The organism is Mycobacterium sp. 852002-51163_SCH5372311 (genome assembly GCF_001667115.1).
In the GTDB taxonomy this organism is placed as follows: Bacteria; Actinomycetota; Actinomycetes; order Mycobacteriales; family Mycobacteriaceae; genus Mycobacterium.
In genome coordinates, this window is sequence record NZ_LZIJ01000014.1 from 56,584 (window position 1) to 140,767 (window position 84,184).

86 protein-coding genes, 2 pseudogenes and 2 riboswitches (1 of these 90 cut by a window edge) are annotated in these 84,184 nt (G+C 66.3%); of the genes and pseudogenes, 46 read left to right on the forward strand and 42 right to left on the reverse strand.

Features of this window, described 5'->3' with window-relative positions:
- Together A5791_RS01570 and A5791_RS01575 are read left to right on the forward strand one after the other, a co-directional pair.
- Window positions 1-423: the end of an LLM class flavin-dependent oxidoreductase gene (locus A5791_RS01570; RefSeq protein ID WP_067229869.1), read on the forward strand. 693 nt of this gene lie to the left of the window's left edge; 423 of the gene's 1,116 nt are visible here — the last part of the coding sequence; its start codon lies off the left edge, out of view; its stop codon occupies window positions 421-423.
- Window positions 420-1,742, forward strand: a complete 1,323-nt coding sequence (locus tag A5791_RS01575) for an NtaA/DmoA family FMN-dependent monooxygenase (protein ID WP_067229871.1) — start codon at window positions 420-422, stop codon at window positions 1,740-1,742. The genes A5791_RS01570 and A5791_RS01575 overlap by 4 nt, the downstream gene beginning before the upstream one ends.
- A gap of 169 nt (window positions 1,743-1,911) precedes the next feature.
- On the opposite strand, the gene A5791_RS01580 is transcribed toward A5791_RS01575, so the two are convergent.
- Window positions 1,912-2,667, reverse strand: a complete 756-nt coding sequence (locus A5791_RS01580; protein ID WP_067229875.1) for an MBL fold metallo-hydrolase — start codon at window positions 2,665-2,667, stop codon at window positions 1,912-1,914.
- Window positions 2,668-2,832: 165 nt separating this feature from the next.
- Between A5791_RS01580 and fgd the strand changes: the two genes are divergently transcribed.
- From fgd to A5791_RS01595, 3 genes are read left to right on the forward strand one after another with little or no spacing between them, the layout of a single operon-like run.
- A complete protein-coding gene (gene fgd / locus A5791_RS01585) occupies window positions 2,833-3,843 on the forward strand; it encodes a glucose-6-phosphate dehydrogenase (coenzyme-F420) (protein ID WP_067229878.1) in 1,011 nt (336 codons plus the stop codon).
- A 7-nt stretch (window positions 3,844-3,850) separates the two neighbouring features.
- The gene (gene pta, locus A5791_RS01590) at window positions 3,851-5,920 is read left to right on the forward strand and encodes a phosphate acetyltransferase (RefSeq protein WP_067229882.1); all 2,070 of its coding nucleotides are present in this window, start codon (window positions 3,851-3,853) and stop codon (window positions 5,918-5,920) included.
- On the forward strand, window positions 5,913-7,067 hold the full coding sequence (locus A5791_RS01595; protein ID WP_067229885.1) for an acetate kinase: 1,155 nt from the start codon (window positions 5,913-5,915) through the stop codon (window positions 7,065-7,067). Before pta ends, A5791_RS01595 begins: the two co-directional genes overlap by 8 nt.
- A gap of 38 nt (window positions 7,068-7,105) precedes the next feature.
- On the opposite strand, the gene A5791_RS01600 is transcribed toward A5791_RS01595, so the two are convergent.
- The 3 genes from A5791_RS01600 to A5791_RS01610 all read right to left on the reverse strand — a co-directional run bounded on the left by A5791_RS01600 (window position 7,106) and on the right by A5791_RS01610 (window position 11,812).
- Window positions 7,106-9,184: a serine/threonine-protein kinase gene (locus A5791_RS01600; RefSeq protein ID WP_067229891.1), complete on the reverse strand. Its 2,079-nt coding sequence runs from the start codon at window positions 9,182-9,184 to the stop codon at window positions 7,106-7,108.
- Window positions 9,185-9,305: 121 nt separating this feature from the next.
- Window positions 9,306-10,499, reverse strand: a complete 1,194-nt coding sequence (locus A5791_RS01605; protein ID WP_067229894.1) for a DUF1501 domain-containing protein — start codon at window positions 10,497-10,499, stop codon at window positions 9,306-9,308.
- Window positions 10,496-11,812 carry a DUF1800 domain-containing protein gene (locus A5791_RS01610; protein ID WP_067229898.1) on the reverse strand — a complete coding sequence of 439 codons (1,317 nt, stop codon included), beginning with the start codon at window positions 11,810-11,812 and terminating at the stop codon, window positions 10,496-10,498. Before A5791_RS01610 ends, A5791_RS01605 begins: the two co-directional genes overlap by 4 nt.
- A gap of 83 nt (window positions 11,813-11,895) precedes the next feature.
- Between A5791_RS01610 and A5791_RS01615 the strand changes: the two genes are divergently transcribed.
- Complete coding sequence (locus tag A5791_RS01615; RefSeq protein ID WP_156660940.1) at window positions 11,896-12,747, forward strand: hypothetical protein; 852 nt, start codon at window positions 11,896-11,898, stop codon at window positions 12,745-12,747.
- 501 nt (window positions 12,748-13,248) lie between these two features.
- Here the strand turns inward: A5791_RS01615 and A5791_RS01620 are convergent.
- From A5791_RS01620 to glnX, 3 genes are read right to left on the reverse strand one after another with little or no spacing between them, the layout of a single operon-like run.
- Window positions 13,249-15,549: a serine/threonine-protein kinase PknG gene (locus A5791_RS01620; protein WP_067229901.1), complete on the reverse strand. Its 2,301-nt coding sequence runs from the start codon at window positions 15,547-15,549 to the stop codon at window positions 13,249-13,251.
- On the reverse strand, window positions 15,549-16,535 hold the full coding sequence (locus tag A5791_RS01625) for a glutamate ABC transporter substrate-binding protein (protein ID WP_067229905.1): 987 nt from the start codon (window positions 16,533-16,535) through the stop codon (window positions 15,549-15,551). Before A5791_RS01625 ends, A5791_RS01620 begins: the two co-directional genes overlap by 1 nt.
- Window positions 16,535-17,854, reverse strand: a complete 1,320-nt coding sequence (gene glnX, locus A5791_RS01630) for a protein kinase G-activating protein GlnX (protein WP_067229908.1) — start codon at window positions 17,852-17,854, stop codon at window positions 16,535-16,537. The genes A5791_RS01625 and glnX overlap by 1 nt, the downstream gene beginning before the upstream one ends.
- Window positions 17,855-18,023: 169 nt before the next feature.
- Between glnX and A5791_RS01635 the strand changes: the two genes are divergently transcribed.
- Window positions 18,024-18,656, forward strand: coding sequence for an NUDIX hydrolase (locus tag A5791_RS01635; RefSeq protein WP_067230147.1), 633 nt, complete (start codon window positions 18,024-18,026; stop codon window positions 18,654-18,656).
- On the opposite strand, the gene thiE is transcribed toward A5791_RS01635, so the two are convergent.
- Entirely contained in the window at window positions 18,628-19,293 is a 666-nt protein-coding gene (thiE, locus tag A5791_RS01640) for a thiamine phosphate synthase (protein WP_067229912.1), read from the reverse strand. The genes A5791_RS01635 and thiE overlap by 29 nt on opposite strands.
- A 28-nt stretch (window positions 19,294-19,321) precedes the next feature.
- Window positions 19,322-19,451, forward strand: a riboswitch (TPP riboswitch).
- Between thiE and thiO the strand changes: the two genes are divergently transcribed.
- From thiO to A5791_RS01660, 4 genes are all read left to right on the forward strand, one after another.
- Complete coding sequence (gene thiO / locus A5791_RS01645; protein WP_067229915.1) at window positions 19,441-20,445, forward strand: glycine oxidase ThiO; 1,005 nt, start codon at window positions 19,441-19,443, stop codon at window positions 20,443-20,445. (Overlaps the previous riboswitch by 11 nt.)
- Window positions 20,442-20,648, forward strand: a complete 207-nt coding sequence (gene thiS, locus A5791_RS01650) for a sulfur carrier protein ThiS (protein WP_067229919.1) — start codon at window positions 20,442-20,444, stop codon at window positions 20,646-20,648. The genes thiO and thiS overlap by 4 nt, the downstream gene beginning before the upstream one ends.
- Window positions 20,641-21,399, forward strand: a complete 759-nt coding sequence (locus A5791_RS01655; protein ID WP_067229922.1) for a thiazole synthase — start codon at window positions 20,641-20,643, stop codon at window positions 21,397-21,399. Before thiS ends, A5791_RS01655 begins: the two co-directional genes overlap by 8 nt.
- Window positions 21,396-22,154: an SGNH/GDSL hydrolase family protein gene (locus A5791_RS01660; RefSeq protein WP_067229925.1), complete on the forward strand. Its 759-nt coding sequence runs from the start codon at window positions 21,396-21,398 to the stop codon at window positions 22,152-22,154. Before A5791_RS01655 ends, A5791_RS01660 begins: the two co-directional genes overlap by 4 nt.
- Window positions 22,155-22,168: 14 nt before the next feature.
- On the opposite strand, the gene A5791_RS01665 is transcribed toward A5791_RS01660, so the two are convergent.
- A complete protein-coding gene (locus A5791_RS01665) occupies window positions 22,169-22,669 on the reverse strand; it encodes a serine/threonine protein kinase (protein WP_067229929.1) in 501 nt (166 codons plus the stop codon).
- A gap of 387 nt (window positions 22,670-23,056) precedes the next feature.
- Here A5791_RS01665 and A5791_RS01670 point away from each other — a divergent pair, with 387 nt between their 5' ends.
- From A5791_RS01670 to A5791_RS01700, 7 genes are all read left to right on the forward strand, one after another.
- Entirely contained in the window at window positions 23,057-23,386 is a 330-nt protein-coding gene (locus tag A5791_RS01670) for a CD225/dispanin family protein (RefSeq protein WP_067229932.1), read from the forward strand.
- A gap of 13 nt (window positions 23,387-23,399) precedes the next feature.
- Window positions 23,400-23,825, forward strand: a complete 426-nt coding sequence (locus tag A5791_RS01675; protein WP_067229936.1) for a DUF2752 domain-containing protein — start codon at window positions 23,400-23,402, stop codon at window positions 23,823-23,825.
- 110 nt (window positions 23,826-23,935) lie between these two features.
- A complete protein-coding gene (locus A5791_RS01680) occupies window positions 23,936-25,378 on the forward strand; it encodes a M28 family metallopeptidase (RefSeq protein ID WP_231995769.1) in 1,443 nt (480 codons plus the stop codon).
- Window positions 25,375-26,853, forward strand: coding sequence for a M28 family peptidase (locus A5791_RS01685; protein WP_067229942.1), 1,479 nt, complete (start codon window positions 25,375-25,377; stop codon window positions 26,851-26,853). The genes A5791_RS01680 and A5791_RS01685 overlap by 4 nt, the downstream gene beginning before the upstream one ends.
- Before the next feature lie 33 nt (window positions 26,854-26,886).
- Window positions 26,887-27,279, forward strand: a complete 393-nt coding sequence (locus A5791_RS01690) for a nucleotidyltransferase domain-containing protein (RefSeq protein ID WP_067230150.1) — start codon at window positions 26,887-26,889, stop codon at window positions 27,277-27,279.
- The gene (locus A5791_RS01695) at window positions 27,269-27,697 is read left to right on the forward strand and encodes a DUF86 domain-containing protein (protein ID WP_067229946.1); all 429 of its coding nucleotides are present in this window, start codon (window positions 27,269-27,271) and stop codon (window positions 27,695-27,697) included. The genes A5791_RS01690 and A5791_RS01695 overlap by 11 nt, the downstream gene beginning before the upstream one ends.
- A gap of 260 nt (window positions 27,698-27,957) precedes the next feature.
- Window positions 27,958-29,352, forward strand: a complete 1,395-nt coding sequence (locus tag A5791_RS01700; RefSeq protein ID WP_156660942.1) for a peptidase — start codon at window positions 27,958-27,960, stop codon at window positions 29,350-29,352.
- Window positions 29,353-29,363: 11 nt separating this feature from the next.
- On the opposite strand, the gene A5791_RS01705 is transcribed toward A5791_RS01700, so the two are convergent.
- Window positions 29,364-29,723 carry a hypothetical protein gene (locus tag A5791_RS01705; protein WP_067229950.1) on the reverse strand — a complete coding sequence of 120 codons (360 nt, stop codon included), beginning with the start codon at window positions 29,721-29,723 and terminating at the stop codon, window positions 29,364-29,366.
- 43 nt (window positions 29,724-29,766) lie between these two features.
- Window positions 29,767-29,991, reverse strand: coding sequence for a hypothetical protein (locus A5791_RS01710; RefSeq protein ID WP_067229954.1), 225 nt, complete (start codon window positions 29,989-29,991; stop codon window positions 29,767-29,769).
- 200 nt (window positions 29,992-30,191) lie between these two features.
- Between A5791_RS01710 and A5791_RS01715 the strand changes: the two genes are divergently transcribed.
- On the forward strand, window positions 30,192-31,463 hold the full coding sequence (locus tag A5791_RS01715) for a TetR/AcrR family transcriptional regulator (protein WP_082966686.1): 1,272 nt from the start codon (window positions 30,192-30,194) through the stop codon (window positions 31,461-31,463).
- Here the strand turns inward: A5791_RS01715 and A5791_RS01720 are convergent.
- The 3 genes from A5791_RS01720 to thiC are packed head-to-tail and all read right to left on the reverse strand — an operon-like array spanning window position 31,381 to window position 34,477.
- Window positions 31,381-32,010 carry an alpha/beta family hydrolase gene (locus A5791_RS01720; protein ID WP_067229958.1) on the reverse strand — a complete coding sequence of 210 codons (630 nt, stop codon included), beginning with the start codon at window positions 32,008-32,010 and terminating at the stop codon, window positions 31,381-31,383. The two genes, A5791_RS01715 and A5791_RS01720, sit on opposite strands and share 83 nt — an antisense overlap.
- On the reverse strand, window positions 32,010-32,849 hold the full coding sequence (gene thiD, locus A5791_RS01725) for a bifunctional hydroxymethylpyrimidine kinase/phosphomethylpyrimidine kinase (protein WP_067229961.1): 840 nt from the start codon (window positions 32,847-32,849) through the stop codon (window positions 32,010-32,012). The genes A5791_RS01720 and thiD overlap by 1 nt, the downstream gene beginning before the upstream one ends.
- Window positions 32,846-34,477, reverse strand: coding sequence for a phosphomethylpyrimidine synthase ThiC (gene thiC / locus A5791_RS01730; protein WP_156660946.1), 1,632 nt, complete (start codon window positions 34,475-34,477; stop codon window positions 32,846-32,848). The genes thiD and thiC overlap by 4 nt, the downstream gene beginning before the upstream one ends.
- Window positions 34,478-34,589, reverse strand: a riboswitch (TPP riboswitch).
- A gap of 241 nt (window positions 34,590-34,830) precedes the next feature.
- Between thiC and A5791_RS01735 the strand changes: the two genes are divergently transcribed.
- Both A5791_RS01735 and A5791_RS01740 read left to right on the forward strand, forming a co-directional pair.
- Complete coding sequence (locus A5791_RS01735) at window positions 34,831-35,448, forward strand: PAS and ANTAR domain-containing protein (RefSeq protein ID WP_369828006.1); 618 nt, start codon at window positions 34,831-34,833, stop codon at window positions 35,446-35,448.
- 109 nt (window positions 35,449-35,557) lie between these two features.
- Window positions 35,558-35,956, forward strand: coding sequence for an STAS domain-containing protein (locus tag A5791_RS01740; RefSeq protein ID WP_067229964.1), 399 nt, complete (start codon window positions 35,558-35,560; stop codon window positions 35,954-35,956).
- A 5-nt stretch (window positions 35,957-35,961) separates the two neighbouring features.
- Here A5791_RS01740 and A5791_RS01745 read toward each other — a convergent pair whose 3' ends face one another.
- Complete coding sequence (locus A5791_RS01745) at window positions 35,962-36,237, reverse strand: hypothetical protein (protein ID WP_156660947.1); 276 nt, start codon at window positions 36,235-36,237, stop codon at window positions 35,962-35,964.
- A gap of 63 nt (window positions 36,238-36,300) precedes the next feature.
- Here A5791_RS01745 and A5791_RS27430 point away from each other — a divergent pair, with 63 nt between their 5' ends.
- The gene (locus tag A5791_RS27430; RefSeq protein WP_255397595.1) at window positions 36,301-36,528 is read left to right on the forward strand and encodes an Rv1535 domain-containing protein; all 228 of its coding nucleotides are present in this window, start codon (window positions 36,301-36,303) and stop codon (window positions 36,526-36,528) included.
- A 55-nt stretch (window positions 36,529-36,583) separates the two neighbouring features.
- Here the strand turns inward: A5791_RS27430 and A5791_RS27595 are convergent.
- The 5 genes and pseudogenes from A5791_RS27595 to A5791_RS01770 all read right to left on the reverse strand — a co-directional run.
- Window positions 36,584-40,846 (reverse strand): annotated as a pseudogene (locus tag A5791_RS27595) (cation-translocating P-type ATPase); the annotation flags it as partial.
- Between the two features lie 49 nt (window positions 40,847-40,895).
- Window positions 40,896-41,351, reverse strand: coding sequence for a hypothetical protein (locus tag A5791_RS01755; RefSeq protein ID WP_067230165.1), 456 nt, complete (start codon window positions 41,349-41,351; stop codon window positions 40,896-40,898).
- A 153-nt stretch (window positions 41,352-41,504) separates the two neighbouring features.
- Entirely contained in the window at window positions 41,505-42,311 is an 807-nt protein-coding gene (locus A5791_RS01760) for an exodeoxyribonuclease III (RefSeq protein ID WP_197504580.1), read from the reverse strand.
- A gap of 38 nt (window positions 42,312-42,349) precedes the next feature.
- Entirely contained in the window at window positions 42,350-43,234 is an 885-nt protein-coding gene (locus A5791_RS01765) for a GCN5 family acetyltransferase (protein WP_067229979.1), read from the reverse strand.
- Window positions 43,234-43,827 carry a peptide deformylase gene (locus A5791_RS01770; RefSeq protein ID WP_067229982.1) on the reverse strand — a complete coding sequence of 198 codons (594 nt, stop codon included), beginning with the start codon at window positions 43,825-43,827 and terminating at the stop codon, window positions 43,234-43,236. The genes A5791_RS01765 and A5791_RS01770 overlap by 1 nt, the downstream gene beginning before the upstream one ends.
- Window positions 43,828-44,026: 199 nt before the next feature.
- Here A5791_RS01770 and A5791_RS01775 point away from each other — a divergent pair, with 199 nt between their 5' ends.
- The 5 genes from A5791_RS01775 (at window position 44,027) to A5791_RS01795 (ending at window position 47,594) form a co-directional block, all read left to right on the forward strand.
- Window positions 44,027-44,335 (forward strand): DUF3263 domain-containing protein, encoded by a 309-nt coding sequence (locus tag A5791_RS01775; protein WP_067229985.1) that lies wholly within the window; start codon window positions 44,027-44,029, stop codon window positions 44,333-44,335.
- 63 nt (window positions 44,336-44,398) lie between these two features.
- Complete coding sequence (locus A5791_RS01780; protein ID WP_067229989.1) at window positions 44,399-44,881, forward strand: LytR C-terminal domain-containing protein; 483 nt, start codon at window positions 44,399-44,401, stop codon at window positions 44,879-44,881.
- Window positions 44,882-45,073: 192 nt separating this feature from the next.
- The gene (locus A5791_RS01785; protein WP_067229992.1) at window positions 45,074-45,802 is read left to right on the forward strand and encodes a superoxide dismutase family protein; all 729 of its coding nucleotides are present in this window, start codon (window positions 45,074-45,076) and stop codon (window positions 45,800-45,802) included.
- A complete protein-coding gene (locus A5791_RS01790) occupies window positions 45,783-46,946 on the forward strand; it encodes a glutamate--cysteine ligase (protein ID WP_067229996.1) in 1,164 nt (387 codons plus the stop codon). Before A5791_RS01785 ends, A5791_RS01790 begins: the two co-directional genes overlap by 20 nt.
- A 3-nt stretch (window positions 46,947-46,949) precedes the next feature.
- Window positions 46,950-47,594: an LON peptidase substrate-binding domain-containing protein gene (locus A5791_RS01795; RefSeq protein ID WP_067229999.1), complete on the forward strand. Its 645-nt coding sequence runs from the start codon at window positions 46,950-46,952 to the stop codon at window positions 47,592-47,594.
- Here A5791_RS01795 and A5791_RS01800 read toward each other — a convergent pair.
- Both A5791_RS01800 and A5791_RS01805 read right to left on the reverse strand, forming a co-directional pair.
- Window positions 47,502-48,071, reverse strand: a complete 570-nt coding sequence (locus A5791_RS01800; RefSeq protein WP_231995767.1) for a hypothetical protein — start codon at window positions 48,069-48,071, stop codon at window positions 47,502-47,504. The genes A5791_RS01795 and A5791_RS01800 overlap by 93 nt on opposite strands.
- Window positions 48,068-48,457, reverse strand: a complete 390-nt coding sequence (locus A5791_RS01805) for a hypothetical protein (RefSeq protein WP_067230002.1) — start codon at window positions 48,455-48,457, stop codon at window positions 48,068-48,070. Before A5791_RS01805 ends, A5791_RS01800 begins: the two co-directional genes overlap by 4 nt.
- A gap of 21 nt (window positions 48,458-48,478) precedes the next feature.
- On the opposite strand from A5791_RS01805, the gene A5791_RS01810 reads away from it, so the two are divergent.
- On the forward strand, window positions 48,479-49,075 hold the full coding sequence (locus A5791_RS01810) for a TetR/AcrR family transcriptional regulator (protein ID WP_067230006.1): 597 nt from the start codon (window positions 48,479-48,481) through the stop codon (window positions 49,073-49,075).
- On the opposite strand, the gene A5791_RS01815 is transcribed toward A5791_RS01810, so the two are convergent.
- The 3 genes from A5791_RS01815 to A5791_RS01825 are packed head-to-tail and all read right to left on the reverse strand — an operon-like array spanning window position 49,049 to window position 52,847.
- Window positions 49,049-51,244 (reverse strand): AAA family ATPase, encoded by a 2,196-nt coding sequence (locus A5791_RS01815; RefSeq protein ID WP_067230011.1) that lies wholly within the window; start codon window positions 51,242-51,244, stop codon window positions 49,049-49,051. The two genes, A5791_RS01810 and A5791_RS01815, sit on opposite strands and share 27 nt — an antisense overlap.
- Complete coding sequence (gene pssA, locus A5791_RS01820; RefSeq protein ID WP_067230014.1) at window positions 51,241-52,143, reverse strand: CDP-diacylglycerol--serine O-phosphatidyltransferase; 903 nt, start codon at window positions 52,141-52,143, stop codon at window positions 51,241-51,243. Before pssA ends, A5791_RS01815 begins: the two co-directional genes overlap by 4 nt.
- Window positions 52,140-52,847 (reverse strand): phosphatidylserine decarboxylase, encoded by a 708-nt coding sequence (locus tag A5791_RS01825; protein ID WP_067230018.1) that lies wholly within the window; start codon window positions 52,845-52,847, stop codon window positions 52,140-52,142. Before A5791_RS01825 ends, pssA begins: the two co-directional genes overlap by 4 nt.
- A 170-nt stretch (window positions 52,848-53,017) precedes the next feature.
- Between A5791_RS01825 and A5791_RS01830 the strand changes: the two genes are divergently transcribed.
- On the forward strand, window positions 53,018-54,214 hold the full coding sequence (locus tag A5791_RS01830) for an MFS transporter (protein ID WP_067230022.1): 1,197 nt from the start codon (window positions 53,018-53,020) through the stop codon (window positions 54,212-54,214).
- Here A5791_RS01830 and glp read toward each other — a convergent pair.
- A complete protein-coding gene (gene glp, locus A5791_RS01835; protein WP_067230025.1) occupies window positions 54,187-55,392 on the reverse strand; it encodes a gephyrin-like molybdotransferase Glp in 1,206 nt (401 codons plus the stop codon). The two genes, A5791_RS01830 and glp, sit on opposite strands and share 28 nt — an antisense overlap.
- A 93-nt stretch (window positions 55,393-55,485) precedes the next feature.
- Entirely contained in the window at window positions 55,486-55,980 is a 495-nt protein-coding gene (locus tag A5791_RS01840) for a cupin domain-containing protein (protein WP_067230029.1), read from the reverse strand.
- Between the two features lie 33 nt (window positions 55,981-56,013).
- On the opposite strand from A5791_RS01840, the gene A5791_RS01845 reads away from it, so the two are divergent.
- Complete coding sequence (locus A5791_RS01845; RefSeq protein WP_067230032.1) at window positions 56,014-56,727, forward strand: M24 family metallopeptidase; 714 nt, start codon at window positions 56,014-56,016, stop codon at window positions 56,725-56,727.
- Between the two features lie 211 nt (window positions 56,728-56,938).
- Window positions 56,939-58,564 carry a chaperonin GroEL gene (groL, locus tag A5791_RS01850; protein ID WP_067230035.1) on the forward strand — a complete coding sequence of 542 codons (1,626 nt, stop codon included), beginning with the start codon at window positions 56,939-56,941 and terminating at the stop codon, window positions 58,562-58,564.
- A 275-nt stretch (window positions 58,565-58,839) separates the two neighbouring features.
- On the opposite strand, the gene A5791_RS01855 is transcribed toward groL, so the two are convergent.
- From A5791_RS01855 to A5791_RS01865, 3 genes are read right to left on the reverse strand one after another with little or no spacing between them, the layout of a single operon-like run.
- Window positions 58,840-59,262: a hypothetical protein gene (locus tag A5791_RS01855; protein ID WP_067230039.1), complete on the reverse strand. Its 423-nt coding sequence runs from the start codon at window positions 59,260-59,262 to the stop codon at window positions 58,840-58,842.
- A gap of 18 nt (window positions 59,263-59,280) precedes the next feature.
- The gene (locus A5791_RS01860; RefSeq protein WP_082966681.1) at window positions 59,281-60,222 is read right to left on the reverse strand and encodes a PPE family protein; all 942 of its coding nucleotides are present in this window, start codon (window positions 60,220-60,222) and stop codon (window positions 59,281-59,283) included.
- A 40-nt stretch (window positions 60,223-60,262) separates the two neighbouring features.
- A complete protein-coding gene (locus A5791_RS01865; protein WP_067230045.1) occupies window positions 60,263-61,999 on the reverse strand; it encodes an amidohydrolase family protein in 1,737 nt (578 codons plus the stop codon).
- A 130-nt stretch (window positions 62,000-62,129) separates the two neighbouring features.
- On the opposite strand from A5791_RS01865, the gene A5791_RS01870 reads away from it, so the two are divergent.
- The 3 genes from A5791_RS01870 to A5791_RS01880 are packed head-to-tail and all read left to right on the forward strand — an operon-like array spanning window position 62,130 to window position 63,912.
- On the forward strand, window positions 62,130-62,507 hold the full coding sequence (locus A5791_RS01870; protein WP_067230167.1) for a VOC family protein: 378 nt from the start codon (window positions 62,130-62,132) through the stop codon (window positions 62,505-62,507).
- Window positions 62,508-62,517: 10 nt separating this feature from the next.
- Window positions 62,518-63,048, forward strand: a complete 531-nt coding sequence (locus A5791_RS01875) for a mycothiol transferase (RefSeq protein WP_067230049.1) — start codon at window positions 62,518-62,520, stop codon at window positions 63,046-63,048.
- A gap of 9 nt (window positions 63,049-63,057) precedes the next feature.
- The gene (locus A5791_RS01880) at window positions 63,058-63,912 is read left to right on the forward strand and encodes a hypothetical protein (RefSeq protein ID WP_067230052.1); all 855 of its coding nucleotides are present in this window, start codon (window positions 63,058-63,060) and stop codon (window positions 63,910-63,912) included.
- Here A5791_RS01880 and A5791_RS01885 read toward each other — a convergent pair.
- From A5791_RS01885 to A5791_RS01910, 6 genes are read right to left on the reverse strand one after another with little or no spacing between them, the layout of a single operon-like run.
- Window positions 63,904-64,614, reverse strand: a complete 711-nt coding sequence (locus tag A5791_RS01885) for an anti-sigma factor domain-containing protein (RefSeq protein WP_067230056.1) — start codon at window positions 64,612-64,614, stop codon at window positions 63,904-63,906. The genes A5791_RS01880 and A5791_RS01885 overlap by 9 nt on opposite strands.
- The gene (locus A5791_RS01890; protein WP_067230061.1) at window positions 64,611-65,174 is read right to left on the reverse strand and encodes a sigma-70 family RNA polymerase sigma factor; all 564 of its coding nucleotides are present in this window, start codon (window positions 65,172-65,174) and stop codon (window positions 64,611-64,613) included. Before A5791_RS01890 ends, A5791_RS01885 begins: the two co-directional genes overlap by 4 nt.
- A 48-nt stretch (window positions 65,175-65,222) precedes the next feature.
- A complete protein-coding gene (locus tag A5791_RS01895) occupies window positions 65,223-66,002 on the reverse strand; it encodes a DUF1295 domain-containing protein (RefSeq protein ID WP_156660948.1) in 780 nt (259 codons plus the stop codon).
- An 8-nt stretch (window positions 66,003-66,010) separates the two neighbouring features.
- Complete coding sequence (locus tag A5791_RS01900) at window positions 66,011-67,285, reverse strand: class I SAM-dependent methyltransferase (protein WP_067230170.1); 1,275 nt, start codon at window positions 67,283-67,285, stop codon at window positions 66,011-66,013.
- Window positions 67,282-67,995 carry a DUF1365 domain-containing protein gene (locus A5791_RS01905; protein ID WP_067230076.1) on the reverse strand — a complete coding sequence of 238 codons (714 nt, stop codon included), beginning with the start codon at window positions 67,993-67,995 and terminating at the stop codon, window positions 67,282-67,284. The genes A5791_RS01900 and A5791_RS01905 overlap by 4 nt, the downstream gene beginning before the upstream one ends.
- Entirely contained in the window at window positions 67,989-69,305 is a 1,317-nt protein-coding gene (locus A5791_RS01910) for an NAD(P)/FAD-dependent oxidoreductase (RefSeq protein ID WP_067230080.1), read from the reverse strand. Before A5791_RS01910 ends, A5791_RS01905 begins: the two co-directional genes overlap by 7 nt.
- A 181-nt stretch (window positions 69,306-69,486) precedes the next feature.
- Between A5791_RS01910 and A5791_RS01915 the strand changes: the two genes are divergently transcribed.
- The gene (locus A5791_RS01915; RefSeq protein ID WP_067230083.1) at window positions 69,487-69,906 is read left to right on the forward strand and encodes a nuclear transport factor 2 family protein; all 420 of its coding nucleotides are present in this window, start codon (window positions 69,487-69,489) and stop codon (window positions 69,904-69,906) included.
- 147 nt (window positions 69,907-70,053) lie between these two features.
- Here the strand turns inward: A5791_RS01915 and A5791_RS01920 are convergent, their stop codons facing one another.
- Window positions 70,054-70,413: an Rv2640c family ArsR-like transcriptional regulator gene (locus tag A5791_RS01920; protein WP_067230086.1), complete on the reverse strand. Its 360-nt coding sequence runs from the start codon at window positions 70,411-70,413 to the stop codon at window positions 70,054-70,056.
- Between the two features lie 103 nt (window positions 70,414-70,516).
- Between A5791_RS01920 and A5791_RS01925 the strand changes: the two genes are divergently transcribed.
- The 3 genes and pseudogenes from A5791_RS01925 to A5791_RS27600 all read left to right on the forward strand — a co-directional run bounded on the left by A5791_RS01925 (window position 70,517) and on the right by A5791_RS27600 (window position 73,150).
- Complete coding sequence (locus A5791_RS01925) at window positions 70,517-70,960, forward strand: ArsI/CadI family heavy metal resistance metalloenzyme (protein ID WP_067230089.1); 444 nt, start codon at window positions 70,517-70,519, stop codon at window positions 70,958-70,960.
- Window positions 70,936-72,452, forward strand: a pseudogene (gene arsB / locus A5791_RS01930) (ACR3 family arsenite efflux transporter). Before A5791_RS01925 ends, arsB begins: the two are co-directional and overlap by 25 nt.
- Window positions 72,453-72,556: 104 nt before the next feature.
- Entirely contained in the window at window positions 72,557-73,150 is a 594-nt protein-coding gene (locus A5791_RS27600) for a sulfatase-like hydrolase/transferase (RefSeq protein WP_067230096.1), read from the forward strand.
- On the opposite strand, the gene A5791_RS01945 is transcribed toward A5791_RS27600, so the two are convergent.
- From A5791_RS01945 to A5791_RS01955, 3 genes are all read right to left on the reverse strand, one after another.
- The gene (locus A5791_RS01945) at window positions 73,147-73,449 is read right to left on the reverse strand and encodes a hypothetical protein (RefSeq protein WP_231995768.1); all 303 of its coding nucleotides are present in this window, start codon (window positions 73,447-73,449) and stop codon (window positions 73,147-73,149) included. The two genes, A5791_RS27600 and A5791_RS01945, sit on opposite strands and share 4 nt — an antisense overlap.
- 20 nt (window positions 73,450-73,469) lie before the next feature.
- Entirely contained in the window at window positions 73,470-73,928 is a 459-nt protein-coding gene (locus A5791_RS01950; RefSeq protein ID WP_067230100.1) for a DUF5078 domain-containing protein, read from the reverse strand.
- A gap of 63 nt (window positions 73,929-73,991) precedes the next feature.
- Entirely contained in the window at window positions 73,992-74,906 is a 915-nt protein-coding gene (locus tag A5791_RS01955) for a crotonase/enoyl-CoA hydratase family protein (protein WP_067230103.1), read from the reverse strand.
- A gap of 201 nt (window positions 74,907-75,107) precedes the next feature.
- Here A5791_RS01955 and A5791_RS01960 point away from each other — a divergent pair, with 201 nt between their 5' ends.
- Window positions 75,108-76,394, forward strand: coding sequence for a DUF2254 family protein (locus tag A5791_RS01960; protein WP_067230107.1), 1,287 nt, complete (start codon window positions 75,108-75,110; stop codon window positions 76,392-76,394).
- Here A5791_RS01960 and A5791_RS01965 read toward each other — a convergent pair.
- Together A5791_RS01965 and A5791_RS01970 are read right to left on the reverse strand one after the other, a co-directional pair.
- A complete protein-coding gene (locus tag A5791_RS01965) occupies window positions 76,383-77,012 on the reverse strand; it encodes a DedA family protein (protein WP_067230179.1) in 630 nt (209 codons plus the stop codon). The two genes, A5791_RS01960 and A5791_RS01965, sit on opposite strands and share 12 nt — an antisense overlap.
- A gap of 39 nt (window positions 77,013-77,051) precedes the next feature.
- On the reverse strand, window positions 77,052-79,091 hold the full coding sequence (locus tag A5791_RS01970) for a prolyl oligopeptidase family protein (protein ID WP_156660949.1): 2,040 nt from the start codon (window positions 79,089-79,091) through the stop codon (window positions 77,052-77,054).
- Window positions 79,092-79,170: 79 nt separating this feature from the next.
- Here A5791_RS01970 and A5791_RS01975 point away from each other — a divergent pair, with 79 nt between their 5' ends.
- The 7 genes from A5791_RS01975 to A5791_RS02005 form a co-directional block, all read left to right on the forward strand.
- Entirely contained in the window at window positions 79,171-80,694 is a 1,524-nt protein-coding gene (locus tag A5791_RS01975) for an aldehyde dehydrogenase family protein (protein WP_067230113.1), read from the forward strand.
- On the forward strand, window positions 80,694-81,179 hold the full coding sequence (locus A5791_RS01980) for a DUF779 domain-containing protein (protein WP_067230116.1): 486 nt from the start codon (window positions 80,694-80,696) through the stop codon (window positions 81,177-81,179). The genes A5791_RS01975 and A5791_RS01980 overlap by 1 nt, the downstream gene beginning before the upstream one ends.
- Before the next feature lie 20 nt (window positions 81,180-81,199).
- On the forward strand, window positions 81,200-81,478 hold the full coding sequence (locus A5791_RS01985; RefSeq protein WP_197504575.1) for a putative holin: 279 nt from the start codon (window positions 81,200-81,202) through the stop codon (window positions 81,476-81,478).
- Window positions 81,471-82,094, forward strand: coding sequence for a hypothetical protein (locus A5791_RS01990; RefSeq protein WP_067230119.1), 624 nt, complete (start codon window positions 81,471-81,473; stop codon window positions 82,092-82,094). Before A5791_RS01985 ends, A5791_RS01990 begins: the two co-directional genes overlap by 8 nt.
- Window positions 82,095-82,133: 39 nt before the next feature.
- Window positions 82,134-83,528, forward strand: coding sequence for a dihydrolipoyl dehydrogenase (lpdA, locus tag A5791_RS01995; protein WP_067230186.1), 1,395 nt, complete (start codon window positions 82,134-82,136; stop codon window positions 83,526-83,528).
- Window positions 83,529-83,535: 7 nt separating this feature from the next.
- Window positions 83,536-83,835, forward strand: coding sequence for a hypothetical protein (locus tag A5791_RS02000; protein WP_067230122.1), 300 nt, complete (start codon window positions 83,536-83,538; stop codon window positions 83,833-83,835).
- Between the two features lie 122 nt (window positions 83,836-83,957).
- Window positions 83,958-84,184, forward strand: a 227-nt coding sequence (locus tag A5791_RS02005; RefSeq protein ID WP_156660944.1) for a DUF222 domain-containing protein, incomplete at its 3' end; no start/stop codon positions are given.

An 84,184-nucleotide genomic window follows, 5' to 3' on the forward strand; every position in this document is an offset into this window, starting at 1 on the left:
ACTCCGGCGACCGCACTGGAGGCCATCGAGGCATACCGTGATGCTTTCGTCCCGTCGGCCACGCTGAAGCGGCCCTACGTCGTGGTCTCCGCCGACATCGTCGTCGCCGACGACAGCGCCACCGCAAGGCATCTGGCCACCGGCTACGGGCAGTGGGTGTATTCCATCCGGACCGGAGTTGGTGCCGTGCCGTATCCGGATCCCGACGACTGCCCGCCGCTAACGGACGAGCAGCTGCCCGTGGTGAAGGACAGGCTGGAAACGCAATTCGTCGGCAATCCGGATGAAGTCGCCGAGCGGCTATCCGCGTTGCAACGCTTGACCGATGCCGACGAGCTCGTCGTCACCTCGGTGACCCACCGGCACGAGGACCGACTGCGCTCACACGAGCTCATCGCGCAGCGGTGGGGCCTGATGTCATGAGCCGCAAGCCGATTCATCTTGCAACTCATTTTCCCGGTGTCAACAACACGACCGTGTGGACCGATCCCAGCGCGGGCAGTCAGATCGAGTTCGACTCGTTCGTGCACCTCGCCCGTACCGCCGAACGCGGATTGTTCGACTTCTTCTTCCTGGCCGAGGGGCTGCGGCTGCGCGAGCACCGCGGGCGGATCTACGACCTGGACGTGGTGGGGCGGCCGGACACCTTCACCGTGCTGGCGGGTTTGGCCGGCGTCACCGACCGGATCGGGCTCACCGGGACCATCAACACCACGTTCAACGAACCCTTTGAGGTGGCAAGGCAATTCGCGACGCTCGATCATTTGTCCGGTGGTCGCGCCGGCTGGAACATCGTCACCTCGTCTGATGGGTTCACCGGCGCCAACTTTCGGCGCGGCGGCTTCCTGGATCATGCTGACCGCTACCAGCGGGCCGAGGAGTTCGTCGCGGTGGCCCGGGCCTTTTGGGACAGCTGGGAAGCAGATGCCGTACTGGCCGATGTCGAAAACGGGGTCTACGTCGATCCAGATCGCATTCGCAGTGTCGAGCATTCGGGTCTTCAATTCGACGTGCGCGGGTTCGCGACCCTGCCCGCGGGACCGCAGGGCCATCCGGTGCTGTTGCAGGCCGGTGACTCTCCCGAGGGGCGGGCTTTCGGCGCCCGGCACGCCGACGCCTTGTTCACGCTGCACGGCTCGCTCGAAGACGGGCAGCGCTACTATGCCGATGTCAAGGGCCGGGCGCAGTCTTACGGCCGAGACCCCAACCAGCTCAAGGTCTTTCCCGCGGCTACCTTCGTCATCGGTGACACCGTCGACGAGGCTCAGGACAGGGCGCGGCACATCCGCCAACAGCAGGTCAGCGGTGCCACCGCGATCGCGATGCTCGAGCAGGTGTGGGGCCGCGACCTGTCGGACTTCGACCCCGATGGTCCGCTTCCCGACGTCGACCCGGTCGTCGACAGCAACATCACCCAGGGCCGCGTACGCCACGGTGACCCCGTTGCGGTGGCCCGCCGCTACCGGGAGCGCGCCCAAACGGAGAATCTGTCGATCCGTGAGCTGGTCATCGCGGTCACCAGCAGGCAGCAGTTCGTGGGGACGGCCGCGCAGATCGCCGACGAGATCGACCGCTACATCCAGGCCGACGCTTGCGACGGGTTCATCCTGGTGCCGCACCTGACGCCGCACGGCTTGGACGAATTCGTCGACCAGGTGGTGCCGCTCTTGCAGGAACGCGGGGCTTTTCGCACGGAATACACCGGTGAGACGCTGCGCGAGCATCTGGGCCTGACGGGTTAGGAGTCGGCGATGCGTTCAGTGTGCATTTGCGGCGTTCGGTGTGAATCCAGGGCGTTCCCTGCGAATTTAGGGCGTTCGGTGTGAATCCTGGGCGGGAATCGCGACTTGGATTCAGCCCAGGTTTCACTCGCAAAGCCCAGGGTTCACTCGCGATGCTTCCGCTGCGGATTCAGCGAGCCAATGCGATTGCGGTGTCGGCAGCTTCGCGGATCGGGCCGCGCCACACGTCGCCGTGACCAGGCAGTAGAACTTCGGTCTCCACCAAGGCCAGCGCCTCCAGGGTGCGGATGCAGTCCCGCTGGCTGTGGCTGAACACCGCCGGCAGCAGCTGCGGTCCGGAGCGCTTCAGCAACGGATGGCCGGTGATGAGTGCGTCGCCGCTGACCAGTACGCCGTCGACGAGGTACGAGCAATGGCCGCTGGTGTGCCCAGGTGTGAAAATCGGCATCGGGTGACCGGGCAGTCCGGCGGCGGTCTCGGCGGTTAGTGGCAGGGCGCTCGGTATGCCGTCTCGGATCAGTCCGCCACTGCGGACAACGTGGACACCCCACAGCGCCCAGCGGGGTCGCCAGATGCGCAGCGCGATGTCGAACACGGACACCTGCTCGAGATACTCCCGCTTAGCGTGGCCCACCTCGTCGGCATGGCAGTACACCGGCGTGCCGAATTCGTTGGCGAACCAGATGGCTGAGCCGAGATGGTCAACGTGCGCATGGGTCAACAGGATGGCGCGCAGGTCGCTGACGTCATGGCCGAGTTTGCGCAACGAGTCCAGCACGTCTTGACGGTCGCCGGGATAGCCGGCGTCGATCATCATCACACCGGCGCCGTCGCTGACCAACACCCAGTTGACGGCGCTGCCCCGGACGAAATGCACGCTGTCGGTGACCTGGACGAGAGTCGGCGCCTTGAACCGATCGGCCATGCCCGAGAGTCTAGATTTCTCTGTGGCGACCCGCTTCGCCCGGCTGCGCCGAGCTCGCGATCACCACGGTGTCTGATGGTGGCGACCCGTCCCCCAGCTTCGTGGGGGTGCCCCCATCGCCCGGCTGCGCCGAGCTCGCGATCACCACAGGAGTAGAAATAACTCGTGGCTGAACTGAAACTCGGATACAAAGCGTCTGCTGAACAATTCGCGCCGCGCGAGCTCGTCGAACTCGCGGTAGCGGCCGAAGCCCACGGAATGGACAGCGCGACCGTCAGCGACCATTTCCAGCCGTGGCGGCACAAGGGCGGCCATGCTCCGTTCTCGTTGGCATGGATGACCGCCGTCGGCGAGCGCACCGAGCGGATTCAGCTGGGCACCTCGGTGCTCACGCCGACTTTTCGCTACAACCCGGCCGTCATCGCGCAGGCCTTCGCCACCATGAGCTGTCTGTACCCGAACCGCGTATTCCTCGGCGTCGGCACCGGTGAGGCGCTGAACGAGATCGCAACCGGGTACGAGGGAGCGTGGCCGGAGTTCAAGGAGCGGTTCGCCCGGCTACGAGAATCGGTTCGGCTGATGCGAGAGCTGTGGCGCGGTGACCGCGTCGACTTCGACGGCGAGTACTACCGCCTCAAAGGCGCTTCCATCTACGACGTCCCCGAAGGCGGGGTGCCCGTCTACATCGCGGCCGGTGGCCCGGCGGTGGCCAAATACGCCGGACGGGCCGGCGACGGTTTCATTTGCACGTCGGGCAAGGGCGAGGAGCTGTACACCGAAAAGCTGATGCCCGCGGTCTTGGAGGGCGCTGCGGCCGCCAACCGCAATGCCGACGACATCGACAAGATGATCGAGATCAAGATCTCGTACGACCCCGATCCGGAGCTGGCCCTGAACAACACCCGGTTCTGGGCGCCGTTGTCGTTGACCGCCGAGCAGAAGCACAGCATCGACGACCCGATCGAGATGGAAAAGGCCGCCGACGCACTGCCGATCGAGCAGATCGCCAAGCGCTGGATCGTGTCGTCGGACCCCGACGAGGCCGTCGAAAAGGTCGGCCAGTACGTGACCTGGGGCCTCAACCACCTGGTGTTCCACGCGCCTGGTCATGATCAGCGCCGGTTCCTGGAGCTGTTCCAGAAAGATCTGGAGCCGAGGCTGCGACGGCTGGGCTGAACGACAGGTGCCCAGCTCTGGGATCTACATCGCCGCACCCGAAGCAGCCTCCGGCAAGTCGACGATCGCGCTGGGGATACTGCACCGGCTGACGGCCACGGTCGCGAAAGTCGGTGTGTTCCGGCCGATTACGCGCGCCGGCGAAAAGCGTGACTACATCCTGGAAATGCTGTTGGCGCACACCAGCGCGGGCCTGTCTTACGAGCAGTGCGTCGGCGTGACATATGCGGAACTGCACGCCGATAGCGACGCCGCGATCGTCAACATCGTCGACGCGTATCACGCGGTAGCCCAACACTGTGACGCTGTGGTGATCGTCGGCAGCGACTACACCGACGTGACCAGCCCGGCGGAGCTCTCGGTCAATGCCCGGATCGCGGTGAACCTCGGTGCGCCGGTGCTGCTGGCGGTCAGCTGCAAAGACCGAACCCCAGATGAGGTCGCTAGTGTCGTCGGGGTATGTCTGAGCGAGTTGGGTGCGCAGCGCGCCCACACCGCGGCCGTGGTGGCCAACCGGTGCGATCCGACGCAGTTGGACGCTGTCGCAAAGGCATTGGATGCTTTTGCCCCGCGCAGCTACGTGCTGCCCGAAGAGCCGCTACTGTCTGCGCCGACGGTGGCCGATCTGGAGATAGCCGTTAACGGGAACGGGGTCAGCGGTGACGCCGAGCTGCGGGAACGCGAAGTGATGGGCGTGATGGTCGCCGGGATGACCGCCGACCATGTGCTGGAACGACTGCGCGACGGTATGGCGGTCATTACCCCCGGTGACCGGTCGGACGTAGTGCTCGCCGTTGCCAGTGCCCATGCGGCCCAGGGGTTTCCGACGCTGTCCTGCATCGTTCTCAACGGCGGCTTCGAGCTGCACCCGTCGATCGCGGCACTGGTCTCCGGGCTGCGGCTGAGGTTGCCGATCATCGCGACCACGCTGGGCACCTATGACACGGCCAGCGCGGCCGCCTCGGCGCGTGGGCGTGTCACGGCAACTTCGCAGCGCAAGATCGACACAGCGCTGGAGCTGATGGAACGCCACGTCGACATCGCGGACCTGTTGGCGCAACTCGCTATTCCGATCCCGACGGTCACTACGCCGCAGATGTTCACCTACCAGCTGACCCAGCAGGCCCGTTCGGACCGCAAGCATATTGTCCTCCCTGAAGGCGACGACGATCGCATTCTCAGGTCGGCCGGAAGGGTGCTACAACGCTGCATCGCCGACCTGACCATACTGGGTGACGAGGACCAGATCCGCCTGCGCGCAGCAGAACTCGGGGTCGACCTGAGCAGCGTCAAGGTTGTGAACCCGCGCACCAGTGACATGCGCGATCAATTTGCCGACCAGTATGCGGAATTACGCAAGGCGAAGGGCGTGACTGTTGAACAGGCGCGCGAGGTCATGCGCGACGTCTCGTATTTCGGCACCATGCTGGTGTACAACGGCATGGTCGACGGCATGGTCTCGGGTGCCGCGCACACTACAGCGCATACGGTTCGCCCGGCATTCGAGATCATCAAGACCGTCCCGGACGTCTCCACCGTGTCCAGTATTTTCCTGATGTGTCTGCCCGATCGGGTGCTGGCATATGGTGACTGTGCGATCGTCCCGAACCCGACACCGCAACAGCTTGCCGACATCGCCATCTCCTCGGCGCGGACGGCCGCGCAGTTCGGCATCGAGCCGCGGGTGGCCATGTTGTCGTATTCCACCGGCGAGTCCGGCACCGGCGCGGACGTCGACAAAGTAAGGGCGGCAACGCAATTAGTGCGGACCCGGGATCCGCAGCTGCCCGTCGAGGGGCCAATTCAATACGACGCGGCGGTAGAACCTTCGGTCGCGGCCACCAAGCTGCGTGACTCACCGGTGGCCGGCCACGCGACGGTGCTGATCTTCCCCGACCTCAACACCGGCAACAACACCTACAAGGCGGTGCAGCGTACCGCTGGGGCGATCGCCATCGGCCCGGTACTGCAAGGCTTGCGTAAGCCGGTGAACGACCTGTCGCGCGGTGCGCTGGTCGACGACATCGTCAATACCGTTGCCATAACTGCGATTCAGGCACAGGGCGTTCATGGCTGACCCACTGGTGCTGGTGATCAACTCCGGTTCGTCATCGCTCAAGTTTCAATTGGTCGAACCGGCTTCCGGCCGGTCGCGAGCCGGCGGCTTGGTAGAGCGGATCGGCGAAGAATCGTCACCGGTCGCGGACCACGATGCGGCGCTGCGCCGCGCGTTCGACGAATTGGCGGATGCCGGATTTGAATTGAAGACCGTTGATCTGGCAGCGGTCGGTCACCGGGTAGTGCACGGCGGCAAGCGGTTTTATCGTCCAACGCTGTTGGACGACGCGGTGGTCTCCGAACTCGAGGAGCTGTCGGAGTTGGCGCCGCTGCACAATCCTCCTGCGCTCAAGGGAATCGATGTGGCGCGAAAGCTGCTGCCGAACATTCCGCACATCGCGGTCTTCGACACGGCGTTCTTCCACGACCTACCGCCGGCCGCCGCTACTTACGCAATCGACCGAGAATTGGCCGAGCGCTCGGAGATTCGACGCTACGGATTCCACGGCACCTCGCACGAATACGTCAGCCAGCAGGCTGCAGACTTCGTTGGCAAGCCGTTGGACAGCCTGAATCAGATTGTGCTGCATCTGGGCAACGGTGCGTCGGCCTCGGCGATCGCCGGTGGTCGTCCGGTCGAGACATCAATGGGATTGACGCCGTTGGAGGGGCTGGTGATGGGCACTCGCAGCGGTGACATCGATGCCGGCGTTTACAGCTACCTGTGGCGCACCGCGAAGATGGGCGTGGACGAGATCGAGTCGATGCTGAACAAGCGGTCCGGGATGCTGGGCCTTTGCGGGGAGCGTGACTTCCGGCGGATAGGCGAGATGATCGAATCCGGCGACGGCGCGGCCCAATTGGCGTATGACGTGTTCATCCATCGGTTGCGCAAGTACGTCGGCGCTTACCTAGCGGTATTGGGGCATACGGACGTGGTCAGCTTTACCGCCGGTATCGGTGAGAACGATGCGGCGGTGCGGTGGGATGCCCTGACCGGCATGGAGGAGCTAGGCATAGTCCTCGACGAGGACCGCAATCTGAGCCAGGAACGCGGGGCTCGCCGCATCTCTGGTGACGACTCACCGATTGCTGTGCTGGTGGTCCCGACCAATGAGGAACTGGCCATCGCCCGCGACTGCGTGAAGGTGCTGGCGGGTCTATAGGCTCTCAAATTCGGCGGATCTGCCCTGTCGCTTGTCGTTCACCGCTTGGTGGCCTCGAAGGTCCCATGGCATTTTCCGCCAGAATCGGTACGTACGCCGTCACGGATGAAGGTTCGGCCGCCTTCGGTTGCGAAGACACCCCGAACCGTAGCGTAGTCGTAAGGGCCGTTTTGGCCTTCGGCCACAAACGATCCATCGGCGTTCAACGTGCCGGTAACACCCCAGATGGTCAGCGTGTTGCCTTGAAGGGTGACGGAGACGGGGAAGTCGCCGGGAGGCTGCCAACTGCCAAAGCTGCACTCGTAGCTGAGGTAGCGCGTTGTGTAGGTGCCGGCGATCGACTGTTGCGGTGTTTGTCCGGTCGTGGGCGTGGTGGATGCCGGCTGCGGTGATGGGACGGGCTGGGTGTGCGGGGTGTCGTTGGCGCCAGTGGTTCCAGCAGGACGGTTGAAGGCTTTGCCGGTGACGACGTCGACGAGGACGAAGTTAGTGATGGCCGCCTTGCCGGGTTGGACCGCGGCGAGGGCTGAGGCGTTGTACCCAGCCCATGCTGGGCCAACAGGTTTGGGCTCGCCCGTCAAGGCGGCCGGTGCCGTGAGGGGATTGCCGCAGTAGCAGCGGGCGCGCGGTACGCCGTGAGCGTCGACGAAGACCGCTGTGCCCGTTTGCAAGACCGATTGCAGCGTGGTCGGGTGTGTTCCGTCGAACCCGTGATTGGTGACCCTGGTGTCCAGCCGCAGCACGGTGGGCGTCAGTTCACGTAAGTAGGTAGGGATGTCGGCGGCGGTAAGCGGATGTCCGCCACTCCAATAGAGGGAGGGGTCGGTGTTGAGGGCCTCGACGAAGGCGCTGGCCTGGGCAGGGTGGCTACCGAGAAAGTCGATCATCTTGTCGCGGTCGCATTCGGCGTTGTTCATAGTGCCGCCATAAAGGCCGTCGCGGTCGCCGGGCAGCGGCTGGGTGACCACGGGACCGTTGCCGTGTGGCTGCAGGGTAGGCGGAGGCTGGGTGTTGGTCGGCGGAGCCGAGGCCGCTGGGGGCATGAACGCGTTCGTCCCGGGATCAGTGGCCGCGGTGAGCACCAACTCAGTAGTCGTCTTGGGCAACAAGACATTACGCAGCAGCAGGGCGGCGCCCGCGACCACGACGACAAGGACCACCGCCGCCGCGATCAACCACCTGCGCTTCGACCGGTTCGGCGGTGGCGCGGCATCTGAGTGCGCAGGTAGAACCTGCGAGCTCGGTCGAGAGGGAACTCCCCCGTGCGGTTGCGTGGCGTCCAGGGTGTCGGCCGGCGTCGTGGCTTCACTGACCGCCCGGCGCGCGGCGGCGGCCAGTTCACCGGCACTCTGATAGCGCTGGTCGGGCTTTTTGGCCATGCCTTTCGCGATTACCTCGTCGAAGCCGTGCGGGATGGCGGCGTTGCGGTCGCTGGGTTTAGGGGGATCCATGGTCAGGTGCGCGACGACCTGTTGTTCCATGCTGTCCCCACCGAAAGGCTGGGCACCAGTCAGGCATTCGTAGAGCACGCACGCGAGCGCATAGACATCGGAGCGGGCATCAGCGGCCCCGGCTTCCAGGCGCTCGGGCGACATGTAGGCAAAGGTGCCCATGATGGAGCCGGTCTGGGTCAGCTTGGTGGCCTTGGCGTCGTGAGCGATGCCGAAATCGATCAGGTACACGAAGTCTTTGCGGGTCACTAATGCATTGGAGGGCTTGACATCGCGGTGCACCAACCCGGCTTCGTGAGCGGCATCCAGTGCGGCGGCCAGTTGCTCGATCACCTGCACGGCCCGCTCGGGGCTCATGGTCCCGTCACGCTGCAGCAGCGTGTGTACGTCGACGCCTTCGATGATCGGCATCACCAAATACAGGCGGCCGTCGATTTCGCCGGTGTCGTGAATCGGGATGATGTGCGGTTCGTTCAGCCGGGCCGCGATGTGGGCCTCACGACGGAAACGTTCACGATAGCCGGGTTCGGCGCCCAGTTCGGGGGACAGCACTTTGATCGCTACATCGCGGTCAATCTCGGTGTCGTGGGCCTTGTACACCTTTCCCATGCCGCCCTCACCGATCAGCGACAGCAGCCGATACCTCCCGAACACCACCTCATCCATGGGCCACCCTTTCGGACGAGCCAACGAGCATCGATCGGTGTTCCGGATTGTATCCCCGGCTATGAATCCGATTTCCGTTTCTACGGAATTTAGTGTGTTTAATCTGTGAACCGGCGTAGGCCTAAAGGAAGCCGAGCGCGTTCCTGCCCGCTCCGACAGAAGGTGTCGGATCCGTCCCGACGGTGCGCGATAGCAGTTCGTAGTAGATATCGCGAAAGTCGGTGGTGTACTTCAGATCTCCATGGTCTAGGTCAGTAAGGCTGGGCTCGTCGCCGTAGAACCCGCCCCTGACCGGCGCACCCGCGACGAAGACCGGCCCGGCGGTACCGTGGTCGGTGCCTTCCGAGGCGTTGGCCCTGACCCTGCGCCCGAACTCCGAATACGCCATCAGCACGACATTGCGGCCGCGGGGGTCGCCGGGCATCTGCCGCAGGAAGGCGGTCGCGGCCTCGTCGAGAGTCTGCAGCAGGCGCTGCTGTGTCCCGCGCTCGTTGGCGTGCGTGTCGAACCCGCCGAGTTGCACCATGTACACCCGCGTCGGGACCCGGGCCCGCACCGCCGCAGCCACCATGCCGAGCTGAGCAGCCAGCGAATTGTGTTCGTTGGCAGCGGGTTTGATCGACTCGAACGTCTTGTTGGTGGTGCGCGCGGCGCGGTAGGCCTTACGCACTGCGGCCATGGCAGGAGTGTCGGCAGGGTCGTCAATACTCAGCGCTGCCATGACCGTGTCAAATCTGCCCGCCTGCCGTGCCGGCATGTGCGTCGTCGAAAGCGCTGCCGCCGTGTGTTTTTCACCGACCGCGAGCGTGGGCAGGACGGGACCGATGTTGACGGCGCGCAGCGGGTCGTCGCCGGTGGCGTCGAGCCAACGGCCGATCCAGCCGGTGGAGACGGGCTGGCTGGGCGACGCCGTCTGCCAGATGTCCATGGAACGGAAGTGGCTGTGATCGGGCTTCGGATAGCCGGCGCCCCGGACGATCGCGAGTTGCCGCTGGTTCCAGAGTTGAGCAAGCCCGCGCATCGCCGGGTTCAGTCCGAGCTCTGAATCGAGACGCAAAACATCACTCGGAGCGTAGGCAAGCTCTGGACGCGCATCGTGATAAGCGTTGTCGGCGTAGGGGATTAGCGTGTTGATCCCGTCGTTGCCGCCATATAGCGTGACGATCACCAGGACGCCGGCGTTGTCAGGCAGCGGCCGGTCCTGAGCGGCTCGCAACAAGTCGTGCCAATCGACCGCCACGGCCCCAGACAGCAGGCCGACCGCGCCGACGCCCGCGCTGGCGATCAGGAATCTGCGTCGATTGAGCTCAGTCATGACGTCAGGTACTCCGGTGTGTTGACGGCCGCCACGATCAGCCGCTGCGGTTGGCGCACCAGGGGTTTGAGCGCGTCGACGCTCCGGTCCGACCAGACCCCAATGCCGATCAGATAGCCAACCGCGTCAATGCGATCGCTGGCTGCCGCGCTCTCGATGCGGGACAGGTCGGCATCGCGAGCCAGCTGGGTCGCGGCGCGTAACCGCGCCCGTGCGCTCGCGGTGGACAGCCAGACCTCGCCGTGCGGCCAGCCGCCGACGCTGGGCGGATAGAACGGCCGCTGCCCCAGGGCTCTCAACGTCGCCTCGACCGTCTTGAGCTGCCCAGGGGTGTCCAGGGGGACGCGAAGCGCCCGGATCAGGCCGACCAGCCACTCGACCGGGGTGTTGACGACAGTGGCTCGGCCCGTGGTGAACTCGTCGTCGGTGAGGATGGCCCGGGTCAGCGCGCGCAGGTTGCGGCCCGGTCCGTAGGCAGCGACCAACCGGTCGAGTACCTGGGCTGACGGCGGTTCGTCAGAAGCCAACTGTTGCCACAGCCGTCCCGCGACGTATTCGGCCGACTTCGGCTGAGCCAGCACGGCATCGCAGAATCCCGCGGCGTCGAAATTGCCGGTGCGACCGAAGATCGTCTTGGCAGTGGAGTCATGACGTTTCGGCACCACCGAGGTTCGGCCGTCGAGACCGATCACCCATCCGGTCAGTGCCCGCGCGCCGGCGCGTACGTCGTCCTCGGTGTAGCCGTTACCGTGGCCCAGGGCGAACAGCTCCATGAATTCCCGGGCCAGGTTTTCGTTGGGCGCCTTGGCGGTATTGGTCTGCCCGTCCAGCCAGCGCAGCATCGCGGCGTCGGTCAGCATGCTGTACGCGAGGGTGCGAAAATCGCCGAGTGAAAGGGTGCGCAGCTTCTGATTCTGTGCGGCCATATAGGCCGCCACCCGAACTTTCTGCGCTGATGTAGCAAAGTGGTTGTGCCACAACAACGTTAACTTCTCGTGGAATGGCTGCTGGACGGCGACCATGCGTCGCAGCCACCAGGCCGACAGCGTGCCCGTCTGCTCGGATAGCTGCCGGATGAACTGTTTACGGGCTGCTGGTGTCGCGCGTTTACCGGGGGCGCGAAGTGGTTGAAGGGCGGGTATCGGGGTGGCGACCGCGCCCGGGTCGGAGTCGGGGTTTGCGCTCAGCATGGCGTCGACGTAGGACGGCCAGTCTGCGGCGACCGCCGCGTCGACCTCGGGGCCGGTTGCCCCGAACCCGGCTCGTCGCAGCACGCGGGCCGTGGCTATCCACCGCGCCGACTGTCCGCTCATGCTTTGAGTGTGCACATCTAGCTATGAATTGGCTGTGGATAGGCGAAAACGCGGAGGGCGATGGTCGTGCGACGCTTCGCGGCGTGCAGGAACCTTTTATCGGCAGTGAGGCGTTGCAGCGCGGGGTCTTGGACCGCCATCAGTTGCGCACGCGATATCGCCCCTTGTTGCCCAACGTCTATCTGCCGGCAAAGACGCAACCGTCCCTTGAGCAGCGCATCTCCGCCGCTTGGTTGTGGTCGAGAGGCAGGGCGACCATCGCAGGTGCGGCCGCCGCAGCGCTGCACGGCGCCAAGTGGATTCCCCACGACGTTCCAGTTGAGCTGATATGCGCGAATTCCCGACCGCCCCGAGGTGTCCTGACGCGACGTCGCAAGCTGCTGGATGGCGAAGTGCAGCTGCTGGCCGACCGGTCGGTCACCACGCCGGAGCGAACCGCCTTCGACATTGGCCGGGGCGGAGCCATCCACTCGGCGGTAGCGCGACTGGATGCGCTCGCGGCCGCGACGGGTTTCAAGGTCGAAGACGTTCTGCACATCGCGCGGTGCCATCACGGGTCGCCCGGACTACGGCGACTGGAGACCGCGCTCGAACTCGTCGACGCGGGCGCACAGTCTCCCAGGGAGAGCTACCTCCGGCTGCTTCTCATCGAGGCGGGATTCCCGCGGCCGCAGACTCAGATACCGGTGCTGGGCGCGAACGGGCTTCCCGCCGCCTACATCGACGTGGGCTGGGAGCAGTACATGGTCGGCGTCGAATATGAAGGTGAACACCACCAGACTGAACGCGGCGTGTATGTCTACGACATTCAGCGCCTGGAGATGCTTGAACAGAAGGGCTGGCTCATCGTCCGGGTCGTCACAGAGGACCGTCGCGCCGATATCATTCGCCGAGTCCGGGCGGCGATGGTCGAACGGGTTTGGAGTGGACCCTGATGGCTCTGCGCGTCGACTTTCGTTGTGAACCTACGGCTTTGGGCGTGAAGCTACGGATTTCGTTGTGAGCCTGTGGATTTGGGTGTGCACATAGGGCGAAAATCGGGCCGGATTCCCGCCCAGGCTTCACGCCGAAAGCCCAGGATTCACGCCCGATTCCTCGCGATCGATTGTGAACATACGGCTTTCGTTGTGGACATACGGCTTTCGTTGTTAACCTACGGCTTTCATTGTGAACCTACGGCTTTGAGTGTGCGCGTAGGGCGGAAACCGGGGCGCAATCCCGCCCAGGATTCACTCGCGAAGCCCAGGATTCACTCGGGAAGCCCACGATTCACGCCCGACTCCCAGGATTCACTCCCGACGCCCCACGCCCGATGCCCAGGATTCACTCGCCACGCCCGACGCCCGACGCGCGACGCGCCCACGCCCGAAGCCCGACGCCCCACGCGCGACGCGCCACGCCCGACACCCGAAGCGCCGATGCCCGACGAGCGCGAATCAGAACGTACTCGTCGGCCGCACCCTGTTCGCCATGTCCACCAGTGTGTAGCGGTGCCGCTGTGTCGGCGCTACCCTCGCCAGACTGCGCAGCGAAGCCTCGACCCCGAGCCGTAAGCCATGATCGGTGAACGGAAAGCCGAGGATGTGGTTGGTGCTGGCCTCGTTGTCCTGCAACCAGTCCATCGCGCCGCCCAGCACCAAAGCGCGGATCTGCAGCACGCGAGGTTCGGTCGGCGGCAGCGCCTCAACGCGTCGGGCGGCGTCGCGGATCTGCTCCTCGGTGATTTCGCTCGTCGACCGTCCGGACAGCAGGGTCACCGCGCTGGTCAACCGTGCGGTGGTGAAATGCCTTGAGGTGGCCGGTACTTCGTCGAGGGTGCGTACTGCGCCAGCCCGATCCCCTTCGGCTGAAAGGGTTCTGGCCAATCCGAAGGCCGCCGATATCACGCCGTCGTCGGTGCTCCACACCGTCTGGTAGAACTTGTGCTCGTCGGTGTAGCCGGCCAGTTCGGCGGTGGCGGCCAACGCCAGCTTGGGCGCCAGCTCCCCGGGGAAGGTGTCCAGCACCTCGGTGAAATGCTTGATGGCCGAGTCGTAATCGCCGGTGAGCAGTTGCGCGACGGCCCGATACCAGACCAGCCGCCACCGCCAGCCCACGCGCTCGGCCAGGTCGTCGAGTTTCCGGGTGGCCTTGACCACGTCGCCAAGGTCCAGCAGCGCGCGAACTTCCATCAGCGGCAGCTCGATCGATTCGGACACGTCGGTGCCCTCGGCGTCCAGGGCACCGTGCCGCGCCGCGCGCAACGAGTCCAGCGTCTGCACCGGCTGAGAGAGCACCGTCGCCTGCAGTACGGGAGCGGCGACGTCCGTCGGGTCGACCAGCGGCACCTGCAGCGCGGTCACGATCTCCTTGGCGGTCAGCTTCTCCGAATGCACCTGGCCGTCCAGGTACACGTCGGTGTGCGCGACCAGCAGGTCAACTCCGAAGGTCGAACGACTAGGGCTGAAGACGGTGGAAAGGCCGGGTCGCGGCACCCCGGTGTCCTTGGCGACGACCTCGCGCAGCACCCCCATCAACTGCGCCGACATCTCCTCGGCGGTGCTGAACCGGCGCCGGGGGTCCGGGTCGATCGCGCGGCGAAGCAGCCGGCCGAAGGAGTCGTAGCGGGCCAGCACCGGATCGTCGTCGGGCAGCCCGTCGACGTAGCGGCCGTTGCGGGTGCGCAGGTTCAGCGTCAAAGCCGCCAGCGTACGACCGACGGTGTAGATGTCGGTGGCCACCGTCGGGCCGGTCCGCACGATCTCCGGCGCCTGGAACCCGGGTGTGCCGTAGAGGTAGCCGAACGAGTTGATCCGCGACACCGCACCCAAATCGATCAGCTTGAGCTGCTCCTCGGTGAGCATGATGTTCTCCGGCTTCAGGTCGTTGTAGACCAGGCCGATCGAGTGGAGGTACGTCAACGCCGGCAAGATTTCCAGCAGGTAGGCGATCGCCTCGGCGACGGGCAGCGTTTCGCCCTTGCCTTGCTTGAGCGATTGCCCGCCGATGTACTCCATGACGATGTAGCCGACGGGATCTCCGTGCCGGTCGACGTGCTCGACGAAGTTGAAGATCTGCACGATCGACGGGTGCACGACCTCGGCCAGGAACTGCCGTTCGGCCATCGCGATCGCCTGCGCCTCGGCGTCGCCGGAATGCACCAGGCCCTTGAGCACCACCGGTCGGTCGTTCACGTTGTGGTCGACAGCCAGATAGACCCAGCCCAGGCCGCCGTGCGCGATGCAGCCCTTGATCTCGTACTGCCCGGCGATGATGTCGCCCGGACTCAGCTGCGGCAGGAAGGTGTACGGGCTGCCGCAGTACGGGCACCAGCCCTCCGAAGCCCCTTTCCCCTCCGGACCGGACCGCCCGACCGGCCGTCCGCAGTTCCAGCAGAACCGCTTGGACTCCGGGACCACCGGATTGGTCATCAGCGCCTTGAGCGGATCGATATCCGACACCCGCGGGATCTCGACCAGGCCGCCGCCGAGGTGTCTGACCGGCTGCACCACCCGGGTCGCACTCGTAGTCCGGTCCTGCGGCTCGGTGTCCCTGGTGCCGATGGTGATGTGCGGGAAATCGTCGTCGTCGTCGTCGAAATCGGGGCGGAACAGCGCTTGGGTGGCCTGCGGGCGCTGCGAAGATCCGGTAGTCGCTTGAGTGGCCGGCTGATCTTCGGGTTGAGTGGCCGCGCTGCCGGAATCCTGGTCTGCCAACTCCGGGCCTTCTTGCGCGGTGTTCTCCGGGCGCTCGGCCATCAGTCCACGTACCTTGGCGTAGGCGGCACCGGCGCCGGACCCAGCACCGTTAACCACTTGCGGTACAACGTATTCCACGTCCCGTCCCGGCGGATACGTTCCAGCGTGCCGTTGACGAAGCGCACCAGCCCGGTGTTCTCCAGGTTGATTCCGACGCCGTAGGGCTGGGTGGCCATGTTGGGCCCGACGATGTGCAGGTACGGGTCTTCTTCGACCAGCCCGGCCAGAATCGAGTCGTCGGTGCTGACGGCGTCGATCTCGCGCTGCTGCATGGCCACCAGGCAGTCGGCCCAGTTCACCACTGACACGATGGTGGGCGGCGGTGTGATCTCACGGATCCGGCGCAGCGACGTGGTGCCCCTGGCCACGCACACCCGCTTGCCGGACAGGTCGGCTGCCTTGGTGATCATCGAGTCGCGCGGGGCCAGGATGCGCTGGTTGGCGTCGAGGTAGACGGTGGAGAAGTTGACCACCTTGCGCCGTTCGCAGGTGATGGTCATGGTCTTGACGACGACATCGACCTGTGACTTCTGCAATGCGGTAACCCGCTCCGCCGACGACAGGATGCGGTACTCGACGTGCGAAGGGGCGCCGAAGATGTCGCGCGCTATCTCGCCGGCGATGTCGACGTCGAATCCGGTGATCTCACCGGTGATCGGATCGCGGAAGCTGAACAGGTTGCTGCCGATGTCCAGGCCGACGATCAGCCTGCCGCGCGCGCGGATGTCGGCCACCGCGGCGTCGGCCTCCGCCTTGTTGGGGAAGGGGCGCAGGCTGGCGGTCGGATTGCAATCCTCGCCCGCGGTGTCCGCCGGCAGCGGGGGCTCGGGCGGCATTTCTTCCATGCCGACGGGGGTCGGCAGCGGCAACGTCGGCACCGGGGCGACTTTGGGCGGTGCGGGGTGCGCGCAACCGGCCAGCATGACCGCCGTGGAGAACACCGCGAGAGAGATAGCCGCCCGCCGGACCCCAAGCAGGCGCGTCATCATCGATACTCTTTCAGCCGTGGCCATAGACCCAGGGCGACCGCCAGGGCCGCGCCCAGGCTTAGCACCACGCCGCTTACCTGTGCGCCGGACAGCCCGCTGCGGGCGTTGAGCACGTCGTTGCGCAGCTGGGTGCGACTTTCGTCCATCGCTTTGGTCAGCGCTTCGTCAAGCCGGTCGAAGGCTGGGGTCGAGTCGTCCTCGCCCTTACCCAACGCGACCTGGGTGGCGGCCCGGTAGTTGCCCACCGACATATAAGCGTTGATCCGGTCGTTGGCCTGCCGCCAGCGGATCAGCAGCTGGTCGGCGCCCTGCAGGTCGGGCTTGTCGATCGCGTCGCTGCGCGACATATATGCGTCGATCTGTCGGTGCATGTCTTCGATGCGCTGATAAAAGGCTTGCTTGCGAATCTCTTCGTCGCCACGACGGATCAGTGACAACGTCTCGTCGGCTCGCGCCTGCTGGGCGGTGATGGCGACGTTGGTGACGGTCTTGAGCGACTCGGCGGCGGTGTCCTTCGCGCTGCGGCTGGCTGTCGTCGAGAAAATCAATGCAATGACGACCCACACCACCATCACGACAATACCCAGCGCGCCCACCACCAGGCCGGGGTTGATCCGCCGCCTGGTCCGCCGGGCCAGCCATCGATCGGAGAACACGCCGAAGACCAACGTGGTCGCCACGACGAGGATCACCGCCGCCGGGAAATGTGTGGACGCAGTGGTTTCGCTGTCCACGCGCTGCGTCGTCGCCTGGTAGAGCTGCTGGGCGTCGGGCAGGATCTTCGACTGCATCAGTCCCGATGCCTCCGACAGATACGACGACCCGACCGGGTTGCCGGCCCGGTTGTTGGTGCGCGCGATCTCGATCAGCCCGGTATAAACCGCCAACTCGGCGTTGATCCGTCCCAGCAGTTGCACCATCGGCTCGTCGGTCAGCCCGCTGGACGCCCGGGTCACTGCCACCGCGGCGTCGGTAATCGCCTGCTCGTAGCGCTGCCGGACCGAACGTGGTTCGGGTTGGGCGATGAACGCGGTGGCCGCCGCGGCATCTGCCACCGACAGCGTGGTGTAAAGCCGTCCGGCGGCGAACGACAGCGGCTCGGTGTGGTTGAGGACGGTGGTCAGCACTTGCTGGCGGTGGTTGACGGTGGTCGAGGTGGCGAACGCACTGGACACGCCAAGAGCGGCGAGCACGATGCCGATGGTCAAGATGCGCCCCGGCGTCGTCGAGATGAACCACCAGCGTGGGTGAGCGGGTTCGGCAGGCGAGCGCGATCCCAGCGGCTCAGTCGACGGGTGCGCCAGCTCAACCGTCACGTCTGCTCGGACCTCATCTTTCGGTCATACCAGGAAGCTCTATAAAGCGACTTCGGCGTATAAGCGAATTCTAAGAGAAGGCGCACGCCGATGGGGGGAGGCCGACGCAATTCGCGTGCGTCTCGATCTCCTGACCGCGCTGCGCGCTGCGCCTGCATATCCTGAACGCGTGCGGGGCGACGGTGACGGATGGGTTGTCTCCGACAGCGGCGTCCATTACTGGGGCAGATACGGCGCGGCCGGCCTGCTGCTGCGGGCGCCGCAGCCCGACGGCACGCCCGCGGTGCTGTTGCAGCATCGGGCGGTGTGGAGTCATCAGGGCGGCACCTGGGGCCTGCCGGGTGGTGCGCGCGACAGTCACGAATCTCCGGAACAGACCGCGGTCCGCGAAGCCAATGAGGAGGCGGGACTGGTTGCCGAGCAGCTCGCCGTGCGGGCGGCAGTGAAGACGGTCGAGGTAGTCGGTAGGGACGGCACCAAGTGGAGCTACACCACGGTCGTCGCCGATGCCGTCGAGCGGCTGCGCACCGTGCCCAACCGGGAGAGCGCCGAGTTGCGCTGGGTTCCCGAGAACGCGGTGGCTGATCTACCGCTGCACCCCGGTTTCGCCGACAGCTGGCAGCGGCTGCGCACGGCGCCGGCTACCGTGCCGCTGGACAACGGAGACGAACGACGGCAGCGCCTGCCGCGCACCGTCGAGATCGAGCACGGCGTCTTCGTCTGGTGCATGCCCGGCGACGTAAATCAGGCACCGGCGCAGCTCAGTCCCCGAATCAGCTCGCTGCTGCAAGCGCTGAACTGAGCCGCTCGGCCGCGGCGCGTGGATCCTCGGCCGCGGTGATCGCGCGCACCACCACGATCCGGCGGGCGCCGGCCTCGAGCACGTCGGGCAGCCGCTGCGCGTCGATTCCGCCGATGGCGAACCAGGGTTTGTCCGGCCGCATCCCCGCGGCGGCCCGTACCAGCGGCAATCCCGCCGCCGCGCGGCCCGGCTTGGTCGGGGTGGGCCAGCAGGGGCCGACGCAGAAATAGTCACCGTCGGCGGCCTTCAAGGCGTCAGCGACCTGGCCGGGATCGTGGGTGGACAGGCCGATCAGCGTGTCCGGCCCGACGATCTCGCGCGCCACCGCCGGTGGCAGGTCGCCCTGCCCGAGGTGCAGCACGTCCGCCCGGGCCGCGCGGGCAATGTCGGCGCGGTCGTTGACCGCGAACAGGGCGCCGTGCCGGCGGGCGGCGTCGGCGAGAACCTCGCAGGCGGCCAGCTCGCCACGCGCCTCCAGCGGGCCGAACCGCTGCTCACCCGTCGAACCCTTGTCCCGCAGCTGGATGATGTCGACGCCGCCGGCCAGGGCTGCATCGGCGAACTCGGCCAGGTCGCCGCGCTCTCGGCGGGCGTCGGTGCACAGGTAGAGCCTCGCCGTCCGCAAACGTTCGTGCACATCGCGACGGTAGCGCGCTAGCGTGGAAGCTTGTAGGCACGGGAGTCCCGGGGTAACCAGCGGGACTGAGAGTGGGCGCGATCGGTACAGCCGGACCTGCCCTTACCGTCACACCTGATCCGGGTCATGCCGGCGAAGGGAGCGAGGATGCATTCGTTAGCCGTTATCGGCGGCGGCGTGATTGGTCTGGCGGTGGCACGCCGCGCGGCGCGGGACGGATGGTCTGTCCGGGTGCACCGCACCGGCGAGCGGGGCGCGTCCTGGGTTGCCGGCGGCATGCTGGCCCCACACAGCGAGGGCTGGCCCGGCGAGGAACGGTTGCTCAGGCTGGGTCTGGAGTCTTTGCGGTTGTGGCGCGGGGGCGGCTTCACCGACGGGCTGCCGCCGGAGGTGATCACCGCCCGCGAGTCGCTGGTGGTGGCCGTGGACCAAGCCGACGTGGCCGACCTGCATACCGTCGCCGACTGGCTCTCCGAGCAGGGCCACCCGGTCGTCTGGGAGCCGGCCGCACGAAACCTCGAACCGCTGCTGGCACAAGGCATCCGGCACGGTTTTCGGGCGCCGACCGAATTGGCGGTGGACAACCGCGCGGTGCTCGATGCGTTGTCCACCGATTGCGAGCGCCTTGGCGTCCGGTGGGCGGAACCGGTCGACGACCTGTCTCGCGTTCACGACGACGCTGTGGTGATCGCCAACGGCGTTGACGCACCGTCGCTTTGGCCAGGTCTGCCGATACGTCCGGTTAAGGGTGAAGTGTTACGGCTGCGCTGGCGCAGGGGCTGTATGCCGTTGCTGCAGAGGGTGATTCGTGCCAGAGTCCATGGACGTCAGATATATCTGGTGCCGCGGTCCGACGGCGTGGTGGTGGGCGCCACCCAGTACGAGCACGGCCGCGACACGGCACCGGTTGTGTCGGGGGTGCGCGACCTGCTCGACGATGCGTGTGCGGTGCTGCCGGCGCTGGGTGAGTACGAGTTGGCCGAGTGTGCCGCCGGGTTGCGCCCGATGACACCCGACAACCTGCCGATCGTGCGGCGCCTGGACGAACGGACCCTGGTCGCAGCCGGCCACGGCCGATCGGGATTCCTGTTGGCACCGTGGACCGCCGAACAGATTGCGGCCGAACTAGCTCCCGTCGGAGTTGGCGCATGATCGTCATGGTCAACGAGCAGCAGGTCGAGGTCGACGACCGGACCACAGTGGCAGCGCTGTTGGAGTCACTGGGCTTTCCGGAGCGGGGTATCGCGGTAGCGCTGGATCAGACGGTTTTACCCCGATCCGACTGGACGACAAGGCTTGTCGAGTTTACTGCGCCTATACGACTCGAGGTGGTGACGGCGGTGCAAGGTGGTTGATTCGAAGCTGACGATCGGTGACCGCAGCTTCGCCTCGCGGCTCATCATGGGAACCGGTGGAGCTACCAACCTCGCGGTGCTGGAAGAGGCGCTGATCGCGTCGGGAACCGAGCTGACCACCGTCGCGATCCGCCGCGTTGACGCCGAAGGTGGGACCGGGCTGCTCGACCTGCTCAATCGGCTGGGCATCACGCCGCTGCCCAACACCGCGGGGTGTCGCAGCGCCGCCGAGGCTGTGCTCACCGCACAGCTGGCCCGCGAGGCGCTCAACACCAACTGGGTCAAGCTCGAAGTCATCGCGGACGAACGCACCCTGCTGCCCGACGGTGTCGAATTAGTCAGAGCTGCAGAACATTTGGTGGACGACGGATTCGTGGTGCTGCCCTACACCAACGACGACCCGGCATTGGCGCGCCGCCTGGAGGACACCGGATGTGCCGCCGTGATGCCGCTGGGCGCGCCGATCGGTACTGGCCTCGGCATCACCAACCCGCACAACATCGAAATGATCGTTGCTCAGGCCGGCGTTCCGGTGGTGCTCGATGCCGGGATCGGCACGGCGAGCGATGCCGCACTGGCGATGGAATTGGGTTGCGACGCTGTGTTGTTGGCCAGCGCGGTGACCCGCGCCGCCGACCCGCCGGCGATGGCCACGGCTATGGCTGCCGCCGTCAGCGCGGGCTATCTGGCGCGTAGGGCCGGGCGGATCCCTAAACGCTTCTGGGCGCAGGCATCCAGCCCGCAGCGATGAAACACTATGTAGCACTTGGAAGTTCGATGGCCGCCGGACCGGGGATCCGACCCGGCGCCGACGGAGCGCCGTGGCGGGCCGGCCGATCGGCACGTAACTACCCTCACCTGATCGCCGAAAAACTGAACCTCGACCTGACCGACGTCACCTATTCCGGTGCCACCACCGCGCACGTGCTCGCCGAGCGGCAGCACGGCTCACCGCCGCAAATCACGGCGCTGGACGGCACGGAGACGCTGATCACCGTCACCATCGGCGGCAACGACGTCGGCTACATTCCGTTGTTGATGGCCGCGTCGTTACCGGCGGCAGTGCGCAGACTTCCGCTGCTCGGCGGACGCGTAGCTGAGCTGCTGGATCGCGACAAGCGGGACCGCGATCTGGCCCAGGTGCTCGATTCGTTGTGCGCGGTCGGCCGCGCATTGCGCGAGCGCGCCCCTAAGGCACGGATCATGTTTGTCGACTACCTGACGGTGCTGCCGCCTGCTGGCGAGTCCGCGGTGCCGCTTTCGCGAGCCGACGCAGAACTGGGTCGCCACGTGGGGGCCACTTTGGAAAGGCTCACAGCCGAAGCCGCCGCGGCAACGAAGTGCGAGATCGTCCGCGCCGGAACGGCCAGCAGAGCCCATCATGCGTGGTCTGCTGAGCCCTGGACGACGAGACCCGGTGTGCCCGTGCCGTTTCGGCCCTCGCCGCTGCATCCCAACGCTGCCGGCATGCGCGCCGTGGCGGAGTTGGTTTTGGACCAGATGTAGCCGACTGGTGGCGCTCAACCGTTGGTGCGCCACCACTGGTAGAGCGCCGCGGTGTCGCCGTTGGCCGCACGGATGAGGCTCATCACGTTCTTGCCGTCGGTGGTCCAGATGACTTCGGCTTGGCCCTGATAGGTCCCGCATGCCACCTGCCCGGCAGGGTCGTTGGAGCTGCCCTGGTGCCATGTCGTGGGCGACTTGGCGTCTCCGCAATTGGTCAGTGTGTCGGAGCCGATGCTGGTGGTGAACGAACTGTTCAGATCGCTGCTGGTGTTGAAGAGCAAGTATTTGGCGAAGACCGGCCCGCCCGGTTCGGAGTTTTGCCCGCACTGCATCACGGCGAGCACACCGCTGGGCGGTGCTTGGGGAGTGCAGTTGCTGGCGCTGTAGCCCTTGGACAGGTTGGTGACGAGCGTGTCATTGGGGTCTGCGTTAGCGATGCCCGTACCGAAGCAGGCAAAGCCGCCCACGAGCGTTGCAGCGGTCGCGGCTCGCAGCGCGTTGATGCGGTGAGACATCTTTGGCTCCTTAGGTTGACGGACTCGCGGCGGCCGCCGCACTTCCAGAAGCGTGTTTTGATCGGCGGCCAGAAGCGGGGGGATCCCAAGAAGGATCGTAGGGCTACGTCGGGGCCACGCAACACATTCCGCTAGAAATTATCTGTCTGGGAATTGATCGCGGATTGCCAGAACGTAGGTTGCTTTGCCGAGAATTCAAAGCACTCAACGAGTCTCATTTCGGAGGTATTCGCCTCAGTGCAGACAGGTTATGCGCCTGGTGCGTCCCCGTCATAGCGTTCATGGCAAGGCAGCGACGGGATTTGCGATTAAGGATGCCAGGGTGACGGGGCTCGGGTATGGTAAGCACCGTTTCACGCCAGCTAACCTCTCGCGACTGGAGAATCGATGACACAGCCACCACCTCCGCCCGGATACCCGCCGCAGCAACCGGGCGGGCAAGCGCCGAACAACTACCTGGTATGGGCCATTTTGACGACGTTGTTCTGTTGCCTCCCGTTCGGGGTCGTTGCCATCGTCAAGTCGAGCCAGGTCAACGGGTTGTGGGCGCAGGGCCAATACGCCGAGGCGCAGGCTTCCGCCGAAGCTGCCAAGAAGTGGTCGATGTGGGCGGCGATCGCCGGGGTTGTCGCGGGCGTTATCTACGCGATCATCGCGATTGCGGGCGGCATGCTCGCGTCCAACCAAAGCGCGGCGATGCTCGGCATGCTGTTCTAAGCCGGGCGCGCTCATGGTGACCCGCCAGGGGCTGGTGCCGCGGAGTCTGGCCGCGCCACTGTTGGTGGCCGCGTCGACGACGGTGGTGTGCGCGGCCATCTGGGTGGGTGATCCGACGACTCCGCACGGTCCGCTGCCGGTATGCCCGACGAAGGCTCTGTTGGGTATCGACTGTCCTGGGTGCGGCAGCCTGCGGATGCTGTATTCGCTCATGCACGGCAATGTGTTGGCGGCCGCCAGGTTCAACGCTCTGGGCCTGGTGGCGCTGGCATTTTTGGCGTGGGCGTATCTGGCTTGGACTTACGGCCGGCTGACGGGCCGGCAGATCAGGAGCTGGCAGCACCAGCGCTGGGCGGCGGCGGTGACACTGGTGTTGACAGTGGCTTGGTTTGTGGTGCGCAACATTCCGTTTCCGCCATTCAGCGGACTATTCGTCTGACGGTGTCTGTGCCGGGGCTATCAAGCGCGGGTCCCGAACGGCTAACCTTGGGCGCGATGCTGAACAAATCTAGGACTTTCGCGCTGGTCGCCGTCGTCGCCCTCACTTTGATGCTGACCGGCTGCACCCATGGGAAGGACAAGGCCGCGGGGCCCAACGGCGATCCGGCCGCGGCCGAGTTCGCCAGCACTTTGCGCAACAAAGTCACCACCGACGCGATGATGAAGCACCTGTCCAAGCTGCAGGACATCGCGAATGCCAACAACGGTACCCGCGCGGTGGGCACCCCGGGCTATGAAGCCAGCGTCGACTATGTGGTTAAGGTGTTGCGCGACAGCGGTTTCGACGTGCAAACGCCCGAGTTTTCCGCCCGCGTCTTCCATGCCGAAAAGGGGTCACTCACCGTCGGTGGCAAGACCCTGGAGGCGCGTGCGCTCGACTACAGTCTGGCTACCCCGCCTGAGGGGGTTACCGGGCCACTGGTGGCCGCGCCGGCCGACGACAGTCCGGGCTGTACGCCGTCGGACTACGACGGGTTGCCGGCGCAAGGGGCGGTGGTGCTGGTCAATCGCGGCAACTGTCCGTTCTCGCAGAAGGAGGACGCCGCGGTACAGCGCGGAGCCGTAGCCATGGTCGTGGTCGACAACGTCGACGAGGAACGCATGGGCGGCACCCTTGGGGCCAACACCGACGTCAAAATCCCCGTGGTGGCCGTCACCAAGTCAGACGGCATACTGCTGCACGGCCTGACCGGGCCGGCCACCGTCAAGCTCAATGCGAACACCCAAAGTTTCAAGGCCCGCAACATCATCGCGCAGACCAAGACCGGGTCCACCAACGACGTGGTGATGGCCGGGGCGCATCTGGACAGTGTGCCCGCGGGGCCGGGCATTAACGACAACGGGTCCGGCGTCGCTGCGATCCTGGAAACGGCTGTGCAACTGGGCAATTCGCCACACGTGCGCAACGCGGTGCGGTTCGGCTTCTGGGGTGCGGAGGAACTCGGATTGATCGGGTCGCGGAATTACGTCGAGTCACTGGACCTCGACGCGCTCAAACACATTGCGCTGTATCTGAACTTCGACATGCTGGCGTCGCCCAACCCGGGTTATTTCACCTACGACGGCGACCAGTCAATGCCGGCCAAGGACCGCGGCCAGCCGGTGGTACCCGAAGGTTCGGCGGGAATCGAGCGCACGCTGGTCGCCTACCTGAAGGCGGCGGGAAAGACCGCGCAAGACACCTCGTTCGACGGCCGTTCCGACTACGACGGGTTCACGCTGGCCGGGATCCCGTCGGGCGGTCTGTTCTCCGGCGCCGAGAACAAGAAGTCCGAAGAACAAGCCAAGCTGTGGGGCGGAACCGCGGGCGAGCCGTTCGATCCCAACTACCACCAGAAGGGCGACACCCTCGAGCACATCGATCGCACCTCGCTGGGCATCCAAGGTGGCGGGGTGGCCTACGCGGTGGCGCTGTACGCGCAGGACCTTGGTGGGCACAACGGCGTTCCGGTCATAGAGGACCGTACGCGGCACGTGCTCGTCAAGCCATGATGCCGGCGATAGTCCGAAGCCTGGGTGCGGCGCTGCTGATAGCTGGGCTGGCGGGGTGCTCGTCGCCACGGCCGGTGCCGCCGCCTGCCGCGCCGGACTTCGGTCGCGCGCTGGCGGCGAAGGTGACGGCGGACCGGATGTACACCCACCTACACGCGTTGCAGGATATTGCCAACGCCAACAAAGGGAACCGGGCCCAGGGCACACGGGGCTTCGACGCCAGCGTCGACTACGTATCGAAGACGTTGCGCGCCAAGGGATTTGACGTGTCGACGCCGCAATTCGAGCGGTTGTACGCGGTATCGGCCGGGAAGCCGTCGCTGACGGTTGCCGGCCGCAGCTACCCGGTGGACCAGGCGTCGCTGCTGGTTCAGACACCGCCCGGCGGGCTGACCGGCCAGCCGGTCCGGCCCGCGCAAGCGTCCGGCTGCGAGCCCACCACCTACCCGGCCGAGGTGCCGAAGGGTGCTATCGCAGTAGTCGACGACAGCCGCTGCTCGGTAGTGGTCAAACAGGAGAGTGCGAAGGCCAGGGGCGCCGCGGCGCTCATCGTGATCAGCCGTCCCAACGGTGCGGGTGCTCCGCCGACCCTGTTCAATGCCGGGTACTACAACGAACTGACCCTGCCCGTCGCAGTCGTCGGCGCCGGCGGCGCCACCGCGCTGGAGCGGGCCAGCGCGCCGGTGCGATTGGTGCTGGACGCCGAAACCCGCAAGGTCACCTCGCGAAATGTGCTGGCTCAGACCAAAACCGGCAAGCCGGACGAGGTGGTGATGGTCGGGACACATCTCGACAGCGCGCGGGATAGCCCGGGCGTCAACAACGGTGGCTCGGGAGTGGCCGCGGTGCTGGAAACTGCCTTGCAAATGGGCCCTTTGGCGCCGGTGACCAATGCGGTGCGCTTCGTCTTCTGGGGAGCCGCCGAGGACGGACTCAACGGCGCTACCGATTATGTCTTCGGCCTGGACCGGGATCGACTCAACGACATCGCGCTGTACCTGAACTTCGACATGCTGGGTTCGGCCAACGCCGGCTTCTTCACCGACGACGGCGACCAGTCCGGGCCGCCCGGATCCGGTGTGGCGGCTTCGGATGTGCCCGAAGGCTCGGCCGGCATCGAGCGCACCCTGGCCGGCTATTTGAACCTGGCCGGGAAGCGGCCCGCCGACATGCCTTTGAACACCCGGACCGACTATCACCCGTTCCTGGTCGCGGGCGTTCCGATCGGAGGAATGAACACCGGCGCCTCGCAGCCGAAAACCACCGTGCAGGCGCGGCTTTGGGGCGGCCAGGCCGGCGTCTGGCTCGACCCCAACTATCAGAGCCCTCGTGACACCATCGACAACATCAATCGGGAAGCGTTGGCGGTCATGGGTTCTGGGGTGGCTTTCGCAGTGGGAACCTACGCGGAGTCGATCGGGGGCGTCAACGGCGTCCCGCCCCGCGACAAGCGGCATCGCGCCCGGATGCCGTGAATGCGCTGTCAGGCTCCCGAGTACGGTGTGGCTATGCCTGAAGGCGAACGCTTTGAACAGCGAGCTGCAGCGGTGATTGACGCCCTACAGCGTCGCGGCGCGATCTTCGCGTACCTACACGGAAGCCGTGCTGCGGGCACCGGCAAACCGGACTCTGATATGGACGTCGCGGCCTACTTTGACGGACACCCCCCAGCGGCATTCGAGCTGCTTCTGCCTCCCGAGGTCGATCTACTGGTGCTCAATCAGGCTCCCCTCGAGCTTGCTGGACGTGTCGCGGTGAACGGAAAGCTCCTCTTTGAGAGGGATGCGAGTGCTCGCGTTGCGTGGGAGGCGACGACTCGCAAGATCTACTTCGATGAATTGCCGCGGATGACCCGTGCCCATAAGGAATTCGCGGAAACGGTGTTGCGCCGTGGTCGATAGCGTTCGGGTTCTCAGACTGCTGCGCAGTATCACCGATGATTTGGACGTTTTGCGCCGGGAATCCAAGGCTGGCGAGGATCGTCGCTCCGATCCGATGTGGCTGCGCGGCGTGAAGTACACCTTCCTCACGGCCATAGAAGCGGGCATCGATGTGGCGCAACACATCTGCTCGGCGCAAGGTTGGGGCCCACCGGCCGACAACGGCGACGCAATGAAGTTACTGGGACGCCATGGCGTGCTGAGCGCTGAGGGTTCGGATGCGATGCGCAAGGCAGTTGGTTTCCGCAATGTGCTCGTGCACGAGTATGTGAAGGTGTCCGACGAGATCGTAACTTCCAGACTTGAGGATCTGTCCGACCTTGATCAATTTGTCGGGCGAGTGACGGCTTTTGTCTCGGACGAACGCGCCGACCGGTAGCCTCGCCGCACAAGCTCGATGACCTCGTGGCCGGGATTCCATGCATGTCGCGTTGTTCTTAGCTGAGACCTCGGTTTGTGCTACTACGGTAAACCGGGCGTTCTAAGATGGGTTCTCCTTCAGTTTGCTGTACACGCCGGTCGGGACGGGGTTGGTCAATGAATAGCCACGTGCGGAAGCTATGTCGACTGCGGGGTGGTCGCTCTCGGGCAGCAATCGCGGGCACACGAGCGGCGTTCGCCTGCGCCGCGGCGACACTCATGGTTGCGGGATGCACCACTTTCGTCGACGGGCGCGCACTGTCGATGCTCAACGATCCATTCCGCGTCGGTGGTCTGCCCGCGACCAACGGGCCGAGCGGCGCCCGCTCGAACGCACCCGCACCGACCGGCACGGTGGTCAACACCAACAACGGGCCGATCGACAAGTTGTCGCTGCTCTCGCTCAACGACATCGAGGAGTACTGGAAGGCGAACTACAACGGGTCGCTGAAGGGATCTTTCAAGCCGCTCGACAAGTACGTCTCGTACGACTCCACCGATCCGCGAAGCCCGATCATCTGTCACAACGAGACCTACAAAATGCCCAATGCGTTCTTCACCTCCCGGTGCAACCTGATCGCCTGGGACCGTGGAGATTTCATGGCCGCCGCGCAAAAGTATTTCGGCGACATGTCCGTCAACGGCGTATTGGCACACGAGTTCGGACATGCGCTGCAGAACATGGCCAAATTGGTGACGCGAAGTACCAAGACGATCGTCAAGGAGCAGCAGGCCGACTGTTTCGCCGGCGTCTACCTGTTCAATGTGGCAGATGGCAAGTCGAAGCGCTTCGCGCTGAGCACGGCCGACGGGCTCGACCATGTGCTGGCCGGCATCATCACCACCCGCGACCCGGTAATGGACTCCGATACACCCAACGACGACGAACACGGCTCGGCTCTGGACCGGGTCAGCGCCTTCCAGATGGGCTTTATCACGGGCACTCAGGCTTGCGCCGCCATCGACCTGAAGGAAATCGAGCAGCGTCGCGGCGACTTGCCGAAGACCCTGCGGCGAGACCCCAATGGCGACCCGGAGACCGGTGAGGTCCCGATCAACGAAGACACCTTGTCGACCCTGATGGAGCTGTTGGGGAAGATCTTCAACCCCAGGCAAGCACCGACGTTGTCGTACAAGCCGGCCGATTGCTCCGACGCGAAATCCAGTCCGCCGGCGTCCTACTGCCCTGCCACCAACACCATCGTGGTCGACCTGCCCTCACTGGCTGCGATGTCGAAGGTTGCCGGCATGAAACAGCACTCGCTGCCCCAAGGCGACGACACCGCGCTGTCCATCGTGATGTCGCGATACGCGCTGGCGGTGCAACATGAACGCGGTCTGCCGATGCAGAGTCCGTGGACGGCGCTGCGCACCGCCTGCCTGACCGGCGTCGTGCACCGCAAGATGGCCGAACCGATCGAGTTGCCTTCCCAGAAGTCGCTTTTGCTGACGGCGGGTGACCTGGACGAGGCCGTCTCCGGGTTGCTGACCAACCGTCTGGTCGCCAGCGACGCCGACGGTTCCACCGTGCCGGCCGGATTCACTCGCATAGCGGCGTTCCGCGGCGGAGTGATCGGCAATATGGACGCCTGTTACTCGCGGTATCCGGGATAGGTTGCCACCGGTCAGAAGTGTCGAGCGATCTCCGGGTGTGGGACGTAGTGCGGCGGCTCCGCGTCTTCTCTTGCCTGCTGGTCGTTGTGCACCCACTTCACCAGAAACCCGGTGACCAGTAGCCAACCGATGACAACGGTGGGAATGGCCCAGATGCGACGGAGCAGCACCGCATTACCGCACTGGGTGACGAAGTCGTGACCGTGGGTCTCGGCGGCCTGGTTGAGGTTGGAATGGAATCCGTTGCCGCAGCTGACCTTGATGCCGTACATGTCGTATGCGTTGAGGTGGACCGGATACAGCATCGCGCCCAGCCCGAAGGCCGCCAGCAGCACTCCGGCGATCCCGATGTACATCAGACGATGAGTCACGCCTTCTCCTTGGATGTTAATTGCAGATTTGGCCGCTCGACGCTCAGGTCATGCACACGTTCGCGAACAGCAGGACCGGCCAGGACACGATCGAACCCAGGAAGGACACCGCCAGGTCGGCTCCGTGCATTTGGCTCAGATGCTGGGTGTGCGTCGCCGACCAGATGGTGCCTATCAGCAGATACGGTGTGCCGAGGACCAGCCCGAGGACGATGAGCTGGCCGATGGTGACCTCGAAGTCAAGCGCTTGGCGAATCTTCTGCAGCATATGCGTCCTCTCGGCAGTTTGTCGGTGGCCGTCGGAACCTCTGAAATTCCTCGGGCCGGGCCGCCGCGCTTCCGTTATGTTAATGGAGATTCTTGTTCGGCGAAAGGCCGGAGGGTTTGGAAACCCCGTTTCGGGGCTATCGTGAAGCGGTGTCGACCGCCCACGCCCCGACCGGCTTGCCCGGCGAACAGACAGCGGGCATCCGGCGACGGCCCAAAGACCGCAAGGCGCAGATCGCGCGCGCATCCGCTGAGGCATTCAGCGCGCAGGGCTATCACGCGGTCAGCATGGAGACCATCGCCGCCAAAGTCGGAATCTCGGCGGCCGCGTTGTACCGCCACTATGACGGCAAGTACGACCTGTTCCGCGGCGCCGTGCTGGATCTGAGTCAGCAACTGGTCGACTGTACCGATATCGAGGAGCTCGACGATCCGGCCGCGATGCTGGACCAACTGATTGCCGCACTTGTCGACGCCACCCTGGACAACCGCGACTCCGGCGGCCTCTACCGCTGGCAGGCCCGCTATCTGCGCGCCGAGGACCAGGCCACGCTGACCGATCAACTCAAGTTGGTGAACCGGCGAATCCAGAAGCCGCTCACGAAGATTCGGCCGGACCTGGTGTCCACGCAGCGGTGGATGCTCTCGGCCGGGGTGCTCAGCGTGATCGGCAGCATCGTCGACCATAGCGCTCGGTTGCCCGCCGACGATATTCGTGCGCTGCTGGCCGAGGCTGCCGCGGCGATCCTCGGTGCCGAGCTGCCGCACCCAAGAGATGTGATTCCCCGTCCGGTCTCGTGGCGGATCTTCGCGGAGGACGCCGGCGTCTACGAAGCCTTGCTGCACGCCTCGATGGCCCTGTTCAGGGAGCGGGGTTACTCGGAGACCAGCATGGCGCAGATTGCCAAGGCCGCCGGGGTGCCGGTATCCGGGATCTACCGCTATTTCTCCGGCAAGTGCGAGATCCTGTCGACCGGGTTGCGGCGCGCGGCCGACCGGGTCTCGAGTCAGTTGTCACCGGTCCTGGCTGCGCTCACCGAGCCCCGCCAGGCGCTGGTGCTGCTGATCGATGCTTACGTGGCAACGTCTTTCGCCAATCCGGAACTGGCCGCGGTCTACTACACCGAGCGAGTGAACCTGACACCGGCCGATCAGAGACTGCTGCACAATGTCCAGGAGTCCACGATCGATTCGTGGGTGCGGCTGCTGACGGCAGCGCGACCGTTGCTCGGGCCGATGCAAGCCCGTTTCCTGGTGCACGCCGCAATGGCGCTGGTGGTCGATCTGGGTCGCATGGTGAACCCGGACGGCGGGGCGGACGAATCGCCCTACACCCAGGCCTGTGTGCGAAAGCTGATGGAGCTCACGCTGTTCGGCGAGGAGTCAGCCGTCAGAGAAGGCGCAGCGCCGCTTCGACAGCCAGGCCGGCGACGTCCAGGGTCTTCGATCCCAGATCGTGTCGCGCGCCGGTGATTTCGACGATCTCGGTCGGTGCGGCGATCAGCGCAGCGGCGTCGCGCACTTCCGTCGGCGTCCCGAACGGATCCGACGTGCCGTGGGTGAATACGGTGGGCACGCCGATGTCCGGCAGGTGTTCGGTCCGGGAACGTTCGGGCTTGCCCGGCGGATGGACCGGATAGGAGAACAACGTCAGCACCGCGATCTTGGTTGAAGGCACTTCGCGGGCGGCCACGACCATAGAGGTCAGCCGGCCACCGTAAGAATGGCCACCGGCGATCAGCGGGCCGTCGCCGAGCCCGCGACAAACTTCGATGGCCTCGACGATGCCCGCCCGGTCGGCGGCGGCCGAGCCGGACGGCGGGCCTTTGGGCCGGCGCCGCCGGTAGGGCAGGTTGTAGCGCACCGCCAGCCAGCCGCGGCGCGCCCATTCGTCGCAAACCTCTTGCAACAGTTTGGAATCCCGGTTTCCGCCGGCGCCGTGGGTCAGCACCACTATCCCCTGTGGGTGGGCATCCCCATCAGGCTGGTGGGCGACGCCCGCAATCCGCTCGAGACTCATCAGCCGAGCCGGAACAGTGGGGAGACCGGGCCATGGCCGTGGCCCAGTGGGTAAGCGGCGCGCAAGGATTCGGTGACCCACTGCTTCCCGAAAGCGACGGCGTCGGGAACGGTGTAGCCATGCGCGAGCGCACACACCACCGCGCTTGCCAGGGTGTCACCGCCACCGTGGTCGTTGCCGGTGCTGATCCGTTGCGCGTCGAACTCGTAGAAAGCCGTTCCGTCGTAAAGCAGGTCGCAGCTGTGCTGCGATGACCGCAGGTGCCCACCCTTGACCAGTGCCCACCGCGGGCCCAGCGCATGTACCGCTTTCGCTGCATCGCGCTGCGACTCGGCGTCGACCACGTCGATACCCACGATGAGGCGCACCTCGTCCAGATTCGGCGTCACCAACGTAGCCAGCGGAAACAATTGCGCGCGAAGCGAATCCAGTGCCGACGGCGCCAATAGCGCGTCCCCGTGCATGGACGCGCACACCGGGTCGACGACAAGCGGGACCGTCAACCCGAGTCGGCGCCAGGTGGCGGCCACGGTTGTGATGATGCTGGACGACGCGAGCATCCCGGTCTTGGCGGCCTGGATCCCGATATCGGTGACCACGGCTTCCATCTGGCCGGCCACCACGTCGTCAGGCACTTCGTGAAAACCCTTGACGCCCATAGTGTTCTGCACGGTAACCGCGGTGACTGCGACGCACGCGTGTACACCGAGCAACGACATCGTGCGCATGTCGGCCTGGATTCCTGCGCCGCCGCCGGAGTCCGAGCCCGCGATGGTGAGCACGCGCAGCGGTGTGGTGCCCGGCGGCGGCACGGGCAGGGTCGGAGGCGGGAAACTCACCGCTGGTTGATCGGCAGATACACCCGGTTGCCGTGTTCGGCGAACTCGCGTGACTTCTCGCTCATCGCCGCCTCGATCGCCTCCTCGCTTTCGAGTCCATGCGCCGCGGCGTAATCCCGCACATCCTGGGTGATCCGCATCGAGCAGAACTTCGGCCCACACATCGAGCAGAAGTGCGCGGTTTTGGCGGGCTCGGCCGGAAGTGTCTCGTCGTGGAATTCGCGTGCGGTGTCCGGATCCAGTGACAGCGCGAACTGGTCGGTCCAGCGGAACTCGAAACGTGCCGTGCTCAACGCGTCGTCGCGCTCCTGCGCGCGAGGATGACCCTTGGCGAGGTCGGCGGAATGCGCGGCGATCTTGTACGCGATCACCCCGTCCTTGACGTCCTTGCGATCCGGCAGTCCCAGGTGCTCCTTCGGGGTGACGTAGCACAGCATGGCGGTGCCCGCCTGAGCGATGATGGCCGCGCCGATGGCCGAGGTGATGTGGTCATAGGCCGGCGCGATATCGGTGGCCAGCGGACCCAGCGTGTAGAACGGGGCTTCCTCGCACAGCTCCTCTTCCAGCCGCACATTTTCCACGATCTTGTGCATCGGGATGTGCCCGGGGCCCTCGATCATCACCTGTGCCCCACGGGATTTCGCGATCTTGGTCAGTTCGCCCAAGGTGCGCAGCTCGGCGAACTGCGCGGCATCGTTGGCGTCGGCAATCGATCCCGGCCGCAGCCCGTCGCCGAGTGAGAAGGTGACGTCGTAGCGCGCGAAGATGTCGCAGAGTTCTTCGAAGTTGGTGTAGAGGAACGACTCCTGATGATGGGCCAGGCACCAGGCCGCCATGATCGACCCACCGCGGCTGACGATGCCGGTGACCCGCTTGGCGGTCAGCGGCACATAGCGCAGCAGCACGCCGGCGTGCACCGTCATGTAGTCCACACCCTGCTCGCACTGTTCGATCACGGTGTCGCGGTAGATCTCCCACGTCAGCTCGGTCGGGTCGCCCTTGGTCTTTTCCAGCGCCTGATAGATCGGCACGGTGCCGACCGGCACCGGCGAGTTGCGCAGGATCCACTCCCGGGTTTCGTGGATGTTCTTGCCGGTGGACAGGTCCATGATGGTGTCGGCGCCCCAGCGGGTGGCCCAAACCATCTTGTCGACCTCCTCGGCGATCGACGACGTCACCGCCGAGTTGCCGATGTTCGCGTTGACCTTGACCGCGAACGCCTTGCCGATGATCATCGGCTCGCTCTCGGGGTGGTTGTGGTTGGCGGGAATCACGGCGCGGCCGCGGGCCACCTCGTCGCGCACCAGCTCCGCCGGCATGTCTTCGCGGGCGGCAATGAACGCCATCTCGGCGGTGATTTCGCCGGCGCGGGCACGCTGCAGCTGAGTGCCGCGGTCGCGTACCACTCCCGGTCGCGCTGGTAACCCGGCCGCCAGGTCGATCACCGCTTCGGAGTCGGTGTAGGGCCCGGAGGTGTCGTAGAGATCGAAGTGGTCCCCGGTGGAAAGGTGCACCCGCCGGAATGGCACGCGCAGCCGCAGCTCGTCCGGGCCGGGCACCTCGCGGTAGGACTTGCTGCTGCCCGCGATGGGTCCGGTGGTCACCGAAGGCTCGACTGGCTTGGCCAAAACATCAGTCATGTCATCTCCCTACGCCGGCATTACCCGGTCAGGTTCCTACGGTCGACGGCCCCGAGCCGTCCTCTCAGCGCACTCGGCGTGCGCTCCCGCGTGTTTAGTTGGTGCGGTGTTTGATTGCCCGGCTCCTCCTCGGATCGTTGCGCGATCCGCATTGTCGCCGAGCTGTGGTCCACGCTACACGGAGATCGGCGGCCGACGTCGGGTCCGCGATGTTCGCCGTCTTGGTAGCCGGTGCCGCGGCGGAGTGGAATGATACGACCGTGCAGCAGTCAGCCCAGAAAGGTGCATCTGACAAGCGCGACCATCCGAACAACTCGGCGGTTGCCGGTCCCGGCCCGTACTTGAACGTCGGCAGCTTCCGCTTCTGGTTCGTCGGCCAGCGCTGGGAGTGGTCCGACGAGGTGGCGCGGATGCACGGGTACGAGCCCGGATCGGTGGTTCCGACTACCAAGCTCCTGCTCTCGCACAAGCATCCGGAGGATCGAGCGCACGTGCAGGATCTGCTCGACTACGCCTTACGGTCCGGCGAGTCGTTTTCGAGTCGGCACCGGTTCGTCGACACCGCCGGCAACGTGCACGACGCGATCGTGGTGGCCGATCGCATGCTGGACGACGCCGGAGCGGTGGTCGGCACCGCCGGCCATTACATCGACCTCACCAACACCTTCGACGAGACGCGCCAGGAGGTGCTCGACGAAGCCCTGCCGGACCTGTTCGAGAGCCGGGCGGCGATCGAGCAGGCCAAGGGGGTGCTGATGGCCGTCTACCGCGTCAGCCCCGACCAGGCTTTCCGTGTTCTGCAGTGGCGTTCGCAGGAGACGAATATCAAGTTGCGCGCGCTGGCGGCCCAGATCGTGGCGGAGGTGCCGGCCCTGCCGGCCATGTCGGCTGCCACCCAGAACCGCTTCGACCATCTGTTGCTGACGGTGCACGAGCGCATCGGTGCCGAATCCGGCTGACGGGCGCACTAGGTTCGGTAGGCTCTATCCGATTTCGGACGGTTGCGTGGCGTCGGGCTCCGCGTGTCGTCTAACGCGGAATTTCACGCATCCAAGGCGGAGAAACGCAATGGAACCGTTGGGGATCGATCTTGAGGCGCGCGAGGACGCGGTTGTGGTGCGCGTACGGGGCGACGTTGACTCCAGCACAGTCGACCAGCTGGTCGGCAACCTGATCGATGCGCTGGACATGGCCGGCGCTCAGCCGGCCCGGCTGCTCGTCATCGACTTACAGAAGGTGACCTTCTTCGGAAGCGCCGGATTGAACGCGATGCTCGACAGCCACGAGCAAGGCAAGGCGGCCGGGACGGCCGTTCGGCTGGTGGCCAGCCACGGTCAGGTGCTGCAACCGATAGAGGTGACGGAGCTGGACCGAATCCTGGACATCTATCCGACGTTCTCGGACGCGATGCGGGGCGTCAAACCCTTTGTGGATCCTGACGACGGCGAACGCGGCTATGCCGGCTGACCTGGTCAGACCTCTTCCATCGCCTCGCCGAGTTCCTCCAGGAGCTTGTTGTGATGGTTGCTCGCCAAGACGTGCCCGGCGGCGATCACCAGTGCGACCGGCCAGTCGATGAGCTCGAACGCGGCCAGGGCGGCCAGACCGGCGTAGTAGGCGAGTTGCTCGGGCCGCGGTATCTCCACCGGACCCACAACCGGCAGTTTCATGGCGAACGTTTCGCCCTCGCGGATCTGCTGCACGGCCTCACGCTGGGACGTTCCTCGCCGCGTCTTCTTTTCCGCCATCATTTGCCTTTCGGTAACTAAGGGTTTGCCACCGAGCCCGATCGTGCAATCACCGTGGGACATATGTCGAGGACCGACCAACTGGCCGATCCGCTGATTTCGCCGATCGCCTCGCTGCTGAATGCCCCGTTGCTGGAACTTTACGCGTTGTTGTGGCGCGCGGGCGTGGTCGAGATTGTGGAGACTCAGCGGGAGAATCCGCCTCGTCCGGCGACGGAGCGGAATCCGTCTGCTCTGGCTGCGGGCCGCGGTGAGCCAGCTCCCGATCGTCGAAGTACCGGCCGAGGATAGCGACCGCGATAGTCGCGGCGGTGGCGGCGCCCACCCCCTGGGCCCAGCCGAGCGGACCGATCGGAGTGCAGCCGAGCAGCTGACTCACCCCTGGAGTGCTGATCAGCAGCGCCACAAACCCGAGTGAGCCCAGCGCCGTGAGTACCACCATCGGGGCCTGGGACTCCAGCAGGGTCTGCCCCAATTCGGCGGCGATCAGCGCGACCAGGGCCACCGTGGAGGCGCGTTGCGGCAGCCCCGTCAACGAAGACAGCCAGTTCATCCCGGGGGGCCCGTTCAAACCCGCCATCGCCCACGCTGCCGTCGCCGCGGCCGCGGTGGTTACGCCGCGGATGGCCACCGCGTTCCACAACGCGGCCTGATCCGCGCCCCGCAGGTTGGGGTCCACGCTGCCGCGCGGCTTGCTGACCGCGAGGGCCGCGGCCGGCAACGCGTCGGTCAGCGTGTTGACCAGTAGCAACTGTCGGGTGTTCAGCGGCGAAGTACCGGTGATCGCGCTGCCGATGATCGCGAAGATCACCTCGCCCGCATTACCGCCGAGCAGCACCGATACGGCCGCCTGCACCCGTCGCCACAGCTGGCGTCCCTCTTCGATGGCCTCCAGAAGCGCGTCGATCCGGCCGTCGATCAGCACCACGTCGGCCACCAGGTGGGCCGGGTCGCTACCGTGCGCGACAACCCCGATGCCGACCGTGGCGGCCCGGATGGCCGCGGCGTCATTGGCCCCGTCACCGACCATCGCGGTCCGCACCCCGGCGCTCTCCAGCGTCTGGACCACCTGGACCTTGTTCTCCGGTGTCATGCGCGCGAAGATCACTCGCTCGGTGACCACCCGCTCTTGATCCTTGCGGGACAGGGAATCCCACTCCACACCGCTGATGACCTGGTCGGCGGCCACCGGCAGGCCGAGCTCCTCGGCGATCGCCTTCGCGGTGATCGGGTGATCCCCGGTGATCAGCTTGATGCCCACGCCCTGGGAACGCAGAGTTCCGATCAGACCGGCGGACTCGGGGCGCGGGGTGTCGGACAACCCGAGGAAACCCGTAAGGGTCAACCCGTCTGTGCAGAACCGGGCGATATCGTCGGGGTTTTCCCGGATCGCCTTGGCCTGTTGCGAGGTCAGGCGACGTTGCGCCACGGCGATGACCCGCAACCCGCGGGCGGCCATTTCAGCAAAGGTGCTGTCCGCTGACGTTTCCGCCGTGTCATCGCCACATGCGGCCAGCACCACTTCGGGCGCGCCTTTGACGGTCAGCTCGGTGCCGGTTGCGGAGGCGGAGAACGCCCGGCCGGACCGGAACGGCAGATGCGCCACAGGCGCAGGGCCCTCGTCACCGTCGCGGTCGAAAGCACCCGCTGCTCCGGCCGCCTCGACGATGGCGACGTCGGTCGCGTGCGCGTGGGCGCCGCCGCTCGCCGCGGGCGCGGCGTGCGCCGCACAGCGCAATACCTCGGCTTTCAAGGCGTCGGTATCGCCCGCGGCGGGCCGGACCTCCGACACCCGCAGCCGGTTCTCGCTGAGGGTCCCGGTCTTGTCGAAGCAGACCACTTCGATCCGGCCCAGCGCCTCCACCGAACGCGGGACACGAACCAGCGCACCGAACTTCGTCAAGCGTCGGGCAGACGCCGCTTGCGCCAGCGTCGCCACCAACGGCATGCCTTCGGGAACCGCGGCGACGGCGATGGCGATGGCGCTGGAAACCGCATGCTGCAACCCGATACGGCGCACCAGCCCGAGGGCGCCGACCAGCGCGCCGCCGGTGATGCTGACCGGAAGTGCCCGAGTGGTCAGCTGGCCGAGCTGGTGTTGCAGGCCGATGTCGGACGACAGCTCACCGGATATCAGATCGGCGGCGCGACGCTGCTGGGTGTCGGCGCCGACCGCGGTCACCAGTGCGACCGCGGTGCCGGCCACCACGGTGGTTCCGGCGAACAGCATGCAGCGCCGCTCGGCGAGCGGTGCGCCGGGGGTGGCCTCGACCTGCTTGTCCACCGACAGCGACTCGCCGGTGAGCGTGGACTCGTCGACCTCGACGTCGACCTCTTCGATGATCCGGGCGTCGGCCGGCACCACCTCGTGGGTGCGCACTTCGATCACATCGCCGGGTCGCAGGTGTACCGCGTCGACGTCGACGTATGCCCGGACGCCGCCCGAGGTGGTGACCACCTTGCGCGCCGGCGGAATCTGCAGCGCCAGTAAATGGCTCAACCGCTCCTCGGCCCGCAGCCGCTGGGCCGCGGCCAGGATCGAGTTTCCGGTGAGTACCGTGCCGACCAGCACCGCGTCGACGGGCGAACCGAGTATCGCGCTGGCCGCCGAGCCGAGCGCCATCACCGGCGTCAGCGGGTCGGACAGTTCGGCACGGACGGCCTTGGCGAGCTGCCATACCGCTTGCATCGGAGTTTGCGACGGCTGTGTACCGCCCCGGCGGTACGGCTCGGTAGCGGCCTGAGCAGCGGGCAGGGCCTTGCGGACCTGCTCGACCGACATGGCATGCCATTCGTGCACCTCTGCGGGGCGGGGAGTTTCGGCGTTCAGGATGCCGCGCGCCAGCAGATATCCCGAGAGCAGGCCGGCCGCGGCACCGACATTCACGGTCTCGGACCCGAGATTGCCCCGGACACCCGGGATCATGAAAAGCGACCCCATCGCGGTTGCACCCGCCGAAATGCCGATGCCGCGCTGGACGGCGGTCCTGGCCGCGGGCAGCGCGCGCAGCAGCCGCCAGGCAGCGGCCAGATCCGGCAACAGCAGGTCGGCTTTCCACGGAGGTGCGCCTTGCTTGGGCATGATGCCGAGCGCCAAGTTTGCCGACGAAATCGCTTGTGCAGCACTCGATGACAGGACGGCCACGGTTCGGCCGTCCTGCTGCAGATTGGCGACCACGGCGGCGAGCGCGTCGTCGATGGATTTGCGCGTCCCGCTTTTGACGGGCCGGATGTCGTCGAACGCCGGCCGTAACTCGTCCAATGAGTCGTCGTCGACCGAGATCAGTTCCGCTCCGGTGCGGTGCGCCTCGGCGACGACGGCCGAGGCCAGCGGATCACGGGCGGGCAGGAACAGCGCCTCGACTCTGGCATTCGTCCGGGCGCCCGAGATGTCGCGCACCGCGCGCCAACCGGGGCGCAGACTGCCCTTTTCCAGCATGAGCTGGGCGCGGCTCCAGGCCGCGGACAACTCGTTGTCGGCGGCGCCGCGGATGCGCGCCACCCGCAAGCTGTCGGTACACAAAATCCGTGGGTCGATGACGATCGCGTCGACCTTGTCCAGTCGGCGCAGACTTTCCGGTCGCAACGGCAAGACGGAGTGTTGCGCGGCCAGTCCGCGGGCAAGTGTGGTGGCGAATGCCTCCGGCGTGGTGCGGTTGGCCTTGGGCGTAGTTACCTGCACCGCGGTGGCCGCCATGTTCACGTTGCGGGCGCCGGCGCCGATCAGCCCCGTGCTCAGCGACTGGAGCAGCGCGAAACGACTGGCGATACGCTCCATGCCTCTCGACGGTTGTGGGCGCGGCGACAGCTGCGTCGCTGGTTGGTCGGCGTACCGCGCAAGCTGAGGCTCATGCTGCTCCCAGGCTTGTGCCTCCGCGCGGACCTCGGCGGCCTTCATCGACTGCAGCGTCAGCCCTAGCGACAGGGAGGTCGCCGACTGGGAGAGGGTTTGGCTGGTTGCCTGGACCAGCGTCATCACGGTGTCGGTGGCCGGCCCGCCGATACGGTCTTCGAGCCGGCGGCGTAGCCAGGGCTGGTAGTCGAAGAACGTCACGCCGGCGGCGATGGGGACCGGCAGACGCGGCAGGCGCAGCACGCGGCCGGTGAGCGCAATGCCCAGTCCGGCCGCGTTGGTGGCCACCGTCAACGCTCTGGTCGCCAGCACGACGCCGTCGCCCGGCAGGTTCCCCGCCGTACTTGCGTCTTTGCCTACACGGCAACGGTTTTCGGCATTCTCGACGACACGGCACAGTTCACTCAGCGACGTGTCCGAACCGCTGATGCCGACGACGACGCGCGACAGTGGGTAGTTCAAGCTGGCCGAGTCGACGCCCCGGAGGGCCCGGACTGCGTCGAGCACGACCCGACCGAGTTCGTCGTCATCGCTGCCGAGCCCACGCACCTCGATCCACGCGCGGTCTTCGCCGCGCCAGCAGTGCCGGCGCAGCGTCTCGCGGGAGAGCTCGCCGGAAAGTACTTTGGCTCCTTCGCGCAGTGGGATGGCCGCGATCTCGGCGAGGGTGCCTGCGACGGCTGTCGTGGTTGTGACCGATGCGGTGGTGAGGGCGGTGGCTGCCTGGACGCCAGAGGCGACCAGGCGCAGCGGCATAGACCGGCCTATCGAGGTGGCAATACTCAATTCGTGTCTACGCTGCCGATTAGTTGGTGCTGCGCAGGTTGGTGGTGCCGGCTCGCCGGCCGGTTGCCTTCTTGGCCGTCTTGGCGGGTGTCTTGGCGGCTGTCTTTCGGGGCGCCGCTTTTTCCGCCGCGGGCTTGTCCGGCACCGAGGCGAGTCTTGTCTGGGTGGGGGGCTGCGGCTCCTGCGGCTTCTCGCCCAGCTTGCGCAACACCAGCGCACCGCCGCCGACGGCCAACAGAATAGGCCACTCGACGATGCCGGTGACCCCGAGCGCGGCGATGGCCAACGCGGCGGCCGGCGTCGACTTGCTGCCGCTGCCGATTCCGCGCTGAATACCTTCAGCAGCTCCCTTTACGCCTCCGACGACTCCATTTATCGCGGCGCCACCGACAGCACCCGCGGCGGCCGTGGTCGCCGATGCTGCACGATTGACTGTTCGACCAACATTGCGGACCGCTCCGCCGACGACACTCATAATCACTCCCTGGGCTTAACCCTTTATATACCTGCGTGTCGAACACTCACACCAACAAACGGTTGTTCTTAGCGCGTTTCAAATAAAAGCCTGCCACGTTACAAACTGGCAGACAACGAAGCCCGGTCAAGGGCGTGCGCGCGGTTGGAGGGCTCAGCCGGACCGCACATCGACCAGCACCGGCGCATGGTCACTGGGCGCCTTGCCTTTGCGCTCTTCGCGAACGATTTGCGCATCGGTCACTCGGTCGGCCAAAGCCGGTGAGGCCAGGATGAAGTCGATGCGCATGCCCCGATTCTTCGGGAACCGCAGCTGGGTGTAATCCCAATAGGTGTAGACGCCGGGTCCGGGCGTGAAAGGCCTTACTACGTCCGTGAATTGGGTGTCGACGATGGCATTGAACGCCTTTCGCTCCGGCTCGGAGACGTGCGTGCATCCGGAGTAGTACTCGGTGCTCCAGACGTCTTCGTCGGTTGGCGCGATGTTCCAGTCGCCGACCAGTGCGATCGGGGCGCCGGGATCGTCACGCAGCCAGCTTTCTGCCGTATCACGCAGCGCGGCAAGCCAATTCAGCTTGTAGGCATAGTGCGGGTCGGCCAGGCTGCGACCGTTGGGCACGTACAGACTCCACACCCGCACGCCGCCGCAAGTGGCGCCCAGAGCGCGGGCTTCTGCGGTGGCGGCTATCTCGCGCTTGCTGCTCCACGTCGGCTGGCCCTCGAAGCCGATCTGCACGTCGTCGAGTCCGACGCGAGAAGCGATCGCGACGCCGTTCCACTGATTGAAGCCGACGTGGGCGACCTCGTAGCCGATTTCGAAAAACGGCAGCGTGGGGAACTGGCTGTCGGCACACTTGGTCTCCTGCATGGCCAGCACGTCGACCTCGGCGCGGGCCAGCCAATCGACGACGCGGTCCAGGCGGGTGCGAATCGAATTCACGTTCCACGTGGCCAGCCGCAACCGCTGCGGGTCGCCATCCAACATGCCGTCGGGCATGGCTAGAGGCTATCGGGCAGCCGGACATAGCGACTGTGGTGGTGCAGCCGGAAACCCAGCGACTCGGCGAGGGCATTGCGGCCCGTCACTCGCAGGTAGCCGCGGGTAGCCCCGCGACCCGATCCCCAGGCCAACAGTGCCACGCACACCCGGTCGGCGCACTGGTTGCCGGTCGCGCCGATCGCCGACAGGCCCACCCATCGGGTGCCGTCCGGCGCATCGGTCACCGCGGCGCGCGCGGCCGCCACGCCCGGCTCGGTGGCGAACATCGCCTCGCCGTCGCGCACCGCGGTCAGCACGTCGACCGGTGTGTTTTGCTGCTGCAGATCCAGCCAGGCGCCGTCGGGGCGAGCGGCCAAGCTGACGGTCGCATCCGGTTCGCGAACCGGCAAGTTTCCGACGTCGCGCGCCAGCACCTGCTGCGCGAGTTCAGTGGTCAGGCCGACCGGGGGTCGCAGCAACCGGTCGGGGATCAACAGCCGCGGCGGCAAGCCGCGTCGGGTGTACCAGTCTACGATTGCGGGGATGGCACTGTTGTCTGCTGAAACATCCAGCGGCACTGCTGAATTCGATTCGACGCCGGCCCCGCGGCCGGCCCGCAGCAACCAGCCGCCCAGCCAGGTGTGGTCCACGCCGGGGCAGGCCGCCGCGGCGGCGTGTTCGAGCGAACGAATCTGCGAGGTGCGCACCGGGGTGTCGGGAAGGACCCGCAGCGCCACCGCGTCGGCGGGCGCAAACTCGACCAGGGCACCCGCCTTGGTCCGCACCCGCACGAGCGGATCGGTCGCCAGCAGGTGGCCCACCGCATCCGTTAGTGGCGGAATCGAACCCGCGGGCCGCCGATAGCGAACAGTCACCCGCGTGCCGAGGTCCGGCCACAAAACCATCAGTGACCGAACGGATCGGGTCCTTCGCCCGGCGTCCAGGACAGTCCCGGAACGCCCCAGCCGTGCGACTTGACGGCCCGCTTCGCGGCGCGGGCATGCCGGCCGATGAGGCAGTCCAGGTACAGGAACCCGTCGAGGTGCCCGGTCTCGTGCTGCAGCATGCGGGCGAAGAGTCCGGTGCCTGCGATGGTGACCGGGGCGCCGTCCGCGTCGACGCCGGTGACCCGGGCCCACTTCGCCCGCCCGGTCGGGAATGCCTCACCGGGAACCGACAGGCAACCTTCGTCGTCGTTGTCGGGGTCGGGCATGGTCTCGGGTATCTCGGAGGTCTCCAGCACCGGATTGACGACCACGCCGCGGCGGCGGGCGGTCATGCCGCGGTCTTCGGCGCAGTCGTAGACGAACAACCGCAGCCCGTACCCGATCTGATTTGCGGCCAGGCCCACCCCATGGGCGGCGTCCATGGTGTCGTACATGGTCGAGATCAGGTCGACCACCTCTGCGGGGAGCGATCCGTCGGCGGCCACCTGAACCGGTGTCGTGGGAGTGTGCAGGACGGGATCTCCCACAATGCGGATCGGAACGACTGCCATGGTCGGCTAGCTTAAATCGTGCCGGTGGCGTGGACCGGCGTCGGGGATCAGCAGCGGGCAATCCAGCTAGTCTGCCGACTCGCGGGTCTGCATTCCGGCGCAAGAGTTACCGGCGTGGTTCAATATTCGCCGAAACGTGCCCGTATGTAATTCAACTCATAGAGCAAGAGATTCGCCGGAAGGGTCCAGGGGAAGCGATATGGACAGCGCCATGGCGCGGGCAAATCGATCGGGGGACGACGCTGACATCGCCGATGGGCTGACCCGCCGCGAACACGACATCTTGGCGTTCGAACGTCAGTGGTGGAAGTTCGCCGGAGTCAAGGAAGAAGCCATCAAAGAGTTGTTTTCGATGTCGGCGACGCGGTACTACCAGGTACTCAATGCGCTGGTCGATCGGCCCGAAGCGCTGGCCGCCGACCCGATGTTGGTCAAACGGCTGCGACGGCTGCGTGCCAGCCGTCAGAAGGCGCGCGCCGCGCGGCGCCTGGGCTTCGAGGTCACCTGACACCCGCCCGTTTCAGCGGGCGCTTTTGCAGGTTCTGGGCTTCTGCTGGCTACAGTTGACGCGATGAATACCCGCGTGCCCGACTCTTCGGGGCTGCCCCTGCGAGCCATGGTGATGGTGCTGTTGTTCCTCGGCGTCATCTTCCTGCTGCTCGGGCTGCGGGCGCTGGGCGGGTCGGGGAACTCCGACGAATACTCGTCACCGGCGTCCGCCACCAGCGCGACCGCGACGGCGGCGCCGAACCCGACCAGCGGTAAACCCGCGGCGAACCAGGTCGAGGTGCGGGTGTACAACATCACGGAAAAAGAGGGCGTCGCCAAGCGCACCGCCGACCAACTCAGGGAAGCCGGCTTCAAGGTCGCCGAGCCCGCCAACCTCACTCCGGCGCCGGCGGATGTGACAGCCACCACCGTGTACTACAGCGATGCCGAGGGCGAGAAGGCCACCGCAGAAGCTGTGGGTAAGAAATTGGGAGCACCCGTCGAGCGGCGGATCGCCGCACTCGCCGACCAGCCGCCCGGCGTCATCGTCTTGGTGACCGGCTGACGGTTGTTGGGTTTGCGTGTGAACTGGTGGCGTTGACTGTGAACTGATGGCGTCGAGTGTGCGCGCAGGGCGGGATCCGTTCGATTTTTCCGCCGTGGGTTCACCCGCAAAGCCGTGGTTTCACGCCCGAAGCCGTGGACTCACTGCGCAGAACGCTTCGACGAGGATCGTTGCCAGGCTAGGCTGCTCGCTATGCGTATGCTCGCCGGTCACCGCAATGCCGCCATGTCCGCTCTGTCCGTGGTCAGCTGTGTCGCGCTGCTAAGCGCGTGTTCGTCGCCTCAGCAACCGTCGACGACACAAGGCACCACGCCGTCGGTATGGACCGGATCGGGTGCGCCGTCGAGTCACGCCGGCACCGCGAGCCCGGGCCCCTCGAGCAGTCCGGGTGCGCCGGCGGGGCAGAGCCTGACCACGCAGCTGAAGGCGCCCGACGGCAGCGAGGTGGCGACGGCCAAGTTCGAGTTCAACAACGGCTACGCCACCATCACCATCACCACGACCGGCACTCAGTTGAGCCCCGGCTTCCATGGGGTGCACCTTCACAAGGTGGGCAAGTGCGAGCCCAACTCCGTCGCTCCGACCGGCGGTGACACGCGTGGCGACTTCCTGTCCGCCGGGGGTCACTTTCAATTGCCCGGCCACACCGGACATCCCAGCAGCGGCGACCTGACCTCATTGCAGGTGCGTGGGGACCACAGCGGGATGCTGGTGACCACCACGGACGCCTTCACCATGAACGATCTGCTGACCGGCGAGAAGACCTCGATCATCATCCACGCCGGCGCCGACAACTTCGCCAACATCCCGGCGGATCGCTACACCCAAATCAAAGGCGGGGCACCGGGTCCCGACGAGATCACGATGACCACGGGTGACGCCGGCAAGCGGGTGGCGTGCGGTGTCATCGGTGCCGGCTAGCGCACCGGTCAACAGGGGCCCCAAAAGAAGTCAGGCCCATATCGATTTCGCCAGCTCGCCGCGGCCGACGGTCGGGGTTGAATGGGAATTCGCACTCGTCGATGCGCAGACTCGCGACCTGAGCAACGAAGCCACCGCTGTGATCGCTGAGATCGGCGAAAACCCGCGCGTACACAAGGAATTGCTGCGCAACACCGTCGAAGTCGTCAGCGGTGTCTGTGAATGTGCCGCCGAGGCGATGGAAGACCTGCGCGAAACCTTGGGCCCCGCAAGGCGAATCGTCCGGGACCGCGGCATGGAGCTGTTCTGCGCCGGCACGCACCCCTTTGCGCGGTGGTCGCGGCAGAAGCTCACCGACGCGCCCCGGTATGCCGAGCTGATCAAGCGCACCCAGTGGTGGGGCCGCCAGATGCTGATCTGGGGAGTTCATGTACACGTCGGAATCTCCTCGGCCGCAAAAGTAATGCCGATCATGACGTCGTTGCTCAACTATTACCCGCACCTGTTGGCACTGTCGGCCTCGTCACCGTGGTGGGGCGGCGAAGACACCGGCTACGCCAGCAATCGGGCGATGATGTTTCAGCAGTTGCCCACCGCGGGTCTGCCGTTTCACTTTCAGACCTGGGCGGAGTTCGAAGGGTTTGTCTACGACCAGAAGAAGACCGGCATCATCGACCACATGGACGAAATCCGCTGGGACATAAGGCCTTCACCGCATCTAGGCACCCTCGAGGTGCGGATCTGCGACGGAGTCTCGAACCTGCGGGAGCTGGCAGCTCTCGTTGCGTTGACGCATTGCCTGATTGTCGATCTGGACCGCAGGCTCGACGCCGGCGAGAAACTGCCGACCATGCCCCCCTGGCATGTGCAGGAGAACAAGTGGCGTGCGGCCCGCTACGGTCTGGACGCCGTGATCATCCTGGACGCCGACAGCAACGAGCGGCTGGTCACCGATGATCTCACCGATCTGCTGAACCAATTGGAGCCGATCGCCGCGTCATTGCACTGCGCAGACGAACTGGCGGCGGTAGCCGACATCTACCGTCAGGGCGCGTCGTATCAGCGGCAGCGACGGGTGGCCGAGGAACACGACGGCGACCTGCGCGCGGTCGTCGACGCACTGGTTGCCGAGCTGGAGATCTAGACCATGGCGGAAGCCTGTGAGCGCGCGATGTTTCCGCTGGAAACGGCGTTGCTGCCGAACCAGGATCTGCCGTTGCGCATCTTCGAGCCGCGTTACAGCGCGTTGGTCCAGCACTGCCTCGGGACCGAAGAGCCGTTCGGTGTGGTGCTGATCTCGGCCGGCCGTGAGGTGGGTGGCGGTGACGAGCGTTGCGACGTCGGAGTGCTCGCCCGCATCGCCGCATGTGTCGAGCATGGCGCGGGCCGGTACGCATTGGATTGCCGGACCGGCGAGCGGATTCGGGTGCTCGACTGGCTGCCCGACGATCCCTACCCGCGTGCGACGGTGGAGCCCTGGCCGGACGAGTCCGGCGATCCCGTGATTGAAGCCCAAATCGTGGAGCTTGAAGACCGGGTGATGGCGTTGTTCGAGCGGATCGCGACTGCCCGCGGTACGCAGTTGCCGGGCCGCGACGTGGTGCTGGACTACGGCGACGTCGACCGCGACGACGCGGGGGAGCGATTGTTCGCGCTGGCGTCCCGTATCCCGATGGGTGCGGCCGACCGCTATGCGGTGCTATCGGCGCCGTCTGCTGCCGACCGGCTGGTCGCTCTGACTGAAGCCGTCGATTCGGTGGCCGCGATGGTCGAGTTCCAGCTCTCCGAATAGCTGCTCGGCAAGGGACTTCAGGGTCAGCAATTGCTTCCGCATCATCACTAGGTCGCCAAGCGCGAGTATGCGACCGAACAGTCGAGGCCCGGCGAACCACACCCGCGCGTGTAGCCGCGAACCGGCGCCCTCAGGTCGAACGGCGTAGGTCACGGCCACGCCCTTGGCGCGCAGGGTGATGTGCTCGTCGTCAACGAACGAATGCAACGCGAACAACGTCATGAAGCGTTGTCCGACTTCAAGGTGAACCAATTCGGGGTCGCGGCGCCGAGGACTGCGGCGGCCGAAATTGTCCAGGATGTCGTAGCTGTAGGGCGCGACGCGCAGCTGGCACAGCCAGGCGAACACGATCCGCGGCGGCGCGTCGATGCTGATCGCACGGTCCGCCTGGACGCCGCCGGATGGACACAGCGCGTCGCAGGGCAGCGACATGGTTTGCTCCGGCGGTCGCGTGCCCCAGGCGGCACCGGGGATCATCCGACCGCCGCCTGTCGCCGGCCGGCTTGTGCCGCAACCCTTTTCAACGTCCAGCGCACGGCGACACGGTGCCCGCCGGAGCCGATGACGAGAGCGCGGTAGATCTTGCCGTGCAGCCCCGGAAAGGCGGCCCAGGTCAGTGCCCGCAGCCGGGTGCCGTCTCCCTCGGCGTCCAGCTCGAACACCCACCGGTAGATCGCGAACGGATGCCGGCCCTTCAGGGCCAGTCGTCGCGGCTCCGTCGCCTCGTCGAGCACGAAGCCGAACGGCACGGTCGACGGATCCTGCGGATCGCGGCACATCACGCGCAGCAGCGCCGGCCACACTTCCCCGGCGGAGGCGTTGATTGAGATAGCATGCTCATCGATATAGGGCAATCGTTCCATATAAAAGGACTGTACTAGATCGTGGCACCTCCGCGGAAGCATGAGACCGATGTGATCCTCGACGCAACGCGCGACCTGGTGCTGGCGCACGGGCCGCGCGCGGCGAGTGTGGCGGCGATCGCCAAGGCCAGCGGCGCGCCGGCCGGCACGCTGTATCACCGGTTCGGCAATCGCGACGGCGTGGTGACCGCCGCCTGGCTGCGCGCGCTCGAGCGCTTCCAGTCGCGCGCGCTCGCCGCCGAGGCCGACGACCCGCTGGACACCGCGACGGCCATGGCCGTCGCGGCGATCAGCTTCGCGCGCGAGCTCCCCGACGACGCGCGGCTGCTGTTGACCATCCGGCCCGACGACCTGCGCGACGGCCAATCCGACGCGTCGTTCCAAAAGACCATCGCCGCCATGAACGCCCCGCTGATCGAGCGGCTGCGCGAGTTGGCCGAAAACCTCTACGGCCGCAACGATTCACGCGCGGTCGACGCGGTCAGCAGGGCCGTGGCCGATCTGCCCTACGCGGTCGTGCGGCGTCACGCCCACGACGAGCGGATGCCCGATTGGCTGGAGACTGACGTCGCGGCCGCCGTCCGCGGGGCGTTACAGAGCTTTGGCGAACGTGCGTAGCGAATCCACCTGCAGCGGATCCAAGGACGGCCGCACCGTCGCGCGGGCCGCTTGCATATCGGCGGCGGTCACGTCGGCGGCTTCGATGGACCGCCGCATCGCGGTCAGAGCGGCCTCCCGCAGCAAAGCCACGCAGTCGGCGCCGCTGTAGCCGTCCAGCCCGGCGGCCACCTCGTCGAGGTCGACGTCGGAGCTGAGCGGAATCGATTTGCCTGCGGTCCGCAGGATTTCACGGCGGGCTTCGGCGTCCGGTGGCTCGACGAACACCAGCCGCTCCAGCCGGCCCGGCCGCAGCAGCGCCGGATCGATCAAATCGGGCCGGTTGGTCGCGCCCAGCACGACGACGTCGCGCAGCGGGTCGATGCCGTCGAGTTCGGTCAGCAGTGCGGCCACCACGCGATCGGTCACGCCGGAGTCGAAGCTCTGGCCACGCCGTGGCGCCAGGGCGTCCACCTCGTCGAGGAACACCAGCGACGGCGCCGAATCGCGGGCCCGCCGAAACAATTCCCGCACCGCCTTCTCAGAGGAGCCCACCCATTTGTCCATCAGCTCGGAGCCTTTGACCGCATGCACGCTCAGCTGTCCGGTGCTGGCCAGCGCGCGGACCACGAACGTCTTGCCGCACCCGGGCGGCCCGTACAGCAGCACCCCGCGTGGCGGGTCGACACCCAAGCGGGCGAAGGTGTCCGGATGTTGCAACGGCCACAGCACCGCCTCGGTCAGGGCCTGCTTCGCATCCGCCATGTTGCCGACGTCGTCGAGCGTCACGTTTCCCACGCTGATCTCTTCGCCGGCCGAACGCGACAGCGGCCGGATGACGGTCAGCGCGCCGAGCAGGTCGGCTTGGCTCAGGGCGGGTGGCTGGCCGTCGGCGCTGGCCCGCGCCGCCGCCCGCAGTGCCCCCTCACGCAACAGCGCGGCCAGGTCGGCGACGACGAAACCCGGTGTGCGACTGGCAATCTCGTCGAGATCCAGCTCGCCGGTGGGCACCGGCTTGAGCAGCGCCTCCAGCAGTGCCTTTCGGGTTCCGGCGTCGGGGAGCGGCAGGCTGAGCTCCCGGTCGCACAGCTCGGGTGAACGCAGGCGCGGATCGATGTGGTCCGGCCGCGCGGAGGTGGCGATCAGCGCGACCCCGTCAGTGGCCACCGCCGTGCGAAGCTCGGCCAGGATCAGCGCGGCCACCGGCTCGGCCGTCGCGGGCAGCAGCGCGTCGACGTCGGTGATCAGCAGGACCCCGCCGCCGTGCAAACCGTCACTGCGGACCGCATTCACCGCGGACGTCACGGCCTTGAACCGGTCCTCGGCGGCCAGCGCGCCGGCCTCCGGGCCGTCCAGCTCTACCAGCCTGCGGCCGGCGCACACCGCACGCACCAGCGTCACCTTGCCGACGCCGGCCGGGCCGGACACCAGCACGCCCAGGTTCGTGCCCGCGCCCAGCGTCTTGAGCAGGTGCGGCTCGTCGAGCGCCAGCTTGAGCCATTCGGTGAGCTTGGCGGCTTGCGGCTGAGCGCCCTTGAGCTCCTCGACCTGGATTTCCGGACTGGCGATTTGGGTGGTGGCGGCTTGTGGGGCCCCCGCAACGCCGGTGCCCCAGGTGACCAATGTGTTGGGTTGCACGCTGACCGGTCCGGCGGGGTCGACGCCGGTAACGGTCAGCAGCTCTGATGTCCAGCTGATCCCGACCGACGCCGCCAGCGCACGGGTGGCGGCCGACGTGGAAGTGCCCGGGCCGAGGTCGCGCGGCAGCAGCGACACGGCGTCACCGACGGTCATCACCTTGCCGAGTAGGGCCTGCCGCAGGGTGAACGACGAGATCGACTGGGCGGCCAGGGCGGATCCGCTCAACGTCACCGACCGCGCGCCGTAGACCACCACCGGGCTGACGATCACCGCGGTGCCCTCCCGCAGCCCGGCGTTGGACAGCGTCACGTCGTCGAGCAACACCGTGCCGACCGGGATGTCCGCACCGGACATCCCGGCCACCGCAGCAGTGGTCCGCGACCCGGTCAGCGACACCGCGTCCCACTCCCGAATGCCAAGGGCGACAACGGCACTCGGGTGCAACCGGACCACGCCGCGGCGCGAGTCGACCGCGGAGGTGTTCAACCGGGCGGTGAGTGTCAACTGGCGGCCCGGGTCCCTGGATCGGGACGAGGTCGGGGAAGTCACTGCAGTCGTCCACCCGGCTTGCGCAGACCCAGCCGCGCCATCGAGCGTCCGCTCGGCTTGCGCAGCCCCAGCCGCGCCATCGACCGGCGGTGCGGCTGGGCCCGGCGGTTCGCGCGCCGCACAGCGCGTCGTTCCTTGGGTTTGTCGTCCCAGACCTCAGGGTGTTGGTCGAGCCAGCGCTTGGTGCGGATCGCGAACGGCACGTGGCACAGGTAGGCGATGATGATCACCCAGATCGTGATGAAGGGCTGCCAGACCGCGGCGGCCGCGACGATCGCCAGCCCCGCCAACAGTGCGGCCGCGTAGTTCGGCGGCACCCGCACGGCATGCATTTTTCTCATCGGGATCCCGCTGACCAGTAGTATCGACGTCCCCGTCACCCAGATGCACATGAACCACACCGACGTCCACCAGCCGTCATGGAACTCCAGCTTGAGACCCATCAAGCCGATCAGCGAGACGGCACCTGCCGGGGCGGGCATCCCGACGAAGTATTCGTGCGCATAGGGGGGCAGGGTTCCGTCGTCCAGTAGGGCGTTGAACCGGGCCAGCCGTAACACGACGCACACGGCGTAGAGCAGCACCACCACCCAGCCGATCGGCCACTTCGACAGTGACGACACGTAGAGCACCAGCGCCGGTGCCACGCCGAAGTTCACCGCGTCGGCAAGGGAGTCGATTTCGGCGCCCATTCGCGATTGGGCGTCCAGGATGCGGGCCACCCGGCCGTCGAGTCCGTCCAGGATGGCAGCCGCGGCGATCAGCACCATCGCGGGCACCGGCTGGTGTTCCAGCGCGAACCGGATCGAGGTCAACCCGGCGCAGACGGACAGCACCGTCATGGCGCTGGGCAGGATCTGCAGGTTTACCGCTCGTCTGCTGCGGGGTTTGTCGATCACGGCAACTCGGCCAGCACGGTCTCGCCGGCAATCGCGCGCTGCCCAAGCCGGACCAGCGGTTCTGCGCCGGCCGGCAGGTAGGTGTCCAGCCGGGAGCCGAACCGGATCAGCCCGTAGGTATCGCCGATCGACAGCTTGTCCCCGATATGCGCGTTGCACACGATGCGGCGCGCGACCAGTCCGGCGATCTGCACAGCGACGACCTCCGCACCGCTGGCGGTGCGGATCCGGATGCTGGTGCGCTCGTTGTCGGCGCTGGCTGCGGGCAGGTCGGCGGACCCGAAGCGGCCCGGCCGGTGTTGTACCGCTATCACCTCGCCGCTGACCGGGGCGCGCTGCACGTGGGCGTCCAATATCGACAGGAAGATGCTGACCCGCGGCAACGGCTCGTCGCCCATGCTGAGTTCGGCGGGCGGGGCGGCGGAGTCGATCACGCAGACCAGGCCGTCCGCGGGTGCGACCACGGCGCCGGGACGGGCGGGCGGCACCCGCGCCGGATGGCGGAAGAACCCGGCACAGGCGGCCGCGGCAAGCAGGCCGCTGCGGCGCAGCCAAGGGTGGCGGCGGCCGGCCAGGGCAGCGGCCAAACCGGCCGCGATGAACGGCCGCCCGGCCGGATGTACCGGCGGAACGGTGGAGCGCACCAAGTCGAGCAGGTGCGCAGGGCCTTTTTCGGCTGAGGGGCTTCGAGGGCGTCGTGCCACGCGGTCATCTTACGGAGCCGTGGCGCACGACGTGTCCCGGTCGATGGGGCTGGTTGGCCGGAGGCCGGTTGGGGAACAGGCATGATCGGGGGTGGCCGCCGCGGTACAACTGACGCATTCGAGAGGTCTGACGAATTTTCCAGCGATGGCTCGGTCGCGACGCCGGAGACCTGCGCCGCGCGAAGGTAGGGGTTACCGCTGCCTTCATCGCCCACGCCGTGGTGTTTTCGTCGTGGGCGGCCCATATCCCGCACGTGAAGGCCGACCTCGGGCTATCCGACCCGGCGCTGGGAACCGCGCTGTTCGGCGCACCGGTCGGGTCGGTGGTGGCCACCGTCTTGTGTCATTGGGCGGTGCCGCGCTGGGGCAGTCACCGGATGGTTCGCGTCACGGTCGCCGGCTATGCGTGCGTCGGGGTGACGGTTGGTTTAGCCAGATCGGGCCCGCAGCTGTTTCTGGCGCTGGCGTTGTGGGGGATGTTCCAAAGCGCGCTCGACGTCGCGATGAACACCCAGGCGGCCACCATCGAGCGGGCCGCTCGAGCTCCGATCATGGCGCGCTTTCACGGGATGTGGAGTCTCGGTGCGTTGCTGGGAGCCGTGATCGGTGCGGCGTCGGTCAGCACCGGCGTCGGTCTCACCACCCAGCTGGCGGTGCTTGGCGCTGTCGTTCTGGTTGTGGTGGGAGCGCTGACCCGGCACCTGCTGCCCGACGCCACGCCGGCCGCCGGGCCTTCAGACGCTGAGCGGGGAAAGCGGGTTTGGATGACGCCGACGGTGGCCGTCCTCGCGGCGGTTTCGTTTGCGTCCTTCCTGTGCGAGGGCGCTGCCACCGACTGGTCGGCCAACTATCTGCACGAGGTGGTTGGTGCCGGTCCGGGCGTATCCGGGCTGAGCTTCGCGGCATACACCCTGACGATGGTGCTGACCCGGTTCGGCGCGCTGCGGCTGCACTCCCGCGTCTCGAGCCGTCATTTGCTTCCAGCCCTGGCGCTGCTCGCCGCGGTCGGCATGAGTGTGACGCTGACGGCCGCCAACCCGGTGGTCAGCGTGATCGGATTCGCCACTTTGGGAGCGGGCGTGGCGCTGCTGGTGCCAACCGCGTTCAGTGCCGCGTATTCGGCCAGCAGCGCCGGGTCGGCGATCGCGATCGTGGCCGGCACCGGCTGGCTGGGCTACCTGCTCGGTCCGCCGCTGATCGGCCACCTTGCCGGCCGGGTCGGCTTATCGGCGGCGCTGATCATCATTCCGGTGACGATCTCGATCGCCGGACTCGTCATTCGCTGCACCAGGGCATTCGATGCCGCCGACGAATTCCACCGCGATGCGGCCGTCGCGGATCAGCTGAGGTCCCAGACCTGCACCTGAGTTCCGGCGGAAACTTCGACGACGTCCTCGGGGATGTCCAGCAGGCCGTTGGCCGACGCCAGCCAGCGCAGATGGTGCGAGGCGGGGGGGCCGTAACTGGTGACAGTGCCGGCCGCCGGGTCGAACACGGCGCGGCGGAACTGCCGCTTGCCGTGCGGCGACTTCAACGACTCGGTGAGAAGTGCGAGCCGGTGCGGCCGCTCCGGATCCGGTAGCGCCATCGCCCTGCGCAGCGCGGGACGGATGAACACCTCGAAGGACACCTGCGCGCTGACCGGATTGCCGGGCAGCGTGACGATCGGTGTTCCGGCCACCCGTCCCACGCCCTGCGGCATGCCCGGCTGCATCGCGACCTTGACGAACTCGACCCCTTGATCGCCGTCTCGGCCGAAGGCGTCCTTGACCACCTCGTAGGCGCCGGCGCTGACACCGCCGCTGGTAATGATCAGGTCTGCCTCGAGGGCTAGTCGGTCCAGGATCGCGCTGAACTGCGCGACGTCGTCTCCGGCGGTCGGGGCGCCGACGACGACCGCGCCGGCGTCGCGGACCGCCGCGGCCAGCATGATCGAGTTGGACTCGTAGATCTGCCCGGGCCGCAGCGGGGTGCCTGGCGGCACCAGCTCCGAGCCGGTGGAGATCACCAGCACGCGCTGGCGCGGGATCACCGTCAGCCGGTCCATTCCCAGCGCCGCGGCCAGCCCGAGCACCGCCGGCGTCACAACCTGGCCCGCGCGCAGGACGGTGGTGCCCGGAGCGACGTCCTCGCCCGCGCGCCGGATATGCGAGCCGGGCTGACGGGTCTGTCGGATCGCCACCGACTCCACACCGCCGTCGGTGTCTTCGACCGGCACGACGGCCGTCGCTCCGGCCGGCACTGGCGCGCCGGTCATGATCCGGTGCGCGGTGCCGGGTCGCAACGTCAGCTCGTCGGTGCGCCCGGCCGGTATGTCCTCGGCGACCGGCAGCACCACGGGCTGTTCCGGTGTCGCACTCGAGATGTCCTCGGCGCGTACCGCGTATCCGTCCATCGCGGAGTTGTCGAAGACGGGCAGCGACAGCGGCGCAACTACGTCGTCGGCCAGCAGCAGTCCTTGAGCTTCGGCGAGGGGAACCGCGATCGCCGGCCGGGCGCGGATCATCTCGGCCACGACCCGCTGGTGTTCGGTGACTGACCGCATGCGTCAGACCGGGAAGCTCACGCCGCCGTTTGAGGTCATGGTCGTGAATCTACCCACCCGGGTTTTGTGTCTGCTCGCCGTGGCGACCGGCTGCTACTGCACCCAGTAGTTGTCGTGACGGATGAAGAACTCGCGGCGCTCGTCGTCGGTCATGTCGGCCAATCCGGGTATGCCCTCGAAATAGCCTTCGCGCGGTCCGCCGGGAGCGAACAGCATCAGGATCGATGCCGGTTCGTCGGCGTCGTTGCGGAAGCCGTGGATGCCGCCCGGCGGCACGTACAGGTAGTCGCCGGCGGACGCGTCGACCCACTCCCGGCCGCCGTACATGCGCATGGTTCCGGACAGCACGAAGAACGATTCCGACATCGTCTTGTGGAAGTGGGGACCTGGTCCGCCGGCACCCGGAGCGATATCGACTCGGTATAAACCGAAGTCGCCGTCGGTGGATTGCTGAGTGGCCAGGTAATGGTATTTGGAACCACCGAACTCGTAGTCGGCCGCCTCGTCGGCGCGTTTGAGCCGGGCAGTGACTTCGCCGGCGTCTCCGGTGTAGCGGGGCGGTGGATAGGAAGGCACCACGAGCGACATATCTCCCAGTGTGACGGCGATAGCATCGCGAGGGTGCAGAGGGCGACCGACAGGGAGCGAGCTCGAGAAAAAGTCCGAGTGGAACGGCTCCTCGACGCCGAGCAGAAGGCGGCGCAGTTGTTCGACGAAATCGAACGGCGCGGCATGATTCGCCCGGGCGTAGGGGAGCAGGCGTTGTCCGACGATATTCGCGACCTCGCCGCGGACATATTCGGAGTGACCCGCCACTGGCATCGGCGGATCGTGCGAGCCGGCGAGAATACCCTGCAGCCTTTCAACGAGCGTCCGCCGGACCGGGTGATTGCCGACGGCGACATCGTTTTCCTCGACCTGGGCCCGATTTTCGAGGAGTGGGAGGCGGACTTCGGTCGAACATTCGTTCTGGACGACGATCCGGACAAGAAGGCCGTCCGCGACGCCCTGCCGCGGGTGTGGCAGGCCGGTCGCAAGTATTTCGACGATCACCCTGACGTCACCGGCGCTGAATTGTTCGACTTCGTCGTCCGGGCGACGCACGCCGAAGGTTTCGAGTTCGCCAGTTCGATCGCCGGGCATCTGGTCGGGGAGTTCCCGCACAAGAAGATCGCCGGCACCGGGGTTGAGTGGTACATCACGCCCGGATCGGACAAACCGATGCGGCGCAGGGACCCGACCGGCCGAATCTGCCACTGGATCCTGGAAATCCATCTGGTCGACCGCGTCCGCGGCTTCGGCGGTTTCTATGAACAGTTGCTCGACTTGCCCTGAAGCCGGGTGTGCCGAGCCGGGTGTTCTTGCACTCGGCATAGGCGAGTGCTAAGAATGACGTTGGCACTCGCGACCGGTGAGTGCTAGGTCGGGACGGTGAGACTAGCTCTGGTCGTCCGTCGCGGGCACTGCACCCGGCCAGCGTAAGTAATGGGGTTGTCGTCACCCGGTGACCCCAGTTTCATTCCCAATCCGGAGGAATCACTTCGCAATGGCCAAGACAATTGCGTACGACGAAGAGGCCCGTCGGGGCCTCGAGCGGGGCCTGAACAGCCTCGCCGACGCGGTAAAGGTGACGTTGGGCCCCAAGGGCCGCAACGTCGTCCTGGAGAAGAAGTGGGGCGCTCCCACGATCACCAACGATGGTGTGTCCATCGCCAAGGAGATCGAGCTGGAGGACCCGTACGAAAAGATCGGTGCCGAGCTGGTCAAGGAAGTCGCCAAGAAGACCGACGACGTTGCCGGCGACGGCACGACGACGGCCACGGTGCTGGCGCAGGCGCTGGTTAAGGAAGGCCTGCGCAACGTCGCGGCCGGCGCCAACCCGCTCAGCCTCAAGCGGGGCATCGAGAAGGCCGTCGAAAAGGTCACCGAGACCTTGCTCAAGTCGGCCAAGGAGGTCGAGACCAAGGACCAGATCGCGGCCACGGCAGCGATCTCCGCGGGCGACCAGTCGATCGGCGACCTGATCGCCGAGGCGATGGACAAGGTCGGCAACGAGGGCGTCATCACCGTCGAGGAGTCCAACACCTTCGGCCTGCAGCTCGAGCTCACCGAGGGCATGCGGTTCGACAAGGGCTACATCTCGGGCTACTTCGTCACCGACGCCGAGCGTCAGGAAGCCGTCCTGGAGGAGCCGTTCATCCTGCTGGTCAGCTCCAAGGTGTCGACGGTCAAGGACCTGTTGCCGCTGCTGGAGAAGGTCATCCAGGCAGGCAAGCCGCTGCTGATCATCGCCGAGGACGTCGAGGGTGAGGCTTTGAGCACCCTGGTCGTCAACAAGATCCGCGGCACCTTCAAGTCGGTGGCGGTCAAGGCCCCCGGCTTCGGTGACCGGCGCAAGGCGATGCTGCAGGACATGGCCATCCTCACCGGTGGTCAGGTGATCAGCGAAGAGGTCGGCCTGACCCTGGAGAACGCCGACACCTCGCTGCTGGGCAAGGCTCGCAAGGTGGTCATCACCAAGGACGAGACCACCATCGTCGAGGGCGCCGGTGACCCGGACGCCATCGCCGGGCGGGTGTCCCAGATCCGCGCAGAGATCGAGAACAGCGACTCCGACTACGACCGCGAGAAGCTGCAGGAGCGGCTGGCCAAGCTGGCCGGCGGTGTTGCGGTGATCAAGGCCGGCGCCGCTACCGAGGTCGAGCTCAAGGAGCGCAAGCACCGCATCGAGGACGCGGTCCGCAACGCCAAAGCAGCGGTCGAGGAGGGCATCGTCGCCGGTGGTGGCGTCGCCCTGCTGCACTCGGCCCCGGCGTTGGACGAGCTGAACCTGTCCGGCGACGAGGCGACGGGCGCCAACATCGTCAAGGTGGCGCTCGAGGCTCCGCTGAAGCAGATCGCGTTCAACTCCGGGCTGGAGCCCGGCGTTGTCGCCGAGAAGGTCCGCAACTCGCCCGCCGGCACCGGCCTGAACGCCGCCACCGGTGAGTACGAGGACCTGCTCAAGGCCGGCGTCGCGGACCCGGTGAAGGTCACCCGTTCGGCGCTGCAGAACGCGGCGTCCATCGCGGGTCTGTTCCTCACCACCGAGGCCGTCGTCGCCGACAAGCCGGAGAAGGCGGCCGCTCCCGCGGGCGACCCGACCGGCGGCATGGGCGGGATGGACTTCTAGTCCCACACGCGAAAAAGCCCGGTCTGCCTTGCAGGCCGGGCTTTTTCGCGCCGTCGCGAGCGTGGCGCGTTGCACGGCCTTTCGATTTCTTCACCCTGGCTGCGGCGTTGCGGCATCGAGTGTGAGCTCAGGGCGTCGCGTGTGAAGTTACGGCTTTGCGCGTGAAGCCAGGGCGGGCTTCCGGCGATTTTTTCGCCCAGGTTTCACTGCCAAAGCCCAGGTTTCACTCCCAACGCGTAGGCCCACACTCGGCGCCTGCAATCTACGACGTGTGGTCAGGCTGGTTCGCTGAACACCACACAGTCGTGCAGGCAACCCTTGGCGGCGGAGGGGGAGTCGGCCTCGCGGTGCAGCAGCGCGCGGGTGGGCACGACGCCACACCGCACGCTGTCGGCGCCCTCGTCGGAAACCTCGGCGTGGCCGTCGACGATCAGCGAGTAGCCGCCCGGTTCTGGCGGAGGCCACAGCAACGTCACGTCGCGGCGCTGAGCGAGGTTGGCGCGGGTGCGGCCCCCGATCAGGCCGACGTCGATGAGCGCCGCGGATCCATCGGCACTGTCGGGCAGATCTCGCAATGTCGGCTCGACCGTGACCGTGTGCACGCGGTAGTCGTCATCGACGGTGATCAGGTAGGCGAACGGATAGTCGGTGAGAGCCGCGGCCAGCCGCTTGAAATCCACCTTCTTCTTCGTACGCATCTTTCGAGGATAGGCGGATCAGGCCGGGCTGCTGACGGAGGCGGCGGCCGGGCCGGGAATCACCGTGCTGATCAGGCTGGGGCTGAGCAGACCCGCGCCGGCCACGCTCTGGCCCAAGCCGCCCGAGGCGCCCGTGACGTTGTCGAAGCCGAGCAAGCTGCTCACGTGTTGAGTGCTCTGGTTCATCCAGCCGGTTTGTCCGAACCCGGCGTTCCAGAAGCCCAGGTTGTTGGCGCCGGTGTTGCCGACGCCCGGGCTGACGGCACCCGCGGCCAAGAGACCCGTATCGCCGGTGCCGGCGTGCCCGAAGCCGATGCTGGCACTGTCCAACAGGCCGGTCCCGACGGGATGCTCGCCGGTGAATCCGGCGGTGTTGGCGATGCCGAGGTGCCCGACATTCCCTAGGTTCCCGAGTTTCCCGAAGTCGAGTTCTTTCAGGACCTCGTCCCACGACGGCAGTTCCGCGAGCAACGCCGACGCGTTGGCGTGATAACCCGACATCGCCGCCACGTCCATCGCCCACATCTGCTCGTAGGCGGCCTCGACATCCGCGATCGCGGGAGCGTTCTGACCGAGCCAGTTCGTGGCCGCCAGCACCCGTACCAGGCCACGATTGGCGGCCACCACCGCAGGCTGCACGGCGGCCGTCAGAGCCGCCTCGAACTCGCCCGCCACGGCGGTGGCTTGTCCCGCCGCACCTTCGGCCTGCGCCGCCGCGGTGCGCAGCCACGCCGCATATTGAGACGCGACGGCCATCATCGCCGCCGACGAAGCACCCAGCCAGGAACCACTCACCAGCTCGGAGGTGACAGCCCAGAACGACGCCGCGGACTGCGACAACTCCTCGGCCAAACTGCTCCACGCCGCGGCCGCGGCAAGCAACGGCCCGGAGCCCGGGCCGGTGAACATGAGTGCCGAATTAATCTCTGGCGGCAACCACGCATAATGCGGGTTTGTCACCAACTAAAACTATCGGGGAAGCCTCTCGGCCGTGGCCGTTTCAGCCGGACACCGGCGTGGGTTGACGGCCGCGGACCAACCTGCCGGGACGGGCATCGGTCGGCACGCCGTTCTCCGCGATCACCTGACCGGACACCACGGTCGCGACGTAGCCCTCCGCCGTTTGGTCCAGCCGACGGCCACCGGCCGGCAGGTCGTGACTGATCACCGGCTTGTGCAGGCGCAGTGCGGCGTGGTCGATGACGTTGAGGTCGGCCTTGTAGCCGGCGGCGATGCGCCCGCGATCGGCCAGCCCCGCGACGCGGGCCGGCACGGAGGTGAGCTCGCGGACGGCCTCGGGCACTGTGAAGCGTCCGGCCTTGCGGTCGCGCGCCCAGTGCGCCAGGAAGAACGTCGAATAGCTGGCGTCGCAGATCATCCCGTAGTGGGCGCCGCCGTCGCCGAGGCCGAGCACCACGTCGTCGCGGTGCAGCAGCTCGCCGACGGTGTTCAGCGAGTTGTTCTCCAGGTTGCTGGTGGCCACCAGCAGCATGGCGCGACCGTCGTCGTCGAGCAGCCGGTCGTAAGCCTCTTCCATCGGGTTCACGCCGCGGGCCCGGGCCCGGGCGCCGATGCTGTCCGCGGGGTCCGGCTCGTAGTTGGGGTTGTCACCCAGCGGGAAGATCCAATCCCAGGCCTGGGCCACATACAGGATCGGGTGCCCGACGCCGGGCTTGTCGGCCAGAATGCGGGCGCGCACTTCGGGCTTGCGCATTTCGGCGACGCGCTCGGCCAGCGGCAGGTGGGCGATCTCGCGGTAGCTGGGGTAGAGGACGAACGGGTTGGCGGACAGCTGTAGCCCGATGATCAGCCCGATCGGCCGCGGCAGCAGCTGCGCGGTGATATCGCCGCCGGCGGCGTTGGCTTTCTCCACCATCGTGATGGCATCCGGCCAGGTCGGGTCGCCGGTGTTGGCGACGACCAGGGTGAAGGTGAGCGGCAACCCGACGTCCTCGGCGACGTCGAACACGGTCTGCAGCACGGGCTGGTAGCCGCCGGCCGGAATGTCGGGCACAAATTGCAGCAGACCGCCGCCGCCGTCGACCACACCGCGGGCAATCTCCTCGATTTCCTCGCGTGCCGCGTCATAGCTGGGAATCTGCGCCCCGCTCTCGGTCTTGTGAATCAGCAGGCGCGACGACGCGAAGCCCAGCGCTCCAACCTCCATCGCCTCCTTGGCGAGCGCGCGCATCGTCGCGAGGTCTTCGGCGGTGGCCGGCTCGCGATTTGCGCCCCGCTGGCCCATCACGTACACCCGCAGCGGGGAGTGCGGCAGATAGGCGGCCACGTCGATGTCGCGTTTCCCGGCGTCCAGCGCATCCATGAATTCGGGGAACGTCTCCCAGTTCCACGGCAGGCCGTCGGTCATCACGACACCGGGAATGTCCTCCACCCCCGCCATCACGTCGACGAGCACGTCGTGGTCTTCCTGTCGGCACGGCGCGAAGCCGACTCCGCAGTTGCCCACCACCACCGTGGTCACCCCGTGCGCCGACGACGGTGTCAGCCGGTCCGACCAGATGGCCTGCCCGTCGTAGTGGGTGTGCAGGTCGACGAAGCCCGGGGTGACCAGCAGACCGGTCGCGTCGATCTCCCGCTCGGCGGTGTCGCCGTTGACGGAGTCTGTTGGACCCACCGCCTTGATGACGCCGTCCTGGACGGCTACGTCGCCGACGTACGGCTCACCTCCCAGCCCGTCGACGATGGTGCCATTGCGGATCAGGAGGTCATAGCGCATCTAACTAATCTACGACCGTGTCGGTGCGACATGCCAGGATCGGTGACGTGCGCGCCGACGACGATGCAGTGGGGGCGCCCCCAGCCGCGCAGCGGCGAGGGGGACGAAGCGATGAGGAGGAGTGGCGCTGATGATCGACCACCTAGGAATCAACTGCGCCGATTACCCGAAATCACAGGAGTTCTACGACACGGTGCTGGGCGTGCTCGGCTTCTCCCGCCAGCTGGATTTCGGCGTGGCCATCGGTTACGGCCGGGACGGCAAGCCGGCGTTCTGGATCGCCGACCTTGCTGCGGGCACCGCGCAGGGCCCCAATCGGGAAGTGCACGTCGCGTTCGAAGCGGCCGACCAAGATGCGGTGCGCGCGTTCCACGACGCCGCCGTGAGTCTGGGCGCCGAGTCGCTGCATGCGCCGCGGTTCTGGCCGGAATACCACCCCGGCTATTTCGGTGCCTTCGTGCGCGACCCCGACGGCAACAACGTGGAGGCGGTCTGCCACCACGCGTAGGGTCGCCTTCATGCCCAGCCCCGAAAAGAATGTGGCCGACGCGCCTGCCCAGGAACTGCTTCGGGACGCCTTCACCCGGTTGATCGAGCACGTCGACGAGCTCACCGACGGTCTGAGTGAGGAAGTGTCAAACTACCGGCCCACCCCCGAGGCCAACACCATCGCGTGGCTGATTTGGCACAGCGCCCGGGTGCAGGACATTCAGCTCGCCGACATCGCCGGCGTCGAGCAGGTGTGGACCCGCGACGGCTGGGTGGACCGGTTCGGCTTGGACCTGCCGCGCAACGACACCGGCTACGGGCACAGCCCGCAGGACGTCGCGAAGGTGCGCGCATCCGCGGAGTTGCTGTCCGGCTACTACCACGCGGTGCACGAACTCAGCCTCGAATACGCCAGCAGCGTCACCGCCGATGAGTTGAGCCGCGTCGTGGACACCAATTGGGACCCACCGGTGACGGCCAGCGCGCGACTGGTCAGCATCGTCGACGACTGCGCACAGCACCTCGGCCAAGCCGCCTACGTGCGCGGAATCGTCCAGTAAGTCCTTGCCGTGCGACTCAAGCTGACGGTGGTGTTGTGGCTGGCCACCACGGCCGCGCTGGTCTTGCTGGTTCCCGCATCGTGGTTGCAGAGGAACATCGTCGACGTCGACGGCTACGGCAGGCTGGCCCGCAAGGCCGCCGGCGATCCCGCGCTGCAGTCCGCCATGGCGGCCGAACTCACCACGCGCGCCATGCGGCTCATCACCGATCACGGGGGCACTGCGGACACCTCGCAGGTGCACGACGTGATCGCGAAATTCACGGCCGGCCCGGCCTTTCCGCCGTTGTTCGCCGAGGCGAACAAGGTCGCCCACAACTGGTTGTTCAGCAATCCGCAGTCCGGTCAGGACCCTGAGTGGGTGGTAGATCTGGCCCCGATGCTCAACGAGAGCTCGGTGCAGCAGATGCTCACCAGTCACCACGTGACGGTCCCGACGAAGCTGACGGTTCCTGTGACGGTGTCGGTGCCTTCGACGACGCAGTCGTTGCGGCAGGGCCAGCTCAGCTGGCTCGCCACCTGGGGTCCCTGGGCCAGCATGGGCGCGGCGGCCATGAGCGCCCTGTGCGGCTTTCTGCTGCTGGTTGCCGCGCGGCGCCGCGGCAGGGCGCTGGCCGGGATCGGCGTCTCGGTGCTGCTCGTCGGCGCTGCCGGATGGACCGGCATCGAGCTCGCCGACCGGCGGATCATCACCGAGCTCAATCGGACGACCGGCGATTTCCGCACTGTGGGTGACGTGATGGTCCGCTATGCCAAGTCCAGCCTGCATGAATGGCTCAACCTGACACTGCTGGCCGGGGCCACCCTGGTGGTGCTCGGCGTGATTGTCGCGGCAGTGTTCAGCCTGCGCAGGAAGTCAGCTTAAGGGCAACTGCGCCAACACCGCGCCGGTCGGCTGCGGCGACCCGGCGCCGGGTTCCACCGTGAACGCCAGCACCGTCGACGCTCCGATGTCGCGAACCATGGCTCTCGTCGACGGTGCAACGGCGGCGGTCCCCATGGTTCCCGCCGACGTCGGAGACCCATTGGTGCCCATCAGCCACATTTGGTACACGGTGCCCGGCGACGGCGGCGCCACGTTGTTCATCACCAGCACACCCGCGTTGCGGTCGCGGGAGAACATGAACGTGGCCGTCCCGGTGCCCAAGGGGCGAGAGACCGTCTGCACGTCCGGCGCCGTCAAGACCTGCTCGGCGACCGTCTGGCGGGGCGGCGGCCGCATCAGCACGCCGGCACCGAATGCGGACAATCCGATTACGATTGCTGCGGCAGCCGCCAAAAGGGCTGTACGCCAACGTCGTTGCCGCCTGGCCTCGAGCTGCGTCGGTTCGGCGGGTGCGGTTAGGGCCAGCACCGCTGCCCGTAGATACGCCGGTGGTTGGACGGCCGTCCCCGCCGAGACCACCGCCATGGTCTCGCGCACCGCCCGCACTTCGTCGCGGAATTCAGCCGCGACGGCAGATGCCGCGACCCGGCGATCGATGTCGGCTTTTTCCTCGTCGGTCAGCGCATCCAGCGCATAGGGCGTGGCCAGGTCGAGCAGTTCGGATTCGTTCGGGCCGGTCATGACACGTCCAGACAATTGCGCAGGCCGCGCAGCGCGTCACGCATGCGGGATTTTATCGTCGACAGGTTGGCGGCCAGCCGCTGCGACACCTCGGCATACGTCAACCCGCCGTAATACGCCAGCTCGATGCACTCGCGCTGCGCTTCGGTCAAGCCCTCGAGGCATCGGGTCACCCGGCGCCGCTCGTCGCTGGCGATCGCCGAGTCGGCGACGACGTCGCCGGCGGTCTCCACGGTGGCGGCGCCATAGCGTCCTTCTCGCTTGGTGCCGGCTTGCTCGGCACGCACCCGGTCGACCGCGCGCCGGTGCGCCATGGTCAGCAGCCACGCGAGCGCGGATCCCTTGGCCGAGTCGTATTCCGACGCTGTCCGCCACACCTCGAGATAGATCTCCTGGGTGGTTTCCTCGCTATAGCCGGCGTCACGCAACACCCGGATCACCAATCCGTACACCCGGGATTTGGTGAGGTCGTAGACCGTGGCGAAGGCGTCGCGGTCGCCGCCGGCAACCTTGCGCAGCAAGGCGTCCAGGTCGCCGCTCAGCCCTGACGGTCCGGTCATCGATCGGTAGCCTATCGTCAGCCAGAGTCACGGGGGGCAATCTGTTCATCACGGTTTTCCCGTTCGTGGCGGCCAGGGCACGAAATACGGTGTCCGCTTCCGGTATTCGGCGAACCCCGGCCGGTCCCGCATGTACCGCTCGGTCAGCCTGGCGCCGCTGACGTGCACCAAGAAGTAAGTCATCACCAGCGGTGAGCCCACCGTGGCCAATGCCAACCAGCCGTTGAGGCTAACCAGCCACAGCCCCCACCAGACGCAGGCGTCGCCGAAGTAGTTGGGGTGGCGGGTCCAGGCCCACAGCCCGCGGTCCATGATGGCGCCGCGATTCTGCGGGTCGGACTTGAATGTCTTGAGCTGTCGATCGCCGACGGCCTCGAAGGTGAAGCCGAGCAGCCATACCGCCACGCCGAGCGCGGTGACGGGCAGTAACGGCTTGGGCGTCGGTGCGGCGGACCCCGAAGTGGCCGATAGCTGCAGCGGCAACGAGATGAACCAGCCCAGAAAGCCCTGCAACAGGAAGACCTTGCGGACAACCTGGACGGGGGACGCATCGCGAAGCAGGTCGGCGTAGCGGCGATCCTCGCCCTTCCCGACGGTCTTGCGCTGTATGTGCCAACTCAGCCGCAAGGCCCAGATCGCCACGAGGGCCAGTAGGAGCCACCGTCGGGTGGGGTCGCCGTGGCCGAGCAGGGCGGCGACGGCGGCGACAACGACGAAACCTAGGCCCCATGCCACGTCGACGACGTTGTAGCGGCCGATCCGCCTACCGATCAGGAACGTCACCGAATGCACCACGGCGAGAGCCAAAGCCGAAGCGGCCGAGACGATCACGAAGTTCATGGCTCGACCCCCCGCACAAACGTCCACTGGTAGACGTCCAGATAGCCCGACCGGAAACCCGCCTCAGAATGAGCCAGGTAAAGCTCCCACATGCGCCCGAACACCTCGTCGAAGCCCAACTGCGCCAACTCGTTTCGGCGCTGCGCGAACCGCTCCCGCCAGAGTCGCAGAGTTTCGGCGTAGTGCGGGCGCAGCGAGGCCATGTCGACCGTGCGCAAAGCGGTGCGCCGCTCGGTGATGCCGGCAATGGCCTGGGTGGACGGTAGCAGTCCGCCGGGGAAGATGTACTTCTGGATCCAGGTGTGCGTGTGACGAGTGGCCAGCATCCGTGCGTGCGACATGGTGATTGCCTGGATCGCGACCCGGCCGCCCAGGCGAACCAGCCGCTCCAGCGCGGCGAGATACTGCGGCCACGAGTGGTATCCCACGGCTTCGATCATCTCGACCGAGAGCACTGCGTCAAAATCGCCGGCCCCGATGTCGCGGTAGTCGCACAGGTCGATCTGCACTAGGTGGGACAGACCGGCCGCGGCGACCCGCCGGCGGGCCAGCCGCTGCTGCTCCACCGACAGCGTCACCGAGCGGACGCGGGCCCCACGGGCGGCCGCGCGGATGCACAGTTCGCCCCATCCGGTGCCGATCTCCAGCACCTGGCTGCCCGGCCGGACCAAGGCGAGGTCCAGCAGCCGGTCGATCTTGCGCCGTTGTGCCGCAGCCAAATCCGGCCATGCGGCCGGCATCTGGGTGAACAGCGCGCTCGAGTACGTCATGGTCTCGTCGAGGAACTCGGCGAACAGCTCGTTGGACAGGTCGTAGTGCTGGGCGACGTCACGTCGCGCCTGCTCGCGGTCGGTCCCTCGCCAGCGAGGGCGGAAGGCCGGACCGAGTGGCCGCAGCCGTTGCAGCGCGCTCGGTACCAGGTCGGTGACCGACTGCGCCAGCACCGTCAGCAGCCCGGCGAGATCATTCGACGACCATTCGCCGGCCATGTAGGACTCGCCGAAGCCGATCAGGCCGTGCCGTCCCAGCCGGCGCGCCAGCGCGTCCGGCCGGTGCAGGAAGAGGGCCGGGAGTGTCGGATCCGCCGCGCCCATCACCGTGCCGTCGGGGTAGATCAGCCGCATCGGTAGCCGGGCCGCAGCGCGGCGCAGCAGCCCTTCGGCGACCACCGCCGACGCGGCCGCAATCGGACCCGACGGGACCCTCGCAAGTGCCGGCCACCGCATCGGATCTATTGCCGCTGAAGGCTTTCGGAATGTCTCGACGCTCATCGCGGCACCACCGGCACTCCGCGCCACCACAACTTGAGCCCCTGGATCCGGATCCTCGCGGCCACCAGCCACGGCGCCAACGGCGATACGAGCTGCATGACGGCGACCTCTCTGGTGGTTGCCGGCCGTCGCTCACCGCGCATATTCGCCACGAACTTTGGAATCCCCGCGTCGTAGCCGCCGTGCAGCGACACGGTGATGTCGACTTCGCTGTCGGGACGTGGTGCACACACCCGGTAGTGGCCGTCCACCGGATTGAACGGCGAGACATAGAAGGTCTTCGTCGTCAGCACGGGCAGTTCGGCCGGCGGCAACAGGTAGGCGTGGCGCTGGCCGTAGGTGTTGTGCACCTCGGCGATCACATGCCGCAACACGCCTTCGCGGTCGTGACACCAAAAAACGCTCAACGGGTTGAAAACATAACCGGCGACGCGGGCTTGCAGCAGCGCGGTGATGCGGCCGTCGGGAGCGGCTAGGTCATGCTCGGCGAAAAACGCCTCCAGCCGGTCTCGTAGCGAGCTTCCCGGGGCGCCGAACAAGTGGTCGTCGGCGCGAAATCGTGCGAAGGGTCGCAGCCACCAGGGCAGCCGGGGCGGTTCGTCGATATCGAAATACCAGCTGTAGCTTCGGTATTCGAACGAATGGTGCACCGGCACCCGTCGGGAATGGGTGATCGTGGTCCGGTAGATCGACGGCGTCGGCGTCAGCATCTGACCACCGCCTCGCGATCGCGCGGCTTGGCCGGCGCCGGCCAGTCGGCGCCCAGCCGCCGTGCTGCGCGCAGTCCCGATGCGGCACCGTCCTCGTGGAAGCCCCAGCCGTGGTACGCGCCGGCGAACACCACCCTGTCGTCATCCAGCGTCGGCAAAGCGCTTTGCGCGGCAACCGATTCCGGTGTGTACAGCGGGTGGCTGTAGGTCATCTCGGCGATCACCGATCGAGGGTCCACGCGGTCTTCACCGCCGAGTGTGACCAGATACCGGCGCTGGCCTCGCAGCCGCATCAGCCTGCTGACGTCGTAGCTGACCACCACATGGTCGCTGCCCGGAGCCACCAGGTAGTTCCACGACGCGCGGGCGCGGCGACGGCGGGGCAACACCGATTCGTCGGTATGCAGCTGGGCGCGGTTGGTCGAATAGGTGATCGAGCCCAGCACGTGGCGCTCCCGGGCGGTCGGCTTGTCGAGCAATAGCAGCGCCTGGTCGGGATGGACGGCGACGACGGCCGCGTCGAAAAGCCGCGGCGGGTTACCGCCCGCTTGCACCAGCACGCCGTCCGGCGTACGGCGCAGCCGGTGCACGGGCGTTCCGGTCGCCACCTCGTCGAGCCGAGAGGCGATGGCCTGCACGTAATTTGCCGATCCGCCTGTCACGGTGCGCCACGTCGGCGAGCCGAAAACCGACAGCATGCCGTGATGGTGGAGGAAGACGAACAGGTACCGGGCGGGATAGCGCAACGCGGTGTCGCCTGCGCACGACCACACCGCGGCCACCAGCGGCGTGATGAAGTAGTCGACGAAGTATGACGAGAAGCCGTGGCGCTGCAGAAAGGTTTCCAGCGTTTCCAGGTGGTCGCCGGCATCGTCGGCCAGCATCCGGAGCGCGGCACGGTGGAAGCGGATGATCTCGGTGAGCATCAGCAGATAGCGCGGGCGCAGCGACTGCGGGCATGCGAACAGCCCGCGGGCGCCGAGCGCGCCGGCGTATTCGAGTCCGATATCGTCCGCCCGCACCGACATCGACATCTCGGATTCCTGGGTGGCGATGCCGAGTTCACCGAACAACCGGCAGAGCGTCGGATACGTCCGGTCGTTGTGCACCAGAAAGGCCGAGTCGACCGCCACCACACTGCCGTCGCTGTCATTGACGAAGTGGGTGTGCGCGTGGCCGCCGAGCCGAACGTCGGCCTCGTACAGGGTGACTCGGGCGGCCCGATCCCCGCCGGACACGAGGTAGGCGGCGGTCAGGCCGGCCACGCCGCTACCGATTACCGCTATCGAGCGTCCGAACTCCTGCTGCACATCACTTATTCGGAGCGGCTGGGCGGGTGGACGGAGATTCTTCAGTTGCATCGACCACATGAATTTCGTCTGCAGGCATACAGTCCCCTACGCGGTCTGGACCGACGCAGTCGAATCAATCGCTCGACTCCGCGCTGGTGAGGTCGATAGGCTCTGTCGTCGGAAGGTGGACTCGAAAGGGATGCTGATGAAACCAGGCATCGAACTTTCCGCCATTCACCCGGCGGTCGAAGCGGGGGTGAACAACCGGGATATCGACGGACTCATGGCGTTATACGCCGAGGACGCCAGCATGGTCCTCGTAGACGGATCCGTCGCCACGGGATTATCTGCCATCCGTGAGCAGTGGTTGGGTCTGCTCGCGATGAACGGGCATATCACGTTGCGCACTCGATTTGCGATCCCAGCAGGCGAGCTTGCTGTGCTGAGCAACGAATGGACGTTCGAGGTTGGCGGAGCACAGATTTCGTCGGTAGCCGCTGAGGTAGCGCAGCGTCAATCTAGTGGAGGTTGGCTCTACGTCATCGATCACCCCTTCGCAGGCTCGGAGCCCGACGAACTGGCCACGATCGCGGCAGCGATGGGGGCGTCCGCCACCTGAGACGGCGCGGGCAATTCGACGCCTTGACCTGACCGGCCCAGGTGCGTACGCGTGCCACGCCGCATTACTGACGGGAAGCATTGTGCGCCTTAGGGTTTGGTGACATGGATTTGCAAGCGGCTATGTGCCGGGGAAAGAACCGGATTGCTAGGAGCAACAGTTCGGGTCCAACGCGGCACACAACGCCTGCAACGCGTCCGGACGGACCCGATGGAACACGTTCATCCCGCGCCGGCTCGAGGTTATGAGCCCCGCCTTACGCAGCTGGTTCAGATGATGGCTGACCGTTGACTCGCTAAGTTGCAACACCGCCGCAAGCTCTCCCGAGATCTCCTCGCCTGTGGAGGAACTGAACAGATACGACACGATCTTGACCCGCATCGGATCTGCCAGGGCCTTGAGACGCAATGCGACCTGCAACGCGTCCTCATCGCTCATCGGACCCGAGGCCATCGGGGCGCAACAGACTGGCGCACTCGTGTCGATCACCGGCAACGCTTTGGGCATCACACCATCCTGCCACAAAGATTGACATATATCGGAAAGGTGGCATGCTGAGGGCCACGCCGCTAGTTCGATATATGTCTCAAAACTCGGAGGTCCGCTTAACATGTCTCGCGTTCAATTGGCCCTCAACGTCGATAACCTCGACGAGGCAATCACGTTCTACTCCAAGCTGTTCAACACCGAGCCGGCCAAACGCAAGCCCGGCTACGCCAACTTCGCCGTGCCTGAACCACCGCTCAAGCTGGTCCTGATCGAGAACCCGGGCCAGGGCGGCTCGCTCAACCACCTCGGCGTCGAGGTCGAGTCCAGCGAGACGGTGCGTGCGGAGATCGCCCGCCTGAGCGGAGCCGGTCTGTTCACCGAGGAGGAGATGAACACCACCTGCTGCTTTGCCACCCAAGACAAGGTGTGGGTTACCGCGCCCGACGATGAGAAGTGGGAGGTCTACACCAAGCTGGCCGACGCCGAGACATTCGGCGTATCCGAACCCGCTGCCGGACAGGCCGACGCCTGCGCGTGCAACTGCGGCACGAAAGCCGCCGGGTGAGCGCACCGGCCACCCCCAACCACACGCCCGTCGTCGGGAAGCTGTCCACGCTCGACCGATTCCTACCGCTGTGGATCGGCGCCGCGATGATCGCCGGGCTGCTGCTGGGCCGCGCCGTCCCCGGTCTCGACCGGGCGCTCAGCGCAGTCCAGCTCGGCGGCATCAGCCTGCCTATCGCCATCGGGCTGCTGGTGATGATGTATCCGGTGCTGGCCAAGGTCCGCTTCGACCGGCTCGACGCCGTGACCGGCGACCGCAAGCTCATGGCCGCGTCACTGTTGCTCAACTGGCTGATCGGCCCGGCCCTGATGTTCACGCTCGCGTGGCTGCTACTGCCCGACCTGCCCGAGTACCGCACCGGCCTGATCATCGTCGGCCTGGCGCGGTGCATCGCGATGGTCATCATCTGGAACGACCTCGCGTGCGGCGACCGGGAAGCCGCCGCAGTCCTGGTCGCACTCAACTCGGTGTTCCAGGTGATCATGTTCGCCGCGCTGGGCTGGTTCTACCTGTCGGTCCTGCCCGGCTGGCTTGGCCTGGATCAAACCTCAATCAGCGTCTCGCCGTGGCAGATCGCCAAGTCGGTGCTGATCTTCCTCGGCGTGCCCCTGGGCCTCGGTTACCTGTCGCGCCGGATCGGCGAGCGCACGAAGGGCCGCGACTGGTACGAGAGTCGGTTCCTACCGATGGTCGGGCCGTGGGCGCTCTACGGGCTGCTGTTCACCATCGTGATCCTGTTCGCGTTACAAGGCCACCAAATCACCACCCGGCCATGGGATGTCGCTCGGATCGCGCTGCCACTTTTGGCCTACTTCGCAATCATGTGGGGCGGAGGTTACCTGGTAGGCGCCGCACTGGGCTTGGGTTATGAGCGCACTACCACCCTGGCGTTCACCGCCGCGGGCTACAACTTCGAGCTGGCCATCGCGGTAGCGATTGCCACGTATGGCGCCGCCTCCGGACAAGCCCTGGCCGGTGTGGTGGGACCGCTGATCGAGGTGCCCGTGCTCGTCGCACTGGTATACGTTTCCCTGGCTTTTCGACCGCGCCTATTCGCGCTGCCAACAATGAGCGCCGAATGAGCCGCAGACCCAGCGTCCTGTTCGTCTGCGTACACAATGCGGGCCGCTCCCAAATGGCCGCCGCACTGCTTACTCACCTCGCCGGCGATCGCATCGAAGTCCGCTCCGCGGGAACCGAACCCGCAGACCAGGTAAACCCTGCCGCCGTCACAGCCATGGCTGAACTTGGTATCGACATCGCCGCCGCAGCCCCCAAAATCCTGACCCCCGACACGGTGGAGTCCAGCGACATCGTGATCACCATGGGCTGCGGCGACACCTGCCCCTACTTTCCCGGAGTCGCCTATCGCGACTGGAAACTCGATGATCCAGCAGGCCAACCCCTCAACACCGTGCGCGCCATCCGCGATGACATCGCCGACCGCGTCCGTGCGCTGATCGGTGAACTCCTCCCCGACACCACCACGTGAACACCGCACTCGTCCGGCTTGCCGCGGCGGGTCAGCGATGGCCGAAGACCCACCCCTCGCGAAAAGCCTGATTCCGCACTTACGCGACGCGTAAGGCGCCAGTCGTGCCGGACGGTAAACCCAACATCCTGGTGATCTGGGGCGACGACATCGGGATCACAAACCTGAGTTGCTACAGCGACGGCCTGATGGGCTATCGCACGCCCAACATCGACCGGATCGCCAACGAGGGAATGCGGTTCACCGATTCCTATGGTGAGCAGAGTTGCACGGCGGGCCGTGCCGCGTTCATCAGCGGGCAAAGCGTCTACCGCACCGGGATGAGCCAGGTCGGCGCGCCTGGATTCGACATCGGTTGGGCCGCAGCGGATCCGACGATCGCCGAGCTGCTCAAGCCGCTGGGTTATGCCACCGGCCAGTTCGGCAAGAACCACTTCGGCGACCTGAACAAGTATCTGCCGACCGTGCACGGGTTCGACCGCCCAATCCTGGCGGTAGGCAATTCCAACGGCGACATCGCGATGCTGCAGTACACGCACGCCGCCGAGCCGTCGCTGTGCATGCTGGTGCGCCACGACGACGCCGACCGCGAATTCGACTATGCCACCGGCGCGGAAAAGGCTCTCGGCGAAGCCAATACGCAAGGCTGGACCGTTGTCAGCATTCGCGAGGACTGGGTGACTGTCTTCGAAACCTAGGGCGGCCCAAAGCGATCGCAGATCGCCACGCACATTCCGGCAGCAGGAATGCGCACCCAGTGCAGTGGCTCATTCCCCTCGTGCGTGCACAGGATCGGTCCGGTGTCCCCCCACAGCTTCGTACCTTCCGTCGAGCATGGCTCGAAGTCGGCGTGCGCTGTGCCACTTTGGATGAGGAACACGCATGAAGCGAGCGCCGCGAGTATCGCCATGCCGACGAACCTCAGTGCCTTCACGATCAACACCCTCCCTGTACCGAACTTGGCGACCGGCAACAGAGCACGGCGGCCCTCGCTCATCGACTATCCCCGAAAAAGCCTTATGCCCAGTTCCACACCGACATGTCGCCGCGCGGGTAGTTGTTGCACACGTCAGTTGCCTTGGCCACCACACCCTTGTTGTTGAAGAAGATCTTCATGTGGTTGACCCAGGCGTAGGTCAGTGGATCGCCGTTGTAGAAATTCTCGGAGTACTCCCTGCGCTCCGCCGGCGACAGCGAGAAGAACCAGTGCGCCTTGTTTATCGTCGCTTCCTGCAGGTTGGCGTGGTTGTTGAAGTCGATCATGTAGCGCTGGTAGTAGACCGGGCTGGTGTCCCGAACCGCCGCCAGATACTGCTCTGCGTCGCAGGTGGTGTTGATCATGCGGCGCGGTACCGGGAAGTCCTCGGTGGAATCGGCGACCGCGGCCTTGGGGAAGGTCGCGACGGCGACGCCGAGGCTTACCAGGAGGGCCAGGAACCAAACGCCTGCACGCAGGCTAGAAGTCAGCCGAAACATATCGATAACCGTAACACTCTCAGGGTTCGCTCGAACAGGAATCAAAATCAATAGCCGATCTTACTAGCTGCGGTCATCAGGGACGATGACGTGGTTGGGATCAGGTCGCAACTCCGGCGGAGCCTGACTGTAATCACCGAACGGGCCGTCGCGCCGCTCTACCGCCGCCCGCACACCCTCCGTTTCGGCGGTTCGGATGAAGCCGAGGGCATCTGGGGTGTTGCGCATCAGGCCGTCGAGGACGCCGCCCAGCAACTGGGTGGACGCCAGACCCATGTTCTCGTAGGCCTGGTTGACGATCAGCTTCTGCGCCCGCAACTGGGACAACGGGATTTGCGCCAGCTCGCCGGCTATCTCGGCGACGCGGGCCTCCAGCCGGTCGAACGGCACCGCCTCGTTGATCAGCTCCACCTCGGCGGCCTGCACACCGGTCAGCGGCCGGCCCGTCAGCGAATGCCACTTGACCTTGGCAAAGCTCAGCCGATACAGCCACATGCCGGTCAGGTACGCGCCCCACATGCGGGAATACGGCGTGCCGATCACGGCGTCCTCGCTGGCGATGACGAGGTCGGCGCACAGCGCGTAGTCACTGCCCCCGCCCACACACCAGCCGTGCACCTGAGCGATCACCGGTTTCGTCGCCCGCCAGATGGCCATGAACTTCTGATGGGGCCCCGTCTCGCGCGCGGTGATCACGGCGAAGTCCTTACCGGGGTCCCACTTGCCATCGGTCATCATGGCGTCACCCCAGTGTGCGAAGCCGCCGCCGAAGTCGTAACCGGCGCAGAAGGCGCGTCCGGCGCCGCGCAACACGATGACCTTGATGTCCTGATCCCGCTCGGCCAGCCCGATCGCGGTCTCGATCTCGTCGGGCATGGGCGGGACGATGGTGTTCAGGTGCTCCGGGCGGTTGAGCGTGATGGTGGCCACCGGGCCCCCGGTCCGGTAGAGCAGCGTCTCGAATTCGGATATCGGCATAGCCGAAGCGAAGTGCCGCCCGAGTCGAGTGTCAAGCGTCGGCCCGCCGGCCGGCGCTGGTTCACCGAAGAGCAGAGGGGGTACCACCGACGGCGAGGGTCTCCCGGCAGAGGTGGGTGAGCAATTATGCGCCGGACGGCGGAAAGGCTACGTCCGAGGCGGGAAAGTGGGTTGCGACGGGCGCTGCAAGAGTTCCTTGCGGTGCCACTCGCGATCATCGCCGGGTTCGTCGTGCTGGGGGTCATCACCAGCGTGCTGGACGGTACCGAGGTGGGCTGGCTGCGCCCGGTCGCGCACGCGTTGTCGAAGCTGGCGCCGCCGCAGGAAAACCAGTCGATGCTGCGCACGGTGGCCCCCGGGATGCTCACCTTGATGACGATCACCTTCGTCCTGTTGCTGACGTTGATCCACCGGATGGCCGATGTGTTCACGTGGGTCGTGGTGGAGCAGTTCTTTCGCCGCCTCGTCAACCAAGCCTTCTTCGGCTACTTCGCCGGGCTGTCGGCCTTCTACGTGGTGGTCTTGGCGTTGGTCGACCCGCAGCAAGCCGTGTTCAGTACTGCGGTCGCGCTGATCCTCAGTGTGCTGGCCATGGCTGGATTGGTGGTCTTCGGATATCTGGTGCTCGACCAGCTGCGTCCTCCCTCGGTGGTGGAGCGCATCGTGCAGATCACCATCGCAACGCGCGCCCGCCAGCTGAAGTGGTTGCGGAATGTGCGGAAAGAACCACTTCTCGAGCACCTCCCGGCGACTACCGTCTGTGCCCAGTGCAGCGGCTATCTCGTCGACATCGACTTCGATACCCTCCGTCGCGCGCTCGACTCCGCAACTGGGGCAGCAGAGATCGAGTTCTCCGCCAAGCTGGGAACGCACATCGTCGCCGGCACCCACTTGGCCACGGTCCGTGCCGACGACGAGGGCGAACGTGACCGGTTGGCTGAAGCCGTCCTCGACGCGTTGCGCTGCGGCAGGGAGCGGCAACTGGACCGGGAACCGTCCTACGGTGTGCACCAGCTATCCAGCATGGGGTGGGCCGCTGCGACTCAGCGGGATCCGGAAGCAGCCTTGGTGACAGTCGACGGGTTGCACGAGCTCTTGGCGTACTGGGCTCAGGAGTCCCCGCCGCAAGGCGAGTCAGACGATGAGGACCGGCTGCCGGTGGTCTACCGGGATCGCATTCTTCCCTTGGTGTTGACCGCGCTGGCAAGCATCGCGGTGGGCGCCATCGAGGGTGGGCAACATCAGACCTGTGCCCAGGTGCTGAATGTCTTCGCCATGGCGATTCCGCGCCTATCGCCGGACCACCAACTCTCGGCAACGGCGCAGTTGCGCTATGCGCTGCCGACGGCCACCAGGCACTCGTTTACCGAAGAGCTCGATCGGGCGCTGACTGAGCTGGGCCGGACGCTTTCCGACAACGGCCACCTCGGCGTGGCGGCCGAACTGGACCACGTCGAGTCACGCCTGAACGCTCGACTACCCGGCTGAGGACTCTTGCCGCCGCCGATACAGCCAACGCGTAAGCAGGCCAATCAGCACGACTGCGACCGCTATCAGCAGGTAGGTCTGGTACTGCACAAACTTGGCGTAAATCACCGGGATGTGCGTCTGGGCCAGGTATCCGACCAGGACCCAGAGGCCGACCCACGCAACGGCGCCCACCACGTTGTAGGTCAGGAAACGTCGCCACTGCATCTCGGCCAGGCCCGCGACGATCCCGATCGCCTGGCGCAGCCCGTCGACGAACCGCCCGATCAGCACAACCATGTTGCCGCGTCCGTGAAAAAAGCGCTCGGTAGCCGCGACCCGGCCCTCGGTGAGCAAGACGTAACGGCCGAAGCGGCGCACCAGCGGCCGCCCGCCGTAATAGCCGATGGCGTACCCGAAGTTGTCCCCGATCACCGCGGCCAGCAACGCCAATATCAACACCGCAGCGAGGTTCAAATGCCCCGACGCTGCGTAGACACCGGCCGCGATCAGGATGATCTGGCCAGGTGCCGGAACGCCGACCCCCTCCACGGCGACCACGCCCACCAAGGCCAGGTAGCCGTAGTGGTCCAGAACCGACGAGAGCGGATGCAGCACCCCCGGCAATTGCGACGACATGATCACCGTGGGTGCCCGATCGGCACGGGAGGTAAACGCTCAGGCCCGCAGCATTCGGCGTAGGAACGTGTAGCTGAGCGCCGACTTGAACGCGAGTTGCTCATTGTCGGCGGCACCGGCGTGGCCACCTTCGATGTTCTCGTAGTACCAGACCCGGTGACCGGCTGCCTCCAGGGCCGCCGTCATCTTGCGTGCGTGGCCCGGATGTACCCGATCGTCGCGGGTCGAGGTGGTGATCAGCACCGGAGGATACCTTCGATCCGCCGAAATATTCTGGTACGGCGAGTATTTGGAGATGAATTCCCAATCGTCGGGGTCGTCGGGGTTGCCGTATTCGGCCATCCACGAGGCGCCCGCCAACAACAGGTGATAGCGCTTCATGTCCAGCAGCGGCACGTCGCACACCAGCGCGCCGAACTTCTCCGGGTATTTGGTCAGCATGATGCCCATCAGCAGACCGCCGTTGCTGCCGCCCTGGGCACCCAGCTGCTCGACGGTGGTAATGCCGCGATCGACCAAATCGGTTGCCACCGCGGCGAAGTCCTCGTCGACCTTGTGCCTGCCCGCTCGGATCGCCTGGGTGTGCCAGCCGGGTCCGTACTCGCCGCCGCCGCGGATGTTGGCCAGCGCATAGGTGCCGCCACGAGCCAGCCACAGCCGGCCTAGCACGCCCGCATATCCCGGTGTGTTGGACGACTCGAATCCGCCGTAGCCGCCGAGCAGGGTGGGCCCCGGCCCGTCTGAGCCATTTAAGCCATCCGGCCGCACCAGGAAGTACGGAATCGAGGTGCCGTCCTTCGACTCGACGAAATGCTGTGTCACGGTGATATTTTCGGCGTCGAAGAAGTCCGGCGCTGACTTGATCTGCTCTAGTTGTCCGTCACCGCTGCCGCGCAGCAACCGCGACGGGGTGTCGAATCCACTTGAGTCCAAGAAGAACTCGTCGCCGGTGTCGTCGGCGGCGACGATCACGGTGTTGGTGGCGGCGGGGATGCCGCTCAACGGCCTGCGCCGCCAGCCACTCACAGATGCTGGCGTGACGATCTCGACGCGGCTCGCCACGTCGGCCAGCGTCACGATCAGCAGCCGATCCCGGGTCCATGCGTGGTGAGACAGCGCGGTGTGCTCGTCGGGCTCGAACACCACCGTCAATTCCCTTGCACCGGAAAGGAATGCGGCATAGTCGACGGCCAGCAGCGAGCCCGCGGCGTAGCTCGTGGCGCCGACGGTCCAATCGCTGCGCAGATCGATCAGCAGCCACTCCCGGTGAATCGAGAGGCTGGCGTCGGTGGGTGCTTCGATCCGGATCAGCTCCGAGCCGCGCAGCTCATAGACCTCCTCGTTCCAGAAGTCGAGCGCTCGGGCCAGCATGGTGCGCTCGAAGCCGGGTGTCCGGTCCACCGACGCCATGACGCTGACGTCGGTGCGCGTGCCCTCGAAGACCGTTTCCGCATCGGTCAGCGGCGTACCCCGGCGCCACCGCTTGATGATTCGCGGATAGCCGGAATCGGTGAGCGACTCGTCGCCGAAGTCGGTGCCAACCAGGACGGTATCCGGGTCCGCCCACGCCGTCTGGGACTTGGCCTGTGACAGCTCGAACCCGCCCGCGACGAATTCGCATGTCAGCATGTCGAATTCACGTACGAGGGCGGCATCCGAGCCACCCGGGGAGAGGGTGACCAGCGCCCGGGTGTGGTCGGGCCTGATGACGTTGGCCCCGTGCCACACCCATTTTCGATGGTCGGTTCGCCCCAGCTGATCGATGTCGATCAGGATGTCCCACTCGGGGAAGTCGGTGCGGTAGCTGTCCAATGTGGCGCGCCGCCACAGCCCGCGCGGGTTGTCGGCATCGCGCCAGAAGTTGTAGAGGTACTCGCCGCGGCGGGTCACGTACGGGATGCGGGTATCGGTGTCGAGCACTTCGAGCGCCTCGGCGCGCATCTTCTCGAACTCCGCATCACAGAACTCGGCTTTCGTCGGTTCGTTGCGTGCGCGGACCCAGTCCAGCGCCTGCTCACCGGTGACGTCCTCGAGCCATAGATACGGGTCGGTGACTTGGGCCTCGCCACGTGGAGTCATAGCTGCCATGAGAAAACATTGTGGTCCCGGCGGTAGTGTGAGCTGTATTACATGAGGGTCGAATGAGGGAGCCGAGCAAATGACCGTCTTCGCACGTCCAGGTGCCGCCGGGGCGCTGATGTCGTATGAATCCCGGTACCAGAACTTCATCGGGGGCCAGTGGGTAGCCCCCGCGTCAGGCCGCTACTTCGAGAACCCGACGCCGGTGACGGGCGAGGTGTTCTGCGAAATTCCGCGCTCCGACGAGGCCGACATCGACAAGGCCCTCGACGCTGCGCATGCGGCGGCCCCGGCGTGGGGCAAGACCGCCCCCGCCGAGCGGGCGGCGCTCCTGAACAAGATCGCCGACCGCATCGACCAGCACACCGCCGCGCTGGCGGTCGCCGAGGTCTGGGACAACGGCAAACCGGTCCGGGAGGCGCTGGCCGCCGACATCCCGCTGGCGGCCGATCATTTCCGGTATTTCGCCGCGGCCATCCGGGCGCAGGAAGGCGCGCTGTCCCAGATCGACGAGGACACCGTCGCCTACCACTTCCACGAGCCGCTTGGTGTGGTGGGCCAGATCATCCCGTGGAACTTCCCGATCCTGATGGGTTCCTGGAAGCTGGCTCCGGCGCTGGCGGCCGGGAACGCGGTGGTGCTCAAACCGGCCGAACAGACGCCGGCCTCGATCCTCTACCTGATGTCGCTGATCGGTGACCTGCTGCCGCCCGGCGTGGTCAACATCGTCAACGGTTTCGGCGCCGAAGCCGGCAAACCGCTGGCGTCCAGCGATCGGATCGCCAAGGTCGCGTTCACCGGCGAGACCACCACCGGGCGGTTGATCATGCAGTACGCGTCGCAGAACCTGATCCCGGTCACCCTGGAGCTCGGCGGCAAGAGCCCCAACATCTTCTTCTCCGACGTGATGGCCGCCAACGACGACTTCCAGGACAAGGCGCTGGAAGGGTTCACCATGTTCGCCCTCAACCAGGGCGAGGTGTGCACGTGCCCGTCGCGCAGCCTGATCCAGGCGGACATCCACGACGAGTTCCTGGAGCTGGCGGCGATCCGTACCAAGGCCGTGCGGCAGGGCGACCCGCTGGACTCCGAGACCATGCTGGGTTCCCAGGCCTCCAACGACCAGCTGGAAAAGATCTTGTCCTACATCGAAATCGGCAAGGGCGAGGGCGCCAAGATCATCACCGGCGGCGAGCGCGCCGAGCTAGGCGGTGACCTGTCCGGCGGCTACTACGTGCAGCCGACGATCTTCACCGGGAACAACAAGATGCGCATCTTCCAGGAGGAGATCTTCGGGCCGGTTGTCGCGGTGACGCCGTTCAACAGCTACGACGACGCGATGGGCATCGCCAACGACACCCTCTACGGTCTGGGCGCGGGCGTGTGGAGCCGCGACGGCAACACCGCCTACCGGGCCGGGCGCGAGATCAAGGCCGGACGGGTGTGGGTCAACTGTTACCACGTGTATCCGCCGCATGCGGCCTTCGGTGGCTACAAGCAGTCCGGCTTCGGCCGGGAAGGCCACAAGATGGCCCTCGAGCACTACCAGCAGACCAAGAACATGCTGGTGTCCTACTCGGACAAGGCGCTGGGTTTCTTCTGATGATCCCGGGCGCGCTCATCACCAGCGACGCCGCCGACCTGCTGGCCCGCCTGCAAGAGCGGCACGGGCCGGTGATGTTCCACCAGTCCGGCGGCTGCTGCGACGGGTCGTCGCCGATGTGCTACCCGCGCGCCGATTTCGTCGTCGGCGACCGCGACGTGCTGCTCGGTGTCTTGGACTTGGGTGAACAAGAAGGAGCTGAGGGCGTGCCGGTGTGGATCTCCGGGCCGCAGTACCAAACCTGGAAGCACACCCAGTTGATCATCGACGTGGTGCCCGGCCGTGGCGGCGGGTTCAGCCTGGAAGCGCCCGAGGGCGTGCGGTTCCTCAGTCGCGGCCGAGTATTTACCGACGACGAGAAAGCCCAGTTAGAGGCCGCGCCGGTGATTACCGGCGCGGCTTACGAGCGGGGCGAACGCCCGCCGGTGCGGGGTCATGTGGTGTCTGATAACCCGCCGGGAGCGTGCCCCGTCAGTAGGCCGTAACCGCAGTAATGTCGTAAAGCGTGATCCCGCTTCCGCGACCTTGGTTGCTGGCCAGCGCCATGCTGATCGGCAGCGCGCTGGGGCAGCTGGCGGGGGTGGCGTCGACCTTGTTGGTCCATGCGCGGATCCGGCCGGACGTCGTCATCGCGCTGGTGGTCGGAATTCCCAGTGTGATCGGGTTGCTGGTGATTTTGCTGTCCGGGCGACGGTGGGTGACGATGGTGGGCGCGTTCATCCTCGCGCTCGCGCCGGGCTGGTTCGGTGCGCTCGTCGCTATCCAGGTTGCGTCCGGTGGCTGACAAAAAAGACACCGACAAAGACGCCGAGAACGAGGCTTCTCCGGGAACCGAGGCGTTCGTGCCGGACTTCGACACCGGCGAGCCGTCGGTGGCGTTCGTCCCCGACTTCGACGACGATTCGGAACCCTTTTCGATTGCCGGACTGGGACTGACGCCCGCGCAACCCAAAGAACCCGACGAGGTCGAGGCTGAGAAAGCCGAGCCGTCTTCCGCGGAGGCTGCTGCCGATTCGACCGAGGCGCCCCTTGTGCCGGTCACAGTGCCGGTGACCGTGCCGGGGCGATACCAATACCTGAAGTGGTGGAAGCTGATTGCGGTGATCTTCGGTGTCTGGTGCGCCGCAGGAGTCTTCGGTCTCGGCGTGTTCTATTGGTGGTTTCACACCGTCGACAAGACCTGGCCGGTGTTCGTCGTCCTGGTCTACGTCGTGGCGTGCTCGGTGGCCGGGGTGCTGCTGGCGATGGTTCAGGGCCGGCCACTGATCTCGGCGTTGTCGCTCGCGGTGATGTCGGGGCCGTTTGCCTCCGTCGCCGCGGCGGCGCCGCTGTACGGCTACTACTACTACTACTACTGCGAGCGCACCGGCCACTGTCTGCTGAGCGTCATTCCCTACTGACGGTCCAGCCGGGCACGCGCAAACGTTAGGGTAGTGCGCGTGACCCACTATGACGTCGTCGTCGTCGGGGCCGGCCCCGGCGGATACGTGGCGGCCATCCGTGCCGCCCAACTCGGTCTGAACACCGCGGTCGTCGAACCCAAATACTGGGGCGGCGTCTGCCTCAACGTCGGGTGCATCCCGTCCAAAGCGCTGCTGCGCAACGCCGAACTCGCCCACATCGTCACCAAGGAAGCCAAGACGTTCGGCATCAGCGGCGAGGCGACGTTCGACTATGGAATCGCCTTCGACCGCAGCCGCAAGGTGGCCGAGGGCCGCGTCGCCGGTGTGCACTTCCTGATGAAGAAGAACAAGATCACCGAGATCCACGGATACGGCAGATTCACCGATGCCAAAACGCTCTCGGTTGAGCTCAACGACGGTGGCACTGAAACTGTCACCTTCGACAGCGCCATCATCGCCACCGGCAGCAGTACCCGGCTGGTGCCGGGCACTTCGCTGTCGGAGAACGTGGTCACCTACGAGGAACTGATCCTGTCCCGCGACCTGCCGAAGTCGATCGTCATCGCCGGCGCCGGCGCGATCGGCATGGAGTTCGGCTACGTGCTGAAGAACTACGGCGTCGACGTGACGATCGTGGAGTTTCTGCCACGGGCGCTGCCGAATGAAGATGCCGACGCCTCCAAGGAGATTGAGAAGCAGTTCAAGAAGCTCGGCGTGAAGATCCTCACCGGGACCAAGGTCGAGTCCATCACCGACGGTGGCTCCGAGGTGACGGTCTCGGTCAGCAAGGACGGTAAGCCACAAGAGCTCAAAGCCGAAAAGGTGTTGCAGGCCATCGGGTTTGCGCCCAACGTCGAGGGCTACGGGCTGGACAAGGCCGGCGTCGAGCTGACCGATCGCAAGGCCATCGGCATCACCGACTACATGCAGACCAGCGTCCCGCACATTTACGCGATCGGCGATGTAACCGGCAAGCTGCAGCTGGCTCACGTCGCCGAGGCGCAGGGTGTGGTGGCGGCCGAAACCATCGCGGGCGCAGAGACTTTGGCGCTCGGCGACTACCGCATGATGCCGCGCGCGACGTTCTGTCAGCCCAACGTCGCCAGCTTCGGGCTCACCGAGGAGGAGGCCCGCAACGAAGGCTACGACGTGGTGGTGGCGAAGTTTCCGTTCACGGCAAACGCCAAAGCGCACGGCGTGGGAGATCCCAGCGGCTTCGTCAAGCTGGTCGCCGACGCCAAGTACGGCGAGCTGCTCGGCGGGCACCTGGTTGGCCATGACGTCTCCGAGCTGCTGCCCGAGCTCACTTTGGCGCAGAAGTGGGACCTCACGGCCAACGAGCTGGCGCGCAACGTGCACACCCATCCGACGATGTCGGAGGCCCTGCAGGAGTGCTTCCACGGCCTGGTTGGCCACATGATCAACTTCTGAGAAGCGCATGAAAGCCAGCCAGAGCCGTCAAAGCCCTACCGCTGCACAGATTGTCGGCGCCATCGCCGGTTTGGTTGCCGGCTACGTGCTGTGGCTGGTGGCCATTTCGATCGGAGAGTCCCTCACCACAGTCAGTAAGTGGAGTCTGGCGGTGCTGCTGCTGTCCGGCGCCCTCGCCGTCGGCGCAGTGGTGGGAGGATTGCTGATGCGTTGGCGCCGTAGGTATTTCGCCGCAGCCTTTGCATTCGGCCTGCCGATACTTCCGGTGGTGCTCGCCCTGGCGGTGCTGGCCAACATCTATCTCTGAGGTACCGGCCCGCTAAACTGGGGGCTCGAGCTCCTAATCAGGCTGTGCTGCTTAGCAGATGCCCCCCACCCGGTACGGGTCGACAGCGCAAACTTGTCGTACCCGGCTGCAACGATGAAGTTATGTCCTCGACCGTGGCCGCTCCCGCGGCGGTGAGCCCTGACCAGCGCCTTGAGGTGTTGTTTGAGGAGCTGGCGCAGTTGGCCGGTCAGCGCAACGCGATTGATGGGCGCATCGTGGAGATTGTCGCCGAGCTGGATCGCGATCAATTGTGCGGGGCCACGGGCGCGCGGTCGGTGCCGGCGTTGGTGGCCTGGAAGCTCGGCTGTTCGCCGGCGAACGCGCAGAC

What these genes read in the sequence shown, in the direction of transcription:
- A5791_RS01575 (WP_067229871.1), top strand. Translation starts at nt 420, where the DNA reads ATGAGCCGCAAGCCGATTCATCTTGCAACTCATTTTCCCGGTGTCAAC.
- A5791_RS01580 (WP_067229875.1), bottom strand. Translation starts at nt 2,667, where the DNA reads ATGGCCGATCGGTTCAAGGCGCCGACTCTCGTCCAGGTCACCGACAGC.
- A5791_RS01595 (WP_067229885.1), top strand. Translation starts at nt 5,913, where the DNA reads ATGGCTGACCCACTGGTGCTGGTGATCAACTCCGGTTCGTCATCGCTC.
- A5791_RS01600 (WP_067229891.1), bottom strand. Translation starts at nt 9,184, where the DNA reads ATGGATGAGGTGGTGTTCGGGAGGTATCGGCTGCTGTCGCTGATCGGT.
- A5791_RS01605 (WP_067229894.1), bottom strand. Translation starts at nt 10,499, where the DNA reads ATGACTGAGCTCAATCGACGCAGATTCCTGATCGCCAGCGCGGGCGTC.
- A5791_RS01610 (WP_067229898.1), bottom strand. Translation starts at nt 11,812, where the DNA reads ATGAGCGGACAGTCGGCGCGGTGGATAGCCACGGCCCGCGTGCTGCGA.
- A5791_RS01620 (WP_067229901.1), bottom strand. Translation starts at nt 15,549, where the DNA reads ATGGCCGAGCGCCCGGAGAACACCGCGCAAGAAGGCCCGGAGTTGGCA.
- A5791_RS01625 (WP_067229905.1), bottom strand. Translation starts at nt 16,535, where the DNA reads ATGACGCGCCTGCTTGGGGTCCGGCGGGCGGCTATCTCTCTCGCGGTG.
- thiO (WP_067229915.1), top strand. Translation starts at nt 19,441, where the DNA reads ATGCATTCGTTAGCCGTTATCGGCGGCGGCGTGATTGGTCTGGCGGTG.
- thiS (WP_067229919.1), top strand. Translation starts at nt 20,442, where the DNA reads ATGATCGTCATGGTCAACGAGCAGCAGGTCGAGGTCGACGACCGGACC.
- A5791_RS01660 (WP_067229925.1), top strand. Translation starts at nt 21,396, where the DNA reads ATGAAACACTATGTAGCACTTGGAAGTTCGATGGCCGCCGGACCGGGG.
- A5791_RS01665 (WP_067229929.1), bottom strand. Translation starts at nt 22,669, where the DNA reads ATGTCTCACCGCATCAACGCGCTGCGAGCCGCGACCGCTGCAACGCTC.
- A5791_RS01670 (WP_067229932.1), top strand. Translation starts at nt 23,057, where the DNA reads ATGACACAGCCACCACCTCCGCCCGGATACCCGCCGCAGCAACCGGGC.
- A5791_RS01675 (WP_067229936.1), top strand. Translation starts at nt 23,400, where the DNA reads ATGGTGACCCGCCAGGGGCTGGTGCCGCGGAGTCTGGCCGCGCCACTG.
- A5791_RS01680 (WP_231995769.1), top strand. Translation starts at nt 23,936, where the DNA reads ATGCTGACCGGCTGCACCCATGGGAAGGACAAGGCCGCGGGGCCCAAC.
- A5791_RS01685 (WP_067229942.1), top strand. Translation starts at nt 25,375, where the DNA reads ATGATGCCGGCGATAGTCCGAAGCCTGGGTGCGGCGCTGCTGATAGCT.
- A5791_RS01690 (WP_067230150.1), top strand. Translation starts at nt 26,887, where the DNA reads ATGCCTGAAGGCGAACGCTTTGAACAGCGAGCTGCAGCGGTGATTGAC.
- A5791_RS01700 (WP_156660942.1), top strand. Translation starts at nt 27,958, where the DNA reads ATGGTTGCGGGATGCACCACTTTCGTCGACGGGCGCGCACTGTCGATG.
- A5791_RS01710 (WP_067229954.1), bottom strand. Translation starts at nt 29,991, where the DNA reads ATGCTGCAGAAGATTCGCCAAGCGCTTGACTTCGAGGTCACCATCGGC.
- A5791_RS01720 (WP_067229958.1), bottom strand. Translation starts at nt 32,010, where the DNA reads ATGAGTCTCGAGCGGATTGCGGGCGTCGCCCACCAGCCTGATGGGGAT.
- A5791_RS01740 (WP_067229964.1), top strand. Translation starts at nt 35,558, where the DNA reads ATGGAACCGTTGGGGATCGATCTTGAGGCGCGCGAGGACGCGGTTGTG.
- A5791_RS01745 (WP_156660947.1), bottom strand. Translation starts at nt 36,237, where the DNA reads ATGGCGGAAAAGAAGACGCGGCGAGGAACGTCCCAGCGTGAGGCCGTG.
- A5791_RS27430 (WP_255397595.1), top strand. Translation starts at nt 36,301, where the DNA reads ATGTCGAGGACCGACCAACTGGCCGATCCGCTGATTTCGCCGATCGCC.
- A5791_RS01755 (WP_067230165.1), bottom strand. Translation starts at nt 41,351, where the DNA reads ATGAGTGTCGTCGGCGGAGCGGTCCGCAATGTTGGTCGAACAGTCAAT.
- A5791_RS01765 (WP_067229979.1), bottom strand. Translation starts at nt 43,234, where the DNA reads ATGGTTTTGTGGCCGGACCTCGGCACGCGGGTGACTGTTCGCTATCGG.
- A5791_RS01770 (WP_067229982.1), bottom strand. Translation starts at nt 43,827, where the DNA reads ATGGCAGTCGTTCCGATCCGCATTGTGGGAGATCCCGTCCTGCACACT.
- A5791_RS01775 (WP_067229985.1), top strand. Translation starts at nt 44,027, where the DNA reads ATGGACAGCGCCATGGCGCGGGCAAATCGATCGGGGGACGACGCTGAC.
- A5791_RS01780 (WP_067229989.1), top strand. Translation starts at nt 44,399, where the DNA reads ATGAATACCCGCGTGCCCGACTCTTCGGGGCTGCCCCTGCGAGCCATG.
- A5791_RS01785 (WP_067229992.1), top strand. Translation starts at nt 45,074, where the DNA reads ATGCGTATGCTCGCCGGTCACCGCAATGCCGCCATGTCCGCTCTGTCC.
- A5791_RS01795 (WP_067229999.1), top strand. Translation starts at nt 46,950, where the DNA reads ATGGCGGAAGCCTGTGAGCGCGCGATGTTTCCGCTGGAAACGGCGTTG.
- A5791_RS01800 (WP_231995767.1), bottom strand. Translation starts at nt 48,071, where the DNA reads ATGATCCCCGGTGCCGCCTGGGGCACGCGACCGCCGGAGCAAACCATG.
- A5791_RS01805 (WP_067230002.1), bottom strand. Translation starts at nt 48,457, where the DNA reads ATGGAACGATTGCCCTATATCGATGAGCATGCTATCTCAATCAACGCC.
- glp (WP_067230025.1), bottom strand. Translation starts at nt 55,392, where the DNA reads ATGCGGTCAGTCACCGAACACCAGCGGGTCGTGGCCGAGATGATCCGC.
- A5791_RS01840 (WP_067230029.1), bottom strand. Translation starts at nt 55,980, where the DNA reads ATGTCGCTCGTGGTGCCTTCCTATCCACCGCCCCGCTACACCGGAGAC.
- groL (WP_067230035.1), top strand. Translation starts at nt 56,939, where the DNA reads ATGGCCAAGACAATTGCGTACGACGAAGAGGCCCGTCGGGGCCTCGAG.
- A5791_RS01855 (WP_067230039.1), bottom strand. Translation starts at nt 59,262, where the DNA reads ATGCGTACGAAGAAGAAGGTGGATTTCAAGCGGCTGGCCGCGGCTCTC.
- A5791_RS01865 (WP_067230045.1), bottom strand. Translation starts at nt 61,999, where the DNA reads ATGCGCTATGACCTCCTGATCCGCAATGGCACCATCGTCGACGGGCTG.
- A5791_RS01870 (WP_067230167.1), top strand. Translation starts at nt 62,130, where the DNA reads ATGATCGACCACCTAGGAATCAACTGCGCCGATTACCCGAAATCACAG.
- A5791_RS01875 (WP_067230049.1), top strand. Translation starts at nt 62,518, where the DNA reads ATGCCCAGCCCCGAAAAGAATGTGGCCGACGCGCCTGCCCAGGAACTG.
- A5791_RS01885 (WP_067230056.1), bottom strand. Translation starts at nt 64,614, where the DNA reads ATGACCGGCCCGAACGAATCCGAACTGCTCGACCTGGCCACGCCCTAT.
- A5791_RS01890 (WP_067230061.1), bottom strand. Translation starts at nt 65,174, where the DNA reads ATGACCGGACCGTCAGGGCTGAGCGGCGACCTGGACGCCTTGCTGCGC.
- A5791_RS01900 (WP_067230170.1), bottom strand. Translation starts at nt 67,285, where the DNA reads ATGAGCGTCGAGACATTCCGAAAGCCTTCAGCGGCAATAGATCCGATG.
- A5791_RS01905 (WP_067230076.1), bottom strand. Translation starts at nt 67,995, where the DNA reads ATGCTGACGCCGACGCCGTCGATCTACCGGACCACGATCACCCATTCC.
- A5791_RS01915 (WP_067230083.1), top strand. Translation starts at nt 69,487, where the DNA reads ATGCTGATGAAACCAGGCATCGAACTTTCCGCCATTCACCCGGCGGTC.
- A5791_RS01920 (WP_067230086.1), bottom strand. Translation starts at nt 70,413, where the DNA reads ATGCCCAAAGCGTTGCCGGTGATCGACACGAGTGCGCCAGTCTGTTGC.
- A5791_RS01925 (WP_067230089.1), top strand. Translation starts at nt 70,517, where the DNA reads ATGTCTCGCGTTCAATTGGCCCTCAACGTCGATAACCTCGACGAGGCA.
- A5791_RS01945 (WP_231995768.1), bottom strand. Translation starts at nt 73,449, where the DNA reads ATGAGCGAGGGCCGCCGTGCTCTGTTGCCGGTCGCCAAGTTCGGTACA.
- A5791_RS01950 (WP_067230100.1), bottom strand. Translation starts at nt 73,928, where the DNA reads ATGTTTCGGCTGACTTCTAGCCTGCGTGCAGGCGTTTGGTTCCTGGCC.
- A5791_RS01955 (WP_067230103.1), bottom strand. Translation starts at nt 74,906, where the DNA reads ATGCCGATATCCGAATTCGAGACGCTGCTCTACCGGACCGGGGGCCCG.
- A5791_RS01965 (WP_067230179.1), bottom strand. Translation starts at nt 77,012, where the DNA reads ATGTCGTCGCAATTGCCGGGGGTGCTGCATCCGCTCTCGTCGGTTCTG.
- A5791_RS01970 (WP_156660949.1), bottom strand. Translation starts at nt 79,091, where the DNA reads ATGACTCCACGTGGCGAGGCCCAAGTCACCGACCCGTATCTATGGCTC.
- A5791_RS01975 (WP_067230113.1), top strand. Translation starts at nt 79,171, where the DNA reads ATGACCGTCTTCGCACGTCCAGGTGCCGCCGGGGCGCTGATGTCGTAT.
- A5791_RS01980 (WP_067230116.1), top strand. Translation starts at nt 80,694, where the DNA reads ATGATCCCGGGCGCGCTCATCACCAGCGACGCCGCCGACCTGCTGGCC.
- A5791_RS02000 (WP_067230122.1), top strand. Translation starts at nt 83,536, where the DNA reads ATGAAAGCCAGCCAGAGCCGTCAAAGCCCTACCGCTGCACAGATTGTC.